This is a genomic window from Streptomyces sp. NPDC050433 (assembly GCF_044458565.1).
Classification (GTDB): domain Bacteria; phylum Actinomycetota; class Actinomycetes; order Streptomycetales; family Streptomycetaceae; genus Streptomyces.
The window spans coordinates 1-115,343 of the sequence record NZ_JBITIB010000016.1; the positions used below are offsets into that span (position 1 = coordinate 1).

97 protein-coding genes, 3 tRNA genes and 5 pseudogenes are annotated in these 115,343 nt (G+C 69.2%); 64 read left to right on the forward strand and 41 right to left on the reverse strand.

What is annotated here, in order from left to right; genetic code table 11:
* Positions 1-117: 117 nt before the first annotated feature.
* Positions 118-936 carry a DUF3097 domain-containing protein gene (locus ACIBLA_RS20360; RefSeq protein WP_399199361.1) on the reverse strand — a complete coding sequence of 273 codons (819 nt, stop codon included), beginning with the start codon at positions 934-936 and terminating at the stop codon, positions 118-120.
* Between the two features lie 24 nt (positions 937-960).
* On the reverse strand, positions 961-1,683 hold the full coding sequence (locus ACIBLA_RS20365; protein ID WP_399199362.1) for an MBL fold metallo-hydrolase: 723 nt from the start codon (positions 1,681-1,683) through the stop codon (positions 961-963).
* 163 nt (positions 1,684-1,846) lie between these two features.
* Between ACIBLA_RS20365 and hrcA the strand changes: the two genes are divergently transcribed.
* The 11 genes from hrcA (at position 1,847) to ACIBLA_RS20420 (ending at position 11,900) form a co-directional block, all read left to right on the forward strand.
* Entirely contained in the window at positions 1,847-2,863 is a 1,017-nt protein-coding gene (gene hrcA, locus ACIBLA_RS20370) for a heat-inducible transcriptional repressor HrcA (protein ID WP_242570989.1), read from the forward strand.
* Complete coding sequence (gene dnaJ / locus ACIBLA_RS20375) at positions 2,864-3,997, forward strand: molecular chaperone DnaJ (RefSeq protein WP_363245075.1); 1,134 nt, start codon at positions 2,864-2,866, stop codon at positions 3,995-3,997.
* A gap of 102 nt (positions 3,998-4,099) precedes the next feature.
* Positions 4,100-5,173 carry a nitronate monooxygenase gene (locus ACIBLA_RS20380; RefSeq protein WP_363245074.1) on the forward strand — a complete coding sequence of 358 codons (1,074 nt, stop codon included), beginning with the start codon at positions 4,100-4,102 and terminating at the stop codon, positions 5,171-5,173.
* A complete protein-coding gene (locus ACIBLA_RS20385) occupies positions 5,170-5,910 on the forward strand; it encodes a 16S rRNA (uracil(1498)-N(3))-methyltransferase (RefSeq protein WP_399199363.1) in 741 nt (246 codons plus the stop codon). The genes ACIBLA_RS20380 and ACIBLA_RS20385 overlap by 4 nt, the downstream gene beginning before the upstream one ends.
* 85 nt (positions 5,911-5,995) lie before the next feature.
* Positions 5,996-6,355, forward strand: coding sequence for a histidine triad nucleotide-binding protein (locus ACIBLA_RS20390; protein ID WP_363245072.1), 360 nt, complete (start codon positions 5,996-5,998; stop codon positions 6,353-6,355).
* A 13-nt stretch (positions 6,356-6,368) separates the two neighbouring features.
* Entirely contained in the window at positions 6,369-7,277 is a 909-nt protein-coding gene (locus ACIBLA_RS20395; RefSeq protein WP_399199364.1) for a ribonuclease Z, read from the forward strand.
* A 106-nt stretch (positions 7,278-7,383) separates the two neighbouring features.
* Positions 7,384-8,496 carry a PfkB family carbohydrate kinase gene (locus tag ACIBLA_RS20400; protein ID WP_363245070.1) on the forward strand — a complete coding sequence of 371 codons (1,113 nt, stop codon included), beginning with the start codon at positions 7,384-7,386 and terminating at the stop codon, positions 8,494-8,496.
* A 151-nt stretch (positions 8,497-8,647) separates the two neighbouring features.
* Positions 8,648-9,679 carry a PhoH family protein gene (locus ACIBLA_RS20405; protein WP_363245069.1) on the forward strand — a complete coding sequence of 344 codons (1,032 nt, stop codon included), beginning with the start codon at positions 8,648-8,650 and terminating at the stop codon, positions 9,677-9,679.
* 51 nt (positions 9,680-9,730) lie between these two features.
* Positions 9,731-10,228, forward strand: a complete 498-nt coding sequence (ybeY, locus tag ACIBLA_RS20410; RefSeq protein WP_363245068.1) for an rRNA maturation RNase YbeY — start codon at positions 9,731-9,733, stop codon at positions 10,226-10,228.
* Positions 10,225-11,523: a hemolysin family protein gene (locus ACIBLA_RS20415; protein ID WP_363245067.1), complete on the forward strand. Its 1,299-nt coding sequence runs from the start codon at positions 10,225-10,227 to the stop codon at positions 11,521-11,523. Before ybeY ends, ACIBLA_RS20415 begins: the two co-directional genes overlap by 4 nt.
* Before the next feature lie 20 nt (positions 11,524-11,543).
* Positions 11,544-11,900, forward strand: a complete 357-nt coding sequence (locus ACIBLA_RS20420) for an MmcQ/YjbR family DNA-binding protein (protein ID WP_363245082.1) — start codon at positions 11,544-11,546, stop codon at positions 11,898-11,900.
* Between the two features lie 13 nt (positions 11,901-11,913).
* Here ACIBLA_RS20420 and ACIBLA_RS20425 read toward each other — a convergent pair whose 3' ends face one another.
* Complete coding sequence (locus ACIBLA_RS20425; protein WP_363245066.1) at positions 11,914-13,320, reverse strand: polysaccharide pyruvyl transferase family protein; 1,407 nt, start codon at positions 13,318-13,320, stop codon at positions 11,914-11,916.
* Positions 13,321-13,655: 335 nt separating this feature from the next.
* Between ACIBLA_RS20425 and ACIBLA_RS20430 the strand changes: the two genes are divergently transcribed.
* The 9 genes from ACIBLA_RS20430 to ACIBLA_RS20470 all read left to right on the forward strand — a co-directional run bounded on the left by ACIBLA_RS20430 (position 13,656) and on the right by ACIBLA_RS20470 (position 24,077).
* On the forward strand, positions 13,656-14,012 hold the full coding sequence (locus ACIBLA_RS20430; protein ID WP_363245065.1) for a cytidine deaminase: 357 nt from the start codon (positions 13,656-13,658) through the stop codon (positions 14,010-14,012).
* A 61-nt stretch (positions 14,013-14,073) separates the two neighbouring features.
* A complete protein-coding gene (era, locus tag ACIBLA_RS20435; protein WP_399199365.1) occupies positions 14,074-15,048 on the forward strand; it encodes a GTPase Era in 975 nt (324 codons plus the stop codon).
* Between the two features lie 258 nt (positions 15,049-15,306).
* Complete coding sequence (gene leuA / locus ACIBLA_RS20440) at positions 15,307-17,103, forward strand: 2-isopropylmalate synthase (protein WP_363245063.1); 1,797 nt, start codon at positions 15,307-15,309, stop codon at positions 17,101-17,103.
* Between the two features lie 166 nt (positions 17,104-17,269).
* Positions 17,270-17,965: a TerB family tellurite resistance protein gene (locus tag ACIBLA_RS20445; RefSeq protein WP_399199366.1), complete on the forward strand. Its 696-nt coding sequence runs from the start codon at positions 17,270-17,272 to the stop codon at positions 17,963-17,965.
* Between the two features lie 209 nt (positions 17,966-18,174).
* Positions 18,175-20,277 (forward strand): MMPL family transporter, encoded by a 2,103-nt coding sequence (locus ACIBLA_RS20450; protein WP_399199367.1) that lies wholly within the window; start codon positions 18,175-18,177, stop codon positions 20,275-20,277.
* Positions 20,278-20,374: 97 nt separating this feature from the next.
* On the forward strand, positions 20,375-21,751 hold the full coding sequence (locus ACIBLA_RS20455; protein WP_399199368.1) for a sensor histidine kinase: 1,377 nt from the start codon (positions 20,375-20,377) through the stop codon (positions 21,749-21,751).
* Between the two features lie 50 nt (positions 21,752-21,801).
* Positions 21,802-22,437 carry a response regulator gene (locus tag ACIBLA_RS20460; RefSeq protein WP_399199449.1) on the forward strand — a complete coding sequence of 212 codons (636 nt, stop codon included), beginning with the start codon at positions 21,802-21,804 and terminating at the stop codon, positions 22,435-22,437.
* 34 nt (positions 22,438-22,471) lie between these two features.
* On the forward strand, positions 22,472-23,221 hold the full coding sequence (recO, locus tag ACIBLA_RS20465) for a DNA repair protein RecO (RefSeq protein WP_363245058.1): 750 nt from the start codon (positions 22,472-22,474) through the stop codon (positions 23,219-23,221).
* A 13-nt stretch (positions 23,222-23,234) separates the two neighbouring features.
* Positions 23,235-24,077: an isoprenyl transferase gene (locus ACIBLA_RS20470; protein WP_363245057.1), complete on the forward strand. Its 843-nt coding sequence runs from the start codon at positions 23,235-23,237 to the stop codon at positions 24,075-24,077.
* 125 nt (positions 24,078-24,202) lie between these two features.
* On the opposite strand, the pseudogene ACIBLA_RS20475 reads toward ACIBLA_RS20470, so the two are convergent.
* From ACIBLA_RS20475 to ACIBLA_RS20490, 4 genes and pseudogenes are all read right to left on the reverse strand, one after another.
* Positions 24,203-24,631 (reverse strand): annotated as a pseudogene (locus ACIBLA_RS20475) (Fur family transcriptional regulator); the annotation flags it as partial.
* 61 nt (positions 24,632-24,692) lie between these two features.
* Positions 24,693-25,604 (reverse strand): metal ABC transporter permease, encoded by a 912-nt coding sequence (locus ACIBLA_RS20480; protein ID WP_399199369.1) that lies wholly within the window; start codon positions 25,602-25,604, stop codon positions 24,693-24,695.
* A 2-nt stretch (positions 25,605-25,606) separates the two neighbouring features.
* Positions 25,607-26,377 carry a metal ABC transporter ATP-binding protein gene (locus ACIBLA_RS20485; RefSeq protein WP_363245081.1) on the reverse strand — a complete coding sequence of 257 codons (771 nt, stop codon included), beginning with the start codon at positions 26,375-26,377 and terminating at the stop codon, positions 25,607-25,609.
* 104 nt (positions 26,378-26,481) lie between these two features.
* Positions 26,482-27,495 carry a metal ABC transporter substrate-binding protein gene (locus tag ACIBLA_RS20490; protein WP_363245054.1) on the reverse strand — a complete coding sequence of 338 codons (1,014 nt, stop codon included), beginning with the start codon at positions 27,493-27,495 and terminating at the stop codon, positions 26,482-26,484.
* 141 nt (positions 27,496-27,636) lie between these two features.
* Between ACIBLA_RS20490 and ACIBLA_RS20495 the strand changes: the two genes are divergently transcribed.
* From ACIBLA_RS20495 to ACIBLA_RS20505, 3 genes are all read left to right on the forward strand, one after another.
* On the forward strand, positions 27,637-29,019 hold the full coding sequence (locus ACIBLA_RS20495) for a glycine--tRNA ligase (RefSeq protein WP_363245053.1): 1,383 nt from the start codon (positions 27,637-27,639) through the stop codon (positions 29,017-29,019).
* Between the two features lie 124 nt (positions 29,020-29,143).
* A complete protein-coding gene (locus ACIBLA_RS20500; protein WP_399199370.1) occupies positions 29,144-29,362 on the forward strand; it encodes a hypothetical protein in 219 nt (72 codons plus the stop codon).
* 164 nt (positions 29,363-29,526) lie between these two features.
* Positions 29,527-29,787 carry a DUF6243 family protein gene (locus ACIBLA_RS20505; RefSeq protein WP_363245051.1) on the forward strand — a complete coding sequence of 87 codons (261 nt, stop codon included), beginning with the start codon at positions 29,527-29,529 and terminating at the stop codon, positions 29,785-29,787.
* A gap of 67 nt (positions 29,788-29,854) precedes the next feature.
* On the opposite strand, the gene ACIBLA_RS20510 is transcribed toward ACIBLA_RS20505, so the two are convergent.
* The 3 genes from ACIBLA_RS20510 to ACIBLA_RS20520 form a co-directional block, all read right to left on the reverse strand.
* Entirely contained in the window at positions 29,855-31,159 is a 1,305-nt protein-coding gene (locus tag ACIBLA_RS20510; protein WP_399199371.1) for an MFS transporter, read from the reverse strand.
* A complete protein-coding gene (locus tag ACIBLA_RS20515; protein ID WP_399199372.1) occupies positions 31,156-31,776 on the reverse strand; it encodes a helix-turn-helix domain-containing protein in 621 nt (206 codons plus the stop codon). Before ACIBLA_RS20515 ends, ACIBLA_RS20510 begins: the two co-directional genes overlap by 4 nt.
* Before the next feature lie 78 nt (positions 31,777-31,854).
* The gene (locus tag ACIBLA_RS20520; RefSeq protein WP_363245047.1) at positions 31,855-33,294 is read right to left on the reverse strand and encodes an MFS transporter; all 1,440 of its coding nucleotides are present in this window, start codon (positions 33,292-33,294) and stop codon (positions 31,855-31,857) included.
* A 117-nt stretch (positions 33,295-33,411) separates the two neighbouring features.
* On the opposite strand from ACIBLA_RS20520, the gene dusB reads away from it, so the two are divergent.
* The 3 genes from dusB to ppdK all read left to right on the forward strand — a co-directional run bounded on the left by dusB (position 33,412) and on the right by ppdK (position 38,883).
* The gene (gene dusB / locus ACIBLA_RS20525) at positions 33,412-34,590 is read left to right on the forward strand and encodes a tRNA dihydrouridine synthase DusB (RefSeq protein ID WP_363245046.1); all 1,179 of its coding nucleotides are present in this window, start codon (positions 33,412-33,414) and stop codon (positions 34,588-34,590) included.
* A gap of 92 nt (positions 34,591-34,682) precedes the next feature.
* Entirely contained in the window at positions 34,683-35,786 is a 1,104-nt protein-coding gene (locus ACIBLA_RS20530) for a hypothetical protein (protein WP_363245045.1), read from the forward strand.
* Positions 35,787-36,111: 325 nt separating this feature from the next.
* Complete coding sequence (ppdK, locus tag ACIBLA_RS20535; RefSeq protein ID WP_399199373.1) at positions 36,112-38,883, forward strand: pyruvate, phosphate dikinase; 2,772 nt, start codon at positions 36,112-36,114, stop codon at positions 38,881-38,883.
* Positions 38,884-39,113: 230 nt separating this feature from the next.
* Here the strand turns inward: ppdK and ACIBLA_RS20540 are convergent, their stop codons facing one another.
* The 6 genes from ACIBLA_RS20540 to ACIBLA_RS20565 all read right to left on the reverse strand — a co-directional run bounded on the left by ACIBLA_RS20540 (position 39,114) and on the right by ACIBLA_RS20565 (position 46,233).
* Positions 39,114-40,274, reverse strand: coding sequence for an alkaline phosphatase PhoX (locus ACIBLA_RS20540; protein ID WP_363245044.1), 1,161 nt, complete (start codon positions 40,272-40,274; stop codon positions 39,114-39,116).
* Between the two features lie 175 nt (positions 40,275-40,449).
* Complete coding sequence (locus ACIBLA_RS20545) at positions 40,450-41,211, reverse strand: glucose 1-dehydrogenase (protein ID WP_363245043.1); 762 nt, start codon at positions 41,209-41,211, stop codon at positions 40,450-40,452.
* Between the two features lie 178 nt (positions 41,212-41,389).
* Positions 41,390-41,974 carry a TetR family transcriptional regulator gene (locus ACIBLA_RS20550; RefSeq protein WP_363245042.1) on the reverse strand — a complete coding sequence of 195 codons (585 nt, stop codon included), beginning with the start codon at positions 41,972-41,974 and terminating at the stop codon, positions 41,390-41,392.
* A gap of 53 nt (positions 41,975-42,027) precedes the next feature.
* A complete protein-coding gene (gene nirD, locus ACIBLA_RS20555; protein WP_363245041.1) occupies positions 42,028-42,381 on the reverse strand; it encodes a nitrite reductase small subunit NirD in 354 nt (117 codons plus the stop codon).
* Complete coding sequence (gene nirB, locus ACIBLA_RS20560) at positions 42,378-44,921, reverse strand: nitrite reductase large subunit NirB (RefSeq protein WP_399199374.1); 2,544 nt, start codon at positions 44,919-44,921, stop codon at positions 42,378-42,380. Before nirB ends, nirD begins: the two co-directional genes overlap by 4 nt.
* Position 44,922: 1 nt before the next feature.
* A complete protein-coding gene (locus tag ACIBLA_RS20565; RefSeq protein ID WP_399199375.1) occupies positions 44,923-46,233 on the reverse strand; it encodes an NAD(P)/FAD-dependent oxidoreductase in 1,311 nt (436 codons plus the stop codon).
* A gap of 185 nt (positions 46,234-46,418) precedes the next feature.
* On the opposite strand from ACIBLA_RS20565, the gene ACIBLA_RS20570 reads away from it, so the two are divergent.
* Complete coding sequence (locus tag ACIBLA_RS20570) at positions 46,419-47,198, forward strand: sulfite exporter TauE/SafE family protein (protein ID WP_399199376.1); 780 nt, start codon at positions 46,419-46,421, stop codon at positions 47,196-47,198.
* A 283-nt stretch (positions 47,199-47,481) separates the two neighbouring features.
* Here the strand turns inward: ACIBLA_RS20570 and ACIBLA_RS20575 are convergent, their stop codons facing one another.
* A complete protein-coding gene (locus ACIBLA_RS20575) occupies positions 47,482-48,246 on the reverse strand; it encodes an aminotransferase class IV (RefSeq protein ID WP_399199377.1) in 765 nt (254 codons plus the stop codon).
* Positions 48,247-48,265: 19 nt separating this feature from the next.
* Positions 48,266-48,721 (reverse strand): redox-sensitive transcriptional activator SoxR, encoded by a 456-nt coding sequence (gene soxR, locus ACIBLA_RS20580; RefSeq protein ID WP_363245036.1) that lies wholly within the window; start codon positions 48,719-48,721, stop codon positions 48,266-48,268.
* Positions 48,722-48,774: 53 nt separating this feature from the next.
* Here soxR and ACIBLA_RS20585 point away from each other — a divergent pair, with 53 nt between their 5' ends.
* Both ACIBLA_RS20585 and cutA read left to right on the forward strand, forming a co-directional pair.
* Positions 48,775-49,410 (forward strand): NADPH-dependent FMN reductase, encoded by a 636-nt coding sequence (locus ACIBLA_RS20585; protein ID WP_399199378.1) that lies wholly within the window; start codon positions 48,775-48,777, stop codon positions 49,408-49,410.
* 137 nt (positions 49,411-49,547) lie between these two features.
* Positions 49,548-49,883, forward strand: a complete 336-nt coding sequence (gene cutA, locus ACIBLA_RS20590; RefSeq protein ID WP_363245034.1) for a divalent-cation tolerance protein CutA — start codon at positions 49,548-49,550, stop codon at positions 49,881-49,883.
* A gap of 69 nt (positions 49,884-49,952) precedes the next feature.
* Here cutA and ACIBLA_RS20595 read toward each other — a convergent pair whose 3' ends face one another.
* Positions 49,953-52,067 (reverse strand): molybdopterin oxidoreductase family protein, encoded by a 2,115-nt coding sequence (locus ACIBLA_RS20595; RefSeq protein ID WP_399199450.1) that lies wholly within the window; start codon positions 52,065-52,067, stop codon positions 49,953-49,955.
* 116 nt (positions 52,068-52,183) lie between these two features.
* Complete coding sequence (locus ACIBLA_RS20600) at positions 52,184-52,906, reverse strand: ElyC/SanA/YdcF family protein (protein WP_363245033.1); 723 nt, start codon at positions 52,904-52,906, stop codon at positions 52,184-52,186.
* 179 nt (positions 52,907-53,085) lie between these two features.
* Here ACIBLA_RS20600 and ACIBLA_RS20605 point away from each other — a divergent pair.
* From ACIBLA_RS20605 to ACIBLA_RS20625, 5 genes and pseudogenes are all read left to right on the forward strand, one after another.
* Positions 53,086-53,802, forward strand: a pseudogene (locus tag ACIBLA_RS20605) (sirohydrochlorin chelatase); the annotation flags it as partial.
* Positions 53,803-53,834: 32 nt separating this feature from the next.
* Complete coding sequence (locus ACIBLA_RS20610) at positions 53,835-55,178, forward strand: deoxyguanosinetriphosphate triphosphohydrolase (protein WP_363245031.1); 1,344 nt, start codon at positions 53,835-53,837, stop codon at positions 55,176-55,178.
* Between the two features lie 211 nt (positions 55,179-55,389).
* Positions 55,390-56,667 (forward strand): NAD(P)/FAD-dependent oxidoreductase, encoded by a 1,278-nt coding sequence (locus tag ACIBLA_RS20615; RefSeq protein ID WP_399199380.1) that lies wholly within the window; start codon positions 55,390-55,392, stop codon positions 56,665-56,667.
* 83 nt (positions 56,668-56,750) lie between these two features.
* Positions 56,751-58,670: a DNA primase gene (dnaG, locus tag ACIBLA_RS20620; protein WP_363245029.1), complete on the forward strand. Its 1,920-nt coding sequence runs from the start codon at positions 56,751-56,753 to the stop codon at positions 58,668-58,670.
* A gap of 140 nt (positions 58,671-58,810) precedes the next feature.
* A complete protein-coding gene (locus ACIBLA_RS20625; protein WP_399199381.1) occupies positions 58,811-60,085 on the forward strand; it encodes a sigma-70 family RNA polymerase sigma factor in 1,275 nt (424 codons plus the stop codon).
* Between the two features lie 253 nt (positions 60,086-60,338).
* Here ACIBLA_RS20625 and ACIBLA_RS20630 read toward each other — a convergent pair whose 3' ends face one another.
* The 4 genes from ACIBLA_RS20630 to ACIBLA_RS20645 all read right to left on the reverse strand — a co-directional run bounded on the left by ACIBLA_RS20630 (position 60,339) and on the right by ACIBLA_RS20645 (position 65,927).
* On the reverse strand, positions 60,339-62,273 hold the full coding sequence (locus ACIBLA_RS20630; RefSeq protein ID WP_363245027.1) for an ABC transporter ATP-binding protein: 1,935 nt from the start codon (positions 62,271-62,273) through the stop codon (positions 60,339-60,341).
* On the reverse strand, positions 62,273-64,006 hold the full coding sequence (locus ACIBLA_RS20635; protein WP_363245026.1) for an ABC transporter ATP-binding protein: 1,734 nt from the start codon (positions 64,004-64,006) through the stop codon (positions 62,273-62,275). The genes ACIBLA_RS20630 and ACIBLA_RS20635 overlap by 1 nt, the downstream gene beginning before the upstream one ends.
* Positions 64,007-64,138: 132 nt before the next feature.
* Positions 64,139-65,581, reverse strand: a complete 1,443-nt coding sequence (locus ACIBLA_RS20640; protein ID WP_363245025.1) for an FGGY family carbohydrate kinase — start codon at positions 65,579-65,581, stop codon at positions 64,139-64,141.
* Positions 65,582-65,633: 52 nt separating this feature from the next.
* Positions 65,634-65,927 carry a YtxH domain-containing protein gene (locus tag ACIBLA_RS20645; protein ID WP_363245024.1) on the reverse strand — a complete coding sequence of 98 codons (294 nt, stop codon included), beginning with the start codon at positions 65,925-65,927 and terminating at the stop codon, positions 65,634-65,636.
* 202 nt (positions 65,928-66,129) lie between these two features.
* On the opposite strand from ACIBLA_RS20645, the gene ACIBLA_RS20650 reads away from it, so the two are divergent.
* The 4 genes and pseudogenes from ACIBLA_RS20650 to ACIBLA_RS20665 all read left to right on the forward strand — a co-directional run.
* Positions 66,130-66,202, forward strand: a tRNA-Asn gene (locus ACIBLA_RS20650).
* A gap of 5 nt (positions 66,203-66,207) precedes the next feature.
* Positions 66,208-66,280 (forward strand) — tRNA-Asn (locus ACIBLA_RS20655).
* 234 nt (positions 66,281-66,514) lie between these two features.
* Positions 66,515-66,591: transfer RNA gene (locus tag ACIBLA_RS20660), tRNA-Ile, on the forward strand.
* 137 nt (positions 66,592-66,728) lie between these two features.
* A pseudogene (locus ACIBLA_RS20665) lies at positions 66,729-67,010 on the forward strand (IS630 family transposase); the annotation flags it as partial.
* Between the two features lie 13 nt (positions 67,011-67,023).
* Here the strand turns inward: ACIBLA_RS20665 and ACIBLA_RS20670 are convergent.
* Positions 67,024-67,443: a hypothetical protein gene (locus ACIBLA_RS20670; RefSeq protein WP_363245023.1), complete on the reverse strand. Its 420-nt coding sequence runs from the start codon at positions 67,441-67,443 to the stop codon at positions 67,024-67,026.
* 492 nt (positions 67,444-67,935) lie between these two features.
* On the opposite strand from ACIBLA_RS20670, the gene ACIBLA_RS20675 reads away from it, so the two are divergent.
* Positions 67,936-69,675: a pyruvate dehydrogenase gene (locus tag ACIBLA_RS20675; RefSeq protein ID WP_399199383.1), complete on the forward strand. Its 1,740-nt coding sequence runs from the start codon at positions 67,936-67,938 to the stop codon at positions 69,673-69,675.
* Between the two features lie 667 nt (positions 69,676-70,342).
* On the opposite strand, the gene ACIBLA_RS20680 is transcribed toward ACIBLA_RS20675, so the two are convergent.
* Positions 70,343-71,059 carry an NADPH-dependent F420 reductase gene (locus ACIBLA_RS20680; RefSeq protein ID WP_399199384.1) on the reverse strand — a complete coding sequence of 239 codons (717 nt, stop codon included), beginning with the start codon at positions 71,057-71,059 and terminating at the stop codon, positions 70,343-70,345.
* A gap of 22 nt (positions 71,060-71,081) precedes the next feature.
* Positions 71,082-72,107, reverse strand: coding sequence for an LLM class flavin-dependent oxidoreductase (locus ACIBLA_RS20685; RefSeq protein ID WP_363245020.1), 1,026 nt, complete (start codon positions 72,105-72,107; stop codon positions 71,082-71,084).
* Between the two features lie 488 nt (positions 72,108-72,595).
* On the opposite strand from ACIBLA_RS20685, the gene ACIBLA_RS20690 reads away from it, so the two are divergent.
* The 3 genes from ACIBLA_RS20690 (at position 72,596) to ACIBLA_RS20700 (ending at position 74,236) form a co-directional block, all read left to right on the forward strand.
* Positions 72,596-73,000 carry a hypothetical protein gene (locus tag ACIBLA_RS20690; RefSeq protein WP_399199385.1) on the forward strand — a complete coding sequence of 135 codons (405 nt, stop codon included), beginning with the start codon at positions 72,596-72,598 and terminating at the stop codon, positions 72,998-73,000.
* Positions 72,991-73,812 (forward strand): glycosyltransferase, encoded by an 822-nt coding sequence (locus ACIBLA_RS20695; protein WP_363243897.1) that lies wholly within the window; start codon positions 72,991-72,993, stop codon positions 73,810-73,812. Before ACIBLA_RS20690 ends, ACIBLA_RS20695 begins: the two co-directional genes overlap by 10 nt.
* Positions 73,813-73,939: 127 nt before the next feature.
* Positions 73,940-74,236 (forward strand): hypothetical protein, encoded by a 297-nt coding sequence (locus ACIBLA_RS20700; protein WP_363243898.1) that lies wholly within the window; start codon positions 73,940-73,942, stop codon positions 74,234-74,236.
* Here ACIBLA_RS20700 and ACIBLA_RS20705 read toward each other — a convergent pair.
* Positions 74,197-74,979, reverse strand: coding sequence for a dihydrofolate reductase family protein (locus ACIBLA_RS20705; protein ID WP_399199387.1), 783 nt, complete (start codon positions 74,977-74,979; stop codon positions 74,197-74,199). The two genes, ACIBLA_RS20700 and ACIBLA_RS20705, sit on opposite strands and share 40 nt — an antisense overlap.
* A gap of 583 nt (positions 74,980-75,562) precedes the next feature.
* Between ACIBLA_RS20705 and ACIBLA_RS20710 the strand changes: the two genes are divergently transcribed.
* Together ACIBLA_RS20710 and ACIBLA_RS20715 are read left to right on the forward strand one after the other, a co-directional pair.
* Positions 75,563-75,844, forward strand: coding sequence for a hypothetical protein (locus ACIBLA_RS20710; RefSeq protein ID WP_399199388.1), 282 nt, complete (start codon positions 75,563-75,565; stop codon positions 75,842-75,844).
* Positions 75,845-76,379: 535 nt separating this feature from the next.
* Positions 76,380-77,792, forward strand: coding sequence for an RICIN domain-containing protein (locus ACIBLA_RS20715; protein ID WP_399199389.1), 1,413 nt, complete (start codon positions 76,380-76,382; stop codon positions 77,790-77,792).
* Between the two features lie 16 nt (positions 77,793-77,808).
* Here ACIBLA_RS20715 and ACIBLA_RS20720 read toward each other — a convergent pair whose 3' ends face one another.
* The 3 genes from ACIBLA_RS20720 to ACIBLA_RS20730 all read right to left on the reverse strand — a co-directional run bounded on the left by ACIBLA_RS20720 (position 77,809) and on the right by ACIBLA_RS20730 (position 83,440).
* A complete protein-coding gene (locus ACIBLA_RS20720) occupies positions 77,809-78,300 on the reverse strand; it encodes a DUF4913 domain-containing protein (protein WP_399199390.1) in 492 nt (163 codons plus the stop codon).
* A gap of 204 nt (positions 78,301-78,504) precedes the next feature.
* Positions 78,505-81,390 (reverse strand): AfsR/SARP family transcriptional regulator, encoded by a 2,886-nt coding sequence (locus ACIBLA_RS20725; protein ID WP_399199391.1) that lies wholly within the window; start codon positions 81,388-81,390, stop codon positions 78,505-78,507.
* Positions 81,391-81,901: 511 nt separating this feature from the next.
* Positions 81,902-83,440 carry a glycosyl hydrolase gene (locus ACIBLA_RS20730; RefSeq protein ID WP_399199392.1) on the reverse strand — a complete coding sequence of 513 codons (1,539 nt, stop codon included), beginning with the start codon at positions 83,438-83,440 and terminating at the stop codon, positions 81,902-81,904.
* A 363-nt stretch (positions 83,441-83,803) separates the two neighbouring features.
* Between ACIBLA_RS20730 and ACIBLA_RS20735 the strand changes: the two genes are divergently transcribed.
* Positions 83,804-84,052: a hypothetical protein gene (locus tag ACIBLA_RS20735; RefSeq protein ID WP_363243904.1), complete on the forward strand. Its 249-nt coding sequence runs from the start codon at positions 83,804-83,806 to the stop codon at positions 84,050-84,052.
* Between the two features lie 133 nt (positions 84,053-84,185).
* On the opposite strand, the gene ACIBLA_RS20740 is transcribed toward ACIBLA_RS20735, so the two are convergent.
* The 3 genes from ACIBLA_RS20740 to ACIBLA_RS20750 all read right to left on the reverse strand — a co-directional run bounded on the left by ACIBLA_RS20740 (position 84,186) and on the right by ACIBLA_RS20750 (position 88,941).
* On the reverse strand, positions 84,186-85,409 hold the full coding sequence (locus ACIBLA_RS20740) for a glycoside hydrolase family 19 protein (RefSeq protein WP_399199452.1): 1,224 nt from the start codon (positions 85,407-85,409) through the stop codon (positions 84,186-84,188).
* A gap of 488 nt (positions 85,410-85,897) precedes the next feature.
* Positions 85,898-87,514 carry a carboxylesterase/lipase family protein gene (locus ACIBLA_RS20745; protein ID WP_399199393.1) on the reverse strand — a complete coding sequence of 539 codons (1,617 nt, stop codon included), beginning with the start codon at positions 87,512-87,514 and terminating at the stop codon, positions 85,898-85,900.
* Positions 87,515-88,287: 773 nt separating this feature from the next.
* Complete coding sequence (locus tag ACIBLA_RS20750) at positions 88,288-88,941, reverse strand: TetR/AcrR family transcriptional regulator (protein ID WP_363243906.1); 654 nt, start codon at positions 88,939-88,941, stop codon at positions 88,288-88,290.
* Positions 88,942-89,194: 253 nt separating this feature from the next.
* Here ACIBLA_RS20750 and ACIBLA_RS20755 point away from each other — a divergent pair, with 253 nt between their 5' ends.
* The 4 genes and pseudogenes from ACIBLA_RS20755 (at position 89,195) to ACIBLA_RS20770 (ending at position 93,177) form a co-directional block, all read left to right on the forward strand.
* The gene (locus ACIBLA_RS20755; protein ID WP_399199394.1) at positions 89,195-90,241 is read left to right on the forward strand and encodes a cytochrome P450; all 1,047 of its coding nucleotides are present in this window, start codon (positions 89,195-89,197) and stop codon (positions 90,239-90,241) included.
* Between the two features lie 21 nt (positions 90,242-90,262).
* Complete coding sequence (locus tag ACIBLA_RS20760; RefSeq protein ID WP_399199395.1) at positions 90,263-91,138, forward strand: hypothetical protein; 876 nt, start codon at positions 90,263-90,265, stop codon at positions 91,136-91,138.
* A gap of 187 nt (positions 91,139-91,325) precedes the next feature.
* Complete coding sequence (locus tag ACIBLA_RS20765; protein WP_363243909.1) at positions 91,326-91,793, forward strand: MarR family transcriptional regulator; 468 nt, start codon at positions 91,326-91,328, stop codon at positions 91,791-91,793.
* Positions 91,794-92,070: 277 nt separating this feature from the next.
* Positions 92,071-93,177 (forward strand): annotated as a pseudogene (locus tag ACIBLA_RS20770) (LLM class flavin-dependent oxidoreductase).
* A 307-nt stretch (positions 93,178-93,484) separates the two neighbouring features.
* Here the strand turns inward: ACIBLA_RS20770 and ACIBLA_RS20775 are convergent.
* Positions 93,485-94,108, reverse strand: a complete 624-nt coding sequence (locus ACIBLA_RS20775; protein WP_399199396.1) for a TetR/AcrR family transcriptional regulator C-terminal domain-containing protein — start codon at positions 94,106-94,108, stop codon at positions 93,485-93,487.
* A gap of 51 nt (positions 94,109-94,159) precedes the next feature.
* Between ACIBLA_RS20775 and ACIBLA_RS20780 the strand changes: the two genes are divergently transcribed.
* The 13 genes and pseudogenes from ACIBLA_RS20780 (at position 94,160) to ACIBLA_RS20840 (ending at position 106,522) form a co-directional block, all read left to right on the forward strand.
* A complete protein-coding gene (locus ACIBLA_RS20780) occupies positions 94,160-95,686 on the forward strand; it encodes an FAD-dependent monooxygenase (RefSeq protein ID WP_399199397.1) in 1,527 nt (508 codons plus the stop codon).
* Between the two features lie 577 nt (positions 95,687-96,263).
* Positions 96,264-96,674, forward strand: a complete 411-nt coding sequence (locus ACIBLA_RS20785) for a nuclear transport factor 2 family protein (RefSeq protein ID WP_363243913.1) — start codon at positions 96,264-96,266, stop codon at positions 96,672-96,674.
* 46 nt (positions 96,675-96,720) lie between these two features.
* Positions 96,721-97,185, forward strand: a complete 465-nt coding sequence (locus tag ACIBLA_RS20790; protein WP_399199398.1) for a MarR family winged helix-turn-helix transcriptional regulator — start codon at positions 96,721-96,723, stop codon at positions 97,183-97,185.
* 338 nt (positions 97,186-97,523) lie between these two features.
* Entirely contained in the window at positions 97,524-98,831 is a 1,308-nt protein-coding gene (locus ACIBLA_RS20795; protein ID WP_399199399.1) for an aminotransferase class I/II-fold pyridoxal phosphate-dependent enzyme, read from the forward strand.
* Between the two features lie 237 nt (positions 98,832-99,068).
* On the forward strand, positions 99,069-99,362 hold the full coding sequence (locus ACIBLA_RS20800; RefSeq protein WP_363243915.1) for a Dabb family protein: 294 nt from the start codon (positions 99,069-99,071) through the stop codon (positions 99,360-99,362).
* Positions 99,363-99,365: 3 nt separating this feature from the next.
* Entirely contained in the window at positions 99,366-99,941 is a 576-nt protein-coding gene (locus ACIBLA_RS20805) for a hypothetical protein (protein ID WP_363243916.1), read from the forward strand.
* A 230-nt stretch (positions 99,942-100,171) separates the two neighbouring features.
* A complete protein-coding gene (locus ACIBLA_RS20810) occupies positions 100,172-100,828 on the forward strand; it encodes a hydrolase (RefSeq protein ID WP_363243917.1) in 657 nt (218 codons plus the stop codon).
* Complete coding sequence (locus tag ACIBLA_RS20815; RefSeq protein ID WP_399199400.1) at positions 100,770-102,023, forward strand: amino acid ABC transporter substrate-binding protein; 1,254 nt, start codon at positions 100,770-100,772, stop codon at positions 102,021-102,023. The genes ACIBLA_RS20810 and ACIBLA_RS20815 overlap by 59 nt, the downstream gene beginning before the upstream one ends.
* A gap of 177 nt (positions 102,024-102,200) precedes the next feature.
* Positions 102,201-102,509, forward strand: a complete 309-nt coding sequence (locus tag ACIBLA_RS20820; RefSeq protein WP_363243919.1) for a GNAT family N-acetyltransferase — start codon at positions 102,201-102,203, stop codon at positions 102,507-102,509.
* Positions 102,510-102,540: 31 nt separating this feature from the next.
* A complete protein-coding gene (locus ACIBLA_RS20825) occupies positions 102,541-102,813 on the forward strand; it encodes a (4Fe-4S)-binding protein (protein ID WP_363243920.1) in 273 nt (90 codons plus the stop codon).
* Positions 102,814-103,001: 188 nt separating this feature from the next.
* A pseudogene (locus ACIBLA_RS20830) lies at positions 103,002-103,921 on the forward strand (NADP-dependent oxidoreductase).
* Between the two features lie 171 nt (positions 103,922-104,092).
* Positions 104,093-104,932, forward strand: coding sequence for an alpha/beta fold hydrolase (locus tag ACIBLA_RS20835; RefSeq protein WP_399199401.1), 840 nt, complete (start codon positions 104,093-104,095; stop codon positions 104,930-104,932).
* A 357-nt stretch (positions 104,933-105,289) separates the two neighbouring features.
* On the forward strand, positions 105,290-106,522 hold the full coding sequence (locus tag ACIBLA_RS20840) for a glutaminase (RefSeq protein WP_399199402.1): 1,233 nt from the start codon (positions 105,290-105,292) through the stop codon (positions 106,520-106,522).
* A gap of 79 nt (positions 106,523-106,601) precedes the next feature.
* Here the strand turns inward: ACIBLA_RS20840 and ACIBLA_RS20845 are convergent, their stop codons facing one another.
* Positions 106,602-107,489, reverse strand: a complete 888-nt coding sequence (locus tag ACIBLA_RS20845) for an alpha/beta fold hydrolase (RefSeq protein WP_399199404.1) — start codon at positions 107,487-107,489, stop codon at positions 106,602-106,604.
* A 218-nt stretch (positions 107,490-107,707) separates the two neighbouring features.
* On the opposite strand from ACIBLA_RS20845, the gene ACIBLA_RS20850 reads away from it, so the two are divergent.
* Positions 107,708-108,352: a LysE family translocator gene (locus tag ACIBLA_RS20850; protein ID WP_399199405.1), complete on the forward strand. Its 645-nt coding sequence runs from the start codon at positions 107,708-107,710 to the stop codon at positions 108,350-108,352.
* 113 nt (positions 108,353-108,465) lie between these two features.
* Here ACIBLA_RS20850 and ACIBLA_RS20855 read toward each other — a convergent pair whose 3' ends face one another.
* Positions 108,466-109,395, reverse strand: coding sequence for an AraC family transcriptional regulator (locus ACIBLA_RS20855; protein ID WP_363243925.1), 930 nt, complete (start codon positions 109,393-109,395; stop codon positions 108,466-108,468).
* 143 nt (positions 109,396-109,538) lie between these two features.
* Here ACIBLA_RS20855 and ACIBLA_RS20860 point away from each other — a divergent pair, with 143 nt between their 5' ends.
* Positions 109,539-110,291 carry an SDR family oxidoreductase gene (locus tag ACIBLA_RS20860; RefSeq protein ID WP_363243926.1) on the forward strand — a complete coding sequence of 251 codons (753 nt, stop codon included), beginning with the start codon at positions 109,539-109,541 and terminating at the stop codon, positions 110,289-110,291.
* 505 nt (positions 110,292-110,796) lie between these two features.
* Here the strand turns inward: ACIBLA_RS20860 and ACIBLA_RS20865 are convergent.
* The 4 genes from ACIBLA_RS20865 to ACIBLA_RS20880 form a co-directional block, all read right to left on the reverse strand.
* A complete protein-coding gene (locus tag ACIBLA_RS20865; RefSeq protein ID WP_363243927.1) occupies positions 110,797-111,189 on the reverse strand; it encodes an ester cyclase in 393 nt (130 codons plus the stop codon).
* Between the two features lie 215 nt (positions 111,190-111,404).
* The gene (locus tag ACIBLA_RS20870; protein ID WP_363243928.1) at positions 111,405-113,285 is read right to left on the reverse strand and encodes a BTAD domain-containing putative transcriptional regulator; all 1,881 of its coding nucleotides are present in this window, start codon (positions 113,283-113,285) and stop codon (positions 111,405-111,407) included.
* 306 nt (positions 113,286-113,591) lie between these two features.
* A complete protein-coding gene (locus ACIBLA_RS20875) occupies positions 113,592-114,311 on the reverse strand; it encodes an ABC transporter permease (protein WP_363243929.1) in 720 nt (239 codons plus the stop codon).
* Positions 114,312-114,347: 36 nt separating this feature from the next.
* Positions 114,348-115,229 carry an ABC transporter ATP-binding protein gene (locus tag ACIBLA_RS20880; protein ID WP_399199407.1) on the reverse strand — a complete coding sequence of 294 codons (882 nt, stop codon included), beginning with the start codon at positions 115,227-115,229 and terminating at the stop codon, positions 114,348-114,350.
* Between the last annotated feature and the right edge of the window lie 114 nt (positions 115,230-115,343).

A 115,343-nucleotide genomic window follows, 5' to 3' on the forward strand; every position in this document is an offset into this window, starting at 1 on the left:
ACGAGCGTTGCACGCGCCGTAAATCATGCCGTCCGGGCATGACCCCGGAGCGGCACCCGGCAACCACCGCAACCCACCCAGCGCGCCGCAGGCGCCCCCGCAGGCGCCCCACACCCGCTACACCGGGTCCGTCACGAAGTCGATCAACTCCTCCACCCGCCCCAGCAGCGCCGGCTCCAGGTCGCGGAAGGAGTGGACCGAGGACAGGATCCGTTGCCACGCCGCACCGGTGTTTTCCGGCCAGCCCAGGGAACGGCACACCCCCGTCTTCCAGTCCTGGCCGCGCGGGACCGTCGGCCACGACGGGATCCCCACCGACGACGGCTTCACCGCCTCCCAGACGTCGATGTACGGGTGGCCCACGACCAGGACATTCTCCCCGGTCACCTGCTCGGCGAGGCGGAACTCCTTGGACCCCGGCACCAGATGGTCGACCAGCACCCCGAGCCGCGCGTCCGGCATGGGGCCGAACTCCGCGACGATCGCCGGTAGATCGTCGATTCCCTCCAGGTACTCCACGACCACGCCCTCGATCCGCAGGTCGTCCCCCCAGACCCGCTCGACCAGTTCCGCGTCGTGCCGCCCCTCGACGTAGATGCGCCCCGCACGGGCCACCCGCGCCCGTGCGCCCGGAACGGCGACCGAGCCGGAGGCCGTACGGGCGGGCCGGGCCGGGCCACCGACAGTGGGCCGGACCAGGGTGACCACCCGGCCTTCGAGCACGAACCCCCGTTCCACCAGCGGGAACACCCGGTGCTTGCCGAAGCGGTCCTCCAGGGTGACCGTCGGGCCCTCGGCCGTCTTCTCGCAGCGGATCACCGCGCCGCAGAAGCCCGTCGACACCTCCTCGACCACCAGATCCGGTTCGGCGGGCACCTCGGGCACCGGCTTCGAACGCTTCCAGGGCGGGGTCAGATCGGGGCTGTAACTGCGCATCCGCAGACGATAACGGGGCCCGCTTCACGCCGTGCCGAAACGCGCGGCCAGCGACCCTCGTTGGGCCCGTACGAACGCCGCGTCGACGGCCGCGCCGTGGCCGGGAACGTACACCGCGTCCTCGCCGCCCAGCGCCAGCAGCCGGTCCAGCGCGGCCGGCCAGCGGGAGGGGATCGCGTCGTCGCCGGCCTGCGGTTCCCCCGACTCCTCGACCAGGTCGCCGCAGAAGACGACCTCCTGGTCGCCGGGGACCAGCAGCGCGAGATCGTGCCCGGAGTGGCCGGGCCCGACATTGGCCAGAAGTACCTGCCGTCCGCCGAGATCGAGCGTCCACTCGCCGCTCACGGGGTGCCCCGGCACGGCCAGTACGTCCACCGCAGTGGCCGCTTCGGAGGCGGGCACCCCGTGCCGTACGGCAGAGGACCGCAGGCCGTCGCGGTCGCGCAGCAGCAGCTCCGCCAGGCCGACCGCCCCGTAGACCTCCGCGCCCGAGAACGCAGCCGTCCCCAGGACATGGTCGAAGTGCGGATGGCTGAGCGCGATGTGCGTGACGCGACGGCCGCCGCACAGCGCCTGCGCCTGCGTGCGGATCTCCGCGCCCTCACGGAGCGTGGAGCCCGTGTCGTAGAGAAGGACGGCGTCCTCGCCCACGACGAGGCCGACCGTCGCATCCCAGCCAGGCAGTCGCCGTCTGCCGACGCCGGAGGCGAGTCGTTCCCAGCCGTGCTCTTCCCAACGGACGTTCATACGGCGACGCTATCGGTGGGGAGGGCGGTGCCGCGCGGTGGCGTGACCGGTCGGCCTTGCTAGGGGCGTACCTGACGGCCGTACACTGGGCCGGGGAATGCTGGCACTCCTGCGTATCGAGTGCCAGGCCGGATCCGATGACCCAGAGCTGGAGGTGTGCGCGATGCTGAGCGAACGCAGGCTTGAGGTGCTGCGCGCCATCGTCCAGGACTATGTCGGCACCGAGGAGCCCGTCGGCTCCAAGGCGTTGACCGAGCGGCACAAGCTCGGTGTCTCCCCGGCCACCGTGCGTAACGACATGGCGGTCCTGGAGGACGAGGGCTTCATCGCCCAGCCCCACACGAGTGCGGGCCGCATCCCGACGGACAAGGGCTACCGGCTGTTCGTCGACCGGCTGGCGGGCGTCAAGCCGCTGTCGGCGCCGGAGCGCAGGGCCATCCAGAACTTTCTCGACAGCGCCGTCGATCTGGACGACGTGGTGGGCCGTACGGTGCGGCTGCTCGCGCAGCTGACCCGGCAGGTCGCGGTCGTGCAGTACCCCTCGCTGACCCGCTCGACGGTGCGGCACGTGGAACTGCTCTCGCTGGCCCCCGCGCGGCTGATGCTCGTTCTGATCACCGACACCGGCCGGGTCGAGCAGCGCATGATCGACTGCCCGGTGCCGTTCGGCGACACGTCGCTGGCGGACCTGCGGGCCCGGCTCAACGCGCGGGTGGTGGGGCGCCGGTTCGCCGATGTGCCGCTGCTGGTGCAGGAGTTGCCCGAGTCCTTCGACCTGGAGGACCGGGGGACGGTGTCCACGGTCCTCGCGACGCTGCTGGAGACGCTGGTCGAGGAGACCGAGGAGCGGCTGATGATCGGCGGCACCGCCAATCTGACGCGCTTCGGGCACGACTTCCCCCTGACGATCCGGCCGGTGCTGGAAGCACTTGAGGAGCAGGTCGTGCTCCTCAGGCTGCTCGGCGAGGCCGAGGACTCGGGCATGACCGTACGAATCGGGCACGAGAACGCCCACGAGGGCCTCAACTCCACGTCCGTCGTCGCGGTCGGCTACGGTTCGGGCGACGAGGCAGTCGCCAAACTCGGCGTGGTCGGACCGACCCGCATGGACTACCCCGGAACGATGGGAGCGGTACGCGCAGTGGCACGTTACGTCGGACAGATCCTGGCGGAGTCGTAAGTGGCCACGGACTACTACGCCGTACTCGGCGTACGCCGCGACGCATCACAGGACGAGATCAAGAAGGCATTCCGCAGACTCGCCCGCGAGCTGCACCCGGATGTCAATCCCGATCCCAAGACGCAGGAGCGCTTCAAGGAGATCAACGCCGCGTACGAGGTGTTGTCCGACCCGCAGAAGAAGCAGGTCTACGACCTCGGCGGCGACCCCCTCTCACAGGCGGGCGCCGGCGCGGGCGGCTTCGGGGCCGGTGGCTTCGGCAACTTCTCCGACATCATGGACGCGTTCTTCGGGACGTCGCAGCAGCGTGGGCCGAGGTCGCGGACGCGGCGCGGCCAGGACGCGATGATCCGGCTGGAGATCGACCTCAACGAGGCGGCCTTCGGTACGACGAAAGACATCCAGGTCGACACGGCCGTTGTCTGCACGACCTGCTCAGGCGAGGGCGCCGCTCCCGGCACCTCGGCGCAGACCTGCGACATGTGCCGTGGTCGCGGCGAGGTCTCGCAGGTCACCCGTTCCTTCCTGGGCCAGGTCATGACGTCGCGGCCGTGCCCGCAGTGCCAGGGCTTCGGTACGGTCGTGCCGACCCCCTGCCCCGAGTGCGCCGGCGACGGCCGTATCCGGTCGCGCCGCACGCTCACGGTCAAGATCCCGGCGGGTGTCGACAACGGCACCCGTATCCAGCTCTCCGGCGAGGGCGAGGTCGGGCCCGGCGGCGGCCCGGCGGGTGACCTGTACGTCGAGATCCACGAGTTGCCGCACACGGTGTTCCAGCGGCGCGGCGACGATCTGCACTGCACGGTGACCATCCCGATGACGGCGGCGTCGCTGGGCACGCAGTGCCCGCTGGAGACGCTGGACGGCGTCGAGGACATCGACGTCCGTCCGGGCACCCAGTCGGGCCAGTCGATCCCGCTCCACGGCCGCGGCATCACGCATCTGCGCGGCGGCGGCCGGGGCGATCTGATCGTCCATGTCGAGGTCATGACCCCGTCGAAACTCGACCCGGAGCAGGAGCGGTTGCTGCGAGAGCTGGCGAAGCTCAGGGGCGAGGAACGGCCCACCGGGCAGTTCCAACCGGGGCAGCAGGGGCTTTTCTCACGGCTGAAGGACGCGTTCAACGGGCGCTGACGCGCGCTGTCGTCGGGCGCCGCAGGGGCTGTTCCCGGCCCCCGCGGCGCCCGACGGTGAACCGGTACCGAGGCTCCACGGGCGACATGGCACCATGCGTGCATGTCCTCCGTGTTGACCGACATCTGCCGGTATCCGATCGTGCAGGCTCCCATGGCCGGCGGCGGGTCCTGCCCGCAGCTGGTCGCGGCCGTCGGTGATGCCGGAGGGCTCGGCTTCCTCGCCGCCGGCTACAAGACCGCCGACGGGATGTACCAGGAGGTCAAGCAGCTGAGGGGGCTCAGCGGCGCCGCGTTCGGGATCAATCTGTTCATGCCGCAGCCGCACCACGACGACCACGCGGCCGTGGAGGTCTACCGCGAACAGCTCGCCGGTGAGGCGAGTTGGTACGAGACCCCGCTCGGCGACCCCGACGCGGGCCGCGACGACGGGTACGAGGCCAAGCTCGCGATACTCCTCGACGATCCCGTCCCGGTCGTGTCGTTCACCTTCGGCTGCCCCACACCCACCACCCTCGACGCCTTCAGCCGCGTCGGCACGCTCACCGTCGTCACGGTGACCACGCCGGAGGAGGCCCAGACCGCCGAGTGGTCGGGCGCCGACGTCGTCTGCGTCCAGGGCGTCGAGGCCGGCGGCCACCAGGGCACCCACCGCGACGACCCCGCCACCGACGGGGCGGGCATCGGGCTGCTGTCGCTCGTCACGCAGGTACGGGAGTCCGTACGGCTGCCGGTCGTCGCGGCCGGCGGGCTCATGCGCGGCGGCCAGATCGCCGCCGTCCTCGCCGCGGGCGCCGACGCCGCCCAGTTCGGCACCGCCTTCCTCGTCTGCCCCGAGTCCGGCGCCCACGCCCTGCACAAGCACGCCATGACCAACCCGCTGTTCACCCGCACCGAACTCACCCGCGCCTTCACCGGCCGGCCCGCGCGCGGTCTCGTCAACCGCTTCATGCGCGAACACGGCCCCTACGCCCCGCCCGCGTACCCGGAGGTGCACCACCTCACCGCCGGACTGCGCAAGGCCGCCGCCAAGGTCGGCGACCCCCAGGGCATGGCTCTGTGGGCCGGCCAGGGGCACCGGATGGCCCGCGCTCTGCCCGCCGGACAGCTGGTGGACGTCCTCGCCGGTGAACTCGACGCCGCCCGCGCCTCGTTGACCCTGGGAAACGCCTCATGACCGCACCTGTCTTCGTCGTCGAGGCCACTGTGGCTCTGCGGCCCGGCACCGTCACGCTCGACGGTCCCGAGGGCCGCCACGCCGTCTCCGTAAGGAGGTTGCGTGTCGGGGAGGAGGTCGTCCTGACCGACGGTGCGGGCACCGGCGCCCACGGGACCGTCGCAGCCGTCCACGGCAAGGACCGGCTGGACGTGGATGTCACCGGCGTACGTACGGAGGACCCGCCCGCGCCCCGTATCACCGTCGTCCAGGCACTGCCCAAGGGGGACCGGGGCGAGCTGTCCGTCGAGACGATGACCGAGACCGGCGTCGACGCGATCGTGCCCTGGCAGGCCGCCCGCTGCATCACCCGGTGGAAGGGCGAGCGGGGCGCCAAGTCCCTGGCCAAATGGCGCGCCACCGCCCGCGAGGCGGGCAAGCAGTCCCGCAGACTCCGCTTCCCCGAGGTCGCCGGGGCGATGTCCTCCAAAGAGGTCGCGGCGTTGCTGGCCGCCGCCGACTTCGCCGCCGTCCTGCACGAGGAGGGCAGCGAACCGCTGGCCACCGCCGAACTCCCCGCTGCCGGGAGCCTCGTGCTCGTCGTCGGCCCCGAAGGCGGCGTCTCCCCGGACGAGTTGGCGCTGTTCGCGGACGCCGGGGCCGTGCCGTACCGGCTGGGCCGCACCGTCCTGCGCACCTCCACCGCCGGCACGGCCGCCTGCGCGCTGCTGCTGGGCCGTACGGGCCGCTGGTCCTGATCGGGTGCCGTCGGCGGCCCGATAGCATGCCTCCGTACGGAAGTGACCAGGGGCGATCGGCCGATGCGATGAGGAGACCCGGACCATGGCGGGAGAACGACAGGCCGACTGCCTGTTCTGCAAGATCGTCGCCGGGGAGGTGCCCGCCACCGTCGTCCGCGAGACGGACACCACCGTGGCCTTCAGGGACATCAACCCGCAGGCACCCACACATGTGCTGGTGATCCCCAAGGTCCACTACCCGGACATGGCCGCGCTCGCCACCGCCGAGCCGCTGATCGCCGCCGACATCCTGCGCGAGTCCGCCGAGGTCGCCGCCGAGGACAAGACCGTGGGCAGCGGCTACCGGGTGGTCATGAACACCGGCAGCGGCGCCGGCCAGACCGTCTTCCACGCGCACGCCCACGTGCTCGGCGGACGCGGCCTCAACTGGCCCCCCGGCTGAGCGGCCCGGCACCTTGTCCGTACGAGAACTGGTCGTCCTGGGGACCGCCAGCCAGGTCCCCACCCGGCACCGCAACCACAACGGCTATCTGCTGCGCTGGGACGGCGAGGGGATCCTCTTCGATCCGGGTGACGGCACCCAGCGCCAGATGGTGCGCGCCGGAGTCGCCGCGTACGACATCAACCGGATCTGCGTCACGCACTTCCACGGCGACCACTCGCTCGGCCTCGCCGGGGTGATCCAGCGCATCAACCTGGACCGTGTCCCGCACGAGGTCACCGCGCACTATCCGGCGAGCGGACACGCCTTCTTCAGGAGGCTGCGGTACGCGACGGCGTACCGCGAGACCGTCGGCATCACCGAGGTGCCCGTCGACGCCGACGGCGTGCTCGCCCGCACCGACTCGTACACCCTCCAGGCCCACAAGCTCTCGCACCCCGTCGAGTCCTACGGCTACCGCATCACCGAGCCCGACGGCCGCAGGATGCTCCCGGAGCGCCTTGCCGCCCACGGCATCAAGGGCCCCGACGTGGGACGCCTCCAGCGGGACGGCGAGCTGCGCGGGGTGACGCTGGCCGACGTCAGCGAGGAGCGCAGAGGGCAGCGCTTCGCGTTCGTCATGGACACCCGGCTCTGCGACGGGGTGCACGCGCTGGCCGACGGCTGCGACATGCTGGTCATCGAGTCCACGTTCCTCGACGAGGACGAGCAACTGGCCGCCGACCACGGTCATCTGACGGCGGGACAGGCGGGTGAGGCGGCACGGAAGGCCGGCGTACGGCACCTCGTACTGACGCACTTCTCGCAGCGCTACAGCGACCCCGTCCAGTTCGAGTCGCAGGCCAGGGCGGCCGGTTACGAGGGCGAGCTGACCGTCGCGGCCGACCTCGTCCGCGTACCGCTCCCCAAGCGCTCCGGCTGACCGCGACCCGGCCGACCTGCGGCGACCGCACGGCCTGCCCTCACCCCGACTGTCAGTGCCATCGTGCACACTGTCCGGATCCGTACGCCGATCCGGGAGCGCGACCGTGACCCCACGTGAAGGAACGCCGCAGGAGCACACCGCCCATGTCGACCCGCTGGGCGCCCTGCGCGCCCCGGACGACCCGGACTGCGACGTCTACCTGACCGGCACGGTCTTCCTCGACATCATCTTCACCGGCCTCGACAGCGCCCCCGTGCGCGGCACCGAGTCCTGGGCCAGGGGCATGGGTTCGAGCCCCGGCGGCATCGCCAACATGGCCAGCGCGCTGGCCCGGCTCGGCCTGCGCACGTCGCTGGCGGCGGCCTTCGGCGACGACCACTACGGCGAGTACTGCTGGGACGCCCTGGAGCAGGGCGAGGGCATCGACCTCTCCCGCTCACGCACCGTCCCCGGCTGGCACTCACCGGTCACGGTCTCCATGGCGTACGAGGGCGAGCGCACGATGGTCTCGCACGGCCACGAGGCCCCGCCGCCCGAGGGCGCCCTGCCCGAGTGCCCGCCCCGCGCGAGGGCCGCCGTCGCCGCGCTCACACCGGGCCGCAGCGACGAATGGATCGCCCGCGCCGCGGGGCACGGGGCGCGGGTCTTCGCCGACGTGGGGTGGGACGACACCGGCCGCTGGGACCTGGCCGGACTGCCCGACCTGGCGCACTGCGAGGCGTTCCTGCCCAACGCCGAGGAGGCGATGCGCTACACCCGTACGGACTGCCCCAAGGCCGCCGCGCGGGCGCTCGCCGAGGTGGTGCCGCTGGTGGTCGTGACCCTGGGCGCGGAGGGCGCGTACGCGGTCGACAGCGCCACCGGCGCCACCGCCGAGGTGCCGGCCATCGTCGTGGAGGCGCTGGATCCGACGGGCGCGGGTGATGTGTTCGTCGCCGGTTTCGTCACCGGCACCCTCGCCGGCTGGCCGCTCGCCGACCGGCTCGCCTTCTCCGGACTCACCGCGGCGCTGTCGGTCCAGGAGTTCGGCGGATCGCTGTCGGCTCCCGGCTGGGCGGAGGTCGCCGCGTGGTGGAGCTACGTCCGCAAGTCGTCGGACCAGGATCCGGCGGCCCTGCGCCGATACGCCTTCCTGGCAGGACTGTTGCCCGCACCGAGCCGACCGTGGCCGCTGCGCAGGGCCGTACCGACGATCGGTTTCGGGCGTTCGGGCTGACCTCGCCGCCCGGAACCGGTCCCGCTCTCCACAAACGCGCACGGAAAAGCCCTACGGCCTTGTCAGTGCGGAGTCGTACGCTGGTACCCAGAGGTTGTCGAGCGGCGAGAACCCTGCAACGGGAGGTATGCGCAGGCCACAGTGCCGGCCCATGACTCAGACACCCACAGTTCGGACCCCCGCGCCCGGTCAGGCGCGAGCCCAGTTCACCATCCCCTCCAAGCACCCGATGGTGACGATCCTGGGTTCCGGTGACTCGCTGCTGCGCGTGATCGAGAAGGCGTTCCCGGCCGCCGACATCCATGTCCGGGGCAATGAGATCAGCGCCGTGGGCGACGCGGCGGAGGTCGCGCTGATCCAGAGCCTGTTCGACGAGATGATGCTGGTGCTCCGCACCGGTCAGCCGATGACGGAGGACGCAGTGGAACGCTCGATCGCCATGCTCAGGGCGAGCGAGAACGGCGGCGCGGACGGACCCGAGACCCCCGCCGAAGTTCTCACACAGAACATCGTCTCCAACCGTGGCCGCACGATCCGCCCCAAGACGCTCAACCAGAAGCGTTATGTGGACGCGATCGACAAGCACACGATCGTCTTCGGCATCGGCCCCGCCGGTACCGGCAAGACGTATCTCGCCATGGCCAAGGCCGTGCAGGCCCTGCTGTCCAAGCAGGTCACCAGGATCATCCTGACCAGGCCCGCGGTGGAGGCGGGGGAGCGGCTCGGCTTCCTGCCCGGCACGCTGTACGAGAAGATCGACCCGTATCTGCGCCCGCTCTACGACGCGCTGCACGACATGCTCGACCCCGACTCGATCCCCCGGCTGATGGCCGCGGGCACGATCGAGGTCGCACCCCTGGCGTACATGCGCGGCAGGACGCTCAATGACGCGTTCATCATCCTCGACGAGGCGCAGAACACCAGCTCGCAGCAGATGAAGATGTTCCTGACGAGGCTCGGCTTCGACTCGAAGATCGTCATCACGGGCGATGTCACCCAGGTCGACCTCCCCGGCGGCACGAAGAGCGGGCTGCGCCAGGTCCAGGACATCCTGCACGACGTGCCGGACGTGCACTTCTCCCGGCTCACCTCCGACGACGTGGTACGGCACAAGCTCGTCGGCCGTATCGTCGACGCCTACGAGCAGTACGACAGCCGCAACGGCAACGAACCGCACAGCTGAGCCGGCGCCTCGCGGCCCCAGCGGCACTAATCGGGAGAGTCACACCGCACCATGTCGATCGACGTCAACAACGAGTCAGGTATCGAGGTCGACGAGCAGGCGATCCTCGGAGCCGCCCGCTACGCGCTCACCCGGATGCGTATCCACCCCCTCTCCGAGCTGTCGGTGATCGTGGTGGACTCCGCCGCCATGGAGCAGCTGCACATGCAGTGGATGGACCTGCCCGGTCCGACCGACGTCATGTCCTTCCCGATGGACGAGCTGCGTCCGCCGGTGAAGGACGACGAGGAGCCCCCGCAGGGGCTCCTCGGTGACGTCGTGCTCTGCCCGGAGGTCGCGAAGACCCAGGGCGAGCAGGCGCCGACGCGGCACTCCATGGACGAGGAGCTTCAGCTCCTGACCGTCCACGGGGTGCTGCACCTCCTCGGGTACGACCACGAGGAGCCGGACGAGAAGGCCGAGATGTTCGGCCTCCAGGCGGCCATCGTGGACGGCTGGCGGGCCGAGCAGGGCCTGACCGGTCCCTCTCCCGCGCCGACCGTCTCGTGATCACGCAACTGATCATCGGGGCGGTCGCGCTGGTCGTCGTCGCCTGGCTGGCGGCCTGCGCCGAGGCGGGGCTCGCCCGTGTGTCGACCTTCCGCGCCGCCGAGGCCGAGCGCTCCGGGCGGCGCGGCGCCGACAAGCTGGCGCAGGTCGCCGCCGACCCGACGCGGTATCTCAACGTGGCGCTGCTGGTGCGCGTCGCGTGCGAGATGGCGGCCGGGGTGATCGTCACGTACGTCTGCCTGGAGCAGGTCGACGAGACCTGGGCCGCGCTGCTCGTCGCGATCGGCGTGATGGTCCTGGTGAGTTACGTCGCCGTCGGCGTCTCGCCGCGCACCATCGGCCGCCAGCACCCGCTGAACACGGCGACCGCCGCGGCGTACGTGCTGCTGCCGCTGGCCCGGATCATGGGGCCGGTCCCGCAGTTGCTGATCCTGCTGGGCAACGCCTTCACACCGGGCAAGGGCTTCCGCAAGGGACCGTTCGCGAGCGAGGCAGAACTGCGGGCGATGGTGGACCTCGCCGAGCAGGAGTCGCTGATCGAGGACGAGGAGCGCCGCATGGTGCACTCGGTCTTCGAGCTCGGGGACACGCTGGTGCGGGAGGTCATGGTGCCGCGTACGGACCTGGTGTGCATCGAGCGCTACAAGACGATCCGCCAGGCCCTCACGCTGGCGCTGCGCTCCGGCTTCTCCCGGATCCCGGTCACGGGGGAGAACGAGGACGACATCGTCGGCATCGTCTATCTCAAGGACCTCGTCAGGAAGACGCACATCAACCGCGACTCCGAGGCGGATCTGGTCTCCACGGCGATGCGCGCGGCGGCTTTCGTGCCGGACACGAAGAACGCGGGCGATCTGCTGCGGGAGATGCAGCAGGAGCGCAATCACGTGGCCGTCGTCATCGACGAGTACGGCGGCACGGCCGGCATCGTGACGATCGAGGACATCCTGGAGGAGATCGTCGGCGAGATCACCGACGAGTACGACCGTGAGCTGCCGCCGGTCGAGGAGACCGGCACCGACTCCTACCGGGTCACGGCCCGGCTCGACATCGGTGATCTCGGGGAGCTGTACGGGCTCGACGAGTTCGACGACGAGGACGTGGAGACCGTGGGCGGCCTTCTCGCGAAGGCGCTGGGCCGGGTGCCGATCGCCGGTGCCAGCGCGCTGGTCGAGCTGCCGGACGGGCGCACGCTGCGGCTGACGGCGGAGTCGCCGGCGGGCCGGCGGAACAAGATCGTGACGGTGCTCGCGGAGCCGGCGACGGGAGCGACGAGGGAGGCGACGACGCGGTGAGTGCCGCTGTGGACGGCTCGCTGTCGCGGGACGAACTGCGGGCGTTCTGCCTGGAGTTCAACGCGGCGGCGGAGGAGTTCCCGTTCGGCCCGGAGGCCTCGGTCTTCAAGGTGGTGGGCAAGGTGTTCGCGCTCAGCGCCCTGGACGCCGAGCCGTTGAAGGTCTCGCTCAAGTGCGACCCCGACGAGGCGATCCGGCTGCGGGCGGCCCATCCGGGGATCGTCGTCCCCGGATGGCACCTCAACAAGCGGCACTGGAACACGGTCACGGTCCCCGGACTGCCCGCGCGGACGGTGCGCGAGCTGATCGAGGACAGTTACGACCTGGTGGTGGCCGGGCTGCCGAAGGCGGAGCGTCTTCGGCTGGACCGGCCGTGAGGGGTGCGGCGGATCAGCTGCCCGGCCGCAGCCGGCGGCGTACCTGACGCCGGACGGCCGAACCGAGCCGCAGCGGCGAGCCGTTCTCCAGATCGGACAGACGCCGCTCCAGGGTGTTGAGCTTCTTCTGGAGCTCGTTGTTCTTCTTGGTGAGCACCTCTATACGGCGGTCGGTGATGGTGTGGCGCTCGTGCAGCCGGCTGAAGCGGTAGTGCAGCGCGCCGTCGTCGGTGCCGTCCCACACGCCCAGTGACGGCGGCAGATCGAGGGCGCCGAGCCGCAGGTCGAAGGCGGCGCCGCCGTCGCCGTGCGTGAACGTGTTCTCCAGACCGTTCTTGTCGAGGAAGGAGACGAAGCGGTCGAAGCGTTCCTTGTGGCCGTTCAGCATCTTGCCGTAGTCGGCCTGGTCGTACAGCTCCTGCGGGTGGATGTCCGCGGGCGTGGCGCTGAGCATCCGGTGCGGTATGTCGAAGTAGCGGCACAGCTCCAGGGTCCGTGAGTCGTGGACGAGGACGACGCTGGGGGTGCCGGCGAGCAGGGGTGCGATGTTGCCGTGGATGCGGGTGCCGTAGACGAAGTCGTACGTCGACAGCTCGTCCATCCAAGTCTTGGGATCCAGCGGGACCCTGACCCGGTTCTCCTCGAACAGCGGGTGGGTCAGCCGCCGGGGGAAGCGGGTCTTGGGGCCGGTGACGGCGGAGGTGTCGCCCCAGAAGAGGACTTCGGCGTCGGCGAGGTTCTGCGCGTAGTAGCGCAGGTGCGGGAAGCGTTCGAGCGCGTGGCGGGCCATGCCCTCCATGTCGCCGACGGCCACCGCACCGGGCGACATGTTGATCACGATCCGGGAGTGGGCGTCCAGCGGACCGGGGTCCCGCGGCGTCGGGAAGGTGTCGCCGTGCAGGAACATCGAGGGACAGCCGATGACCTCGATGTGCTGCTTGAACCCGAGCCGTTCCAGGAAGGAGGCGGTCAGCTCACCGCGTACGCCCATGGAGGCGGACCTCTCCAGGACGGCCTTGGTGAACCGCTTGACCGAGGCCTCGATGGGCCCGAGCCGGGCGATGTCGTAGTCATCGGTCGCCTGCGCGCCCACGCCGACGACGACCACGGGGATCGTGAGTTGCTCGATGAGCGTGGAGAGCTTGTCGAGGGCGCCCTTGAAGGACGGCCGGAAGGCGTTGGCGAGGGGGACGACGAAGACGTCGTACTGCTCGTTGATCTCCCGCGCCCGCGCGGGGGTCGGGACGGTGCTGAGGCCGTTCGATGTGATCTCGGTACGCTCGGTGAGCAGGATCTTGTGCGCGGCGTCGCTGAAGAGGAGATTCCCGGAGTTCGTGCCGATCAGGTCTTTCTGTATGAACTCCTGCTGACTGGCGACATGGAACGGGCTCTTACCGGAGCGTATGAGTATGCGCTTCATGACCTTCTTCCTCGTTTGCTCGGACAACCTGCCCTGGGAGCCGGCAAAGCGCGCTCTCCCCCTCGGCGCCGGTCCTGGTCGAGTGACCGGGCCGCGTGGAACGGGACGATACCCGAGATCAAAAGCTAGAAGACATGTGTATTTCATGCTTTGTTGGGACGTCGTTCATGTGATCTTAAGCTCGCACCCGGCCCCGATAGCGCGCCGTTTCACGCTCCGTCAGAAGGGCGGTGCGCTCCGTACGCCGAGGGCACGTTTCGCGCCCCGTGCCGATGCTGTGAGCCTTCGCCAGGGCGGGCTGACCGCCCCGTAGCGTCGCTCTCTATGCTCGGCGCATGACGACGCAGAGCACCGGCCTCGACCCCGAGGACCGCAAGATCATTACGTTGGCCCGCAGCGCCCGCGCCCGTAACGGGGTGCCCGAGGGGGCCGCCGTACGGGACGAGACCGGGCGGACCTATGTCGCCGGGACCGTCGGACTGGACTCCCTCAAGCTCAGCGCGCTGCGGACCGCCGTCGCCATGGCCGTCGCGAGCGGCGCGACCTCGCTGGAGGCCGCCGCCGTCGTCACCGAGGCCGAGGTGGCGAGCGACGAGGACCGGGCCGCCGTACGTGATCTCGGCGGGCCCGATACGCCGGTGCTCCTCGCCGCTCCCGACGGCACCGTGCGGCTGACCGTCAGCGCCGGCTGAGGCGCCCCGGAGGATCCGCCTCCGGGCCTACTGGTCGGCGGGGGCGGGGCGATCGGGGAGAATGGGCGCCATGAGCGCTCGTACCCCCTCGTCCCCCGAGACGTCCGCCGGACCGTCCGAAGCCCCCCACCGGGCCGGTTTCGCCTGTTTCGTCGGTCGCCCCAACGCGGGCAAGTCCACCCTCACGAACGCTCTCGTCGGCCAGAAGGTCGCGATCACGTCGAGCCGGCCGCAGACCACGCGCCACACGGTGCGCGGCATCGTGCACCGGCCCGAGGCGCAGCTGATCCTGGTCGACACCCCCGGTCTCCACAAGCCGCGCACGCTGCTCGGCGAGCGGCTGAACGATGTCGTACGGACCACCTGGGCCGAGGTCGACGTCATCGGTTTCTGTCTGCCCGCCGACCAGAAGCTCGGCCCCGGTGACCGCTTTATCGCCAAGGAGCTCGCCGGGATCAGGAAGACACCGAAGGTCGCTCTCGTCACCAAGACCGACCTCGTCGACTCCCGCGTCCTCGCCGAGCAGCTGATCGCGGTCGACCAGCTCGGCAAGGAGCTGGGCTTCGAGTGGGCGGAGATCATCCCGGTCTCGGCCGTCGGCGGCGACCAGGTCGGGCTGGTCGCCGACCTGCTGGTCCCGCTGCTGCCGGTCAGCCCGCCGCTCTACCCGGAGGGCGACCTCACCGACGAGCCCGAGATGGTCATGGTCGCCGAGCTGATCCGCGAGGCCGCCCTCGAAGGCGTACGGGACGAGCTGCCGCACTCGATCGCGGTCGTCGTCGAGGAGATGCTGCCGCGCGAGGACCGGCCGGCGGACAAGCCGCTGCTGGACATCCACGCGAACGTCTACATCGAGCGGCCGAGCCAGAAGGGGATCATCATCGGCCCCAAGGGCAAGCGGCTCAAGGAGGTCGGGACGAAGTCCCGCAAGCACATCGAGGCGCTGCTGGGCACGCCGGTCTTCCTCGATCTGCACGTCAAGGTCGCGAAGGACTGGCAGCGCGATCCGAAGCAGCTGCGCAAGCTGGGGTTCTAGAAGCGGCTGAGTTGCCTCCGAAATGGGGGTTTCGCAGGGCTATGTCCCGTACGCCCGGTGATCCCGCATACTGATACAGGACCGCGCGGACCGGACGGCTCCGCTAGGCTGCGGAACATCATGCGTTTCGGGCTGCTTCTCCTTAGCTGCCGCGGCGAGGGTCTGTAGTCGTAGGCCGACCCCCTCCCCGCGGAGTCTGGTGATGCGGTTTTCCCGCCCCGTCGGCCGTCCCAGCGGACACACGAGGAGCCCAACGCAATGTCTGAGCGCATGTCCGACCCCGCGGTCCCCGGATCGGCCGTCGGCCGTCCCACCCCGGTCACCAACGCCACGCACACCCAGAAGCCGTCCGGGATGCCGATCCACAAGTACGGCCGCTACGAGGCCGTGGACATCCCCGACCGCACCTGGCCGGACAACCGTGTCACCCAGGCGCCCCGCTGGCTCTCCACCGACCTGCGCGACGGCAACCAGGCCCTGATCGACCCCATGTCGCCCGCCCGCAAGCGCGAGATGTTCGACCTGCTGGTACGCATGGGCTACAAGGAGATCGAGGTCGGCTTCCCGTCCTCCGGCGAGACCGACTTCGCCTTCGTACGGTCGATCATCGAAGAGGGCGCCATCCCCGAGGACGTGACCATCTCCGTCCTGACGCAGGCCCGCGAAGAGCTGATCGAGCGCACCGTCCAGTCGCTCGTCGGCGCCCACCGCGCCACCGTCCACCTGTACAACGCCACCGCCCCCACCTTCCGCCGCGTCGTCTTCCGCGGCACCCGCGAGCAGGTCAGGCAGATCGCCGTGGACGGTACGCGGCTGGTCTCCGAGTACGCCGAGAAGATCCTGGGCCCGGAGACGGTCTTCGGCTACCAGTACAGCCCGGAGATCTTCACCGACACCGAGCTGGACTTCGCCCTGGAGGTCTGCGAGGGCGTCATGGACGTCTGGCAGCCCGAGGAGGGCCGCGAGATCATCCTCAACCTGCCGGCCACCGTCGAGCGCTCCACGCCGTCCACGCACGCCGACCGCTTCGAGTGGATGTCGCGGAACCTGTCCCGCCGCGACCACGTCTGCCTCTCCGTGCATCCGCACAACGACCGGGGCACCGCCGTCGCCGCCGCCGAGCTGGCGATCATGGCCGGGGCCGACCGGATCGAGGGCTGTCTGTTCGGCCAGGGCGAGCGCACCGGCAACGTCGACCTGGTGACCCTCGGCATGAACCTGTTCTCCCAGGGCGTCGACCCGCAGATCGACTTCTCGCAGATCGACGAGATCCGCCGCACCAGCGAGTACTGCAACCAGATGGAGATCCACCCGCGCCACCCCTACGCGGGCGACCTCGTCTACACCGCCTTCTCCGGCTCCCACCAGGACGCCATCAAGAAGGGTTTCGACGCCATGGAGGCCGACGCCGCCGCGCAGGGCAAGAGCGTCGACGAGATCCAGTGGGCCGTGCCGTATCTGCCGATCGACCCCAAGGACGTGGGCCGTTCGTACGAGGCGGTCATCCGGGTCAACTCGCAGTCCGGCAAGGGCGGCATCGCGTACGTCCTCAAGAACGACCACAAGCTGGACCTGCCGCGCCGTATGCAGATCGAGTTCTCCCGGATCATCCAGGCCAAGACGGACTCCGAGGGCGGCGAGGTCACACCCAAGGCGATCTGGTCGGCCTTCGAGGACGAGTACCTGCCCAACGTGGGCGACGCGAACGCCCGTTGGGGCCGGATCCAGCTGCGTTCCGGCCAGTCCACGACCGACAAGGACGGTATTGACACCCTCACCGTCGAGGCGGTCGTGGACGGCGAGGACACCGTGCTCACCGGCTCCGGCAACGGGCCGATTTCGGCCTTCTTCGCCGCGCTGGCCGCCGTCGGCGTCGACGCCCGGCTGCTGGACTACTCGGAGCACACCATGAGCGAGGGCGCCAGCGCGCAGGCCGCCTCGTACATCGAGTGCGCGATCGACGGAAAGGTGCTGTGGGGTATCGGTATTGACGCCAACACCACGCGTGCCTCACTGAAGGCCGTCGTCTCCGCGGTGAATCGCGCCACGCGCTGACCCGAGCGCTCACCCGGCAGAAACGGAACCCCGGCCACCGATCGCGGTGGGCGGGGTTCGGCCATGTCGTGGCGACCTGACGCCGAGGTAATGACGCGGCATCGTTGCTGTGGTTAACATCACGTCAATGCGGCAAAGTTGCCGAAGCGTTATGGAGGTGCGCGACGTGCTGCCAGGCCAGGGCTCAAACGGCAGGAAACTGCGCATCTGCGGCATCAACACCGCGTGGAACACCATCGGTGACGGCGAGTTCTTCTGCCCCGACTGCGGAGGCGACCGCAACTACCGCCGCCGCACCGGCCGTCGCCGCTTCGCCGTGCTCGGTGTGCCGCTGGTGCCGCGCGGCCCGGCCGGCCCCGTCATCGAATGCGCCGCCTGCCACGGCCACTTCGGCACCGACATCCTCGACCACCCCACCACCGTCCGCTTCTCCGCGATGCTCCGCGACGCCGTGCACACCGTGGCGCTCGCCGTCCTCGCCGCCGGCGGCACCTCCTCCCGTACGGTCCGCGAGACCGCCGTCTCCACGGTCAGGGCGGCCGGGATCGAGGACTGCACCGAGGACCAGCTCACGGACCTCGTCGAGGCGCTGGCCGCCGACACGGGCCGGTTCCTGATCGATCCGGGCCCCTGCGGGGCGGCGCTCGCCATCGAGCTGCACGAGGCGCTGGAGCCGCTGGCCCCGCATCTCGCCGTGGCCGGCCGCGAGTCGATCCTGCTCCAGGGAGCCCGGATCGCGCTCGCCGACGGGCCGTACAGCGCGGCGGAGCGCGACGTGCTCTCCACCGTCGGCGGCGCGATGCAGCTGTGCGCCGACGACACGGCCCGGCTGCTCGAATCGGCCCGTACGCCGTCGCCCTGAGCCGCCGGGCCCGCCTCTCCCGGCACCGGCCGCTCCGACAGCTCCGACAGTTCCGGTCGCTCCGGCCGCGTACTCCCGCGGGAGTAATCCCGCCCGTTCGCCTCCCGGTGCGGTAATCCTCATCTCGCCCTCGCGCGCGACGCGTCCGCCCCCCTCTCGGCCCGAGGGTGAGACCAGACTCTGACCAGTTGTACGGAAGGGGGGCCGCGATGGGGCCCGAGATCAAGCGTCGACGTCTGCTGCCCTGGGCGGTGGTGGGGCTGTGGCTGGTCGTGATCGCCGTGGCCGCCCTGTTCGCGGGGAAACTCGGTGACGTACAGCGCGACGAGCCCGTCGACTATCTCCCGGCGAGCGCCGACTCCACCCATGTGGAGAAGGTCCGCCAGAAGCTGCCCGGCGGTCAGACGACCGATCTGATCGTCGTCTACCACCGCGCCGACGGGCTCACCGCCGCCGACCGGACGACCGCCGAGGAGCAACTGGCGCGGGTCGCGACCGAGCAGAAGCTCACCGCCGCGCCCAAGGGCATCCCCTCGGAGGACGGCACGGTCCTGATGTATCCGATCGCGAGCGCCGTGCCCGACGAGCCGGGCGTCGACAAGGAGGCCGCCCAGATCGCCTTCGTCGAGGACGTACGGGCCGTCACCACCGAGGACGGCGGGGGCGGCGGCAGCGGACTCGACATCGAGGTCGCCGGAGCCGGCGCCGTCCAGTCCGACATGGAGGCCGTCTTCGAGTCCATCGACGGCACCCTGATGATCGCGACCGTGCTGGTCGTGGCCTTCCTGCTGATCATCACCTACCGAAGCCCGTTCCTGTGGATCGTGCCGCTGTTCGTCGTCGGCGCCGCCGCCGTCAGCTCCATGGCGGTCGTCTACGGCCTGGTCCAGGCCTTCGACACCGTCGTGAGCAGCCAGAGCTCGGCGATCATGACGGTGCTCGTGTTCGGCGCGGGCACCGACTACGCGCTGCTGCTGGTCGCCCGCTACCGGGAGGAGCTGCGCCGCGTACCCCGGCCGTACGACGCCATGCGCATCGCGCTCCGCAGCTGCGGTCCTGCCGTCCTGGCCTCCTCCGGCACCGTCGCCGCCGGACTCCTGTGCCTCATGGCCGCCGACCTCAACAGCAGCAGCGGAATGGGACCGATCGCCGCCATCGGCGTCGTGTGCGCGCTCATCGCGATGCTCACGCTGCTCCCCGCCGTCCTGGTGCTGCTCGGCCGCCGCGTCTTCTGGCCGCTGATCCCCGCCTACGGCAGTGAGGGCAAGCAGCGCCGCTCCTTCTTCGCCGCCATGGGCACGTCCGCCGCCCGCAAGCCGGTCGCCGTGCTCGCCACCGGTCTGGTGGTGCTCGGTGCCCTCGCCCTCGGCGTGCTGAACCTTCCCGGCGCGCTCAAGCAGGAGGACGGTTTCATCGACCGGCCCGAGTCGATCGTCGGCATGGCGCGTCTGGCGGACGCCTTCCCGGAGCAGAGCGCGCAGCCCATCAGCGTCATGGCGCCGAACGGAAAGGCCGACGCGGCGCTCGACACCGTCCGCTCCGTCTCCGGCGTGGCCGAGGCCGAACAGGGCCGAAGCGGCGGCGGCTGGACCGAGATCACCGTCTTCGCGAAGGACGCGCCGGAGTCGGCGGGGGAGACGGCCACCATCGAACGGCTGCGGTCCACCCTCGACGACGGGACATACGTCGGCGGGCCCAGTGCCCAGCAGATGGACCTGGCCGACACCAACGCCAGAGACCGGCTGTACGTCATTCCCCTCGTCGTCGTCGCGGTCCTGCTCATCCTGATCGCCCTGCTGCGCAGCCTCGTCGCACCCCTGATGCTGGTGGTCGCCGTCGTGGTCGTCTGGGGCGCGGCGATGGGCATCGGCGGGCTGGTCTTCGAGCCACTGCTCGGCTTCGCCGGGATGGATCCGGGGCTCGCGCTGCTCTCGTTCGTCTTCCTTGTCGCCCTCGGCGTCGACTACGGAATCTTCCTGATGCACCGGATGCGGGAGGAGGCCCTGAAGGGGGCTGAGCCCGAGGCCGCCGCGCTGACCGCGCTGCGCACCACGGGCGGCGTGATCGCCTCGGCCGGCGTCGTGCTGGCCGCGACGTTCGGTGTCCTGGCCTCGCTGCCACTGGTGATGCTCGTCGAGATGGGCATCCTCGTGGCCGTCGGAGTCCTGCTGGACACCTTCCTGGTCCGCACGTATCTGGTGACGAGCGCGAGCGTTCTGCTCGGCCGCAAGGTCTGGTGGCCGGGGGCGCTGTCGAAGCGACCGGCGGTGCCGGAGGTACGGGACCGGGAAACGGTCGGCGCCGACGTGTGACCCGTGGTGCGGTACGGCTCCGAGGGGGAGGGAGCCGTACCGCACCGTTCCGTACCGCACCGGGCCGTTCGGGACGGCGACGAGAGAGGATGGGCCTGTGCCGACGACCTCCAGCAGAGGACCAATCAGGGAACGCGTCTTCGCGGTGCTCAACCGCGACCCGCTCGACGCACCGCACCAAATGCGCACGGACCTGGTGGTCACCTGTGTCGTCGGCCTGGTGGGCGCGGTGCTCGCCCTCAGCGTGCCCGGCGACGGCCTGGCCCTCGACGCCCTCGGCTGGGCGATGTTCGCCGCTGTCACCACATGCCTGGTGTGGCGGCGGCGCCACCCGGTGCCCGTCCTGCTGGTGATGGTGGCCCTCGTCGCCACGTACCACGCACTGGACTACTCGCACGCGGCCACCACACCGGCCGCGATGGTCGCCCTCTACACGGTCGCCGTCACCGGCCCGCCGCTGCGCGCCGCGCTGTTCGGTGTCGGCACCGTCGCTCTCACGCTCACGGTGATGTTCCTGATCAACACCGACCGCGGCCTGGAGATGTTCCGCACGTCAGGGTGGATCATCGCGGTCGTCGTCATCGGCATGGACGTACGCGTCTACCGCCAGTACATCGCGGCGGTCATGGAGCGCGCCGAACGCGCCGAACGGACCCGCGAGGAGGAGGCCGCGCGGCGCGTCGCCGAGGAACGCCTGCGGATCGCGCGCGACCTGCACGACCTGCTGGCCCACAGCATCACGCTCATCGGGGTCCAGGCGTCGGTGGCGTCCCACGTCCTGACCGTCGACCCCGGCCGGCTGGACCGGGCCGCCATCTCCCAGGCGCTCGACGGCATTTCGGACACCTGCCGCGAGGCGCGCGCCGAACTGCGCACCACGCTGGAGGTGCTGCGCACCGCCGGTCCGGCCGAGGGCGATGAGGGGAACTGGAGCGGGGCGCTGCCCGACCTGGCCGCGCTGTCCGGCCTCGTGGAGAGCGCGCGGACGGCGGGCGCCGAGACGGAGCTGTCGGTGCGGACGGAGGGCGTACGGGTGCCGCCGGTGGCCGAGGCGGCGACGTACCGGATCGTGCAGGAATCGCTCACCAACGCCGTCCGGCACGCAGGCCCCGCCCCACGGGTGCGGGTACGCGTGGAGACGCGCGGCGGGGCCCTGCACGTCACGGTGACCGACAACGGCGGCGCGCTCGCCGCCAAGCAGCCGCCCGCCGAACCGGGCTACGGCATCGTCGGCATGCGCGAACGTGCCCGCAGCGTCGGAGGCACGCTCGAAGCGGGCCCGTACGACGACGGCTTCAGGGTGACGGCAACCCTCCCGCTCCGCGACCACCCCACCCACCCGACCGTGCCTGCGGCTCCCGCCGAGCATGCGGTGCCCGCTGGGAAGGCGGATCTCTCCGGACCGACCGGACCGGGAGGGGCCGCGCCTCCGGCCGGGCCCGTCCATTCCCCCGCCCGATCGGAGTCCTCGTGATCCGTGTACTGCTCGCCGACGATCAGCGGCTCGTTCGGGCCGCCTTCGCCATGCTCGTCGAGTCCGCCGTCGACATGGAGGTCGTGGGGCAGGCCGGTACCGGGCGGGAAGCCGTCGAGTTGGCCCGTACCGTGCGGGCCGATCTTGTCGTCATGGACATCCGGATGCCCGACACCGACGGCATCGAGGCGACCCGGCTGATCGCCGCCGCCGACGACCTCGCCGGCGTCAAGGTGCTGGTCCTCACCACGTACGACACCGACGACCACGTCGTGGAGGCGCTGCGCGCGGGCGCGTCCGGGTTTCTGGTGAAGGACACCCGGCCCGCCGAACTCCTCACCGCCATCAGGACCGTGGCGGCCGGCGACTCCCTGCTGTCCCCGGGGCCGACCGCCCGGCTGATCGCCCGCGTACTGAGCGCCCGCAGCCGCGTCCCGGAGACGGCCGCCGGCCCCGACTGCCTCTCCCTCCGCGAACGGCAGGTGCTCGCCCTCGTCGCGCGCGGTCTCACCAACACGGAGATCGCCGATTCGCTCGACCTCAGCCCCCTGACCGCCAAGACGCATGTGAGCCGCATCATGGGCAAGCTCCAGGCGCGGGACCGGGCGCAACTCGTGATCATCGCCTACGAGTCGGGGCTGGTGACCCCCGGTGATCCACCGCTCACGGCCGCGGCCCCCGGCTGATACGCCCACCCGCCCCGTACGGGAGAATGGCGCCATGAGCCTGTTCCGCGACGACGGCATCGTGCTGCGCACCCAGAAGCTGGGTGAGGCGGACCGCATCATCACGTTCCTCACCCGTGGCCACGGCCGCGTCCGGGCCGTCGCCCGCGGAGTCCGCCGTACGAAGTCCAAGTTCGGCGCCAGGCTGGAGCCGTTCTCCCATGTGGACGTGCAGTTCTTCTCACGCGGCAGCGACCTCGTCGGACGCGGGCTGCCGCTCTGTACGCAGAGCGAGACCATCGCCCCGTACGGCGGCGCCATCGTCACCGACTACCCCCGCTACACGGCCGGTACGGCCATGCTGGAGACCGCCGAGCGGTTCACCGACCACGAGGGCGAACCCGCGGTCCAGCAGTATCTGCTCCTCGTCGGCGGGCTGCGCACGCTCGCGCGGGGGGAGCACGCCCCGCATCTGATCCTCGACGCCTTCCTGCTGCGCTCCCTCGCGGTCAACGGCTACGCGCCCAGCTTCGACGACTGCGCGAAGTGCGGCCTCGACGGGCCCAACCGGTTCTTCTCGGTCGCGGCGGGCGGAGTCATATGCGCCGAATGCCGGGTGCCGGGCAGCGTCGTACCGTCGTCGGAGGCGGTCGGGCTTCTCAGCGCGCTGCTGACCGGGGACTGGGGGACGGCGGACGCGTGCGAGGCTCGTCATGTCCGGGAGGGCAGCGGGCTGGTGTCCGCGTATCTGCACTGGCATCTGGAGCGCGGTCTGCGCTCACTCAGATATGTAGAGAAGAATTAGGAGAAACGAGCGCATGGCACGACGCGGAATCCTGGGCCGGCCCCGCCGCGAGTACAAGGTCCCCGAGCCGCACCCGTCCGGTGCGGTCCCGCCGGAGATCCCCGCCGAGCTGGTGCCCAAGCACGTCGCGTGCGTCATGGACGGCAACGGCCGGTGGGCCAAGGAGCGCGGCCTGCCGCGCACCGAGGGCCACAAGGTCGGCGAGGGCGTCGTACTGGATGTGCTCAAGGGCTGTCTGCAGATGGGCGTCAAGAACCTGTCCCTGTACGCCTTCTCCACCGAGAACTGGAAGCGCACGCCCGACGAGGTCCGCTTCCTGATGAACTTCAACCGCGACGTCATCCGGCGCCGGCGCGACGAGATGAACGAACTCGGGATCCGGATCCGCTGGGTCGGCCGGATGCCCAAGATGTGGAAGTCGGTCGTCCAGGAGCTTCAGGTCGCGCAGGAGCAGACCGTCGACAACGACGCCATGACGCTCTACTTCTGTGTCAACTACGGGGGCCGCGCGGAGATCGCGGACGCGGCGCGGGCGCTCGCGGCGGACGTGGCGGCGGGCAAGCTCGACCCGTCCAAGGTCAACGAGAAGACCTTCGCGAAGTATCTGTACTACCCGGACATGCCCGACGTGGATCTCTTCCTGCGGCCGAGCGGTGAGCAGCGCACGTCCAACTACCTGATCTGGCAGAGCAGTTACGCCGAGATGGTGTTCCAGGACGTGCTCTGGCCGGACTTCGACCGGCGGGACCTGTGGCGGGCGTGTCTCGAATTCGCGCAGCGGGACCGCCGGTTCGGCGGAGCGCTGCCCAATCTGTCGGACAAGTCGGGTGGGTTGAGCGGGCGCAAGGGGGTGTGAGGGGAGGAGTACGGGGCGGGTCGGCCGGCCGGCCGACCCCACCGGCGGTCACCTCACCGGCCGGACGGGTCCTGCAGGTCCTGCCGGTCCTGCCGGTCCGGCGTACCCGCCCCCGCACCCGGGCCCTTCCCGCTCGCGCACTCCGCACAGGTCCCGAAGACCTCCACCGTGTGCGCCACGGCCACGAAACCGTGCTCGGCCGCGATCGTCTCGGCCCACTGCTCGACCGCCGGACCCTCGACCTCGACGGCCTTGCCGCACACCCGGCACACCAGATGGTGGTGGTGATCACCGGTCGAGCAGCGCCGGTAGACGGACTCCCCGTCGTTCGTGCGCAGCACGTCGACGTCGCCCGCGTCGGCGAGCGACTGGAGCGTGCGGTAGACCGTCGTCAGACCGACCGAGTCGCCGCGGTGCTTCAGCATGTCGTGAAGCTCCTGCGCGCTGCGGAACTCGTCCACCTCGTTCAGCGCGGCGGCCACCGCGGCGCGCTGCCGGGTCGATCGGCCGCGTACAGGGGCGGTGCTCGCCCCACCGCCAGGCGCTGTCGTCACGGGTGCCTCCCATACTTCTGCCCGGAATCGCTCGTCTGCCGGGCCATTCTGCCAGCTCGCGTCAGACCCTGGCCTCGTCCGACGGCTCCCGCATGGCGGGAAGCGCCGCACCGTCCGCTTCAGCCGTGGGCCGTTCGCCCTCCGCCGACCTCAATGTCCGTGTCCGGCGTCTCGCCAGCGGCGTCGCGAGCGCGGTCAGAAGGAGGAAGACGCCGATCGCCAGCAACACAATTGTCGCTCCCGGCGGTACGTCCTGGTAGTACGAGGTGACCGTGCCGGCCAGCGTGACCGCCGTACCGATCACCACCGCCAGTACGAAGGTGGCGGCGAAGGACCGGCTGATCTGCTGCGCGGCGGCGACCGGCACCACCATCAGCGCGCTGACCAGCAGCAGGCCCACGACCCGCATCGCCACGGTGACGGTCACGGCGGCCGTGACGGCGACGAGCAGGTTCAGCGCGCGCACCGGCAGCCCGGTGACCCGCGCGAACTCCTCGTCCTGGCTGACGGCGAACAGCTGCCGCCGCAGCCCCACGGTGACCAGCACCACCAGCGCCGCCAGGAGCCAGATCGCGTCCAGATCGGCTTCGGAGACGGTGGACAGCGAGCCGAAGAGATACGAGCTGAGATTGGCGTTGGAACCGGTCGGCGAGAGATTGATCAGCAGCACACCGCCCGCCATACCGCCGTAGAAGAGCATGGCCAGCGCGATGTCGCCGCGGGTGCGGCCGTACGCGCGGATCAGCTCCATCGCGATGGAGCCGACGATCGCCACGAGCGTCGCCATCCACACCGGGCTGGTGGAGAGCAGGAAGCCCAGACCGACACCGGTCATGGCGACATGGCCGATGCCGTCGCCCATCAGGGCCTGGCGCCGCTGGACGAGATAGATGCCGACGGCGGGCGCGATGACGCCGACCAGGACGGCCGCGATCAGGGCACGCTGCATGAGGGCGGTCTCAAGGATTTCCATGATCAGGTCAGCAGTCCTGTACGGAGCGGCTCGCCAGCCGCGTGCGGGTGACAGCCTTGATTGGTCAGAAGCTCGGGGTCGTGGCCGGGCAGCGCGTGCTGCCCCACGGCCTTCGGCGGCGGGCCGTCGTGCGTCACGCGGCCGTCGCGCAGCACCACCGCGCGGTCGATCAGCGGCTCCAGCGGGCCCAGCTCGTGCAGGACGAGCAGCACGGTCGTACCGGCCGCCACCTGGTCACGCAGCGTGGCCGCCAGGATCTCCTGGCTGGCCAGGTCGACGCCCGCCATCGGCTCGTCCATGATCAGCAGTTCGGGTTCGGCGGCGAGGGCGCGCGCGATGAGCACCCGCTGGTGCTGGCCGCCGGAGAGCGCGCCGACCGCGTCCTTCGCCCGGTCCGTGAGCCCGACCAGCTCGATGGCGTGCCGGACGGCGGCCCGGTCGGCCTTGGAGGGCCACCGCAGCAGCCCGGTGCGCGCCAGCCGCCCCGAGGCGACGACCTCGCGGACGGTCGCGGGCACACCGCTCGCGGCCGTCGTGCGCTGCGGTACGTACCCGACGCGCGCCCAGTCGCGGAAGCGCCGCAGCGGGGTGCCGAAGAGGGTCACCTCGCCGCCGGTGAGCGGGACTTGGCCGATCACGGAGCGTACGGCGGTGGACTTGCCCGAGCCGTTGGCGCCGAGCAGCGCGACGACTTCGCCGCGCCGCAGGGAGAGGTCGATGCCGCGCAGGACGGGGCGGGAGCCGAGCGTGGCGGTGGCGCCGCGCAGCGACAGGACGGCAGGGGGCGTGGCGTCCTGTTCGGACGGCTCTGTCTCTGTCCGGCCGGTGTTCGTCGTCGTCACGTCCCGTACCTCCGTTGCTGCGGTCGGCTGCTCGTTCACTTCGCGCCGAGGGCCTTCTCCAGCGCGGCGAGGTTGGACTCCATGACCTCGATGTAGTCAGCGCCCTTGGACTTCTTCGTGATTCCCTCGACGGGGTCCAGGACGTCCGTCCTCAGACCGCTGTCGGTGGCGAGGGTCTTCGCCGTCCTGTCGCTGACGAGCGTTTCGAAGAAGACCGTGCCGACCTTGTCCTCGGCCGCGATGGAGCGCAGCTCCTTGATCCGTGCCGGGCTGGGCTCGGACTCGGGGGAGATGCCGGAGATGGACTCCTGGGTCAGGCCGTAGCGCTCGGCGAGATAACCGAAGGCCGAGTGGGTGGTGATGAAGGTCTTGGTGGAGGTGTCGGCGAGGCCCTGCTCGAAGGCGGTGTCGAGGGTGGTGAGCCGTTCGACCAGGGCGGTGGTGTTCTTCCGGTACGCGGCGGCGTTGTCCGGGTCGGCCTTCTCCAGCGAGGCGCCGACGCCCTTGGCGACCTCGGCGTACTTCACGGGGTCGAGCCAGATGTGCGGGTCGGTGCCGGCCTCGCCCTCGTGGGCGGGCTCCTCCTCGGCGTGCCCCTCGTCGGCGTGCTCGTCGCCGTGCTCGTCGCCGTGGGAGTGGCCGACCCCCGAGCCGTGCTTCTCCAGCGTCGTGAGGGTCGCGGCGTCGACGGTGTTCCGCACGCCCGCGGCGGTGACGGCTTCGTCGACGGCGGGCTGAAGCCCCTTGAGGTAGAGGATGTAGTCGGCCTCGCCGAGCTGGGCGGCCTGCCGGGTCCCCAGCTCCAGGTCGTGCGGCTCGACGCCCGGCTTGGTGAGGGTGGAGACGTCGACGTGGGTCCCGCCTATCTCCTCGGCCAGGTACTGCATCGGATAGAACGACGCCACGACGGCGAGCTTCCCGTCGCTCTTCCCGGCACCGCCGCCCGCGCTGTCGGCCGCGTCGGAGGGGGAGCACGCGGACAGCGCGACCAGACCGAGGGTGACGGACCCGGCGAGCGCGGCGGTGGGTATGAGGCGTCGTACGTTCATGACAGTCATTTTCAACAAAATTGGAAACGATTGTCAACAAGGGGTGGTGAGGGCCACCGCGGGACACCGATTTGATACAGGGGGTGCGCCCGCCGCTAATCTGAAGCATTCGCCGTTCGTCGTCGTAATGAAGAGAGCACCGTGGCCGCCGACAAGATCGACAGCATCGTCAACCTGAGCAAGCGCCGTGGCTTCGTCTACCCGTGCAGCGAGATCTACGGCGGGCAGCGTGCCGCCTGGGACTACGGGCCGCTCGGGGTCGAGCTGAAGGAGAACATCAAGCGCCAGTGGTGGCGTTACATGGTCACTTCGCGCGAGGACGTTGTCGGTCTCGACTCGTCGGTGATCCTGGCCTCCGAGGTCTGGGAGGCCTCGGGCCATGTCGCCACGTTCACCGACCCGCTCACCGAGTGCACCTCCTGTCACAAGCGTTACCGCGCCGACCACTTGGAGGAGGCGTACGAGGAGAAGCACGGCAAGGCGCCTGCCAACGGCCTCAAGGACATCAACTGCCCCAACTGCGGCAACAAGGGCACCTTCACCGAGCCCAAGTCCTTCTCCGGGCTGCTCTCCACCCACCTCGGCCCGACGCAGGACTCCGGTTCGGTCGCGTATCTGCGCCCCGAGACCGCCCAGGGCATCTTCACCAACTTCGCCCAGGTGCAGCAGACGTCGCGCAAGAAGCCGCCGTTCGGCATCGCACAGATGGGCAAGTCCTTCCGTAACGAGATCACGCCCGGCAACTTCATCTTCCGCACGCGCGAGTTCGAGCAGATGGAGATGGAATTCTTCGTCAAGCCCGGCGAGGACGAGACGTGGCAGGACTACTGGATGGAGCAGCGCTGGAACTGGTACCGGGACCTGGGCCTGCGCGAGGAGAACATGCGCTGGTTCGAGCACCCGAAGGAGAAGCTCTCCCACTACTCCAAGCGCACCGCCGACATCGAGTACCGCTTCAGCTTCGGCGGCTCGGAGTGGGGCGAGCTCGAAGGCGTCGCGAACCGCACGGACTTCGACCTCACCGCGCACTCCAAGGCGTCGGGCCACGACCTGTCGTACTTCGACCAGGAGGCCGGTGAGCGCTGGACTCCGTACGTCATCGAGCCCGCCGCCGGCGTCGGCCGCGCGATGCTGGCCTTCCTCCTCGACGCGTACAACGAGGACGAGGCGCCGAACGCGAAGGGGGTGCTGGAGAAGCGCACCGTGATGCGGCTCGACCCGCGCCTGGCGCCGGTGAAGGTCGCGGTGCTGCCGCTGTCGCGCAACCCGCAGCTGTCGCCGAAGGCGAAGGGGCTCTCGGCGGACCTGCGGAAGAACTGGAACATCGAGTTCGACGACGCGGGCGCGATCGGCCGCCGTTACCGCAGGCAGGACGAGATCGGTACGCCGTTCTGTGTCACTGTCGACTTCGACACGCTGGACGACGACGCGGTGACGGTGCGCGAGCGCGACACGATGAAGCAGGAGCGCGTCTCGCTGAGCCAGATCCAGGGCTACCTGGGTGAGCGGCTGCTCGGCTGCTGATCCGACGGTCGTGTGATTGCGGCTGTGTGATTACGGTCGTGGCTCGAAGCCCCCGGTTCCGTGACGGAGCCGGGGGCTTCGTCGCAGACTGCTCAGTGGCCGCATTCGTCAACAGGAGGCACCCATGCCGCCCACGACCAGCAGCAAAGTAAGCCGATGGGACCAGCACGGCCGAGAGCATGTCGTCCGTGTCCAGAAGGCGGGCATGCAGCGGGCGTTGACCTGCGACAGCTGCGGCTGGAAGAAGAACGCGCAGTTCCTGCCGTGGCTCAAGGCGGAGGAACATCTCACCGAGGCGCACCAGGCGACCGTGGACCCGACGGTGACGGGCAGCAACAGCTGACAGCCGCCTCGGCCCGCGGAAAACAGGTGACGGGCGTCATCCGCCCGGTGGTAGCGTCACGGGCATGTTCTTCCAGATCTACGAGTGAGAAAGCGGCGGTCACGGTCCGCCTCTCACCAGACGAATCCGCAGATCACTTCGCCTTCACCAATTCGGGAGAACCCGTGGCAAAGAGCCGGAACAACCTTCTCGGCGTGGGCGGACAGCGTAAGAAGCTGTCCCGTGCCGAACAGCAGGGCAACGGCCCCACCCGGAACGCCGACCGCAAGGTCGCCGAGGACAAGAAGCAGGAGCTGCTGCGCAAGATGCGCGAGCGGGCGACCGGTACGGAGTCCGACGAAGAGGGCACCACGGACACGACCGGCGCGACCGGCACGGCTGACACCGCGGCTGACACGACGGACGGGCCCGCCGCCCAGTCCTGACGCACCGCTTCTGACCGAGCGCCGACGGCCCGGAACACCTCGGTGTTCCGGGCCGTTGCCACCTGCCTCACCCCGCCTCGCGCGCCACCGGTACCGGCACCGGCGTCACGCCGAGCGGCGACGCCGGCAGGTCCCTCGTCCGGCCGACCGGTGAGAAGAGCAGGATCAGCGCGGCGAGCGGCACACCCGCGGTGGTGATCCACATCGCCGTACGGATACCGAGCACCGTCCCGAGGGTGCCGCCCAGCAGCGCGCCGAGCGGGATGGTGCCGTAGTTGAGGAAGGCCGTGCTCGCGGTGAGGCGGCCGAGGAGTTCCGGCGGGCAGTAGCGCTGCTGGAAGCCCGCCTTGATGATGTTGCCCGCCACCACGCCTGCGGCGACGCAGAATCCGCCCGCCACGTAGAACAGCACCCCGGCCCCGCCGACGGTCAGTGGGATGAGCAGCGCGAACACCGCGAGGCCCAGCTCGAAGACCAGCGTGGCGCGTGCGGTACCCACCCGTGCCGCGACCCGGCGCGCCATGAAGGCCCCGGCCACGCCGCCCGTACCGGCCGCGGCGACGAGGCCGCCGACCGGGCCCGGGTCCAGGCCGACGGTCCGTACCAGGAAGACCACGAGGATCGACTGATACCCCATCAGGGCCAGGTTGGACGCGGCGCCGAAGAGCGTCAGCGTACGGAGCCACGGGTCCCGCGCGACCAGCCGCAGACCTTCGCCGACCTCGGCGGCCAGCGCGCCGGGACGCCGTACGGCTCTTGGGACGCGCGGCTCGCGGTGGCGGATGCGCGACAGGCACAGGAGCGATACGAGGAAGGTGGCCGCGTTGGCGAACATCCCGTTGACCGCGCCCGCCAGCTGCGCGATAAGACCGCCCGATCCGAGCCCGGCGATCTGCGCGGCGGACGCGCTGCCGTGCAGTTTGGCGTTGCCCTCGGGCTGGTCGGCGGGGGAGAGGATGCTGGGGAGATAGGAGGTGTACGCGGTCTGGAAGAAGACGGCCGCCGTGCCCGTCAGCAGCGCGACGCCCACCAGCAGACCGACGCTCAGCAGTCCGGCCGATGCGGCGAGCGGGACGGCGGCGAACAGCACCAGCGAGACCGCCGCGGCGGCCAGCATGACCGGCCGGCGCCGCGTCCGGTCCACCCAGGCACCGACCGGCAGTCCGACGACCAGCCAGGGAGCCCAGGTCGCGGCGGTCAGCAGGCCGACCTCGAACGTGCCCGCGTCCAGGGTGGAGACGGCGATCAGCGGCATCGCGACCCCGGTCACCGACGTACCGAACTTGCCCGCGGTCTCGCCGATCCACAGCAGCCGGAAGTCATGGTGGCGGCGCAGCAGGCCGCCGCGTCTCTCGCGTCTCTCGCGTTTCACGGGGCGTCACGTCGCTTACGGGGGAAGGACTGGAGCTGTACGACGACGGGCACGGCCTCGGGGTCCGCCTCCGCCTCCGCGTCCGGGGCGGTGGGTGTGTGGCGGGCGATGACCGCCATCAACTCCGCGTTCATGGCGCGCAGTTGGTCCGGCGTCAGCCGCAGGTCGTGCCAGTCCGAGACGGTGCCGGCGGCCCGCCATTCGTTGTCCCAGTCCTCGTTCAGATAGTCCGTGACCCGGTTGAAGTACTGGCCCACCAGCTCATGGAGATAGACGGAGAGGGCTCCCCGGCTGCGAGGGTCGTCGCGGAAGTCGGCGGTGTTCAGCTCGTTCGGGACGCCGGTCCTGCGCCACCAGCGCTCACGCCTGGTGCCGCGTCCGGTCTCTTCCTCGATGAAGCCGTGTTCGGCGAGATGACGCAGATGCCAGCTGACGGTGCCGGTGTTCTCGCCGAGGCGCTCGGCGAGGCCGGTGGCGGTGGCCGGGCCGTCCAGGCTGAGCAGTTCGAGGATGTTCATCCGCAGGGGGTGGGCGAGCCCGCGCAGGCTGCGGGCGTCGATACGGCGGGTGGGCCGGGCGGGCGGCTGTGCGGAGGGCGTCTCGGGTGCGTCGGGCATGGCGGCATCGTATGATGCAGAGACTTCTCTGCATAGGAGTCTTCGCAGAGATATCTCTGTAAGTTGTGCCCAGGCGCCTCAGATCATGGAGTCCGGTGAGCCCGGCACCGACGCCGGTTCCAGTCGCCGCGCGTTGCGGCGCGCCGTACCCCGTGCCCACTCCCCGCTGGTCAGCGCGCCGACCACCAGCACGGACAGACCGAGCCCGGTGATGATCCACCAGGCGGGCCGGCTCGCGTCGGCGAAGGCCGCCTCGTCGATGCCGCCCCGGTGCGTGGCCGACGCCGCGCCCGTCGCCAGGACCGCGCCGATCACCGCGACCCCCAGCGTCTGCCCGATCTGCCGGCTCGTCGACGCGACGGCGGCGGCCACCCCCGACTGGGCCAGCGGCATCCCGGCCACCGCCGTGTTGGTGATCGGGGCGTTGACCAGGCCGAAGCCGATGCCGAACAGCACATAGCCGGCGAACAGCAGCGCCAGGTGTGTCTCCGCCGCGAAGACCGCGAACAGCAGCCCGCTCGCCGCGAGGGTCACGCCCGCCCCCAGCAGCGGGATACGTGGCCCGCGCGAGCCGACCAGCCGCCCCGACAGCGGTGCGCACACGAAGGCCATCGCCGCCATCGGCAGCATGTAGAGACCGGCGTCCAGGGCGGAGAGATCCCGTACGTTCTGCAGATAGAGCGTGTTCATGAACAGGAAGCCACCGAGGGCGCCGAACGCGCACACGGCGATGACCGTCGCCCCGCTGAACGGCGCGCTGCGGAAGAAGCGCAGATCGATCAGGGGTTCCTGGCGCCTCGGTTCGTACAGGATCAGCCCCGTCAGGGCGCACACCGTGACCCCGACGAAGGACAGGATCAGTGGCGACGTCCAGCCGGCCGCCGGGGCCTCGATGATGGCGTACGTCAGCGCGCCGAGCGTGGCCATGACCAGCAGCTGGCCCACCGGGTCGGGGCGGCGCGGCTTGGCGGCGCGGGACTCGGGGACGTACCGCCAGGTCAGCAGGAACGCCGCGACCCCGACCGGCAGATTGATCAGGAAGATCGCGCGCCAGCCGACCGTCTCCACCAACAGCCCGCCGATCAGTGGCCCGGCCGCCATCGAGATCCCGACGACCCCGCCCCAGACCCCGATCGCGCGGGCGCGCTCACGGGGATCGGTGAAGGTGTTGGTGATGATCGACATCGCGACCGGGTTGAGCATCGAACCGCCGACGGCCTGCACCGTCCGGAACGCGACGAGCGACTCCAGATTCGGCGCGAGCGAGCACAGCAGCGAGCCGAGCGTGAAGATCACCAGTCCGGTCTTGAAGACCCGCCGCCGGCCGATGCGGTCGGCCGTGGAGCCCGCGAGCATCAGTAGTGAGGCGATGACCAGGGTGTACGCGTCGATGGTCCACTGCATACCGGCGACCGTGGTGTGCAGTTCCTTCTGCATGGACGGCAGCGCGACGTTCAGCACGGTGTTGTCGAGACTGACGATCAGCAGACTCATGCAGCAGGTCCCCAGAATCACCATGCGTCTACGGGGTCCGCACTCCGGCGCGGCTTCTTTCGGCGGCTCCGGCGAGGACTTCGGCTGGGGAGCTGGCATGGGGCGATGGTAAGTGCGGCGCCCGAAGGCCCGTCCACCGCCATGCGCGACAATGGACGGATGACCGCTCCGCTCGCCCCGTCCCCCGCACCGCCCGGCACGCTCGCCGTCGGCCCGTACCCCGTGCGCCCGCCGGTGGTGCTCGCGCCGATGGCCGGGATCACCAACGCCCCGTTCCGGACGCTGTGCCGGGAGTTCTCGGGCGGCAAGGGGCTGTTCGTCAGCGAGATGATCACCACGCGGGCGCTGGTCGAGCGCAACGAGAAGACGATGCAGCTCATCCGCTTCGACGCGACCGAGACGCCGCGCTCGATCCAGCTGTACGGGGTCGACCCGGTCACCGTCGGCAAGGCCGTCCGCATGATCGCGGACGAGGGCCTGGCCGACCACATCGACCTGAACTTCGGCTGCCCCGTCCCCAAGGTCACCCGCAAGGGCGGCGGCTCGGCCCTCCCGTACAAACGGCCCCTGCTGCGCGCGATCCTGCACGAGGCCGTGTCGAACGCCGGGGACCTGCCGGTCACCATGAAGATGCGCAAGGGCATCGACGACGACCACCTGACCTACCTGGACGCGGGCCGTATCGCCGTCGACGAGGGCGTCACGGCGATCGCCCTGCACGGCAGAACGGCTGCCCAGCACTACGGCGGTACCGCCGACTGGGACGCCATCGCCCGCCTCAAGGCCCATGTCCCCGAGATCCCTGTCCTCGGCAACGGCGACATCTGGTCGGCGGACGATGCGCTGCGGATGGTCCGCGAGACCGGCTGCGACGGTGTGGTCGTGGGGCGCGGCTGCCTGGGCCGGCCGTGGATCTTCGGCGATCTGGTCGCGGCGTTCGAGGGTACGGGGGAGCTTGCCCGGCCCGCGCTGCGCGAGGTCGCCCGTGTGATGCGGCGGCACGCGGAGCTGCTGGGGGAGTGGATCGGTGACGAGGCGCGCGGGGTGATCGACTTCCGTAAGCACGTGGCCTGGTATCTGAAGGGCTTCTCGGTCGGCTCCGAGCTGCGCAAGAAGCTGGCGATCACCTCGTCGCTGGCCGAACTGGACGCGCTGCTGGGCGAGTTGAACCTGGACCAGCCCTGGCCGGACGGCGCCGACGGCCCGCGCGGCCGGACATCGGGCAACAACCGCGTGGTCCTGCCGGACGGCTGGCTGAAGGACCCGTACGACTGCGCGGGCATCGGGGCGGACGCGGAACTGGACACCTCGGGCGGCTGAGGCGGGGGCGGAGTCCCCGCCGTTGTCAGTGCCGTGGGGCATGATCCGTTGTCGGGCCGTTTCGGCGAGTGGGGCGACGGGGTGGGGCGTTGATGGAAACACTGCTGTCCGGCGAGGTGCGGGTCGAGTACGCGCAGATGTACGTGGTGAGCGGCAAGGGGGACTACGGCTACGACCTCCATGACGCGTTCGCGGGACAGGAGGCGGGGCTGTGCGGGGGAGCGACCCCCGGCTGCCTCTTCCTGGTGACTGGGCGGCACACGGGCCGCGTCGGACTCACCGTCGAACTGCACGAGGAGCAGCCGCCGCTTCTGTCTCTCTGGGAGGAGGCCGTGGAGGTTCCGTTCAGACCGCTGGCCCGTCCTTGGCTCCAGGAGTGGGCAGGAGGCGAGTCCTGGGAGCTGGACCTCGAACAGATCGATTACCGCGTCCGGTACAGCGCACGGGGGATGGGCGAGGCGAGAGACCCCGAGAGCTGCCAGTCCCCGGATCCGGTGGACCACTACCTGCTCCAGTTCTGGCCGTGCCCGCCGTCACCGGCCCGCGTCGTGAGGCAGACCAGCGCCCACGCCGCCAACTGGCACAACTGGGCACGGGAGTTGCCCCCGCCGCCGACGCCCGAGGAGGTGGCGGAGGAGGAGCGTCTGGCCGAGCTGGAATACGAGCGCGGGCGCGTCGAGGCGGAGACGCGGAGCTGGGGTGGCCGACTGCCGAGCGACCGGCTGCGCGCGTGCGGTGGCGATGTATCGAAGATGATCAAGCTCGACGGCCTTCTCGTGCACGAGTTGGACGAGGCGGGCCCGGACATCCAGCGCGCCGTCGTCGGGCTGGCGGCACGCCGTGCCTGTACGGTGGCCGGTCTCGCCGACCTGGACTGGATCGCGCCCACCCTCGAAGCCCTTGACCGGGGACGGGAGTTGGCGCCGCCGTTCGACGACATGGCCGGGTTGCGGGAGTTTCTGTTCACCGACGAGCGGGTGCCGCCGACCTTGGTTCTCAAGCCCTTGAGGGGCTCTCCCGCCCCGGCCGCGAACATGGCTCTGAGGACCCTGCTGGTGGCGGCGAGTTGCTCGGACCCGCTCCGGGCGGCCGTCGACGCGCTGTACGCCGCCGCGCGTGCGTACGGACCCGACCGCGACGCCCTGTTCGAGGAGGTCCGGTCCTTGGTTGGAGGGCGTGATTCTCGACACGTCTGATTGATCCTTCGCTCAGACGAGCGGTTGGGGTGTGTCTGCATCTTCGGAAGGGGTGGCACTGGGTGTCATCCCTTCCGTGTTCGAGAGGTGAACTCAGAAGTCGCAATCGCAGCTCAGATGAGCGCGTTATGTCATGCAAAGGTCATGCCCGGTTCGAGGTGTGAAGGAGACGGGGACGGGTGATCCCCTGTCACACGCATTCGATCCAGTGGCGGACGGGTGGTTGCGGCCGTATGACGGACAAGTGGACATGTCCAGGCACCTTCGATCTGGGTATGTTCCTCGCCGTCAGGGCAGCCAGCGCCTCCCGGAGGAGTCGAGATCCGTGTCCGAAAGCAAAGACACCCACGTAGCGGCGGACACCGCCACACAGGACTCACAAGAGCAGAAGTTCGTCTACGACTTCACCGAGGGCAACAAAGATCTCAAGGGCCTGCTCGGCGGCAAGGGTGCCAACCTCGCCGAGATGACCAACCTCGGACTGCCCGTCCCTCCGGGCTTCACGATCACCAGCGAGGCGTGCAAGGTCTACCTCGACACCGGTACGGAGCCGGCCGCCCTGCGTGACGAGGTCGGCACCCACCTCGACGCCCTCGAACAGAAGATGGGCAAGAAGCTCGGCCAGGCCGACGACCCGCTGCTCGTCTCCGTACGGTCCGGCGCCAAGTTCTCCATGCCCGGCATGATGGACACCGTCCTCAACATCGGGCTCTCCGACAAGTCCGTCGCCGGTCTCGCCGCGCAGTCCGGCGACGAGCGCTTCGCCTGGGACTCGTACCGCAGGCTCATCCAGATGTTCGGCAAGACCGTCCTCGGCGTCGACGGCGACCTCTTCGAGGAGGCACTGGAGGACGCCAAGCGCGCGAAGAAGGCCGCCACCGACATCGACCTGGACGCCGCCGACCTGAAGAAGCTGGTCAAGCAGTTCAAGAAGATCGTCGCGCGCGACGCCGGCCGCGACTTCCCGCAGGACCCGCGCGAGCAGATGGACCTCGCGATCCGCTCCGTCTTCGAGTCCTGGAACACCGACCGGGCCAAGCTCTACCGCCGCCAGGAGCGCATCCCCGGCGACCTCGGCACCGCCGTCAACATCTGCTCCATGGTCTTCGGCAACCTCGGCCCGGACTCCGGCACCGGCGTCGCCTTCACCCGCGACCCGGCCAGCGGCCACCAGGGCGTGTACGGCGACTACCTCCAGAACGCGCAGGGCGAGGACGTCGTCGCCGGTATCCGCAACACCGTGCCGCTCGCCGATCTGGAGACCATCGACAAGAAGTCGTACGACCGGCTGATGCAGATCATGGAGACCCTGGAGACGCACTACCGGGACCTCTGCGACATCGAATTCACCATCGAACGCGGCGAGTTGTGGATGCTCCAGACCCGTGTCGGCAAGCGCACCGCGGGCGCCGCCTTCCGGATCGCGACCCAGCTCGTCGACCAGGGGCTGATCGACGAGGCCGAGGCGCTTCAGCGCGTCAACGGGGCGCAGCTCGCGCAGCTGATGTTCCCGCGCTTCGACGACGCCGCCAGAGCCGAGCTGCTGGGGCGCGGTATCGCCGCGTCCCCCGGCGCCGCCGTCGGCAAGGCCGTCTTCGACTCGTACACCGCCGTCAAGTGGTCGCGCTCCGGCGAGCGGGTCATCCTCATCCGCCGCGAGACCAACCCCGACGATCTGGACGGCATGCTCGCCGCCGAGGGCATCCTCACCTCGCGCGGCGGCAAGACCTCGCACGCCGCCGTCGTCGCCCGGGGCATGGGCAAGACCTGTGTCTGCGGCGCCGAGGAGCTGGAGGTCGACACCAAACGGCGCCGGATGACCGTCGGAAAGACCGTCATCGAGGAGGGCGACGTCGTCTCCGTCGACGGCTCGACCGGCAAGGTCTACCTCGGCGAGGTCCCGGTCGTCCCCTCGCCGGTGGTCGAGTACTTCGAGGGCCGCATGCACGCGGGCGCCGACGACGCCGACGAACTGGTGGAGGCCGTGCACCGGATGATGGCGTACGCCGACCGGCGCCGCCGGCTGCGGGTGCGCGCCAACGCCGACAACGCCGAGGACGCGCTGCGGGCCCGCCGGTTCGGCGCGCAGGGCATCGGGCTGTGCCGCACCGAGCACATGTTCCTCGGTGAACGCCGCGCCATGGTCGAGAAGTTGATCCTCGCGGACACCGACGACGAGCGCGAGCAGGCGCTGAAGACCCTGCTGCCGCTGCAGAAGAAGGACTTCGTCGAGCTGTTCGAGGCGATGGACGGACTGCCGGTCACCGTACGGCTGCTGGACCCGCCGCTGCATGAATTCCTGCCCGACATCACGGAGTTGTCGGTACGTGTCGCGCTCGCCGAGTCCCGCAAGGACCACAACGAGAACGATCTGCGGCTGCTCCAGGCCGTGCACAAGCTGCACGAGCAGAACCCGATGCTCGGGCTGCGCGGTGTACGGCTCGGCCTGGTCATTCCCGGCCTCTTCGCGATGCAGGTAAGGGCCATCGCCGAGGCCGCAGCCGAGCGCAAGCACGCCAAGGGCGACCCGCGCGCCGAGATCATGATCCCGCTCGTCGGCACCGTCCAGGAGCTGGAGATCGTCCGCGACGAGGCCGCGCAGGTCATCGCCGAGGTGCGGCGGTCGACCGGAATCGACCTCAAGCTGTCGCTCGGCACGATGATCGAACTGCCGCGCGCCGCGCTGACGGCAGGTCAGATCGCGGAGGCCGCGGAGTTCTTCTCCTTCGGTACGAACGACCTCACCCAGACGGTCTGGGGCTTCTCCCGTGACGACGTCGAGGCCAGCTTCTTCACCGCGTATCTGGAGAAGGGCATCTTCGGGGTGTCCCCGTTCGAGACGATCGACATGGACGGCGTCGGCGCGCTCGTACGCAGCGCGTGCGAGGCCGGCCGCAGGACACGGCCCGATCTGAAGCTCGGTATCTGCGGTGAGCACGGCGGCGACCCCGAGTCGGTGCACTTCTTCCACGAGGTGGGCCTGGACTATGTGTCCTGCTCGCCGTTCCGGATCCCCGTGGCGCGCCTGGAGGCCGGGCGTGCGGCGGCACAGTCGCGCGGCCACGGCCACGGCCACGGCCACGGCGACTCACGCTGACGCCGGGACGCGGACGGCAGGAACGGCAGGAACGGCTGGAGAAATCACTTTCGCCCGTCCCGGAATGAACTAGGCCGGGACGGCGGCAAATCGGGGTGCGACCGGTGGATCCCGATCCATCGGTCGCACCCCCTTTTTTTCTCGGAGGACCCGCTGGGCGCCGCCCTGCTGCACGGCGGCGCCCAGGGGAGGTCGCGCGTGACGCCGTGCGCGACGTCCTACGTGCCGCCCTACGTGCGGAACGGGCCCGTCACCTCGTAGGTGATGCCGCCCGACGAACTGCCGCTCGTACCGCGCTGGCTGGAGAAGTACAGCCGCGATCCGTCGGGCGAGAAGGCCGGACCGGTGATCTCCGAGCCCGACTGGCCGCTGACGCGCAGGAACGGCGCGACGACGTCGTCGGGAGTGATCAGGCAGATCTCCATGTTCCCGCCGTCCTCCGCGACGAACAGATCGCCGGACGAGGACCCCGTGACGTTGTCGACCCCGGTCAGCGGGGCACCACCGCCGCTGACGAGCGAGTCGTCGTACGTCAACTCGTAGGTGGCGGCGGCCGGATCGACCCGCCAGACCCGGTTGTCGCCCTTCGTGGTGAACCACACCGAGCCGTCGGCGTAGTAGCAGCCCTCGCCGCCGTTGAACCGCTTGGCGCCCGAGACCTGGTCACGGGTCTGGGTCGGGGAGCCGTCCGGGTCCGGCACCGTCGCCCAGGTGAAGGAGCCGGAGGTGGCGGTGCCGGCCCGCAGCACCTCAAGGGTGCCGGTGGACAGATCGCCCCAAGTGGTGGGCGTGAACCGATAGAAGCACCCGTTCGTCTCGTCCTCGGTCAGATAGATCACCTCGCGCACCGGGTCGGCCGCCGCTGCCTCGTGCTTGAACAGACCCATCGCGTCGCGCCGTACCGCCGCTTTTACGCCCCACGGATCGGTCTCGTACACATACCCGCGGGTCACCTCCTCGCAGGACAGCCAGGTGTTCCACGGGGTGCTGCCGCCCGCGCAGTTCTGCCGGGTGCCGGAGAGGATCCGGTACGCGCCGGTGATCGCGCCCGCCGAGGAGAAGCGGACCGCGCCCGCGCCGCCGGACGGGTTGATCTCCGAGTTGGAGACATAGATCCAGCCACTGCCGTCGGCGTAACAGGCGCCGCCGTCAGGTGCGTTGTGCCAGGTGTACGACGTGCCGGGCACGCTCTGCCCGGATCGGGCGATGACCCTGCTGGTGAATCCGGCGGGCAGCAGGATGTTGTTGCCGTCGGCGCTCGAGAGTGCTCCGTACGGTCCCGCGCCGGGCTGCGCGGGGTCGGCGTAGGCCGCTCCGCGCCAGAGAGTGCCGCCGAGCGCGGCGGCGGAGCCGGTGACGATTGCTCCACGCAGAAAATTGCGACGTTCCACTGGGCCGCTCCATGGGTGGGGTGGGGGTGTGAGGTCGCGTGCGCGCAAGAGCGTAGAGCGAACGGATGGCCACTGTCTGAACTTCGCGGCGGCGTGGCTGGTCATCGGCGAGAACAGCTGCGCCGCCGCGCCCCGTCCGCGTTGGCCGACCACGCCGCCGCGTTGTGCCACTGCGCTATGCCGCCGCGCCGCCGTCTACGACGAGGTCGGTCCCCACGACGGACGCCGCGTCCGCCGATGCGAGATACAGCACGGCCGCCGCCACCTCCCGCGTCGACGAGACCCGGCCGAGCGGTGAATCCTCCTTCATCCGCGCGACGCGGTCGGCGGCGCTCTCGCCCGGCCGCAGCGACATCGTGGTGTCCGAGGCGCCGGGGCTGACGGCGTTGATCCGGACCCCGTCCTGGATGTGGTCGAGGGCGGCGGCGCGGGTCAGCGTGGAGACGGCGGCCTTGGAGGTGAGATAGCCGGCCACGTTCGGGATGCGCAGGTGCGCGCCGAGGTTGGAGGAGATGTTGACGATGGCGCCGCCGCCGTCGCGGCGCATCTGGGCGATCTCCGCCTGGAGGCAGTGCAGGACGCCGGTGACGTTGATGTCGAGCATGGCATGCCAGTCCGCGACGGGGAGATCGGCGAGGGGCGTGCCGGCCCGGAGGATCCCCGCGTTGTTGACGGCGACGTCGAGCCGGCCGAAGTGGTCGACGGTCCTGCGCACCAGGGCCTGTACGTCGTCCGCGCGTGAGACGTCGGCGATGACGACGAGCGAGTCGCCGCCCGCCGCCGTGATCAGCGCGCGGGTCTCCTCCAGCGGCGCGGCGCCCCGGCCGGCGAGGACGACGGAGGCGCCTTCGGCGGCGAACGCCACGGCGACGGCACGGCCGATCCCGGAACCGGCGCCGGTGACGAGGACGGTCTGGTCGGCGAAGCGAGCGGGCATGGGTAACTCCCTTGTCGGATACGGATGGTGAGTGAGGGTGCGAGAGGGGTGAGCGTGGTGGTGCTCGTGGTCATGCCGTCCCCCTGTTTACCCAGACCACTTATCTTGACCGATCATTCTGTTATAAGGGCAGCGAAAAACCGGCATGCCCCTGGTGCGGTGAGGTGTGCCGGTCCCGTCAGTCCAGCAAGGTCAGCGCCTGCTCGGCCGCGTCGCGTACCCGCGCCGGGTCCCGCGAGGTCTTGCCGACCACCCGCATGCCCTGCATCAGCACGAGCAGCATCCGTGCCAGCGAGCGCGGATCGCGGTCGGGCGGCAACTCGCCCTGGCCCTGGGCCCGGACGAGTGCCGCGTGTATCAGCGTCTCGATGTGCTGCCAGCTCAGCTCGACCCGGCGGGCCGCCTCGGGGTCGTGCGGCCCCAGCTCGGCCGCCGTGTTGGTGATGAGGCAGCCCTTCTCGCGCAGCGCCTCGGCGGTCGACTCGCCGGCGAACCGCCGCACCGTCTCCCGCACCGCGGGCAGTGCGGGACCCGGCTTCGACAGGGCGTCGAGCAGCGACGGATCCCGCGTCTCGCCGTACCTGTCCAGAGCCTTCAGATACAGCTCGTGCTTGTTGCCGAACGTCGCGTAGATGCTGGCGCGGCCGATGCCGAGGTGTTCGACGAGGTCCGCCATGGACGTCGCCTCGTAGCCGCGCCGCCAGAACAGCTCAAGGGCCGACTGGAGCGCGGCGTCCGGATCGAATTCCTTGGTCCTGGCCACGTGCGCGACTCTAGGCTCATCTGGAACGCTCGGTCAAGATGAAGCGGGGCCGGTCAGGATTCAACGCGTGAGGCATAGACCGTCACCGCCACCGACTCGTCGTCCAGGCAACGGCCCGTCTCCAGGTCGAACCGCTGCTTCAGCAGCGGCGAGGCCACGAAGGCACGACCGTCCTGGGTGCCGGTCAGCCCACGCGACAGCACCTGGGCGCCGGAGTACGGGTCGCGGTTGTCGATCGCGTACGTACGGCCCGCCCGGTCCACGAAGAGTGCGGCCTGCCGGCCGTCCGGCAGCAGTGCGGCCACTCCCCGGCCCGGAATGAGCGCGGACCGGTCGCAGATCGACAACCAGGTTTCGTCCAGGCGGAGTTGAAGTACGGGGTAGGTGATCGGGCTCATCGGGCTCATCGGGCCGACACTCCTTCCAGCGTCAGAAACGTCAGATCGGGCTTCACCTGGTCGCGCTCGGGCACGAACCGCACCGTCGGGTCCGGTGCGTCGGGCGCGTTGACGAACGAGACAAAGCGGCGCAGCCGCTCCGGGTCGTCGAGCGTCTCGGCCCACTCGTCGCGGTAGCCCGCGACATGGTCGGCCATCAACTTCTCCAACTCCCCGCACAGGCCCAGCGAATCGTGCACGACCACGTCCCGCACATGGTCGAGCCCGCCCTCGATCCGGCCCAGCCACGCCGAGGTGCGCTCCAGGCGGTCGGCGGTGCGGATGTAGAACATCAGGAAGCGGTCGATCAGCCGCACCAGCGACTCGTCGTCCAGGTCCTGCGCCAGCAGATCCGCGTGGCGCGGCTCGGCGCCGCCGTTGCCGCCGACGTACAGATTCCAGCCCTCCGCCGTCGCGATGATCCCGAAGTCCTTGCCGCGCGCCTCCGCGCACTCCCGCGCACAGCCCGAGACCGCCGACTTGAGCTTGTGCGGCGCGCGCAGGCCCCGGTAACGCAGCTCCAGATCGATGGCCATCTTCACCGAGTCCTGCACGCCGTACCGGCACCAGGTCTGGCCCACGCACGACTTCACGGTGCGCAGCGCCTTTCCGTACGCGTGCCCCGACTCGAAGCCGTGCGCCACCAACCGCGCCCAGATCTGTGGCAGTTGGTCGACGCGCGCGCCGAAGAGGTCGATCCGCTGACCGCCTGTGATCTTCGTGTAGAGCCCGAAGTCCCGTGCCACCTCACCGATCACGATCAGCTTCTCCGGTGTGATCTCACCGCCGGGGATGCGCGGCACGATCGAGTACGAGCCGTTGCGCTGCAAGTTGGCGAGGAAGTGGTCGTTCGTGTCCTGGAGCGCGGCCTGTTCACCGTCCAGGACATGGCCGCTCAGGCCCAGCGTCGGCGCGAGCGAGGCGATGATCGAGCCGACGGCCGGCTTGCAGATCTCGCAGCCGTCACCCCCGCGCGCGCTCTGGCGGCCGTGCGAGTCGAGCAGCGAGGCGTACGACGTCACACGCAGGGTCCGCACGATCTCGTACAACTCGCCGCGCGTGTGCGGAAAGCAGCCGCACAGTCCGCCGTCGCCGGCCGTGGGCAGGAGCTGTCCGATCACCTTCAGGCAACTGCCGCAGCCCGTACCGGCCTTGGTGCACTTCTTCACCTCGGGCAGCGTCGCGCACGCGGCGATCGCGCCCTTCGTCACGTTGTGGCAGCTACAGATCACGGCGCTGTCCGGCAGCGACGCCGGGCCGAGCGCGGCCGGCGCCCCCGCACCCGGCGGCAGGACCAGCTGCTCGGGCGGTACGGGCGGGACGGAGCCGGTCAGCGGGCGCAGCATCCCGTACGCGTCGGCGTCACCGACCAGGACGCCCCCGAGCAGCGCGCCGTCCGCGCCGACGACGACCTTCTTGTAGACGCCCGAGCGGGAGTCCGCGTACACGACGTCGAGACAGCCGGGAGCGGCGCCGTGCGCGTCCCCGAACGACGCCACGTCCACACCGAGCAGCTTGAGCTTCGTGGAGAGATCCGAACCGGTGAACTCGGCCGCGCCCTCGGTGACTTCGGCGATCGCGTCCGCCGCCGTCCGCGCCATCTCGTAGCCGGGCGCCACCAGCCCGTACACCCGCCCGTCGGCCGCGAGGGCGCACTCGCCGATCGCGAAGATCCGCGGATCCGATGTACGGCACCGTTCGTCGACCGCGATTCCGCCGCGCTCGCCGACCCGCAGTCCCGCGTCGCGGGCGAGCTGGTCGCGGGGCCGTACGCCCGCCGAGAAGACGACCAGATCGGTCGCCAGGACCGAACCGTCGGACAGTGTCATGCCGTTGACGGTGCCCGTCCCGTCCGTCGTGATCTCCTGCGTGCCGACGCCCGTGTGGACGGTCAGTCCCATGCCCTCGATACTGCGCAGCAGCGCCGCTCCGCCGCCGTCGTCCACCTGGACGGGCATCAGCCGGGGGGCGAACTCCACGATGTGCGTGTCGAGTTCGAGCCCCTGCAACGCGCCGGCCGCCTCAAGACCGAGCAGCCCGCCGCCCACCACCGCGCCGCTGCGGGCGGTCTTCGCGTACTCCTCGATCGCCAGCAGGTCCTCGATGGTGCGGTAGACGAAACAGCCCGTCGCGTCCTTGCCCGGCACCGGCGGCACGAACGGGTACGAGCCGGTGGCCAGCACGAGCGTGTCGTACGTGAAGGTCAGCCCGGCGCGCGAGGTGACCGTGCGCGCGGCGCGGTCGACGGCCTCGGCGGGATCGTCCAGATGCAGCTCGATACCGTGCCGGGCCATGAAGTCCGGTTCGACGAGCGAGAGTTCGTCCGGGGTGCGGCCGTCGAAGTACGAGGTCAGCCGGACCCGGTCATAGGCGGGGCGCGGCTCCTCGCAGAGCACCACGATCCGCGCCCGACCGGTCGTGCCGTGCTCGGCGAGGGCTTCGAGGAACCGCTGGCCGACCATGCCGTGGCCGACGACCACGATGGTGGGGCGGGACGTTGTGTCGGACATCTCAGGAGCCTCCGTCGGGAGTGAGCAGGTGGAGCAGCGGGGTGGTGGGCGGCAGCGGTTCGTCGTCCTCCCAGGTGCGGGCGAGCGCGCCGACGGTGGTGAGGTCGCCGAGGAGCACACCGCCGACGAGACGGTCGCCCCGGACGACGACCTTGCGGTAGGCGCCGCGGGTGGCGTCGGTCAGCTGGACGACGTCGTCGCCGGGGAGGGGAGTCGTCTCGCCGAACGCGGCGAGGTCGAGCGGGGCGGAAGGGGTGTCCGCCGTGGTCTCGGGTCCGAGGGGGGAGAGGGTGAGACGGGTGAGGGAGCGGGTGCCGGTGTAGCGGGTCGCGGGCTTCCCGGCCGCGGTGTCCTCCGTCAGCAACTGGGCCAGCGCGTCGGCCTGTTCGAGCGCGGCGCCGGCGAGACCGTACAGCCGGTCGCCGTGCTCCGCGCAGTCGCCGATCGCGTGGATGTACGGGTCCGACGTCCGCAGCTCGTCGTCCACGACGATGCCGCGCCGTACGTCGAGCCCGGCGGCGTCGGCGAGACCGGTGCGGGGGCGTACACCGCAGGCCAGGACGGTGAGTTCGGCGTCGAGGCGGAAGCCGTCGGAGAGTTCGACGGCCGCCACCCGTCCGGGGCCCGCGGCCCCGTCGTCGTCGGCGAGCACGAGGCCGCGCACCCGGCACTCGGTATGGACCTCCACTCCCCACGACTCCAGCCGGCGCCTGAGCAACAGCGAGCCGGAACGGTCGAGCTGACGTTCCATCACGTACTCGCCCTGCTGCGCCAGCACGACCTGGGCGCCCCGCTCCGCGAGCGCGCGAGCCGCCGAGACCCCGAGGAGCCCTCCGCCGACGACGACGGCGCGGGTCCCGGGCCGTACCGCCGCCGACAACGACAGACAGTCGTCCATGGTCCGGAAGGGGTGCACGCCCGCCGGCAGTTCATGGTGGCCCGGTCGCCGCAGTCCGCGCAGCGGGGGCAGGACCGGGTTCGAGCCGGTCGCGAGGACGAGCCGGTCGTACGGGACGACGCTGCCGTCGTCGCACCGCACCAGCCGGTCGGCACGGTCGATCCGCACGGCCCGGACGCCGCGCCGCTCGGCGCCGGGCACCGGCGGGAGGGCGATGACCTCGGGGCCGTACCGCCCGGCGAGTACTTCGGCGAGCAGGACACGGTTGTACGGGGCGTGCGGCTCCTCGCCGAGCAGGGTGACCGTCCGCCCGGCGGAAGCCGTGGAGGAGGCGGTGAGGCGCTGGGCCAGCCGCATCCCGGCCGTACCCCCGCCGATCACCACGATCTCCTTCGCCCCACCGTCAGCAGCCATGCCCGCAGACTGCGCGGCCGGTGTTACCCGGCGGCACCACCACTGTTTCCCGCTCGGAACGCTGCCCTCAGCACGGGCCGGTGCCGGGTGTGAGGCGCACCCGCCCCGACCTGCGCGGCGGATGTGGCCCAGGCCACCCCACGGCAAGGTGAGGGCCGACCACCTCGTCCCATAAGGTCACGATCATGCCCGACATATCGCTGACCATGCTCATCGTCCTCTGCCTCGCGGCAGCCGCCGCGGGCTGGATCGACGCCGTGGTCGGCGGGGGCGGGCTGCTGCTCCTGCCCGCGTTGCTGCTCGGTCTGCCGCACGTCCCCGCCGCGCACATCCTCGGCACCAACAAGGCCGTCGCGATCGTCGGCACCACGGGCGCCGCCGTGACGTACGTACGCAAGGCGCCGGTGGACGTGAGGAGCGCCGTACGGATCGGGCTGATGGCGCTCGCCGGATCGATGGCGGGGGCGTTCTTCGCCGCCGGGATCAGCAGCGACGTCCTGCGTCCCGTGATCATGGTGGTGCTCCTCGGCGTCGCCGCCTTCGTGATGCTGCGACCCACTTTCGGCCAGGCGCGCGCGGGCGGGCCGGCCACCCGTGGGCGGCACATCACCGCGATCGTCCTCGTCGGCGGCGGGATCGGCTTCTACGACGGGCTGTTCGGTCCCGGCACGGGCACGTTCCTCGTCCTGGCGCTGACCGCCGTACTGCACCTCGATCTGGTCACGGCCTCGGCCACCGCCAAGATCGTCAACGTCTGCACCAACGGCGGGGCGCTCGCCATGTTCGCCTACCAGGGCACCGTCCTGTGGCAACTGGCCGCGCTGATGGCGGTGTTCAACCTGGCGGGCGGCATGTTCGGGGCGCGGATGGCGCTCAAGAAGGGCAGCGAGTTCGTCCGCGGCGTGCTGCTCGTCGTGGTCTTCTCGCTGGTCGCGAAGCTCGCCTTCGACCAGTGGACGGCCTGACGAAGCGTGAAGCGTGCGTGACGGCGTAAAGGCGTCAGGGCTGCCGCCCTTCGCCAGTCCCAGCCGGGTGACGGGCGCGTCGACGCCGATCTCGGGTATCCGCAGCCGTACGGGTGAGGAGGCCGGCATCGGTTCGGTACGGCGTGTCCCGCTTGCCAGTCAGGATCTCCGCAGGTCAAAGCCGGGAAATCGGCCGCGGGACAGGCCGGGTGAGCCGTCGTGCCGAATGGGTGAGAGAGGGGAGAAGGGCTCCGCGCCGTCGGCTCGGACCGCGGTCGGCCGCTCAGATCACATCCCACTCCACCGCTTCGAACGCCGCCGTCACCCTTCCCATCAGCTCCGCGTCCACCGTGAACTCCACGTCGTCGATCCGGTGGACGGGCGCGATGCCCTGCGAGTTCGTGATGAACGCCGACGCGTACGAGGGCAGGTCGGCCAGCGTCACCGGGCGCCGTACGGAAGGCAGCCGCGGCTCCAGCAGCGCCATGGTGATCCCCAGCAGCGAGGGGGCCTGGGGCCAGACCACGGAGGTGCCGTCCCAGAAGGCGATGTTGGTGATGGCCCCCTCCGTCACCAGCCCGCCGGGCGCGGTCAGCAGCGCCTCGTCGAAGCCCGCACGCTGGGCCGCCAGCAGATGGTGCGTCTGTCCGAAGCCGCCCAGGTGCTTGATGTGCGCGACCTCGCGGGCGTACGGCACCGACATGAGCCCGTGCGGATGGTCCGCCTTGGTCTGCGGCGGCCGTACGGTGACCATCACCCGCGTCTCCTTGTCGCCCTCCGGCCAGTGCACATACACGCGGGTCGAGGCGTCGGAGATGTCACCGAGGGCGTGCCGGACCAGTTCCCGTACGCGCTCTCCCTCCAGGCCCGCGCCGAACAACTCGCGGGTGGCGGAGTCGAGCCGGGCGAGATGGAGGTCCCGTCCGCGTACCCGGCCGCCGCGGATCTGCATCGCGGTGAAGTGCCCGTACGAGCTGAGCGCCGGGACCCGCAGCGTGGCCTCCGTGGCGGGCTCGCCGTTCACCTCGATCACTTCGAAAGATGCCATGCGCCCACGGTAGGGCCGGTCAGTCCTCGATCAGCCTGCGGGGGCCGGGGCCGTGCGACGCCAGTTCGTCGCCGGGGTTGGACAGGACGCAGCGGTCCAGCGAGAGGCAGCCGCAGCCGATGCAGTCGGCGAGATTGTCACGCAGCCGCTGGAGAGTCCGGATCCGGGTCTCCAGGTCATGGCGCCAGCACTCGGAGATCCGGGCCCAGTCCTCCTCGGTGGGCGTGCGGTCCTCCGGCAGCAGCGCCAGCACCTCGCGGATGGTGGCGAGCGGGATTCCGAGGCGCTGCGAGGTGCGGATGAAGGCGACACGCCGGAGGGTGTCACGGCTGTAGCGCCGCTGATTGCCGGCGGTGCGGCGGCTGGCGATCAGGCCCTCGCGTTCGTAGAAGCGCAGGGCGGAGGGGGCGACACCACTGCGTTCGGCCAGTTCGCCGACTGTGGCTTCCTTGGCGTTCCAGGCGAGTTGGGTCATACGGCCAAGAGTAGCTTGACCTGAACCATGGTTTAAGTATCACGCTCGTCCCCATGGACATCACGACGAACGATTCCGCGACCGAAGCGACCCCGAAATCCACGGCCTCCCAGCCACCACTCAAGCTCGCCGTCATCATGGGCAGCAACCGCGAGGGGCGGTTCGGCCCCGTCGTCACCGACTGGTTCGTCTCCCGCGCCACCGGGCGCGCCGACTTCACCGTCGAGCTGATCGACCTCGCCGACACCGACCTGCCGACCGCCCTCTCCTTCAACCCGCCCGCCCCGGTCCGCGACCAGCTCGCCAAGATCACCCACCGGCTGGCCGAGGCCGACGCCTTCGTCGTCGTCACCCCCGAGTACAACCACTCCTACCCGGCCTCCCTCAAGTCCCTGATCGACTGGCACTTCGGCGAGTGGCAGGCCAAGCCCGTCGGGTTCGTCTCCTACGGCGGGATCTCCGGCGGCCTGCGCGCCGTCGAGCATCTGCGCCAGGTCTTCGCCGAACTGCACGCCGTGGCCGTACGCGACACCGTCTCCTTCCACAACGCCGGCGCGCTCTTCGACGACGAGGGCCGCCACCGGGACCCGGACGGTGCCGACGGCGCCGCCACCGCGATGCTCGACCAGATCGCCTGGTGGGGCCTGGCCCTGCGGGACGCCAAGTCGGCGCGGCAGTACGCCGGTTGATGGTGGCCGGCCCTATCGTGGAACAGGGCACCCACGACGAACTGCTGGCGTCCGGGGGTGCGTACGCCCGTCTCCGCGCCTCACAGTTCGCGGCGGCCGCGGCCTGACCGAGGGATCCGACCGAAGGAGTGGCCCACATGACCGGCGCCGAATATCTGACCGTACTGACCACCACCGACAGCGCCGCCAAGGCGGAGGCCCTGGCACGGGGCGCGGTGGAGACGCGGCTCGCCGCGTGCGCGCAGATCTCGGCGCCGGTCACGTCCGTCTACCGCTGGCAGGGCGCGATCGAGACGACGGAGGAGTGGCAGGTGCTCCTCAAGACGACGGCCGCCTGCTACGAGGCACTTGAGGCCCATCTGACGGCGGCACACGACTACGCCACGCCGGAAATCCTGGCGATCCCGGTGGTACGGGGCAACGTGCCGTACCTCGCCTGGCTGACGTCCGAAACGACGACGCCGCGCTTGTAGCCGCTGATGCCGGTCCAGGTCCCGTCGCCGAACCGGCGGACAGACAGCCCGCGTCGGGCCGGGCACGCGCTACGGCTCCGCCCGTTCGACGCGGACCGCACACACCTTGAACTCCGGCATCCGGGACGTCGGGTCCAGCGCGGGGTTGGTCAGGTTGTTCGCACGGCCGTCGCCCGGCCAGTGGAACGGCATGAAGACCGTGTCCGTGCGGATCGTGGTCGTGATCCGTGCCGGGGCGACCGCCCGGCCGCGCCGTGAGACCACGGCGAGTCGGTCGCCCTCCGCCACCCCGAGGCGTTCCGCGAGGCGCGGGTGCAGTTCGACGAAGGGGCCCGGCGCGGCGGCGTTCAGTTCGGGCACGCGCCGGGTCTGGGCCCCCGACTGGTACTGGGAGACGACCCGCCCCGTCGTGAGCAGCACCGGATACTCCGCGTCCGTCTCCTCGGCGGCCGGCCGGTGGACCACCGGTACGAAGCGGGCCCGCCCGTCGTCGGTGGCGAACCGGTCGAGGAACAGGCGCGGTGTGCCGGGGTGGCTCTCCCCGGAGCACGGCCAGAACACCCCGTCCTCCGCCGCGATCCGCCGGTAGGTGATGCCCGAGTAGTCGGCGGGGCCGCCCGCCGACGCCTGGCGCAGTTCCTCGAAGACCTCCTCCGGATCCGCCGGAAAACCCTTCTCGTGACCGAGCAGCCCCGCCAGCCCGTGCAGCACCTGAAGGTCGCTCCGTACGCCCGCCGGCGGGGTCAGCGCCCGGCTCCGCAGCAGGACGCGTCCTTCCAGGCTCGTCGTCGTCCCCGTCTCCTCCGCCCACTGCGTCACCGGCAGCACCACGTCGGCGAGCGCCGCCGTCTCCGAGAGCACCACGTCCGCCACGGCCAGGAAGTCCAGCGACCGCAGCCTCCCCTCGATGTGCGCGGCGCGCGGCGCCGAGACGACCGGGTTGGAGCCCATCAGCAGCAGCGCCTTCACGTCACCGCCGAGCGCGTCGAGCAGTTCGTACGCGCTCCGCCCCGGCCCCGGCAGCGAGTCGGGATCCACGCCCCACACCCGCGCCACATGCTCCCGCGCGGCCGGGTCGGTCAGCTTCCGGTAGCCGGGCAACTGGTCCGCCTTCTGGCCGTGTTCGCGCCCGCCCTGGCCGTTGCCCTGACCGGTGAGACAGCCGTAGCCGGACAGCGGCCGGCCCGCCCGCCCCGTCGCGAGGCAGAAGTTGATCCACGCGCCCACGGTGTCCGTGCCCTTGGACTGCTGCTCGGGCCCGCGCGCCGTGAGCACCATGCCCGTCGGGGCGTCGCAGAACAGCCGCACCGCCTCGCGGAGTTGGGGCACCGGGACCCCCGTGACACGTTCGACGTGCTCCGGCCAGTGCGCCATCACCGCCGCCCTGGCCGCCGGCCAGCCGGTCGTACGCTCCCGTACGAACTCCTCGTCCGTCCGGCCCTGCGCCACCACCAGATGCAGCAGACCCAGCGCCAGGGCCAGATCCGTGCCGGGCCGGGGAGCCAGATGGAGGTCGGCCTGCTCGGCGGTCCTGGTCCTGCGCGGGTCGACGACGATCAACGTGCCGCCGTTCTCGCGCAGTTCGGTCAGATAGCGCAGGGCGGGCGGCATGGTCTCGGCGAGGTTCGACCCGACGAGGATGACGCACCCCGTACGCGGGATGTCCGCCAGCGGGAACGGCAGCCCCCGGTCCAGCCCGAAGGCCCTCTGATGCGCGGCGGCGGCCGACGACATGCAGAACCGCCCGTTGTAGTCGATCTGCGAGGTCCCGAGCACGACGCGGGCGAACTTGCCGAGCGCGTACGCCTTCTCGTTGGTCAGCCCGCCCCCGCCGAAGACGCCCACCGCGTCCGGCCCGTGGCCCGCCCGCGTCCGCGCGAGCCCGTCGGCCACGGCACGCAGCGCCTCGTCCCAGGTGGCGGGTTCGAGCGGGCCGCCCGCCGCCCGCCGCACGAGCGGTTCGGTGAGCCGCACCCGCGAGGACAGCACGGCCGGAGCCGTACGGCCCTTGCCGCACAGCGCGCCCCGGTTGACGGGGAAGTCGGGGCGCTCGACGACCTCGACACCCGGATCGTCCGCCGTACGCCGCAGGCTCATCCCGCACTGCAGCGCGCAGTACGGGCAGTGGGTCGGGACGGTGGCGTCGGAGCCCACGGCGTCGGAGCCCCTGGCGTCGGAGTCCATGGCGGCATCGGTCATGGCGCCAGCGTGCGTCCCGGGTGTTACGGCCCCGGCCGTACGCGGTTACGCCCCCGACACGCACACCTCCCGCGCCCTGCTCCCGCGCTGTGAGAACGCGGTCATCCGGCCGGCGGCCCGGCCAGCGCCTCGCGCACGCTCGTCTCGATCGGGCCGAGGAAGTGCGGATCGGGCCGGGTCACCGCGTCGAGCGCCGCCTTACCCGCCGCCGCCAACTCCCGGACCCCGCCGTAGTACCAGGTCGCGTCGCGCCGCTCGGCGACCCCGACGCCGTACGAGTCGACGCCCGCCGCCCGGCAGAGCGCCACCGCGCGCCGTACGTGGAAGCCCTGCGTCACCAGCACCGCCCGCTCCACCCCGAAGATCTTCTTCGCCCGCACGCAGCTGTCCCACGTGTCGAAGCCCGCGTAATCGCTGACGATGCGGCCGTCCGGCACCCCGCGCGCCGTCAGATAGGTCCGCATGGCGTCCGGCTCGTCGTACTCCTCCCGGCTGTTGTCCCCGGTGACCAGGACGACCTTCACCTTCCCGTCCTCGTACAACTCGGCGGCGGCGTCGAGGCGGTGCGCCAGATACGGCGTCGGCACCCCGTCACGCAGACCCGCCCCGAAGACGACCGCGACGTCCCGCGCGGGCACGTCGGCGACCGTACGGACATGGGCGTCGGCGGTCGTGTGCAGCCACGTCGCGGGCATCAGCGCCAGCGCGCACCCGAGCATGACGGCCTGCACCCCGCGCCGCCGCCCCCGCCGCGTCCGCGGCAGCCGCACCTTCCGCAGAAGCCGCACCTTCCGAAGCAGCCGTGCCATCGTCGGCATGACCATGAGCCCCCACCATCCGTTCAGGCACCCGTACGTACTCCGTACCCGGTACTCCCCACCCCGTACGACGTCCGGCGCCGCCAAAGAGTTCGCGGCGCCCCGCTCCCGCCTGTGAGCACCCCGAAAACCACCGCGACACACGCCGCAACCGCCCGGCAACGTCCACCCCACAGGATCGGCCCATGGACAAGCCGCCGACCCTCGCGCCCACCCTCGTCGTCGTCGCCCACGGCAGCCGTGACCCCCGTGCCCTGCGCACCGTCCGGGCCCTGCTGCGACGGGTCACGGAGCAGCGGCCCGGCATCACCGTCCGGCTCGGGCACATCGAGATCGAGCGTCCGTCCCTCTCCGACACGCTCGCCTCCTTGGGAGGCGGCCGGGCCGTGCTCGTACCGCTGCTGCTCGGACCCGGACACCACGTCAGGTACGACCTGCCGCGTGCCGCCGCTGCCGCGCCCCGTCTGCGCACCACGATCGCCGCGCCGCTCGGCCCGCATCCGCTGCTGGTCGAGACGGTGTACGCGCGCCTCGTGGAGGCCGGCTGGCGCGACGAGCCGCACCGCGTGAACGACACCGGTGTCGTCCTCGCCGCCGCCGGATCGCGCGACCCCCGGTCGGCCGCCGCGACCCGCCGTACGGCCGCGCTGCTGAGCGCGCGGCTCGGCGGAGTGCCCGTCGTGCCCGCGTACGCGTCGGCCGCCGCGCCCACCGTCCCCGACGCCGTACGGGACCTGGCCGCGCGCGGGCGGAGCCGTATCGCGCTGGCGTCGTACTTCACCGCGCCCGGCCACTTCGCCACCGTCACCGCCGCCCACGCGCCCTGGATCGCATCCGCCCCGCTCGGCGACCACCCGGACCTGGCCCGCCTTCTCCTGCTCCGCTACGACCAGACGCGCGCGTACCTGCCCGCGGACCCGGTTACCTTCGATGCATGGAAGGCATCACCGCACCTCACGACGACAGCGCCTACGACGAGGCGGACACCGCACGCTTCTCGGCCGAGCCCGACAAGCGCCCCGGCCGCACCGCCTTCCAGCGCGACCGCGCACGCGTCCTGCACTCTTCCGCCCTGCGCCGTCTCGCCGGCAAGACCCAGGTAGTCACACCCGGTTCGCAGAGCCGGGAGTGGGACGCCAGCCCGCGCACCCGGCTGACCCACTCACTGGAGTGCGCCCAGGTCGGCCGGGAACTCGGCGCCGCGCTCGGGTGCGACCCGGACCTCGTGGAGACGGCGTGTCTCTCGCACGACATGGGCCATCCGCCGTTCGGCCACAACGGCGAACAGGTGCTGAACGACTTCGCCAAGGACTGCGGCGGCTTCGAGGGCAACGCCCAGTCGCTGCGGCTGCTCACCCGTATCGAGCCGAAGCGTTTCGTCCGCGCCGACTCGGTGTCCTCGGCAGCCGAGGCGGAGGCCGGGGCGGCGGGGTCCGGTGCCCGCCTCGTCAGCGTCGGCCTCAACCTCACCCGCGCGGTCCTCGACGCCGCGACGAAGTACCCCTGGCCGCAGGGCGCCCACCCCACCGACCCCGGTTCTGTGAAGTTCGGTGTGTACGAGGACGACCTGCCGGTCTTCGAATGGGCCAGACGCGGCGCCCCGCCGAACCGCACCTGCTTCGAGGCCCAGGTCATGGACTGGGCCGACGACGTCGCGTACTCCGTGCACGACTTCGAGGACGGCCTGCACGCCGGCCACATCGACCCCAAGGCGCTGCTCTCCGGGCCCGAACGGGACGAGATCTGGACGGCCGCCATCGGCCGCTATGTACCGCACGACACCGACCCCCAGGCGCTCGCCGCCGCGCTCGACCGCCTCATGGCCGAGGAGTGGTGGCCGCACGGCTACGACGGGACGGCCGTCGCCCAGGCCCGGCTCAAGGACGCCACCAGCCAGCTCATCGGCCGGTTCTGCCTCGCCGCCGAGGGCGCGACGCGGGTGGAGTACGGCTCCGGGCCGCTCACCCGGTACGGCGCCTCGCTGGTCGTCCCGCGCGAGGCGCGCGACGAGTGCGCCGTACTGAAAGCCGTCGCGCACCGCTATGTGATGCAGCGTGCCGACCAGGAATCGCTCCGCGCGGACCAGCGCGTCGTCCTCGCCGAACTCGCCCGGACGCTGACGGCCCGCGCCCCCGAAGGGCTGGATCCGCAGTTCCGCGCGCTGTTCGAGACGGCGTCCGACGACCGCGCCCGCAAGCGCGTCATCGTCGACCAGATCGCCTCTCTTACGGATGCGGCGGCACGCTCTCTCCACACGGCGCTCACAGGACGTACCTGACCACCGGCGTACGCCTGTCGCACCCGGCAACCGCCACCGGTCATATTCAGCCAACGGCCGAAGCGGGCCGAGCCGCCCCGCCTCTGGCGTGACGCGTGTAGCAAGGTAGCCACATCAAGCCGGAACCATGCCCGCGGAGCGCCCCCTCTTTCGCCATCACGCTCCGTGCGGGACGCTCACAGATGGCGGCAGCGTAAAGAGGAGGCATCAAGTGGTCGACGCACATCGGACATTCGTCATCGTCGGTGCAGGGCTGGCCGCGGCGAAGGCCGCGGAAACTCTCCGCTCCGAGGGATTCACCGGCCGAGTGATCGTCATCGGGGACGAGGGAGACCACCCCTACGAACGCCCCCCGCTGTCCAAGGGCTTCCTGACCGGCAAGGAGGAGCGCGACAGCGTCTTCGTCCACGAACCCGCCTGGTACGCCCAGCACCACGTGGAGCTGCACCTCGGCCAGACGGTCACCGAGGTCGACCGCGAATCCCGCTGCGTCCACCTCGGCGACGGCACCTCCGTGCGCTACGACAAGCTGCTCCTGACCACCGGCTCCGAACCCCGCCGCCTCGACATCCCCGGCACCGACCTCGCGGGCGTCCACCATCTGCGCAGGCTCGCCCACGCCGACCGGCTGCGCCACGTCCTGACCGCCCTCGGCCGCGACAACGGCCATCTGGTCATCGCCGGCGGCGGCTGGATCGGCCTGGAGGTCGCCGCCGCCGCCCGCGGGTACGGCGCCGAGGTCACCGTCGTCGAGCCGCACCCGACGCCGCTGCACCAGATCATCGGCCCGGAGCTGGGACAGCTCTTCACCGAACTGCACGTCGAGCACGGCGTACGGTTCCACTTCGGCGCCCGGCTCACCGAGATCGTCGGCCAGGACGGCATGGTCCTCTCCGTCCGTACGGACGACGGCGAGGAGCACATGGCGCACGACGTGCTCGCCGCGATCGGCGCCGCGCCCCGTACCGGCCTCGCCGAGGCGGCGGGACTCGACCTCGTGGGCCGCGAGCAGGGGGACGGCATCGCCGTCGACCTGGGCCTGCGCACCTCCGACCCGGACATCTACGCGGCGGGCGACGTGGCCTCCGTCCCGTTCTCGCTGCCCGGCACCGAACTGCCCACCGGCCGGCTGCGCGTCGAGCACTGGGCCAACGCGCTCAACGGCGGCCCGGCCGCCGCCCGCTCGATGCTCGGCCGGGACGTGACGTACGACCGGCTGCCGTACTTCTTCTCCGACCAGTACGACCTGGGCCTGGAGTACTCGGGCTGGGCGCCGCCCGGCAGTTACGACCAGGTGGTGGTGCGCGGCGACGCCGGAAAGCGGGAGTTCATCGCCTTCTGGCTCAAGGACCGCCGGGTGCTGGCCGGGATGAACGTCAACGTGTGGGACGTCACCGGCGACATCCAGGGGCTCATCCACTCCGGTGCCCAGCAGGACCTCGACGCCCTCGCCGACCCGACGGTGCCGCTGGAAGGCTTCACCGGCTGAGGGAGCGGCGGACCGGGCGCGGTCGGCCCGGCGCGACGGACCGGGCGTAACGGACTGTCGGTGCGCCCCCGTAGAATTCTCGCGTGGCAGGCAGGATCAACGATGACGACGTGAAGGTGGTTCGGGACGCGGTCCCGATCGACACCGTCGTGTCCGAGTATCTGCAACTGCGCCCCGCCGGCGGCGGGAACATGAAGGGGCTCTGCCCCTTCCACGACGAGAAGTCCCCGTCCTTCCAGGTCAGTCCGAGCAAGGGTCTCTTCCACTGCTTCGGCTGCCAGGAGGGCGGGGACACCATCGCCTTCGTGATGAAGATCGACCATCTCTCCTTCTCCGAGACGGTCGAGCGCCTCGCCGCCAAGGCGGGCATCACGCTGCGGTACGAGGAGGGCGGGTACAACCCCACCCACCAGCGGGGCGAGCGGATCCGCCTGGTGGAGGCGCACAAGGCGGCGGCCGATTTCTATGTGGAGCAGCTGGCCGGCGAAGAGGCCGAGATCGGCCGGAAGTTCCTCGCCGAGCGAGGCTTCGACCAGTCGGCGGCCGAGCATTTCGGGGTCGGTTACAGCCCGGCGGGCTGGGACCATCTGACCCGGTTCCTGCGCGGAAAGGGCTTCAGCGACAAGGAACTGCTGCTCGCAGGGCTCTCCCAGGACGGCCGCCGGGGTCCGATCGACCGCTTCCGGGGCCGGCTGATGTGGCCGATCCGGGACATCTCGGGCGAGGTCGTCGGTTTCGGCGCGCGCAAACTGCGCGACGACGACAACGGACCGAAGTATCTGAACACCCCCGAGACCGCGATCTACAAGAAGTCCCAGGTGCTTTACGGGGTGGACCTGGCCAAGAAGGACATCGCCAAGGCCAGCCGCGCGGTGGTGGTCGAGGGGTACACGGACGTGATGGCCTGCCATCTGGCGGGGATCACCACCGCCATCGCCACCTGCGGCACGGCCTTCGGCACCGACCACATCAAGATCCTGCGCCGGCTGCTGATGGACAACGGCAGCGCACGGGTGATCTTCACCTTCGACGGTGACGCGGCGGGCCAGAAGGCCGCGCTGCGCGCTTTCGAGGACGACCAGAAGTTCGCCGCCGAGACGTACATCGCGATCGCGCCGGACGGCATGGACCCGTGCGAACTGCGGCTCAGCAAGGGCGACGCGGCGGTGCAGGACCTGGTCGAACCGCGCACGCCGCTGTTCGAGTTCGCGATCCGCCAGATCGTGTCCCGGTACGACCTGGAGACCCCGGCGGGCCGCGCGTCCGCGCTGGACGAGGCGGGCCCCATCGTGGCCCGGATCAAGAACGGCGCGTCGCAGCACGAGGTCGCCGTCCAGCTCGCCGGCATCCTCGGCATCCTCGACACCCAGTTCGTCGTCAAGCGCGTGGCGCAGATGGCCCGTTGGGCGCGCGACCGGGGCGGACGGGGTCCGGCGTCCGACCGCGGCGGTCAGTCGGGACGCCCGCCGGCGTCGTACGGCTCCGGGCAGTCGCAGCCCCCGGCCCTCTCCGGCCCCGCGCTCAACCTCCGCAGCCCCGCCCACCGCACCGAGCGCGAGCTGCTGAAGCTCGCCCTCCAGCGGCCGGAGCTGGTCTCCCCGGCCTTCGACGCGTACGGCGTGGACGAGTTCACCGCCCCGCCGTATGCGGCGGTCCGCCGGGCCGTCGAGGACGCGGGCGGCGCCGAGCAGGGCATGGCGTCCGCGCCGGAGTATCTGGCGGGGGTCCGCGAGGCCGCGCCGAACGACGCGGTGCGCGCCCTGGTCACGGAGCTGGCGGTGGAGGTGTTCCACGGCAAGACGATCGACGAGGTGTACGCGGGGGAGCAGCTGGTGCGCGTCCGGCTGCGCGCCGTCGACATCCGTATCCACGACGTGACGGGCACGCTGGCCCGCCTCGGCACCGGAGCGGACCACGAGCGGCACCAGGCGGTGCAGAACGAGCTGTGGGTGCTCCAGCAGTACCGCCAGTCCCTGCGCAACAACGGCGCGGCGGCCCTCTAGTGCCCCTCCCGCCCGTCCCACCGGCCCCAACTCCGGCCGTTTCAAACATCCTTCGGTAACTGCCCGGTTACGCACGGGACTCAGAAAGTCCCCGCACACCTCTCGTGGCGGCCGTGTGCGGTGCGCCACACTGGACAGCGGTGCCTGAGTTCTCGGAGCGCGGCCGGTCCACCCGTCGTGGGCCTCCCACCCCCGCGGATCCGCTCATCGTGTACGGGACTGACGGCGGCACGGCCGCCCACGTCCCGCTGCCGCACGCCCCCGATCCGGCAGCGATCACCCTGGAGGCCGCCCCCGTGCAGACCCAGACCCAGACCCTGACCGAGGCCGATCTGGCGCCGGCGGTACCACCGCAGAGCCGCGCCGCGCACCACCCGGAGGCGACCACCGGGCCGACCTCCGGAGTGACGCCCGAGGCCGCCCCGGAGACCGTCACCGAGGACCCGGTGGACATCCCCGAGATCCCCGAACGCGTCGGCCCGCGCGGCAAGGCGGACGGCGGCGGGCCGTCGTCCGACCTCTTCCGGCAGTATCTGCGGGAGATCGGGCGGATCCAACTGCTCACCGCCGTCGAGGAGGTGGACCTCGCGCGCCGCGTCGAGGCCGGACTCTTCGCCGAGGCGAAGCTCAGCTCCACCCCCGACCTGGACTCCCAGCTCGCCGTCGACCTCGACCGGCTCGTCGTGCTCGGCCGGATGGCCAAGCGGCGGCTGATCGAGGCGAATCTGCGGCTCGTCGTCTCCGTCGCCAAGCGCTACGTCGGCCGCGGACTGACGATGCTCGACCTCGTCCAGGAGGGCAACCTCGGCCTGATCCGGGCCGTGGAGAAGTTCGACTACGCGCGCGGCTACAAATTCTCCACGTACGCGACCTGGTGGATCCGCCAGGCGATGTCCCGCGCGCTCGCCGACCAGGCCCGGACGATCCGTGTCCCCGTCCATGTGGTCGAGCTGATCAACCGCGTCGTCCGCGTACAGCGCCGGATGCTCCAGGAGCGAGGCTACGAACCGACTCACGAAGAGGTCGCCGGCCAGCTGGAGTTGACCGCCGAACGGGTCGGCGAGGTGCTGCGGCTCGCCCTGGAACCCGTCTCCCTGCACGCGCCGGTGGGGGAGGAGGACGATGTCGCCTTCGGTGACCTGATCGAGGACGGCGACGCCGCCTCACCCGTGGAGTCGGCCGCGTTCCTGCTGCTTCGCGAGCATCTGGAGGCGGTTCTTTCCACGCTCGGCGAACGCGAACGCAAGGTGGTCCAGCTCCGCTACGGCCTGGCGGACGGCCGCCCGCGCACGCTGGAGGAGATAGGGCGGATCTTCGGTGTGACGCGCGAGCGCATCCGGCAGATCGAGTCCAAGACCCTGAACAAACTGCGCGACCACGCCTTCGCGGACCAACTGCGCGGCTATCTCGACTGAGCCGCCCCCCGCCCCCCGGCGCCGGACGCCCCGCACAGGCGACCGTCCGGCACTGGGGGAGACACCCCCCAGTCCCCTAGGCCGTGTCTGACAAATCCCGCCTGGCGCGCGACGCCCGGCACGCACGCTCGCCGCGTTGTCGGAGTCTCCCGAGTACGCCCAGTACGAGGGAGATCCTCCGCCTTGCGATCGCACGCACCGGACGCCGCGCGCCCCGCCCCAAGGGCGGACGGCGCTATTTGTCAGACACGGCCTAGTCCATCTCCACGACCGCCTGCGCGAACTGCGCCGCGTACAGCCGCGCGTACGCGCCCTTCGCCGCCAGCAGCCCCTCGTGCGTGCCCTGTTCGACGATCGCGCCGTTCTCCATCACCAGGATCACGTCCGCGTCCCTGATCGTGGACAGCCGGTGCGCGATCACGAAGCTCGTCCGCCCGTGCGCCAGTTGGGCCATCGCCTTCTGGATCAGCACCTCGGTACGGGTGTCGACCGAGCTGGTCGCCTCGTCCAGCACCAGGATCACCGGGTCCGAGAGGAACGCCCGCGCGATCGTGATGAGCTGCTTCTCGCCAGCGCTGACACCCGACCCCTCGTCGTCGATCACGGTCTCGTACCCGTCGGGCAGCGTGCGGATGAAACGGTCCGCGTGGGCTGCCCGTGCCGCCTCCTCGATCTCCTCCTGGGTGACCTCGCGCGCGGCGCCGTACGCGATGTTCTCCGCGATCGTGCCACCGAACAGCCAGGTGTCCTGAAGGACCATGCCTATTCGGGAGCGCAGGTCCGCGCGCGACATCGTGGCGATGTCGATGTCGTCCAGACTGATCCGGCCGGCCGTCACCTCGTAGAACCGCATCAGCAGATTGACCAGCGTCGTCTTGCCGGCACCCGTCGGACCGACGATCGCGACCGTCTGACCGGGCTCGACCGACAGGGACAGGTCGTCGATGAGCGGCTTGTCCGGCTCGTAGCGGAAGGCGACGCTGTCCAGCGCCACCCGTCCCCGCAACTCGTGCGGGCGCTCGGCCGACGGCGCGTCCTTCTCCTGCTCGTCCGCGTCCAGCAGCTCGAAGATCCGCTCGGCGGACGCGACCCCGGACTGGACGAGGTTGGCCATCGACGCGACCTGTGTCAGCGGCATCGAGAACTGCCGCGAGTACTGGATGAACGCCTGCACATCACCGATGGACAGCGTGCCCGACGCGACGCGCAGCCCCCCGACGACCGCCACCAGCACATAGTTGAGGTTGGAGATGAAGAACATCAGCGGCTGCATGACCCCGCTGTTGAACTGTGCCTTGAAGCCCGCCTCGTACAGCGCGTCGTTCTGTTCCTTGAACGCCTGCGCGGACTCGTCCTGCCGCCCGAAGACCTTCACCAGGGCATGCCCCGTGTACATCTCCTCGATGTGCGCGTTCAGCGTGCCCGTGGACTTCCACTGCTGCACGAAGTGCGGCTGCGAGCGCTTGCCGACCTTCGCCGCCACCAGCACCGACAGCGGCACCGTCACCAGCGCGACCAGCGCCAGCAGCGGCGAGATCCACAGCATCATCCCCAGGACTCCGACGATCGTCAGCAGGGAGTTGATGAGCTGCCCCATCGTCTGCTGGAGCGTCTGCGAGATGTTGTCGACGTCGTTCGTCGCCCGGCTCAGCACCTCGCCGCGCTGCTGCCGGTCGAAGTACGACAGCGGCAGCCGCGACAGCTTGGCCTGTACGTCCTCACGCATCCGGTAGATGGTGAGGTTGATGACCCGGATCGACAGTCGCGTCGAGACCAGCATCAGCAGCCCCGCCGCGACATACACCGCCAGTGCCAGCAGCAGGACCCGGCCCACCGCGTCGAAGTCGATGCCCTGCCCCGGCGTGAAGTCCACCCCGGAGAGCAGATCGGCGAGCCCGCTGTTCCCCTCCTCCCGCAGCCGCGAGACGGTGTCCTCCTTGCTGACACCCCCCGGCGTCTGACGGCCGACGACTCCCGCGAAGATCAGGTCGGTCGCCGAGCCCAGAATCTTCGGGCCGACCACCGAGGCGGCCACGCTCAGCACACCCGCCGCGACCATCCACCACAGGGTGACCTTCTCGCGCGCCAGCTGCCGCAGCAGCCGCTTGCTCGACCCCTTGAAATCCATCGACCGCTGCGAAGGAGCACCCGCGCCGGCCGCCATCATGCGCCCACCAGGACCGCTCATCAGGCCGCCTCCGCCTCGGTCAGCTGGGAGAGCACGATCTCCCGGTACGTCTCGTTCTCGGCCATCAGCTCGTGATGCCGTCCCTCACCGACCACCCGGCCCTCGTCCATGACGATGATCCGGTCGGCGTCGCGGATGGTCGCCACCCGCTGGGCGACGATCACCACCGTCGCCTCGGCGGTCTCCCGCGCCAGAGCCGCGCGCAGTGCCGCGTCCGTCGCGTAGTCCAGCGCGGAGAACGAGTCGTCGAACAGATAGATCTCCGGCCGCCGCACCAGCGTGCGCGCGATCGCCAGGCGCTGTCGCTGTCCGCCGGAGACGTTCGTGCCGCCCTGCGCGACGGGCGCGTTCAGCCCGCCCTCCAGGTCGGTGACGAACTCCTTGGCCTGCGCGACCTCCAGCGCGTGCCACAGCTCCTCGTCGGTCGCGTCCGGATTGCCGTACCGCAGATTCGTCGCCACCGTCCCCGAGAAGAGATACGGCTTCTGCGGCACCAGACCGACCGTCCTTGCCAGCAGCGCCGGATCCAGCCCCCGGACGTCCTCGCCGTCCACCAGCACCTCGCCGGCCGTCGCGTCGACCAGCCGGGGCACGAGCCCCAGCAGGGTCGACTTGCCGCTGCCGGTCGAGCCGATGACGGCGGTCGTCTCGCCCGGTCGCGCGATCAGTGACACCTCCCGCAGCACCGGCTCCTCGGCCCCCGGATAGCGGAACTCCGCGCCCCGTACCTCCAGATGACCGTGCCGGCGCAGCGTCCGCACCGGATCCTTCGGCGGCACGACGCTCGACCTGGTGTCCAGCACCTCCTCGATGCGCTCGGCACACACCTCGGCACGCGGCACCATCATGAACATGAAGGTGGCCATCATCACGGCCATCACGATCTGCATCAGATACGCCAGGAACGCGGTCAGCGCGCCGATCTGCATCCCGCCACTGTCGATGCGGTGCGCCCCGAACCAGACGACGGCGACGGACGACACGTTCACGACCGTCATCACGACCGGGAACATCAGCGCCATCAGCCGCCCGGTCGCCAACTGCATCTCGGTGAGATCGGTGTTGGCGCCCTTGAACCGCTCCTTCTCGTACTCGTCGCGTACGAACGCCCGGATCACGCGGTTGCCCGTGATCTGCTCGCGCAGCACCCGGTTCACCGTGTCGAGCCGCTCCTGCATGGCGCGGAAGAGCGGACGCATCCGCTTCACGATCAGGCTCACGGAGATACCGAGAACCGGTACGACGGCGAGCAGCACCGCCGACAGCGGCACATCCTGGCCCAGCGCCATGACGATGCCGCCGACGCACATGATCGGGGCGGACACCATGAGCGTGAACGACATCAGCACCAGCATCTGCACCTGCTGGACGTCGTTCGTCGTACGCGTGATCAGCGACGGCGCCCCGAACTGGCCGACCTCGCGGGCGGAGAAGCTCTGCACCCGGTCGAAGATCGCGGCCCGCACGTCACGGCCGAGGGCCGAGGCGGTCCGCGCACCGTAGTAGACCGCGCCTATCTGCCCGAGGACCTGGGCGACGCTGACGGCGATCATGAGGCCGCCGTACTCGATGATGTAGCCCGTGTCCCCCGTCACGACACCGTTGTCGATGATGTCCGCGTTGAGGGTGGGCAGATAGAGGCTGGCGCAGGTCTGCAGCAGCTGAAGCGCCACCAGGAGGCCGATGGCTCTCTTGTAGGGGACCAGATGAGTTCTCAGTAGTCGTAGCAGCACGTGCTGTCTCTCGGGCTCGGCAAGATCGGGGGTCGGACCCCATCCTGCGCCACTCCAGCCGCTGGAACCCAAGGGTTTTCCACAAAGGACCGGTCAAGAACGATCGTCACACCGGAGGCCCCCGCTCCGCCCCTACGCCCCCGAGAAGGCGCCCGGATGGATCTGCTCACGGGCGGCCGTGTACTGCTGGCGCACCGCGGCCCCCACCGCCGCCTCCTCGCCCGGCTCGAAGACCTGCACCGCCGCGCCCCGCCAGTCGGGCGGGCTGTGCGGGGACAGCGTGTTCTTCGAGACACCCAGCGCCCAGGCGGCCTGCCGGGCCGCGCCCAGCGCCGCGTACTCGGCCGGCTCGGGCACGACGACCTGCGCCCCGAAGATCCCCGGCGCCGACGCCTGCACGGCGGGCAGCCCCGCCGCCGCCCCCAGCAGGAACACCCGCCGCACCTCGACCCCGCGCCCGCGCACCACGTCCATCGCGTCGGCCAGCGAGCAGAGCATCCCCTCGAACGCCGCCCGCGCCAGATGCTCCGGCTTCATCGACTCACGCCGCAGTCCGGTCAACGTGCCCGCCGTGTGCGGAAGTTGAGGCGTCTTCTCACCCTCCAGATAGGGCAGGAACACCAGACCCGACGCCCCCGGCGTGGACTTCAGCGCCAGCGCCGACAACTCGTCCAGGTCCTCGGTCCCCAGCAGCTCCGCCGTGCCGCGCAGGGCCCGTACGGCATTGAGCGTGTGGACGACCGGCAGATGCATCCCCGTGGCGTCGGCGAACGACGTGATCATCCCGGAGGGGTCCGCCAGCGCCTCGTGGTGCACGGTCATCACCGACCCGGAGGCCCCCAGCGACACCACCGCGTCACCGATCCCGACACCGAGCCCGAAGGCGGCGGCCATGGTCTCGCCCGTACCCGCGGATATCAGCAGACCCTCCGGGGTCGTCCCCGCGGCCTCGGCCGGACCCAGCACCTCCGGCAGCGCCGCCTGGTGCCCCAGCGCCAGCTCCATCAGATCCGGCCGGTACGCACCGGTGCGGGCCGACCAGAACCCGGAACCGGACGCCGCGCCCCGGTCCGTCGTCCGCCGCGCGGGCCGGCCGAGCAACTGCCACACCAGCCAGTCGTGCGGCTGGAGGATCATCGCCGTACGCTGCGCCGCGTCCGGCTCGTGCCGCGCCAGCCAGCGCAGCTTCGCCACCGGCTGACCGGCCTGCGGCACCGACCCGACGGCCTCGGCCCAGGCCTGCCGCCCCCCGAGAGCTTCGATCAGGTCGGCCGCGGCGACCTGCGCGCGCTTGTCGTTGCCGAGCAGCGCGGGGCGTACGAGACTGCCTGACCGGTCCAGCGGCACGAGCCCGTGCTGCTGCGCGGAGACGCCGATGGCCTCCACACCCTCCAACAGCCCGCCGTCCGCGGCCTCACCGAGCGACAGCAGCCAGGCCTGCGGATCGACCTCGGTGGCCTTGGTCTCGACGGGATGGGCCGCGTATCCCTGCCGCAGCACGGCACCCGTGTCCGCGTCACACACGACGATGCGCGTGGAACCCGACGAACTGTCCAACCCGGCGACTATTCCCATGCCACCCGATTCTGCCGCACGCGCGAAGCGACGGAGGCGTCCGGGACCGAGGTCAGGTGTTCGTGGTGCCCCAGTCGTCCTCACCGTTGTGCCGCGAGCGCAGCGACCGGACCCGGTCGGCGACGGACCCCGGAACCTTGTCCCCGACCTTGTCGCTCACCGAGTGGTACGCCTTGCCCGCGTACTCACGGCCGGACATCGCCGCGGTCTCGGCGGCGTTGCGCACAGCGGGGTTCTGCGAGATCCGGCTGGCGGACTGCTTGAGCTGCTCGTAGCGCTCCCGCCCGGCCCTCGTTCCGAGTACATAACCGACAGCCAGTCCCGCGATGAACGTGAGGCGCCGCATGGCCTGCCACCCTTCGTTAGTTCGTTGGCATCGGACCTTGAGCCGTGACGTCCGCCTACCCTCAGGGCCCGAGATAACCCAGTGTGACCCGGCGGGATACCGATTGGCGGAGCACCCCCCTGCTTGCGCTAATGTATGTGTCGCAGCGGACGGCCGCCGCCCGGCAGAGCCAGGGTGGGTACGTTCGGTGCATACGCAGCAGTCCCCTGTAGCTCAATTGGCAGAGCAGCCGGCTGTTAACCGGCAGGTTACTGGTTCGAGTCCAGTCGGGGGAGCGCGATCTCCTGTAGCTCAATTGGCAGAGCATTCGGCTGTTAACCGGAGGGTTGCTGGTTCGAGTCCAGCCGGGAGAGCAAGCACGGAAGAGGACCCCTCGGGGTCCTCTTTCTTGTGTCCTCTTATACCCGCATCGTGCTCGAACGGTCGCGCGGGGACCGTCATCCGGGTGATCTTCGGGCTTCCTGGAACCGGCCGGCGCGCTGTGAAGTCCTCATGGTCAGGCGTTGCCGACCATCCGAGGCAGGAGATCGTATGAGCGGCTATGCTGCGGCAGACGGCGCGCACAAATGTGCGCGACGCGCCGTTCAGGGGCGGTAGCTCAGCCGGTTAGAGCAGCGGACTCATAATCCGTCGGCCGTGGGTTCGAGTCCCACCCGCCCCACCAGGCGTGGGCACAGCAGGATCGTTTCTACCTGCCACAACGTCAAAAGGGTGGCCGCCACGCCGACGTGGCGGCCACCCTTCATCCGCTCGGACCAAGATCCAGGGGACACGCAGGGGACGCGGGAACGAATCCAGGCCGCCATCAAGAAGTGGGTGCTGGCCCACCCCTGCTTCCACCTGCACTTCACGCCGACCGGATCGTCGTGGCTGAACCTCGTCGAGCGATGGTTCGCCGAACTGACCAACAGACAGATACGACGAGGCGTCCACAAGACCGTCCACGCGCTCGAGAAGGACATCCGCACCTGGATCGCCGCCTGGAACACCGATCCCAAGCCCTGTATCCGGACGAAGACCACGGACGAGATCCTCGAACGCCTCGCCAGCTATCTGAACAGAATTCCTGACTCAGAAGACTAGCGCCGGTTTCCGATCATCCGATCCGGTCCGTCATGAGCAGTTCGGCGATCCGGCGCGCTTGGGGGGTGCGCAGTCGCACCTCGACCTGGCCGGATTTCGCCGGGTTGGTCCTCCCGGCGTCGTAGGCGAAGCTGACGCGGTCCGGGGTCTCGGCCTTGACCTCGATCGAGGCCAGCAGTTGATGATTCAGGGGTACATCGACGTGCTTGAAGCGCCCCGCCCAGACCACCACCCGCCGAGGGGTCACCACGACCGCCCCCACGACGGACTTCTTTTCATAAGAGGCCCACTCACCAGGTGCCCGGTAGCGGCGGTAGGTCACCGAGCCGGTCAGCCCCTCCTCCAGCAGCACAGGCTGCTCCGCGACCAGCGCCGCTCGCAGTTCGTCCGGCAGCTTCCCTGAGCCGAGCAACACACGCAGCAGAGGATTCATTCGAGTCTTCCTCTCAGGTGCCAGTCATCGTGAGCATGGTGCCCTCTTCGCCGGATCGCGGGGAAGCGGTCAGGCGGGCTTCAGCACGAGTACGTGGAGATTACGGCACGCTCTCCGCGGCACGGTGATCACTGGCGTACAGCCGCACGATCTGGCGTCGATGTCCCGCGGTCGGCGCGCGAACAGGTCGTGGACCCGCCATAATCCGTCGGCCGTGGGTTCGAGTCCCACCCGCCCCACCGCGCGGCGCAGGTGACGAATCGCTGGAGCCGCGTTCTCTGCTCGCCCGCCTGGCGCCAGCTCACCGCCGCCCGTCCTTGGCGGCGCTCCCGCACGGCTTGACCGTGCCGCGACGGCCGGCTGAACGTCCGTGCTCGCCGTCGGATGTCATCAAGGGCTGCAACCATGCCTTTAAGGTGGATGTATCAACTATATTGAGGCTGTCGAGAGTCACATGAGACAGGTGTGCAGCCCGAGGGGAGAAGTCCGGCGATGCGGAATCTGACCGTGGCCCAGCAGATGGTGGACATCCTGCGCCAGGCGGGCGTGGAGCGGATCTACGGCGTGGTGGGTGACAGCCTGAACTCGGTGGTCGACGCGGTGCGCCGTACCGACGGCATCGAGTGGGTGCATGTACGGAACGAGGAGGCCGCCGCCTTCGCTGCGGCAGCGGAGGCACAACTCACCGGCAAGCTCGCGGTGTGTGCTGGAAGTTGTGGTCCCGGAAACACGCATCTGATCCAGGGACTGTACGACGCGCACCGCTCTGGTGCGCCCGTGCTGGCACTCGCCTCGCACATCCCGTCCCACCAGATCGGCACCGGCTTCTTCCAGGAGACCCACCCGGAAAGGCTGTTCACAGAGTGCAGCGACTACTGCGAGATGATCAGTACCTCCGGGCAGATGCCCCGGGTTCTGCGGATCGCCATGCAGCGGGCTCTTGGCAACAGCGCGGTGTCGGTCCTGGTGATACCGGGTGATGTCGCGCACGACGAGGCGACTCTTCCGACGGGAAGCAGCGACCTGGTTACCGAGCGCGGCCGGGTCGTCGCGCCGGACACACAGGTTCGGGGGCTGGCCGAGAAGCTGAACGCGGCACGGAAGGTGATGCTGTTCTGCGGTGCGGGAGTGCGGGACGCGCACGCCGAGGTCATGGCGCTCGCCGAGAAGGCTGCCGCCCCCACCGGGCACACCCTGCGGGGCAAGGAGTGGATCCAGTTCGACAACCCCTACGACGTGGGCATGAGCGGTCTGCTGGGCTACGGCGCCTGCTTCGACGCAATGCACGAGGCCGACCTGGTCGTCCTGCTCGGCACCGACTTCCCGTACAACGACTTCCTGCCGCAGGCGCGGACCGTGCAGATCGACCACGATGCCGGCCGCCTCGGCCGTCGCACGCTTCTGGAACTCGGGGTCCACGGCGACGTCCGGGAGACGCTGCGGGCTGTGCTGCCGTTGGTCGAGGCGAAGCGGGACCGTACCTATCTGGACCGGATGCTGCACAAGCATGCCAAGTCGCTGGAGACGGTGATCTCCGCCTACACCCGCGACGTCGAGCGGCACACCCCGATCCACCCTGAGTACGCGGCCTCCGTTCTGGACGAACTCGCGGCCGACGACGCTGTGTTCACCGTGGACACTGGCATGTCCAACGTCTGGGCGGCGCGTTATCTGACCCCCAACGGGCGGCGCCGGGTGATTGGTTCGTTCCTGCACGGCACGATGGCCAACGCGCTGCCGCATGCCATCGGCGCGCAGTTCGCTTACTCCGGCCGCCAGGTGATATCGATGTCGGGTGACGGTGGACTGGGCATGCTGATGGGCGAGTTGCTCACCGTGAAGCTGCACGATCTGCCGGTGAAGACGATCGTCTTCAACAACTCCTCCCTGGGCATGGTGAAGTTGGAGATGCTGGTCGAGGGGCTGCCCGAGCACGAGACCGACCACGAGCCGGTGGACTATGCGGCGATCGCCCGCAGCGCGGGCATCGAGGCGATCCGCATCGAGCGCCCCGGGGATGTCGTCGGGGGACTCAAGCGGGCGCTCGCCCACGACGGACCGTTCCTGGTCGACCTGGTGACCGACCCCAACGCGCTGTCGATCCCGCCGCACATCTCGGCCGCCCAGGTCAAGGGATTCGCCTTCGCCGCGGGCCGGACGGTGCTCGACGGGGGCGTCGGCAAGATGCTCGACCTGGCCCGTGCCAACCTGCGAAACTTCCCCCGCCCCTGAGACAGTCGCCGTCCTCATCGAGGTCGAGTCGCCCAGCTCTCTGTGAGCCACCGGGCTCCTCACGAACGCCGCACCGGGACACCTCCGATACCGACTTGTCGGTGACGTACCGGTCGCGGCCTGGTGGGGGACCGGGGGAGCCCCGGCCCGGGTGGCGGTTGACGAGGCGCTGCGGTCCGCGCAATAGGCGGGGGACAGGGCCGTGTTGGCCACCGTCATGGCGGCCCACTCAAGCGTGCTCTAGGGGCTCAAGCGCGTAGACGAGGCGGAGGACATCGCTTCCGAAGCCGGTTTCTCGCGCTTCCTCTGGCTGGGTGCCCGAGGAGCTGTGAAAGCGTTCATGCATAACGCGGCGGGTCGTACGGCGCAGTCACTCGCCGAGTCGGAGACCCGCATCCGGGACTCCCCAGCGGCAGGGCCAGGCAGCCGCCATGCGTCTGTGGCTCAGGAACCACTCCAGCGTCCTGCTGGGCGCGGGCCGGCTGTCCAAAGCCAGAGCGGAGGCCGAAGCGGGCACAGCCATGGCCGACGAAGTGGGCTGGGCCACTTCGCCGAAGCGACGCTCCTGTACACACTGCTCCGGGTCGCCCGGAGCAGGCCTTTGCTGCTCGACGAGTTGTTCACCACGTTCGAGCTGTCCGTCTGCCGACCCCCTCGGATTGGGCGATCAGACCGTGTGCTCCGCCGACTCCGCGGCGGCGGCCCGCGCGCTCAGTACGCTCTTTCCGCGCTCCGACTCCGGAAAACGGAGAAGCATTGCACGCAGTTCTTCGGCGCCCACGTTGGCGCCGAACGGCTCGGTGCCCGGTTCCAGTCGTATCCCTTCGGCCAGGGGGCCGGCCATGACGGGGTCGAAACCGACTGCGTCGACTATGCGGGCGACGGCGGTGAGGTCGTTCGGATCGTCACCGGCGATCGCGATTGCCTTGCGTCCGTGCGTTCCCGGCCGCTGGGCCCCGTCCTCCAGATCGTGGTAGCCCATGTGATTGAACGCCTTGACCACCCGTGAATCCGTCAGGTAGTCCCGCACGATCTCGCTGGACGAGGTCAGCGGGTCGGTCAGGTCCTCGCGGATGCCGTCGACTTCCCACCAGTAGTTCATGGCGTCGATCACGAGTTTGCCGCGCAATGCGTCGACGGGGAGAGTGCGGTACTTGCCGAGCGGCAGCGCCAGGATGGCACCGTCCGCCGCCGCGGCGGCTTGAGCCGCGGTGACCGGGGTCGCGCCAGGGGTGAGGATCTCGACGGTGAGCGCGATTTTGGCGGGGTCGCCCGAGCCCGCGATGAGCACCCGGTAGCCGGCGGCCAGGGCCAGCCGCCCCAGCACCGTGCCGACCTTGCCCGCACCCAGGATGCCTATGGTCTTCACGGGCGTGGTGAGCATGTCTTCTTCTCCGTTCACGGTGTCAGCTCGCGAGGATCTCGCGGACCATCGGGAGCACCTTGGTGCCGTACAGCTCGACGGCGCGCAGGCGGGCGCTGATCGGCTGGCTGCCGTAGATGAGGTCGAAGCGGCCGACGCCGAGTGCCTTGATCGCGCGGGCCATCTTGCGGGCGACCGTCTCCGGCGACCCGACGTAGAGGGAGCCGTGCTCGATCTCCGAGTCGTACTCCTCCTTGCGCAGCGGTGGCCAGCCCCGCAGTGCGCCGATGCGGTCCCGGATGGCCTTGTGGCCCGGCCAGTGCAGTTCCCGGGCCTGCTCGTCCGTGTCGGCGATGAAGCCGGGCGAGTGCATGCCGACCGGGTGGGCGGTCGTGCCGAGCTTTTCCGTGGCGCGCCGGTAGAGGTCGATGAGGGGCGCGAAGCGTTCCGGGTTGCCGCCGATGATGGCGATCATCAGCGGGAAGCCGTAGCGCGCGGTGCGGATGACCGATTGAGGAGAACCGCCGACGCCCACCCAGGTGCTCAGGTGACCGGACTCGGTCTTCGGAAAGACATCGGCGTTCTCCAGCGGAGCCCGTTTGCTGCCGCTCCAGGTGACGGGCTTCTCCTCCAGCAGCTTGGCGAAGAGCTCGATCTTCTCCTCGAACAGCACGTCGTAGTCGGCAAGGTCGTATCCGAAGAGGGGGAACGACTCGGTGAACGAGCCGCGTCCGAGGATGACATCGGCCCGGCCGTTGGACAGCGCGTCCACGGTCGCGAACCGCTGGAACACGCGGACCGGATCGTCGGAGCTGAGCACGGTCACGCCGGAGCTCAGACGGATCCGGCTGGTGCGCGTCGCGATCCCGGCCAGCACAGTCTCCGGGGAGGTGATCGCGAACTCCGGGCGGTGGTGTTCGCCGAGTGCGATGACGTCCACGCCGGTCTCCTCCGCGAGTACGGCCTCCTGGACCACTTGGCGGATGGCCTTCGCGTAGGACACCGGGGTGCCGAAGTCGTCATCCGGTACGTCTCCGAATGTGTCCAGACCGAAGACGAGATCAGACATGGTGAGCTCCTGTGCAGGCCAATTGTTGAGATGTCAATTATCCAGCATATGATTGATGTGTCAACCAGTGCGGCGGTGGTGCTTCGTGGGGTGTGGGTATGGGTGCGTCGTCCGGCCGCTGGGAGGGTTGGGAGTCGTTCACCGGCCGCTCTGTCGCGCGGGAGGAGCCGAAGTACCGGCGTGCCGCACCGAGTTTCACGGCTCGTTCGTCCGCCTCGCCTGCGGATCATCCGCCGGAGACGCTCTCAATGATCATGGCTCGTGATCGTGGTGCAAGCTCGGAGGCTTGTGACGTGAACTGAGTCGGACGGTGAGCCGTAGTGAGCGTCGGGAGCCATCGAGGCGAACGTACTATCAGCGGAGCGACGGAATCCGATGGCGGTACGCGCGCTCAAGGCATCCCTCTCACAGAGTGCCTGCCGAAGAGTGGAGTAAGCATCGATGTCAACTCCAGCTGACCGCCATGAGGGTCTCGGGTCAGGCACGACGTGCCGGCCCGCCGGTTCGGCGTGGACCGCTCCACCATCACCCGGGCCGTCAACGAGGTGCGGACCCTGCTCGCCGAGCGAGGGTGTACCGCCATCCCCGGTGCGCGGCTGCGGACCCTGGCCGAGGTCGTCGGCCACCTCGGTACGACCGGGAAGATCGGCATCATCGGCGGCACCGAGATCCGTGTCCGGCGGTCGGCCGTCGGACGCGAGGACCGGGACGAGTTCATCTCCGGCATGAACAAACAGAACCCCGTCAAGTCCATGGTGGTCACAGACAGCGAAGGCCGCGTGCTGTGGTGCGGCCCGGCCCCGTCCGCGACCTGCGCGCAGGCCGCGGACGTCCCTCTTCCCGCGGACCGCACCGAACTCATCCACACGACTCCGCTTGAGCGGTGGAAGTAGTGCCGATCGTCAGCATCATCACGCCGGTGTACGACGGCGGTCACCAGTTCCTGGTCGATGCCTACACGTCCATCAAGGACCAAGCTCTGCCTCATGGTTGGTCGTGGGAGTGGATCGTGCAGGAGGACGGGCGGACAGGTCGTCCCACCATGGGGCTTCCCGATGACCCACGCGTACATGTCGCCACGGGAACACGCGGCGGCGCAGGCGTGGCTCGTACTCTGGGGCTCGCGCGTGCGGAGGGAGATCTCGTCCGGGCGCTGGACGCCGATGACATGCTGACCGATGGAGCTCTCGCACGCGACATCCAGGCATTCCGCGACTTCCCTGACATCGGCTGGTGCGTCTCAAGCTGTCTCGATCTCCTGCCCGGCGGCGCTCTCATTCCGGGACCGTACGATCCTCCGGCCGGTGTCCTGCCTGTTCAGCAGCTCCGTGAGCAGTTCGAGGCGGACCGGTTCCCGGTGGTCGGTACGCATCTCACTGTCCGCACCGGGCTGGTGCGCGCTCTGGGCGGGTGGCCGGCGCTCCCGGCGCTGGAGGCATTGGCGCTCGTCCTCGTGTGCGCGGTTGTCGCGCCTGGCCGCATGATCAGCGAGCCGGGGGGGATCTACCGAAAGCATCCCGCCCAGACGACGGCACAGCCGCACTACCGCGACGACGGCGAGTTCATCACGTTGCGCGCCGCGCTCTTGTCACGACTGGACTCTCTTCAAGCATCAGGATGGCGCTGGGTGGCACACGATCGTGGGCTGGTTCATCCCCGAGGTCGGTCTCCACTACCGAAAGCACAGCGGGCAGATCACCGCTGACGTACGCCATTCCCACGGACCGGAGTGGGAGGCCCGCATACGCGTTAGGCGGGTATGCCCAAGCGCTCCACGCGCTGGTCGACGTGCTCGCGAAGCCGCAATCGAACCACTCGTTGAGGAGGGCGAAGTGACGGACAATCCTCGCTGGTCGAAGGACGTGCGGTGGGAAATTCAGCGAGCCATGAACGCCGTCGTGCGTGAAGCCGCCGACGTCGTGACGCGCAGGAGCTCCAACGGCAAATGGACCGCGCCGGGCGAAATCGACGAGCTGGGTGACAACCCGTCCCTGGGTATGGCGGGGCAGATCTGGGTCCTGGACAAGCTCGACGCGAAAATCCGCGAGGCCCGCGAGGTGATCGAACGGGTGCAGGAGGAGTGCCGTACTCAGTCCGGGACCAAACCCCCGACGGGGGAGTCCGGGTGACGTCCGTGCCGGGTGAAGAGGAACCCGTCAGCCTCCAACAGCGCCGTCAGGCGCAGCTCGGTGAGTTTCTCCTCTGTCCCGTTGACGATCCGGGGGGCATCTCCGGCCACCATGCGTGGGGCGATACTCAGGCAGAGCTCATCCAGCAGCCCGTGGCGCTGCAACTGCGCGAGTACGCGCGGCCCGCCTTCGCTCAGCACGGCGGTCATACCTCGCGCGCCGAGGACGCGGAGCGCTTCTCGGACGTCGACGTCGTCCTCGCCGGCCTCGATGACTTCGAGGCCGCGGTCCTCAAGGGATCGTCGGCCCGCGGGCGGTGCGCTGCGAGTCGTGATGACGAGTGTCTCCGATCCGGGAGGCGCTTGACGGTCGAGAAGGCTGTCGGCCAGTTCCAGTCGCCGGCTGATCACGGCGATCGGCGGTGTGGCGGGTAGGCCCGCGGCGAGGCGAGCGGCCGTGAGGTTCGGATGCGCGTCGGCGGGGCCGTACTCTTCGCGACGGGCGGTCTCAGCCCCCACCAGGATCACGTCGGCGAGCGCCCTCAAGACTGCGAGCAGGGCCTGATCTGCTCGCCCGGACAGCCCGGCCGACCGGGACTTCCAGGCCGAAGCTCCATCAAGCGAGGCAACCATGTTGGCTCGGATCCAGGGGCGCGACGGGTACGCGTACTCGCGCGCCAGCCAGTGGTCGAGCTCAACGGGATCAGCCGGGGCCGTTTCGGCGGCTGGGAAAAGACGTTGCATGCGCGAGAGTCTGGCAGGGAGGCGACAGCACCTCACCCGGCCGCGGTCCGCCATCCGGCATCAGGTGGAACACCGCCAGATCCCGCGGTTTTGGGAGTGAGTGGGGACGGTCAATGCTTCGGACCCCTTCCGTCATGGCTGCGGCTATGCAGGGAGGAGCCGTACGGCGGGGGATTCCACCCCTTCGCAGAGGCGCCACGCCGGGTCCCGGTCATCGGGTAACGCGAGGCTGACAGGGCACCCGTCACTGCCTGTTCCCTCTCCGGGCACCGGAATTTTTACTCTGGGCATTGTAATTGGAGGGACGATCGTTCCACATCAGTAGGGGGCTGTCCGCGAACTTCCTGGATTCTGAAGTTGGTGGCAGGAGTTTGTTCGCAGCATCCGACGTCGTTCTAAATGAAAAGAAATCGGTTCCGCGGTCCTCACTCCCTCTGACTGACGGGGTTGGCGAGGCCGACCTCGCTTGGCTCGCGTCGGCTATCGGTTGCGTCACCGGTTGGATGGATCCAGTGGTTGACGCGGGAGGAGGCGCTTCTCCGGGAGCGGGAGCCGCAACCAGGGGCTGATGGGGCCGGGATCGTTGGTTCTGATCCTGTACGGGACTCGTTTGGTTATGGCGAGACGCTTCGGCTATGGTATTGAGCGCCTGCATCACCGCGCTATTGAATTCATGTTTATCTCTCGCTTCCGCTTCCTGTTTCTGTTCCCGTTTCTGCTCCTGTGCCTGTTCGTGTTCGCGCGCCCTCTTCTTCTCCGACAGCTGACAGCCGAACGCAATCGCTCCGACCCCCGCTCCACTGAGCATCAATGGCACCGCAAAACCCGCGAGCGGAGTGACAGTCAGGAGAAGTCCCGCGACTAGCAGGTAAGCCGCGAGGATCATGGTATTTTTCGAAGCCCCGACTTTACGGGCTCCTCGCCCCGCAAGCTTGAGCGCGGTTACCGCTTTCCCCAGCCAGGCGCTCGACCCCTTTTCTTCCTCTTCCTCACGGTTGTCAACTCTGTTCGCATCGGACATGCTGTGCTCCCACCATTCGGGAATGTAGGCGTATCGGCGGGGACGTCGAAGGCGCATCCTGAACGACCGACTTGTACGTATCGCCGCACCCAAGAAGCTTGCCCAGGCTGATGTCCGGGTCTGCGAGATGGGGTCCTCGCCCACTCGATGTGACCTTTACGGCAAAGTCGTCATGACAGCGCATCTTGAGCAACAACGGTTGGAGACCGTAGTCGGTTCAAGACAATGAGCTTCCGTAACCTCACCCGCGTGGTGCGGACGGTGCCCGGGGGTTGAACTGTTTCGCTCCGGTGTCCGTTGCGGTGTGCGCAGAGCTGCCTTGGCGCGTGGGCCATGCCCGTGCGAGGCCGCGTGCCGACACCGTAAGGAAGGAATGGACATGAACAGAGGTGACGAAGCCGCCGGCCCGGGGCCCGAGCCGCCCGCCCACTTCTCGGTCGTCATCTTCGGCGACGGTTCCGCCGCCATCGACGGCGATCCGGTGGCCGTGATGCCGGGCGAGCCGCTCGATGTCGCGATTCTCGACATGCTGCACGGATACGCGCGCGGCTTGAACGCTCCTGTGACGGGAGCCATCTCCGACCCGTCGGCGGGTTATGTGGCGATCGTGGAGGTCGCGCCGGACGGGTCCAGCAAGCTGCTGGAGCAGCGTGAGAAGGATGCGGACGAGGCGGCCGGAGCGGGGGCGGAGGAGGAGGGACCGGTCGCGGTCGGCGGTCCCGGCGAGCGTGCCCGGCAGCAACCGGAGCCTGTCGAGCCGTTCGGGTCCGGCAGGCCGCGGGCCGGGGCCGGGGTCCCGGACACCGGTCGCGGGGCGAAGACGAACGCGCTGCCGGAGCCGCCCGCGAGGCCGCAGCCCACCCCGCCTCCCGGTCTTCGCACGGTGTCGGACAAGAAGTCCGCCCGGTCAAGTGCGCAGTCCCAGTCGGACGAGGAGTACGAGCAGCCGGGCCTGTTCCAGCGGCCCCTGTTCGTCGGCGGAGTGGCCGCCGCCGTCGCGGTACTGGTCATCGGCTCGCTGGTGGCGCTGGGCAGTGGCATGGGATCGGGAGGTGCCGAGGGGAAGAACCAGGCGGCCGGATCGGGCCAGGAGGCGAAGGCGAGCAATTCCCCGATGACGTTCCGGCCACCGGGCTACTCGCCCCCCAGCACTCCGTGGCCCTCGGTTTCGGCGTCGCCTTCGGTCACGAAGTCGCCGTCGCCGTCGCCGTCGTCCTCCAAGACAAAGCCCGCCCCTCCCAAGCCGAAGCCGAAGCCCGCGGAGCCGGAGCCCGAGCCGAAGCCGAAGAAGCCCAGGGCGACCGGCCCCAGGTTTCCCAGCGGTCCGGTCCTGATCAAGAACCAGAAGTTCGGCTCCTGCGTCGAGCTTCCCGGTCGGGGTGAAGGCAAGCAGCACGGCAGGGTTCAGGACGATCGCCCGTGTGAACCGACGAGCGCCGACAACCAGCAATGGACCTTGAAGCGGACCCACAAGGGCCGCGGCACCGGCGGCGCCGACCTGTACCTGATCCGCAACGTCAAGGACGGCCGCTGTCTGGACCTGTACGGCGACGAGCCCGCCCGGGTCTCGACGCCGGTGACCGAGTTCCGCTGCAAGGCAACCCTCGAAGACAACATGCTCTGGTGGTTCCACAAGCGCCCCAACGGCACGTACTGGATCCGCAACCAGATGAGCGGCGACATGTGTCTCGACATATCGCGGACGGAGAAAGAGAAGCCCGCGAACGCCATTCTCACGATCTACCCCTGCAATGACCGCGACGACCACCAGTGGCGGTTTGTGAAGAGCTGACGCTCCTCCCGGCGCACTATCCAGTTGTTCGGCCCCGGTCCCGGTCGGGGCCGAACGGGTCGATGGCGTCGACAGGGGGCTTCTCCTTCGACCGGTGGCTGCCGGGTTTGCAGCCGGCGAAGGGGCCCGACGGATCCCGCAGCGACTGCATGACCGGACCCAGATAGTCCCGGTGCCAGTTGGCGGGTCCGCTCATCCCGGAGCCGGGACCGGTCAAGTCCGCCCAGGCGAGCCACAATCCGTGGAGCTGGGCGACCGCCTCCTGGTGCTCCCACCAACGGGAGCACCAGGGGGCGGCCGAGGTGATCTCCCTGCCGTAGACCGGCAGCAGCACATGGTGGGTCCACAGTGTCAGCTGGCGCAGGTTCTTCGCGTACTCGGGCCCCTCCAGATAGAGGATGAACCGGGGCGCGGAGGGAGGCGGTTCCTCGGAGGGAGGCGGTTTCTCGGAGGAGCGCTCCGAGGGTGATTGAGCCTTCTGCTCGACGTCAGCGGTGTCGACCGTCATCGTGTTTCCTTTCCCGTGCGCGTCTGGGAGAACTGCCGGGGAGATTGTGGAATGTGCGGACCGTGCCTGCCCCGGGAGCACAACGCACACGGGACGTACGAGGTTCACCAAGGTTCGTGGCTCCCGCCGAAGCGGTTCTCCGGACGGCACGGGCGCGATGCCGCGGTGGGCGCGAGGTGTTGGGGGGGCGGGGGAGGCGTGCGGTTATGCGGCGCGAGTGTGGTCGTTCAGGCGGGAGAGTTTGTCCCTCATGGCCTCGGCATCGGGGTGGTCGAAGTTCTCCCAGATGGCCAGTGCCTTCAGCCAGCTGGTGCGAGCCGCCTCGGGTTCGCCCGTGGCGAGTTGGACATCGCCGAGATTGCTCAGGGTGTAGCCCTCGCCCCATTCGTTGGTGACGTCGCGATGTGCGTCGAGTGCCCGGCTGTAGTGCTCGACGGCCTCGTCGTAGCGGTGGAGCCGATGATCGATCGTACCGAGGATGTCGAGCACCACACCCTCGACCCAGCGGTTGTCGATGGTCCGCAGGACGGTCAGCGACTGTTCCAGGCAGTCCTTGGCCTCGTCGAACCGGCCGAGTTGCTGGTAGGCGTCGCCCAGATTGGCCAGGGCTATCGCCTCCCCCCAGGAGTAGCCGGCGAGTTGGAACATGACGAGCCCTCGCCGGCTGTACTCGACGGCCTTGTCGAGTCTGCCGCTGTTCAGGTAGACGTTGCCCAGGTTCGCGACGGCGTGCATCCTGCCGTACCCGTCCCCCAGTTCCCGGTGCAGGACCATCTCCTGCCGGTAGTGCGCGATGCTTTCGTCGAACCGGCGAAACTGCGTCAGAGCGCCGGCCACGTCCCCGAGGCACTGGGCCTCGCCCCTGCGGTCGTGGGCCGCGCGGGCGGCCGCGAGAGCTGTCCGGGAGGTGTCGAGCCAGTCGTGGAGATGGCTGCGGAGATAGAAGAATCCCCACAGACTGGCGGCGAGTTTCCAGGCGATGTCCGCTCTGCCGGACGCGGCGGCCTGGTGCACGGCGGCGACGAGGTTGGCGCGCTCGGTCTCGCACCAGTGCAGAGCCTGGTCGTGAGTCGTGAACGCCAGGGGCCGGGAGTCGGCGGGCGCGGGTTCCAGGAGAATCCGCCGGCGGTGCGGGGCGAGGAGGGAGTAGGCCGTGCCCACCGTGTGCAGGTACCAGGTCAGGAGCCGCTCCGCCGCCCGGTCCCGCTCCTGCTGTGACTCGTCGGTGTCGACTCGTTCGCGGGAGTAGACGCGCAGCAGGTCGTGCACGGTGTAGCGGCCGGGCAGGTGCTCGATGAGCAGGTGCGCGTGGGAGAGTTCGGCGAGCAAGCCACGGGTCTCCCGCAGGGTGAGGCCCGCCAGGGCGGCCGCTGCGGGTGCGGAGATGTCCGGGCCGGTGTGAAGCCCCAGGAGACGGAACAGTCGCGCGGCCGGGACGGACAGGGCGTCGTAGGACCAGGAGAAAATGGCTCGTACATCGGTGCTGAGATCACCGCTGACGAAAGCGTCGAGACTTCCCTGGCTGTCGTGCAGCTCGTCGGCGATGGCGCTGAGTGGGAAGCCGGGATTGATCGCCGCCCGGGCGGCGACGACGGAGAGCGCCAGCGGCAGCCGAGCGCAGAGTGCGACGATCTCATCCACCGCGAGTGGGTGTGCGCTCACTCGCTTGTCGCCGAGCCGGAGCCGCAGGAAGTCGTGCGCGTCCGCGGGGCTCAGCTGATGCAGAGTCAGCGGCTGCGCTCCCTCATTGGCTATCAGGCTGGTGAGCTGGTTGCGGCTGGTGACGATGACGAGGCAGTCGGGAGAGCCGGGCAGCAGTGGCCGGACGTGTTCGACATCGCGGGCGTTGTCGAGAAGGATCAGCATCCGCCGGTCCGCCAGCAGAGTGCGGTACAGCGAGGCCTGGGCCTCCGTTTGCGTGGGGATCCGCTGTGGCGGGACGCCGAGCGCGTCGAGGAAACTCCGGATGGCCTCCTCCGGCGTCACGATCGAACCAGTCGCGTCGAAACCGCGCAGGTTGATGAAGAGCTGCCCGTCGGGAAAGCCGTCGGCGATCTCATGGGCCAGATGGACGGCCAGAGTTGTCTTGCCGATGCCTGCCATGCCGCTCACGACGCTGATGGTCATTGCCTCCGCGTGGCCGCCGTCCTTCGGTAACAGTGCGTGTGCCTGGTCGAGTTCGGTGTGCCGACCGGTGAAAGTAGCCAAGTCGGCGGGGAGTTGGGCAGGGCGGCAGAAGTGCGTATCGGGTTGGGCCGCCGGGGCAGCTGCCGGATCGACCTCATGTCGCGAGGGCGGCGGAGAATACTCAAGTGACGCATCGGCCGTCAGAATGCTGTGATGCAGTTCCCTCAACGCGGCGCCGGGTTCGATGCCCAATTCGGCCACGAGGGTGCTCCGTGTCTTGCGATAGCACGCCAGCGCCTCCGCCTGCCGCCCCGATCGGTACAGAGCGAGCATAAGCAGATAGCACAGTCGCTCCCGCAGCGGATGCCGGCCGACCAGAGCACGCAACTCGGGAATCAGCATGTCGTGCCGCCCGAGCTGGACATCGATGTCAAAGCGCGTCTCAAGCGCACTCAACCGCGCCTCGTCCAGCCTGGAGCGTTCAGCCTCGGCGAGCGGGCCCGTCAGCCCGGCCAACGGAGTTTCGTGCCACCCGTCGAGTGCGGCGTGCAACAGCGTCGATGCGGCGGACAACTCACCCGCGGCGCGCAACTTCGCCGCCCGGGCGACTCGCTGCTCGAACACGCCCAGGTCCACGGCCTCGTCAGGCACCCGGGCCAGGTATCCGTCAGTGGCCGAGATGATCACAGCCCGCGACTCGTCGGAAACTCGGTCCGGTTCCAGGACCTTGCGCAGCCGGGACACGTAGGTGCGCAGAACAGGTACGGCCGCCGCCGGCGGATCCTCACCCCAGACGGCGTGGACGATCTCGGCGGTGGTGACCAGGCGCCCACGTCGCAACAGCAGCGCCGCCAGTACCACCCGCTGCTGAGGCGAGCCGAGCGGCAGCTCCTCGTCCCCACGCCATACCCGGACCGGCCCCAACACGGCGAAACGTAGAGAGACTTCGTAGGCTGTGTCCACGCTCTGAACTATACAAAGACCGGCCCGTGGTTCCAGGCCGAAGCCTTTGGGGGGCGGTACGCCAGTACCCGGCCGGTTCTTCTCAGTTGGCTTACCCGCCAGAAGCGTCTTTCACCTTGAAGGCCGCCGAGCCGACTGCACGTATGCACAACCACGTGCTGTGTCCGCCCCACAGCCCGCGCTTTCGCATGGTGATCGCCACTACACCAATCGGCGGAACGCCATATGATCTTGCGCGCCCCTGGAGGCGCCGCATGGATCCTGCGCCGGCCTGGCCGCGCGTGACTTCTGCGGGACGCTGTCGGAGTACTCGCGTATGTGGCTCCAGAAGATATTCGCAGCCGGAGATCATGAGGAAGGCGTCGCCCTCGACGGGCGTCACGGTGAGGCACGAAGACCTCCGCGCGGTGTGTTCCTGGACTGGGCCACCCGCGCCGGAGGTCTTCGCCATTCTCAGGGCCCGCATACGCCGGCGATGTTTGTGATCAACGCAGCCGCGGGCCGACGAGCGTCAGTCCGCGTCGCGGAAGGTGTTGCCGCTCGCGTTCGACGCGGGGCCGTTGTAGAGGCCGGTCGGGCTCGTCTGGGTGGTGAGGGCGAACCAGGCGAAGCGATCGACGTAGTCCAGCCGTTGGAGCGCGTCCGTCGATATCTTGATGAAGTTGGTCTGTTCCTGCTCGCTGGGGTAGCGAGGAGCGCCCTGGGTGAAGTCGATGAGGGCGTACTCGGTCAGCCAGACCGGCTTGTTGTAGCGCTTGTGAACGCGCTCCAGATAGTCGGCCAGTTGGTAGGTGGCCCGGGAGCTGAAGTCGGAGCCGTACCAGTGCACCGGGATGAAGTCGACGCGCAGGCCCCGCTCCTCGGCTCCCTTCATGAAGCGGTCCAGCCAGCCGCCGGGCTTGTCGGCGTCGGTGGAGACCGCCGGGGCACCCAGGTTCAGGCCGGTCTTCTCCAACTGGGGCCAGAGGTCGAGTGCTTGCTCGGGTGTCATGTTGGCCTGGTCGGCCCTGTCGGGTTCGTTGAAGCCGAGGAGGTTCTTCCCCTCCCGGGCGGCGTTGCCCAGCTCTGTCTCGTTGACCGAGCCGGGGCCCCAGATCGACGGGACGTACTCGACGCCCTCCGGCTTGGCGACGTCGCCGGTGGAGGAGGTCCAGTTGTGGTACCAGGTCGCGCCGGAGTCGGCCAGTGCCTGGGCGACCCCGTCACCGGGGTTGAGCGCCACGCCCTTGCCGGCCGCGTTCGCGCCGTTGGCCTTGGGCTTGGACTTGGGCACGGGCCTGGGCTTGGGCTTGAGGTGGGTGGGCCTGTCGGCGGGACGGGTGCCGTGGAAGGTGACGGTCAGTCCGCTGCACTCGCTGCACTGGCGTACGACCTGGTTGCCCGGTTCGGTGTCGTGCTTGGACCACGAGTATGCCGAGGGGACCTTCTTGGCGACCGCGTCGCTGTAGGCGGTCTTCGCGTCGCGGTTCGGGTTGACACAGACCAGTGGCCTGCCCGTTACCTGGTCCTTGGTCAGGTTCTCGGGCGGGCAGACGGAGAGCAGATTGGTGGGGCAGCCCACCGAGGCGCACGGTCCGCCGTTCTCGGGCGGCGGCACTCCGTCGGGGGTGATGGTGATCGGTACGGAGACGGCGTTGACGTAGCTGACGTTGTACCAGGGTGCCAAGGGGTCGGCCGAATCGAAGTTGAACTCGGCCAGACTGGCGGGCTGTTCACCGGTCGAACACCGGTCGGCGAACGGTCCGCAGTCGGCCACGGCGCAGTGGAAGGTGCTGCCCGACTCTCCGGTGCAGCCCTGGCGGGCGAAGAACTTGCCGCGCCAGTGCCCGGGGCCCGAGTGTTCGGGCATGGTGATGGTGGCGGACTCGCCGGGATCCAGTGTCGGAAGTCCTGTCGGCGTGGGAGAGCCGTCGGCGTTGACCGCGGCGCCGACCCAGATACGACTGTCTGTCTCGTTCCGCAGAGTGACGGTGCGTTCGGCGTCTGTCGCCGCTTCGGACACCCGGTCCTGGCGGTCGTCGGGCGAGCCTTGGTAAGCCGCCGAGGTCACGGCCGAGACAGCGACGACCAGCAGGAGAGCAAACAGAAGTGGTCGAAATTTTCGAAATGATCTCATGCGCATAGAACATGCCCTTCGACTGGGGAATCGACTGCGCACACACGACGGATGCCCGCGGCTATCGGTTCACCATGTAGACGCTCGTCTCGGCTCGTTCCGGGGCCCGGTCTGAATCGCCGTTTTTTCCTACGTCGCTTTCCGTGTTCCCAGCCCATCCGGGTGCGGGCGCCGGCGCGGATGGGTGGGGAATTACTCAGGACGCTGAACCGCTCAGCTCTGGGGGCCGTTGTGCCCCTCGAATCAGATCCGGCATCCGATCCGGTGTTCCACGGCTAAAGGTCCAGGGAGACGCACATGCCCGAACGAGATCCGGCCCGTCGTCGTATCGCGCCACACGGTCTGCTGAAGCGGCGGCGGCCCGAGGTGGTCGAGGAAAAGGCCCCATCCCAGCAGGAGCCGTCGACGGACGACCGTGCACTGCGGCTTCCCATCTCCCCGCTGCCCGCCGCTCTGCTGCCGCTGCCCAGGGGGTTCGACCTGACGCCGGAGGCCGCCGCGGCCCTGGCCGACTCCACGCGAGACTCGGAGCGGCGCGCAGGCTGAGCGGGACGCTGCGGGCGCCGGTGGCCTGGCGCCGGTGGCCGGTCGGCCGTGCGGCGGTCCGTTCGACGTCCCGTCGGTGGTGGCCCCGTCGTCGCGGATCGGGGTGTCTTCGCGGGGCCGGTAACCCATTTCCTCAGCAGACGAGGTTGTCTCCCGGTGTCGTTCCCAGGACTTGGACGAATCGCAGGTAGTTGGCCATGCGGTTCTGCACCTGTGCGGGGTTCTTGCCGTCGCATTCCAGGGCGCCGTTGATGGAGCGGATCGTCTGGCCGAAGCCGGAGTTGTTCGTCATGGCGGCATGCGGGGTCATGGTGCCGGGGCCGCTTTGGGTGTTCCAGTACCAGAGAGCGGTCTTCCAGGCGACGGAGGCGTCACTCTCCACGAGTCCGGGGTTGTTCAGCAGGTCGATGCCGAGGGCGTCGCCCGCCGCCTTGTAGTTGAAGTTCCAGCTGAGCTGGGTGGGTCCGCGGCCGTAGTAGGCGCTCTGGCCGGCCGGGCAGCCGTAGGGCTGGCCGGGGTCGCAGTAGTGGGGGTGGTTGGCCGTGTTCTGCTCGGTGACATGGGTGAGGCCGCCGGTCTCGTGGCCGACGTTCGCCAGGAAGGCGGCGGCTTCCCGCTTCTTGGTGGTGTCGTCGCCGGAGGTGGCGAAGCCGGGGTAGGCGCCCAGCGCCGCTGTCAGACCCCCGTAGGTGTAGAAGGGATTCCGGGCCGGGAACATCGCGTTGAACTGGTCCTCACTGACGACGAAACCCGCGGGGGCGTCACCGCCGCCGCCGTCGTCACCGCCGCTGCCGTCGACGCCGCCGCTGCCGTCGACGCCGCCGTCGTTCGCCGGTGGGTTCTCCGCCTTGGAGTTGAACCACTTCTGATTCGCGGCGCCCGTGCAGGGCCAGATCTGGAGGGGTGTTCTGTTGGCGTTGTCGTAGCCGCGTACGTCCAGGCACCTGTCCGTGGCGGGGTTGACGATGTCGTGGGCCTCGGTGATCACCCACTGCTGGTTCGCTTCGCCGTGGCAGTCCCACAGCCACACGGATGTCCCGTCCGTGGTGCCGGCCGCCTGTATGTCCAGGCATTTGCCGAACGCCCGCAGGGTGCCGTCACCAGGACTGGACCAGCGCTGGGCCCCGGTGCCGTTGCAGTCGTAGAGCTGGACAGCCGTACCGTTGGCCGTGTTCGCGTCCGCCACATCGATGCATTTCCCGGTGAAACCGGTGATCGGGCTGTCCGTGGCGTCGGCCGCGAGCAGCATCGCCGGAGGGCCGGCCGCGAACAGAGTGCCGCCCGCGGCGGCCAGCACGGCTGCGCCCACGAGTCCGGCACGGACGTGGCGACCAAGACCGAGGCGCTTGAGGCGAATGGTGATAGACACGCTGGATGTCGCTCCTTGGGTCTGTCTCGGAGGATGAGGGCCTTGTACGGAGCCGCCGCCGGCGTTTCTTCAGGGCCGTGCGATCGGGCTCGGCAACGCCTCGCCGACTGTGCAGATGAAACGGACAGGAGGCGGAAACGGTTCTAACGCGGATTTCCCACGGAGCCGAGGGCACGGTCGTACCGAAGACCCGCGTCCCTGCCCAGCCCGGCGCATGGGTACGCGAGTTGTTCGAAGCGCGCGAGCGTGATGGGCTGATCCGCCTGTCCGTCCGCGCACCTGTGTACCCGCGATCCCGAATACATCCCGGCCCGACAGTTGGTGACCCTGCCCGCGGTGCCGGTGTACTGCCGGGGTCATACACGCCGACGCGTCACCGTCCATTGCCGTCTTCGTCCAGCCGTGCGACCGTCGGTTCCGCCAACTTGCGCCTGAGCCCCAGCGGCAGCCCTCGCGAACAGACCTCGCCCACCGCGCTACGGGATCGGTCCGTCGTAGTCCATCCAGAAGTCGATGGCGTCCGATCGCGGCCGGGGTGCCGGCGCGCTGCCTTCACCGAATTTCATGACCTGCTCGGGTGCCTGCTCCACTGTGGGCCAGACCGGCAGGCCCGATGCGTTCGGGTCGCCCGTACGCACGAAATTGACCCAGTACGCGCTCATCTGGTCGCGCAACCTGTAGTCGACTTCTTCGTATTCGGCGGCATTGTCCTTGCCGAGGTTGTCATAGGCGTACATCACCTCCGCACCGTGATAGGCGCCGAACTTCGTGAGGCCTTTTTCCGGCGGTATGCGAGTGAAGTGGTAGAGGTACGCGGCCGATTCGCCTGTTTGAGTCTGCAGGTGCGCCCAGCGGCGCATGGCGCGAGTCATGATTTTGTCGGTGTCGGCCCGCAGGAGGGACTCCAGCACTTGTTCCTGGTTCTCACCGGGGTACAGGCGAAGGAAGCGCTCCGCGTCCGCGCCGTACGTCTTGCGTACCGACTCCTGATATTTGTCCACGTCGGTGTCCGGTGGTCTGGCCAGAGCGAGCGAAGCCTCGTCCGCGTTGCTGCCGAGAAGGGTCGGCACGTCCAGCTGTTCCCCGGATGCGTAGATCTCCACCGGCGGTCGGTCCAGGAGATGGCCATCGACGGAGGGACGCCAGTGAGCGCCGAGTGACTTGGCGGCGTCGAGAATGCGCTTGACGGGCATCTTGCGCATCTCCTCCACGGAGGCGCCCCCCAGCTTCTCGCTCAGACGTCTGCCTGCGTCCTCCGCCGCCGCCCTGGTATCGGCCTGATCGCCCTTCTCGGTGCTTCCGGTCGTGCCCATGCAGGCCCCGCTCCCGGCAATGATGCCGTCCACCAGCCCTTCGGCGAGTGGCGTCGCGCCCAGGATGCATACGCTCGCGCCGCCGGCGGACTCTCCCGCGATCGTCACTTGGTCCGGGTCACCGCCGAACGCCGCGATGTTCTGTCGGATCCACTTCAGCGCGGCAATCTGATCGAGGATTCCGTAATTGCCCGAAGCACTCTCCTTGGATTCTGCCGCGAGTTCCGGATGGGAAAGGAATCCGAGCACTCCCAGACGGTAGTTGAGTGTGACGACGATTGCCTCACCCCTGGAAGCGAGTGCCTCGCCGTCGTAGAGCGGCAGAGCTCCAGAACCGGTCGTGAAACCCCCGCCCGGAACGTAGACGAGCACGGGAAGCTTCGCCGAGGCGGGCTTCGTGCTGTGCCAGATGTTGAGGGAGAGACTGTCCTCGCTGACCGGATACGGGTTGAGGAACGTGTCCTCCAGAGGTATGTCGACGACCTGTGAAAGCGCTCGCGTGAAGAAGGTTGACGTGCCTTGAACGGGAACGTCCGAGAACCGGTCGGCGGTGAACACCTCGGAGCGCGCCTCGGGAGGCTGAGGCGGACTCCAGCGCAAGTCTCCCACCGGAGGTCGGGCGTAGGGGATGCCCGCGAATATCTCGACCGTGCGATCGTCGTTGAGGACGCCTCGCACGGGCCCCTCCCGCGTGGAGACGAGCGCGGAAGGCCGGGGATCGCTGCCGCCCGCGACGCGGTTCTGCGCAGGTGGGTAGGCGAGGACGGCAGTGGTACTCACCAGTGCTCCGGCCAGCAGCCACGCCCCCACCTGGAGCAGGGCGCGCCCTCGAAGCCACCGGTGTGCGGTCCCACCAAGTGTCGCGAGCAGCGTGCCCAGGAGTGTCCAACCCCACCACGGGCTCCGGTTGAGCCATGCCAATATGGCCGCGATCGCGGTCAGGGGAAGGAGGGGTACCCAGTATCTGGGAGATCGCGAGAACCTTCGACGCCTACCCGCGCCTGCATTGGCGTTTGCTTGATCAGCGCCCGTTGGATGAGACTCTTTTCCGGTTCGCACTAATCTCTCGTTTCCTGAACAGCGCACCCCCACGCGCTGGCACCTGGATTCCGGTCGCGTCAATGCCGTCCTGATTTGCCATCAGCCGCTCGTAGATCCCGGGAAACCGGACGGGCCGACCGGCTGTTGTCCACGAGGGAACCGGTTAACGACAGGCGCAGTACCCGATACGGATCGGCGCCGGGCGGCGGTGAGCGCTGAGTCCGGCCTTGCTCTCAGTGCTCACGAGATTCCCCTTCTGGAACTTTGCGTCCGCGGGTCTCCGGCAATGCGCATCCACATCTCGATGCCCCACAGTGAGGCAGATACGGGATGGCCGGGCCGGCGACCCCTAGACCATTTAGATGACGCGTCATCTACGCTAGATGCTGATGATTGACGCGTCAACTAGCGTCGGTCTTGGGCGTTCAGGCGAGCTGGTCTCGGCGACCGAGGCACCGTCTCGCGCCCCAGTCGCCGGCCAGGCAGGCAACCTTCTGGCTGCAGCGCCAGGTTCAGCTTCGTTCTTGGCGCGCAGGCACCGCATCCAGCATCAGCTCCACTGTGGCGAGGAAGCTCTCGCGGGTGAAACCGACGGGTTCGATGCGGCGAGCGTAGTGAGCCAGAGCGGGATAGTCCGCCGGGTCGGCTCCCAGCGTGATCACTCGGAAGGCTTCCAGTCTCCGCTTCTGCTCGGTCGGGCCGGAGGACTGGCGGGCCGCGTGCGTGGAGATCAGGGACACGGACAAGGTCATCAGCCGGTGGTACCACTCGGGGATGAGTTCCTCGGGCACCCCGGCGTCGCTGAGGGCCTGCAAGGTCTCCTCGATCACCAGCTGGCTGCCGGGCCCGCTGCCCGGATAGTGGCTGGGGTCCTTCGCCAGCTGAGGCAGGGCGGCGTACGCATCCCATGAGCGCAGGGTCAGGTCGACGAGCCGCGCACGCCATGTCCCCTGGCGCCGGTAGCCGTGCATGGCCTGGACCAGCACACGGTCCACGATCGCGAGCATCAGCTCGGTGCGGTTGCGGAAGTGGCGGTACAGGCTGGAGGAGTCGGTACCCAGCTCGGACGCCAGCTTGCGCATGCTGAACAACTCGTCACCCTCGGAGCCGGAAAGCAGCTCCACGGCAGTGTCCAAGATGGTCTGCTTACTCCAGCGCTGGCGCATGTCGACAGCTTAGTAGGGCGGAGCGGGTGCTCCACCAGATGGCGAAAGCGGTGTTGAACGCGGTGTTGCGCGCAGTGCGTGCATGAGATTCAATGAGCCCATGACAGACCTGCACGAGCTGGTCACCCTGAGGAATGGGTTCGACATCGACCCGGGCGTGCGGAGCCGGCGTGACTCCGGTGAGGTCCACCGGGTGCGATCGCCGCTGGGGCACGAGGCCACCCTCTTCAGCCGCTACGACGATGTCCGGGCCGTGCACAGTGATGCCGAACGGCTCCGACTCGACGCGATCGGCCCGTCACCCGGCTTGGCGGCCGAGGGCGTGGACGACGAAGAGATGAAGCAACGCCGTGCCGGGCGGCTGCTCATGCTGGATCCACCTGAGCACACCCGTCTGCGGCGGCTGCTGACGGCGACGTTCACGGTCCGGCGGGCCCGGGCGCTGGGCCCGCGGATCCAGGAGATCGTCGACCAGCACCTGGACGCGATGGAGGCCGCCGGTCCGCCCGTCGATCTGGTTTCCGCGTTCGCGTTACCGGTGCCTTCACTGGTGATCTGCGAGTTGCTCGGGGTGCCGTTCGCCGACCGGGCCGAGTTCGGTGCGCGCAGCAACCGATTCTTCGACACGACCATGTCCCCGCAGGAACGGCTGCGGTTGGACGCCGAAGCTGACGCTTACATGCACACCCTGGTCGCACGGCATCGGGAAAAGCCGGGGGACGACCTGCTGAGTCTCTTGATCCGTGAGCACGGCACGGGCGCGCTTTCCGACGAAGAGCTGGTCGGCCTGGCGGACCTGCTGCTGATCGCCGGCCACGAGACCACTGCGAACGTGATCTCACTCGGAACGCTCGCGTTGCTGCGCCACCCCGACCAGCTCGCGCTGGTGCGCGACGATCCGAGCGCGGTCGAGGACGCGGTGGAGGAGTTGCTGCGTTTCACCTCGGTCCTGCACGCCGGCTTCGTCCGGGTAGCTGTCGAGGACACCACCATTGGCGGGCACCTGGTCCGGCGTGGCGAACACGTGGTTACCTCGCTGCCCGCGGCGAACCGCGATCCGGCGCTGCTGGATGGCGGAGACGACCTCGACGTCACCCGTGGCCGCTGTCCGCATGTTGCCTTCGGTCACGGAATCCACCACTGCCTCGGCGCGACTCTGGCTCGCCTCGAACTACAGCTGGCGCTTCCGGCATTGCTGCGGCGGTTCCCCGGATTGTGCCTCGCAGACCCGGCCGCCAGACCCGTCTTCAAGCACCGTGCACTGATCCACGGTCTGCGGTCCCTGCCCATAGCCTGGTGACCATCCTGAAAGGAACAACCGTTGACCATCGACGAACAGTCCGACGCCGCGCTACTGGCCGAGGACGACTTTCGTGACCACCAGCAGGTGGTGCAACGGTTCGGCGACCTCGCACCGGACGGCACGACAAGCACGGTGGCATTGTCGCGTTTGTTCGAGCATCCCCGGGTTGGTCTGCGCTTCTCACGCTTCGAAAAGCTCACGGCTGACGGCGGGTTCAAGCCGTACCAGATCCTGTTTGTCGGGCAGCGTGTCGAACGGCATGCGGCGTTCGGCAAGGTCGGCGCGACCGTCCGGATCGGCACCGGTATCCGCGCGATCGGACGGTCCTCGTACACCTACGGTCAAGGCATGTTCGTCGACGGGCACCTCGTCGCCACGGCTGAGGCCACCATCGTCCTCGCCGACAAGTCCGGGCCGATCACCTTGCCGGACGAACTGCTCACCGACCTTGAGGAACTGCAACTGCCGGAAACCGGCGCGGCAGTCGCGTCGAAACCCGACCCGCGTCGCCGCGAGCGGCAGTACTACCCGGCCGCTGCCACCGTCCACAGCCGCGTCGGGGACGTCGACCTGAACCAGCACGTCAACTACATCGCCCAACTGGGCTGGTACGACGAGGCGATCGCGTCTTGTGCACACCGTCTGCTGGGAGACGACGCTGCCAGGAAGCTCCCCCGATACCTCCCTTGGCGCTACCGCGTGGCCTACCTCGGCGAAGTCCTTCACCCTCGCTCCTACGACATCGGGATCGCCGTCAGCGGACACGACGAGCACACCGTGCACTACGAACTGGGACTGTTCGACGGCGGACAGTGCCTGGGAACCGCAGACGCCGCCGCACCACGCGGCAAGCTCTCCGCCACCGCACTCGCCGATGGCGAATTCACGAGCTGAACCGTCACCCGAGCACACTTGCCGCCGTGCAGGTCGTGAGCGTGGCAGCGAGTGCCGCTATCGCCGCCCGTCTCTCCAGTGGCGTCGGATGCCGACACTCGCTGCCCCCGGATATTCCGGACATCGATCGGAATCGCCCACGTCAACGGGATAGATGAGCTGTCAACGTTTTCGCTACACTCCCTCAATGAATGCAAAGCCTCGCTGGCTGACCTCGGAGCAGAAGGTCGCCTGGGACAGTTTCATCCGCATGCAGGAGACGCTCATCGGGCGACTCTCCCGCCTGGTCCAGGCCGACTCCCATATGTCCGCCTCCGACTACGTCGTGTTGGTGAGTCTCACCGAAAGGGGCGGCGGGCGGATGCGCTTCCTGGACCTGGCCAAGCAGGTGGAGTGGGAGAAGAGCCGCATGTCCCACCAGGTCCGACGGATGGCGACCCGCGGACTGGTGGCCAGGGAAGAATGTCCCGACGACGGACGCGGAGCGTTCATCGTCGCCACCCCGGCCGGCTACAAGGCGATCGAAGACGCCGCGCCCATGCATGTCGAACACGTCCGCCGACTGTTCATCGACGCCCTCACCCAGGAAGAACTCGACACGCTGGGCCGGATCTCGGACCGCGTCCTCGCGCATATGAAGAGACAGCCTGACTGACCGATCAGAGTTTCGGCGGCTCATGGCCGGGTGAAGTCCGCCCCGCACCGGCTAAGTGAGGGCGTTCTGATGTGCGGGCTGCCAGCCAAGTTTCCTCACGCTTCCCACGCCTGTACGGGGAGGGCGTGGGGCTAGTTGACTCATCAACCGTCACCCTAGGGCAATATCGCCGACTCGTCAATCGCCGGCTTCACGGAGGTGCCGCAGCGGGAATACCCGTGATCGGCCTTACGTTTCGACGCGAAAGTTGATACATCAACCATACAGGATGGATGCTATGCAGTTCGGGATCTTCACCGTTGGTGACGTGACACAGGACCCCATCACCGGGCGGACACCGACCGAGCACGAGCGGATCAAGGCCATGGTCGCCATCGCGCTGAAAGCCGAGGAGGTCGGGCTCGATGTGTTCGCGACCGGCGAGCATCACAACCCGCCGTTCGTGCCTTCCTCTCCCACCACCATGCTGGGCTGGATCGCCGCGCGCACCGAACGCATCATCCTGTCCACGTCCACCACGCTGATCACCACCAACGACCCGGTGAAGATCGCGGAGGACTACGCGATGCTCCAGCATCTGGCCGACGGACGTGTGGACCTGATGATGGGCCGCGGCAATACCGGCCCCGTGTATCCCTGGTTCGGCAAGGACATCCGCCAGGGCATCAACCTCGCCATCGAGAACTACGCGCTCCTGCACCGCCTGTAGCGCGAGGACGTCGTGAACTGGGAGGGCAAGTTCCGTACGCCGCTGCAGTCGTTCACGTCCACACCCCGGCCGCTGGACGGCGTACCGCCCTTCGTGTGGCACGGCTCCATCCGCTCGCCCGAGATCGCCGAGCAGGCCGCCTACTACGGCGACGGATTCTTCGCCAACCACATCTTCTGGCCCAAGGAACACTTCCAGAAGCTCATCAGTCTCTATCGTGAGCGGTACGCGCACTACGGCCACGGCACCGCCGAACAGGCCATCGTCGGGCTTGGCGGACACATCTACATGCGGGCCAACTCCCAGGACGCGGTACGCGAGTTCCGCCCCTACTTCGACCGCTCACCGATCATGGGCGGCGGGCCGTCGCTGGAGCAGTACATGGACGAGACGCCGCTGACCGTCGGCAGTCCCCAGCAGGTCATCGACAAGACCCTGACCTTCCGCGAGCACTTCGGCGACTACCAGCGCCAACTGTTCAACATGGACGGCGCGGGCGTGCCGCTGAAGGCCGTACTGGAGCAACTCGACATGCTCGGCGAAGAGGTACTGCCTGTCCTGCGCGAGGAGTTCGCCAAGAACCGGCCGGCCGTCGTACCCGACGCTCCCATCCACACCTCACTGGTCGCTGCTCGCGACGCCGAGCAGGCATCCTCCGCCGAGACGACCGTCTGAGACGCGGCGACCGTGAGGGCATGCCCCGTTCCGGCAGTGGGACGTGCCCCGTCTCCGACCGCGCGATCAGTGAGCCACGGCGGTCTCAGCGTGTCTGCAACCGCGCTGGGGGGCGAGACTGGCCGAACCTCAGCACGCAGGCAGCTCAGGGTGGAGGCCAACGGGGCAAAGGCGTCGTGGAGTTCGGGCCGTCGTTGCCGGCGGGCGGCGAGGCGCTTGAACTGGTGGAGCAGGGCGAAGGTCTGCTCAACGACCATGCCGCAGATATCGCGGCCGGGGCTCTTTCTGGCCCCTTCCCCGTGCTCGGTCACCTTCTCGCGAGGATCGCGGACAGGCCGAACTCGAAGCGCTCGCGAAATGATTCCGCGCCGAGATGACCGAGGACGCGATGGAGGGCGGGGTAGGCCGTCTCGGAGACCGCGTTGGCCAGGCGGCCGTTCGGTGACTGGTGGGCCGCCGCTTGTTCCTCCTGGGTGAGTCCGAGGATGAAGTAGATGATCGTCCACGCGGTCCAGGCGGTCTCACGCTCGTCCAGGCCGCCGTCCAGCAACGCGCCCACCAGAGCGTCGGCGAAACGCAGGGTATGTGGTTCGGCGACGTAGGTGCCGACGACGAGCGTGGCGCCGTCGCGGTGGGCGAGCAGGGCGCGACGGTACCGGCGGGCCAGTTCGCGGACGCGCTCGTCCCAAGGGGCCGGAAGGTCGTCGAGTGAGGCGTCGCCGACGACGGCGTCCGCCATCAGCTCCAGCATCCGGGCCTTGGTCTTCACATGCCACAGCACCGTGTTCATCCGTACGCCGAGCCGGTCGGCGACCGCCCGGGTGGACAGGGCGTCCAGACCCTTTTCGTCCAGCAGTTCCAGCCCGGTACGGATCACCGTTCCGGGATCCAGCCGCGGGGCGCGGTCCTCACGCGCTTGCCTATTGGTCACCGACCTAGTCTACTGTGCACAAGATTATTGGTCACTGACCTAGGACGGTTCATGGAACAGCAGGTTGTCATCGCCGGAGGGGGCCCGGTCGGGCTCTGGCTCGCCGCCGAACTGCGGCTGGGCGGGGTCTCCGTCACCGTCATCGAGGAGCGTGTAGACATCGACCAGCGCTCCAAGGCCCTCACCATCCACCCGCGCACCCTTGAGATCCTCGCCTCGCGAGGCGTGCACAAGCCCTTCCTCGCGGAGGGTTTGCCGATCCCGGGCGGCCACTTCGCCATGCTCGACGACCGGCTCGACTTCCGCGCGCTGGAGAGCCCGTTCCCGTACACCCTCGCCCTGCCCCAGGCCCGCACCGAGGAACTACTGGAGGAGCACGCGCTCGCGCTCGGCGCCACGATCGTGCGCGGTCACCGTGTCACCGGGTTCACCGAGGACGCGGAGTCGGTGACCGTTCAGGTGGATGGGCTGGACGGGCTGGACGGGCTGGACGGGTCATACGAACTCCAGGCGGCGTTCATCATCGGCTGCGACGGCTCCCGCAGCACCGTGCGCACCGCCGCCGGCATCGACTTCGTCGGTACGCCCTCCACCGTCTTGGGCTGGCTTGGCGACGTCACCCTTGACAGCCCGCCGCGGCCCGGATTCAGCACCTTCGGGCTCCGGGGTGGAGTGATGGTCGCGCCGCTGCCCGGTGGGCGGCACCGTGTGGTCGGTGTCAGCCCCGACAGCCACACGACACAATGGCCCGGCGAACTCACACTGGAGGAGCTTCGGGCCAAGACCGTCGCCATCGGGGGTGAGGACTTCGGGATGCGCGACCCGGTCTGGCTCTCCCGATTCGGCAATGCCACCCGGCTGGCCGCCCAGTACCGACGAGGTCGGATCCTGCTCGCCGGTGACGCCGCCCACCAGCACTTCCCGGCGGGTGGCGTCGGGATGAACGTCGGCATCCAGGACGCGCACAACCTCGGCTGGAAACTCGCCGCCACCCTCCGCGGCTGGGCCCCTGATCACCTGCTTGACACCTATCACACCGAGCGCCACCCCATAGGCGCCCAGCTGATGGAACACAGCCGCGCCCAGACCGCCCTGATGACCTGCTTCACACCCGAAGGCCTCGACCTGCGCTCCCTGTTCAGCGGGATGATCGCCACTCAGCCGGCACTCAGCAAGGCCCTGTCCGAACGTCTCACCGCACTCGCCGTCAGCTACCCCACGCCGGACCCAACAGCTCACCCGCTCACCGGCACCCGCGCCCCCGACCTGGCTTTCACCGGCTCCGAGAACCACCTGTTCTCCCGCTTGCGCCCGGACAGCTACCTCCTGCTCGACCTGACGGCGGGCGTCCTGGCAGACCGGACTCGGCCGGGACTCGCGGTGCACACCGCGACCCTCGACCGGCCCCCGGCCGCCTGGGCCACCGTGCGCGCCGCCCTCATCCGCCCCGACGGGCACATCGCCTGGGCCGGCATCGATGAGAACGACACCGCACTGTCCGCAGCCGTGGACCGGACGCTCGCCACTGTCCACCGCACCGCGGCCCGGCCGGGACGTTCAGCCACGGGTAGCCGATGACGTGTTGGACGAGGGTCGGCGCGAGCCTCTCCGCCAGGTTCTGCCGGGTCGCTTCGTCCGCGTCCGACCCGACCGCGTGGACTGCAAGCGCGCACTGGGCCCTGGCCGTCAAGGCCAACCAGCCCACCCTGCGCGCCCAACTCGCCGGCCTGCCCAGGCGAGCCCCAGGCGGTACCCGCGCCACCGACCGCGGTCACGGCCGCCGCGACCTACGACGAAGGCGTTCCCGGATCCGCGCCGGCGCCGGACCGCAAGCCATGGTTGTGGTGTTGTCACGGGCGTGATGCCGGTTTGCGGCAGCGATGTCGGTAACGCCAGCGGTGCGAAGTGCCCCGATGGCGGCGTTGCGTAGGGCGTGGGCAAGCAGAGCCAGTCGCTGTCGGTCCGCAATGGTCAGCATGAATGGGGCGTGCAATGCGGGGACGGCACCGGCCGCCTTCTACCCACTTACCGGAATCTGATCAATCCATCGCCCACCGCTATGTGTTCCGCGTCTCAGAATCTTGCACAAGCGCCGCTCTGAGTTGATACTTCAAATCAGCACTGAGGTTGTGATCGACGATCTGAAGGACAAGTCATGACCAGGCAATCAACAGGCCGGCACGCCGCCGTGCGGGACGATCAGGCAGAACGCAACATCGACATCGTGCTCACCGCGATGCGGGAGTTGTTCGCCGAGAAGGACCTCACCGCGATAGACCGATACTGGGCCGAACCGTACATCCAGCACAGCCCGCAGATGCCCAACGGGCTCGACACCCTGCGCAACTCCGTTCCGCACCTGGAAGGCTTCTCCTGGGAGCCGCAGCGGATCGCAGCCCAAGGCGATCTGGTCTTCACGCACAGCATCGTCCACGGCTGGGCTCCGAACCCCGTGGCCATCGCCGACATCTTCCGGCTGGACGACGGACGCATCGTGGAACACTGGGACGTCGTCCAAGACATCGTCACCGCCGAACAATCCGCCAACGGCAACGCAATGGTGTAGGCCCGGCAGGTCGACATGCCGACGCGCCGGCGCAAGGATAAACACCGTGACGATGCGACGTGACGACGACTTCGACCGAGCCGCAGTGTGGCATGACCTGGTGCTGGCGGCCCATCTCCTGGAGGTTGCGCTGGAACGGCAATCCCAGCGCGACGGGAATATCTCGCACGGGCATTTCAAACTGCTGGTCCTTCTCAGCGCCGCGGAGAATCAGACGATGGGCCTCAAAGTGCTCGCCGGCGAGTTGCGCTTCTCGCCCAGCCGCGTCAGCCACACGCTCACTGTCCTGGAACGCCAGGGTCTGGTCACCCGCGGACGTGTACCGGCGGGACGACGTGCCTACGAGGCCACCCTGACCTCGCAAGGTCGGCTGCTCGTGGTACGGGTGCTACGCGCGCAGCGCGCAGAAATACGAGACGTCCTTTTCGATAACTTGGGCGCATCCGATACCGTCGCCCTCGGCAGGATCAGCGCGCGTGTTGTTGAAGTCCTCGACCAGGCAGACGCTTAACACAAGTGTCGCAGGCCGGCGTTGACCCTCGGGGCTGCCCGATTGCTTTCGGTTGGCGTTCGCGACAGTCGTGCTCGATGCGCCAGGGGCTTCGTGTCCAGCAGGACCAGCCCCCAGGGCCGGCATGTGTTCGAAGGCGTGCCGGCACAGTGCGGTGCCCACATGGTGTCGTCGATGTCGGGTCGACACGGTGAAGATTTCCGCTGATTTCCCGGCGCGGTGCGACGGCGGTCACAACGATCCCCGTTGACAGAGTTTTTTCGCGTCCACGCTTTTGCTGAGACGTTCCGGTGTGCACCATCCCGACCGTCGAATCCGCAGAGATGGAGAATTGAAAAGTGGTCGAATTATCCTTCGCGCAACTGCATCCCTCGCTGGACGATCCCGTCCTGCTTTCCATGAATCTGCTGAACGACATCGCCTCGGACCACCCGCAGGCGGTGTCCTTCGCCGCCGGCCGGCCCTACGAGGAGTTCTTCCGGGTCGAGCAGCTCTCCGGCTACCTGGACACCTTCGTCACACACCTCACCGAGGTGGTGGGGCTGACGGACGAGGAGGCCCGAAGAACCCTGTTCCAGTACGGGCGGACGAAGGGCATCATCCACGACCTGGTCGCCCGCTACCTTGAGATCGACGAGGGCATCACCGTCGACCCCGACGCGGTGGTGGTGACCGTCGGCAGCCAGGAGGCGATGTTCCTGACGCTGCGGTCCCTGCGCGCCGCCCCGCAGGACGTCGTCCTCGCCGTCGAGCCCACCTACTTCGGACTGACCGGCGCCGCGCGCCTGCTGGACATGCCCGTGCTGGGCGTCGGGGACGGAGACGGTGGGCTCGACCTCGCCGACCTCAAGCGTCAGGTGGCGGCGGCCCGCGCCCGCGGACAACGGCCGCGCGCCCTCTACCTCGTGCCCGACTTCGCCAACCCCACCGGGGTGAGCCTGGACCTGGCCACCCGGACCGCCCTGCTCGACCTGGCGGCCGATCTCGATCTGCTGATCATCGAGGACAACCCCTACGGCCTCTTCCAGGCTGACCCCGCCACCCGGCCGCCGACACTCAAGGCGCTCGACACACGGCACCAGGTCGTGCACGTCGGCTCCTTCGCCAAGACCGGCCTGCCCGGCGCCCGCGTCGGCTTCGTCGTGGCCGACCAGCCCGTCATCAGGGACGGCCGCCCGGTGGGCACGCTCGCGGACCAGCTGTCGCTGATCAAGAGCAACGTCACTCTCAACACCTCACCCGTCGCCCAGGCCGTCATCGGCGGCAAGCTTCTGCGCCACGGGTGCAGCATGCTCGCCGCGAACAAGCGTGAGATCGAGGTTTACCGCGCCAACCTGCGGCACGTGCTGGCCGGCCTCGCCGCGCGCTTCGCCGCCGGCGGCCCGGTGACGTGGAACACCCCGGCCGGCGGGTTCTTCGTCGTCCTGACGGTGCCGTTCGCCGTGGACGACCGTTCGCTGCGCAGATCGGCGCGCGACCACGGGGTCATCTGGACCCCCATGCACCATTTCCACACCGGCATGGCCTCCTCACACCAGATTCGGCTGTCCTTCAGCCTGCTTGACGACGCGTCGATCGACGAGGGACTCGACCGGCTGACCGCCTTCGTGACGGCCGAGGCCCAGGCGCCCGCTCATTCCGCCTGATCGCCGGCTTTTCTCCCGCCCCCCGGTCCGGCCGGAAAGCTGCCATCGCAAGCAGCCGTCCATATGCACAAGAGATCGTGTCCGACGCCTGACGTGACAGAGGGTGTCGGCCGGTCCGAAATCCGCCCTCCGTCTCTGTGCGGAAAACACGCTGCTCTGTCGACGACATCCCCGTCGGCCTGCCCGCGTGCCGTCGCACGGGTGATTTGGTGACCATTCGGCCCGTAAAGGATGCCAATGATCAGACACATTGTGCTGTTCAAGTTCAAGCCAGGCTTCGACTGGCAGGATCCCGCGGCCCTCGCGGCCGAGCGGTCCTCGCGGCTCGTCGGCGAGCGGGTGCCCGGCCTCCTGCACTGGCAGGTGGGCCGCAACACCGCCGACCGTCCGATCGCCTACGACTTCGCCGCGATCGGCCTGCTGCCCGACCAGGACGCCTTGCGCAGCTACCAGGACCACCCCTTCCACCAGGAATCCGCGGCGCTGTGGCGCGCCGTCAGCACCTGGGTTGTCGCCGACATCGAGGAGTAACGCATGACCGTCGAGCTGGGCTGGATCGACATCCGGCCCGCACCGGCCGGGCCCCCGGCCATCGGAACGCTGGGCCCCGAGGGCACGAGCAGCGAGCAGGCCGCCTCTCTGCTGCGGACCCGCTTACCCGACGGGCCGCCGATCGTGCTGAGGGCGACCTACGAACAGGCCTTGGAGGACCTGAAGGCCGGCACCGTCAGCCATGTGGTCGTCGCCAACGCCTACCGGGACATCCACCACTTCTACATGGCCGACGACATCGCACTGGCCGGCGTCTTCGTCATGGACACCCCGCTGTACGGCATCGCCCGGCGCGCCGACGGCGGTCCGCTGCCCAACCGCCCAAGCGTGGTGACGCACCCCTCGCCGCGACCGTTGGTCGACCAACTACTTCCCTCCCTCTACCAGTTGCCCGAAGTGGCCACCGCGGACTCCACCAGCCAGGCGGCCCAGGCCGTGGCCGAGCGCCGCTACGACCTCGCGCTCACCACCGAACCGGCCGCCACACGGCACGGACTGCGTTTCATCTCCCGGCTGCGCCCGATCCGCATGGTCTGGTCGGTCTTCGTCCGCACCTGAGCCCGCACCCGACCGCCCCACACCTTCTTCCAAATCGCCGGATCCGCCGTCAGATCGCCCTCCACTGGAGCTAGTTGACGCGTCAAGGGTCGGCACCTAATGTGGGTGACGCGTCAACCAAGTGGTTTGGGGTCGCCGGCCGGTCAGCCCGTAGTCGGCTCACCGTAGGCATCGAGATTTCGGTGCGCTGCCTGAGGCCCGTGGACGCGAACCTCCAGCAAGGGAATCCCATGAGCACTGAGAACAAGGCCGGACTCAACGCGCTGCTGACGCCCGAGGAAAGCGTTGTCGTACTGATCGACCACCAGGCGTTCCAGGTCGCCAACCTGCACAGCCACGAACCGACGATGGTCATCAACAACGCCGTCGGGCTCGCCAAGGCCGCCAAGGCGTTCGACGTCCCGACCATTCTGACGACCGTTCTGGAGGAGCGCGGTGGCTTTCTTCTCCAGGGTCTGCAGGATGTGTTCCCGGAGCAGAAGCCGATCAACAGGACCTGGGTCAACACCTGGCAGGACGAGCGCGTCGTGGATGCCGTCAAGGCGACAGGACGCAAGAAGCTGATCATCGCCGGCCTCTGGACGGAGGTCTGTGTGGCCATGCCGGCGATACAGGCGGCGGGCGAGGGCTTCGACGTCTTCGTCGTCACCGACGCGTCGGGCGGTGCCTCGAAGGAGGCCCACGACATGGCGGTGCGGCGCATGATCCAGGCGGGCGTGACCCCGATCACCTGGCTTGCCGTGATGTCCGAGTGGCAGCGCGACTATGCCCGTGAGAAGACCGTACCGGGCCTCGTCGAGGTCATGTTGCAGCACGCCGGTGCCAGCGGTGTGGCCTACGCCTGGGAGACGCAGCTCCTGGCCACGCCCACCGGGAGCGAGGGCTGACATCGCGACCACGCAGGCTCCCATCCGTATCGGGTACTGCCTGTCGCTGACCGGTTCCCTCGCGGACAACAGCCGGTCGGCCCGTCTCGCCCATGAGATCTGGCGCGAGGACATCAACGCTCGCGGTGGACTGCTCGGCCGTCCTGTCGAGTTCGTCCGCTACGACGACCAAGGGAACGCCGACCTTGTTCCCGGGATCTACGAGCGGCTGATCGACGAGGACGAGGTGGATCTCGTCATCGGTGGTTACGGCACCAACACTCTGCTGCCGGCCATGCCGTTGATAGTGGGGCGGGAGCGCTTCTTCGTCGGGCTCATGGGCCTCGGCGTCAACAACGTGCTCGTCTATCCGAACTACTTCGCCATGATTCCCACCGGGCCGGACCCGAATGCCGCACTCACCGAAGGGTTCTTCGCTCTCGCCGCGGAGCAGAATCCCCGGCCGGAAACCGTGGCGCTCGTGTCCGCCGACGCCGAGTTCTCGCGAAATCCCATTCTTGGCGCCAAGGCCAATGCCGAGAAGTACGGGATCAAGGTCGTCCACGAGGTCACGTATCCGCTGTCGACCGAGGATTTCACACCGCTCATCGACGCCGTCGCGGAAAGTGGCAGTGAGCTGTTGTTCCTGTGTTCGTACCTGGCCGACTCGGTCGGTCTGGTGCGAACCATCCGGTCGCACCACTACCGGCCGAAGATGGTCGGCGGTGCCATGATCGGTCCGCAGAACACAGCGGTGAGGACGAAGCTCGGCCCGTCGCTCAACGGTTTCGTGAACTACGAGTACTGGGCGCCGGTGCCCAAAATGATGTTCCCGGGCGTTCGGGAGCTGCTGAACACCTACCAGGAACGGGCCGGCGAAGCCGGTGTCGACCTCCTGGGGCACTACATGGTGCCCCTCGCCTACGCCCAGATGCAGGTGGTCGCCCAGGCCGTCGAAGTGACCGGCGGTTTCGACGACGCGAGCCTCTCGGCGTACACACGGGAGAACACCTTCCCGACCGTCATGGGCGATGTCAGGTTCGGGGTCAAGGGTGAGTGGTCGGAGCCGCGCGTCCTGCAAGTCCAGTTCCAGGGAATTACCGGCCATGAGCTCGGTCAATTCCAGAACGGGTCGAGGCAGATCGTCGTGGCACCGCCGGAGTCGTCCTCCGGAGAGCTCATCTTCCCCTACGCGGAGGCTCTCACCGACGAGTGACGGAGGGCAACCGCGGTGCTACGACAACGGGTCGCCGGATATTCCGGCGACCCGTTGTCGATTGACCCAGGCCTTGAGGGTGCCGGATGCGGCAGGCGCAAGTTGATGCGTCAACCGGATTGGGTTAGTGTGCAACGAGACTCACGCGGAGGACTGCGGAGGACTGAGGGAGGACACATGGCAGTGGAAGTGAGCGACGCTCCCGGAGCCAAGCGGTACGAGGCCCGGGTCGACGGAAAGGCCGAGGTCGCCGGCATCGCGGAGTACATCCGCACCACGCAACTGGTCGCGTTCGTACACACCGAGGTCTCGCCGGAGTACGAGGGCAGGGGAGTCGGGTCGGCGCTGGCCCGCACCGCCCTCGACGAGGCGCGGGCCGCGAACCTGCGGGTGCTGGCCACCTGCCCGTTCTTCGCGGGGTGGATCGCCCGGCACCCCGAGTACCAGGACCTGCTGTACCAGTCCCGCAGCAAAGTCAGCGACTGAACGGCCAGACATGGCAACGACGGAGGCCGGCATGAGCGGCGGAACCGAGAAGAAGGCGTACAAGGGCCAGTCGATCACTGTGACCTTCGAGGCCGGGCGGTGCTTGCACGCCGCCGAATGCGTCCACGGCCTGCCGGAGGTCTTCGACCCGGGCGAGCGTCCGTGGATCCGGCCCGACGGTGCCGAGGCCGAGCGCGTGGCCGAAGTGGTGCGTCGCTGTCCCTCGGGTGCACTGCAGTACGAACTCATGGACGGCGGGGCGGAGCCCCCGAACCGGTCCGCGCAGATCACGCGCAACAGCTGATCGCACATGGCGAGTTGAGCGCGGGCACACCAGAACGGCCGCGGGCCGAGACCAGGGCCCTCCTGTGCGGGTGCGGACAGAGCCGTCTTCAGCCGTACTGCGACCACGCTGGGCCCTGCGGTCGGACAGCGCCGGGCTGACTCGCACTCTCGCACGTGAATGCCCCAGAGGAGCCAGGAGTCGAGCAAATGTCCCTCACAGTGCAGTTCTCCGAGTACGGCACCACCGACGTGCTGCGGGTCATCGATGTTCCGCCGCCCACCGCGGGCCCTGGCCAGGTACGGCTCACGGTGCGGGCCGCAGGTGTCAACCCGATCGACTGGAAGATCCTGCGCGGGTACATGAGCCAGGTGATGCCCCTCGACCTCCCCGGTGGTCTCGGGTCCGACGTGGCCGGTGTGGTCGACCAAGTGGGGGAAGGCGTGACCGCCTTCAGCGTGGGGGACGAGGTGCTGGGAGCCTCCATCACTCCGTCCTACGCCCAGTTCGCCCTGGCCGACCCGGCCGCGCTGGTCGCCAAGCCGGCCTCTGTCCCGTGGGAGGTGGCCGGAACCCTGGCCGGCTCGGGCATCACCGCCTGGGAGGTGCTGAACAAGCTCAAGATCGCCGAGGGTGAGACGCTCCTGGTCCACGCCGCAGCCGGTGGTGTCGGCACGTTCGCCGTGCAGCTCGCCGTCGACCGGGGCGTGCGCGTCATCGGCACCGCGAGCGAGAGCAACCACGAGCTGCTCCGCTCCCTCGGCGTGAAGCCGGTCACCTACGGCAAGGGACTGGCCGAGCGCGTACGGGGCATCTCCCCCAGGGAGTCGACGCGGTCCTCGACGCCTCCGGCCGCGGTGAGATCCCGGACTCCATCGAACTCGCGGGCGGCCCGGCGCGTGTCCTCTCCCTCGCGGCCTTCGACGCGGCCGGGAGCGGTATCCAGATCCACATGAGCGAGCCCGGAGCGGGCGGGTCCCAAGCGCTCAGGGACATCCTCGCCCTCATCGAGGGGGGTCGGCTGCGGGTGCCGATCCAGCGGACGTACCCCCTCGGCGAGGTGGCGACCGCACTGGAGGTCAGCCAGTCGGGGCACCTGGGCGGCAAGCTCGTACTGCTCCCCGCGTAAGGGTGCGACCTCCCGCGAACAACGACAGCGTCTTGCCGATCATGGTCGAGCCGGATGAGCGTGCCGGCGAGATGCGCACGAGCTGATGCCGCTGTCCAAGAGCAAGCGTGGAACACAGGGGATTTGATCCTCCGGGCCTCGACGCCCACAGCGACTAGAAAGGGCAAGTAAATGGGGTACATCACCGTAGGCGATGAAAACAGCACGCCGGTCGAGCTCTACTACGAGGATCAGGGCGAAGGCCGGCCCGTCGTCCTGATCCACGGATATCCACTGAACGGTCACAGCTGGGAGCGCCAGACGCGAGATCTCCTGGCCGCCGGATACCGCGTCATCACCTACGACCGCCGGGGCTTCGGCAAGTCGTCAAAGGTGAACTCCGGGTACGACTACGACACCTTCGCCGCAGACCTGAACACCGTGCTGGAGACGCTCGACCTTCGCGACGCCGTCCTGGTGGGCTTCTCGATGGGTACGGGCGAACTCGCCCGTTACGTCTCACAATTCGGACATGAAAGGGTCGCCAAGCTCGCGTTCCTGGCCTCGCTGGAGCCTTTCCTCGTCGCCCGGGACGACAACCCCGAGGGTGTGCCGCAGAAGGTCTTCGACGGAATCGAGGCAGCGGCGAAAGATGATCGGTACGCCTGGTACACGCAGTTCTTCTCGGACTTCTACGATCTTGAGGAGAACCTTGGCAGTCGGATCAGCCAGGAGGCCGTCACCGCGAGCTGGAACGTGGCGATATCGAGTGCACCCGTGGCGGCCTACGCGGTTGTTTCCGCTTGGATCGAAGACTTCCGCACCGACGTCGAAGCCGTCCGCGACAGCGGCAAGCCGACTCTGATCCTGCACGGCACAGCCGACAAGATCCTGCCCATCGACGCTACCGCCCGCCGCTTTCGACGGGAATTGCCCGAGGCGCAGTACGTGGAGATCGAGGGCGCCCCGCACGGGTTGCTCTGGACACACGCGGATGAGGTCAATTCAGCCCTGCTCTCCTTCCTCGGCTAGATCCGAGAGCATGCGTCATCGGCCGTTGGCCACGGGGTGCGGTCCGTTACTCGCGGCGCACCCCGGAGCGGTGTTGGCGGCGTGAACGGCTGCCCCCGCCTCCAATGGGAGCGGGGGCAGCCGGCGGGAACATACGCCTGACTTGAGTGTTCCACTCGGTAGCCGGATCTCCCGGCATCGAGAGGCAGGAACGTCGTGACCGACACGCCGCGCGCCGAGCGTCACGACGCCCGACACGGGACTGCCTCAGTTGACATCTGATCTGTACCGGCCTGAGGTCGGTCCGTAACCGCAAAAGCGCGCACCGATGCCACCGGCCGCGACGCCTCTCCCGCTTGCGACACAAGGACCTGCCTCATGAAGACTCCCGTGCCCGACTACCTGGACGAAGTGCTCGACAGCCTGCGTGGCGACACCAGCGGCGCCAACGCCGACTACATCCCCGAGCTCGCCGAAGCCGATCCGGAACGTCTCGGTATCGCGCTGACCACGACACTCGGTCGCACTTACGCCGCCGGCGACGCCGACACGGAGTTCTCCATCCAGTCGATCTCCAAGCCGTTCGCCTACGCGGCCGCCATCATCGATCGCGGCCTCGACCGCGTCCTGGATGTCGTCGGGGTCGAGCCATCGGGCGAGGCATTCAACGAGCTCTCCCTCGAAGGGGGGACCCACCGGCCCAAGAATCCCATGATCAACGCCGGAGCCATCACCGTGCATTCGCTCCTGGTCGGCGCGGAGGCCAGTGAGGACGAGCGCGTCGACCGTGCCCTGGCGTTCTTTTCCCGCCTCGCGGGCCGGGACCTGCGGGTCGACGAGCGTGTGTGCGCTTCAGAGCTGGGCTCCGCGCACCGCAACCTTGCCCTCGCCTACATGCTGCGCACCTACGGCATTCTCGACGGGGACGTGCCGTCCGTCGTCGCGGGATATACGCGCCAGTGCTCGATCCTGGTCACCGTCCGGGACCTCTCCGTGATGGCCGCGACGCTCGCCACCGGAGGTGTCCAACCCGTCACCGGTGAACGGGTCATGGACCCCGCCATCGCCCGGCAGGTCATGGCCGTGATGGCCGCGGCCGGGATGTACGACGCGGCGGGCGACTGGCTCACCCGCGTCAGCATCCCCGCCAAGAGCGGCGTCGCCGGGGGCATCGTCGGCGTCCTGCCCGACCGGGTGGGCATCGGAACCTTCTCCCCGCGCCTGGACTCCTACGGCAACAGCCAGAGAGGGCGCCGCGCCTTCGAGCGGCTCTCCCAGGACATGGGGATGCACCTGTTCTCCTCCGATCAGGGGCGGCTCGACGCCGTCGACGTGAGCGAGTCACCGGGCACGGTCACCTTCGCGCTGCGGGGCAACGTCCAACTCACGGCCGCTTCGGAGCTCTTGGACCTGATGGCCGACTCGGACGGTGTGGCCGACGTGGTTCTGGACGTCACCAGGGTCCATTCCTTCTCCGATCTCGGCCGTCGCATGTCGCTCGAAGGGCTGCGCCGACTGCGGCTGGACGGACGCAAGGTCGCCGTCCGGGACCCCTCGGGCGTGCTGCCGGACCCTGACCTGGGAGACGGCAGTTACCCCGATGCCTTCTGACCGGCCCCATCCCCCTGGATCCTCAAGGAGAAGCGTCCGATACCGATGGCTTCAGCTGCCGCCGCACCAGAAGAGTCAGTCAGGACGTGGCGCGGTCGGCGACGCGCCCTCGCAGAACCTCGAGTTTCTCTCCCAGACTGCCGATCGCTATGGAGAGGTGTCCCTGCTCGGGTTCCAGATGAGCCTCAGCCGTGGGCAGGTGCTCGGCCAGCCACTGGCCGTGCGTGACCGGGACCATCTGGTCCACGGTGCCGTGCCACAGCTCGATCGGCGCGACGACAACACCGAAGTCAAAACCCCACGGGCTGGTGAGCGCGGCCAGGTCCGCGACCCAACCCTCGTCCCCTCGGGACAGACCATGGTCCATGTTGGCCGCGTTGTCCGCACCGTACTCGGCGGTCAGCACCGCCAGGTCCACGGAGGGAAGCAAGGAGGCCATCTCGGTCCCGACATCCGCCGGCGTGTTGCCCCGGACCGCCGAAGCCATCTGCCCCACGAGCTCGCGCATCGCCGATTCGCCGTGTCCGACCGTCCCGAACTGCGCGACGTTCTGCGCGCCCATGCCCTCGACGTAGTCGAGGCCGTCGGCGTCGAACGGCGCGAACGAGGAGACGAGCAGCACGCCCTCAACGTTCTCAGGAGCCACGGCTGCCCCGGCCAGCGCATGTGGTCCGCCGGCGGACCACCCGACAACGAAGTAGCGCTCGACGCCAAGGTGGGTGAGAAGGAAGGCACAGTCAGTGGCCGTATCGGCAACAGTCCGGCCGGTGGCGGGACTTGACGCGCCGTATCCCGCCCTTGAGTACGTGACCACCCGGAACCCGCGCGCTGTCATCGAACCCAGGACCGTGTCCATCGGGACGGCCGAGCCGGGCATGCCGTGGTGGAACAGGGCGACCGGTCCTGTGCTCGGTCCTTGCACTTCATACTCGAGATCGCGCCCGTCGGGCAGCCGCAACAGTGGCACTGGAGTCTCCGTCAACTTCTAGATCGAATAGAGCGCGGGCCTGGTCGCAACGGCCGCTGTGATCGGGGGACATGTGCCCAGCCGACCGTGCGGGACACGCGCGACATGGGAAGGAACCATCCTCCCGTCTTGATCATTCCCCCTCGCGGAAACAGCTCGCGTCGAAGAACGAGCGCGGTCATCGTTCCCGTCTTGACCATGTCTGAGGAGATCGTTTCATGGCGATTGATTGGCCGGCTTTCCTGCTGGCGTCCCTGACCATCTCGGTGATCCCGGGAGCCAACCAGTTGCTGGGCCTACGGAACGCGTACCGGCAGGGGCCCCGTATAGCGCTCCTCGCCGTAGGCGGCAGGCTGGCCGCGTTCGCCGTGATGATAGTGCTGGTCAGCGCCGGCCTTGGCACGCTGCTTCTGCAGTCCGAACGGTTGTTTACCTTCATCAAGTGGACCGGGGTGGTCTACCTGCTGTATCTCGGGGTGGGGATCCTGCGGTCGTCGCGGCGCGTGGCACCAGGAGCCGCCGACGACGCGACGACGCACGCGGACTCACGGGCACGCGGCGTGTGGGCGCTGAGCCGTGAGGAGTTCGTCGTGGCCGGCACCAATCCCAAGGCCGTGCTGCTGTTCGCGGCGCTGCTGCCCCAGTTCGTGTCCGGTCCGGGACCGCTCACCGCAGGTCTCCTGACGGTCGGCGTGGCCTACCTGGCGGTGGAGTTCGCCGTCGCGGTCGGTTACGCGGTGGTGGGTGCGCGACTACGGCGTGCCTTCGTGTCGGCACGAGTCGACCGCGTCATCCAGCGCACGACCGGTGTGTGCCTGATCGGGTTCGCCGCGTACTTCGCGACCAGCCGACAGCCCGCCTGACACTGATCCCCGTGCGCTCCTGAGCCCCCCAACCCCTGGGCGCGGGCCGGCGTCCGGGGCCGGTTCCGGGCGGCGCCGGCGTGAGCGGCGCGGCTGAGCACAGGACGCCTCCTTCAGCTTCCGTTCGCGGCCGAGCGCGGTGGCTGCCGTGCCTGGTTCCGGAACTGTGCGGGCGATGATCCGACCACACGGCGGAACGCGGTGCTGAACGCGCTCTCGGACAGGTAGCCCGTGGCCCGTGCGAGCTCGGAGATCGACAGAGTGTCGCGGGCGAGGGCGTCGCGCGCGAGGCCCATGCGCCATTGGATCAGGTACTCCAACGGCGGGACCCCGACGTGGCTCTTGAAGGCCTGGGCGAACGCGGAACGCGACATGTGGCTGATCTCGGCGAGCTCCTTGAGGCTCCAGGAGTGGGCCACGTCCGTGTGCACGGCACGCAGGGCGGCACCGATGCCGTCCTCGTTCAGGGCGCCCAGCCAGCCGGTGGGCCGGTCGGTCTGACCGGCGTGAGCACGCAGCATGTGCACGAGCAGGATCTGTGCGAGGTGGTTCTGCACCAGCGGGCCGCCGGCGGCGGCGACCCCGACCTCCGTGGCCAGGAGATCGATCAGCTGCGCGAGCCGCGTGCCATGAGGATCTGCCACGCGGACGATCACGAGCGGCGGCAGAAGACTGGTCAGGAGGGCCGCGTTCCTCTCGTCGAACGCGATGTGCCCGACGCAGAGGTAGAGGTCCTCCTCGGACTCCGGGCCGATCCGCACGGTCCCGTCTTCGGCACCCGCCCACACCGGCTTCGCAGGGCGCGGGCTCGCGTCGAGCGTGCTGGCCAGCACGTAAGGCGGCGGGTTGCCCAGCATGAAGGTGTCACCCTCCCGCAGGAGCACCGGCTCGTGCCCTTCGAGGATCAACCAGCACGTGCCGCGCACGAGGCCCCCGATTCGCACGTGCAGGAACGTGTCGAAGCGCAGAGCCCACTCTCCCGCGGCCCGGAGATTGGGCCCGATCACCGTGCGGGGCCGGAGCAGGCCGATCGCGTCAGCCACTGGATCCCGAAATCCGAGCACCGACGACACCTCCTGGACGATACGTAAAGAATGCCGGACTTTACATCATGGATAGTATCCCCGATCTCCCGCAGTATCGAAGTCGAACGGATCGGCATCAAGAGAGTGATGGAGACACCCACATGGGACAGCTGGAAGGCAAGACGTCGGTGGTCACCGGGGGCAGCACCGGTATCGGTCTGGCCACCGCCGTACGGCTGGCGGACGAGGGCGCGTACGTGTTCGTCACCGGCCGACGCGAGTCCGAGCTGGAGGCCGCCGTCAAGACCATCGGAGCGGACCGGGCCACGGCGGTCGTCGGCGACATCTCGAAGCCGGAGGACCTGGACCGGCTGTACGAGGCCGTCCGGGCGCGAGGCAGGGGTTTGGACGTGCTCGTGGCGAACGCGGCGATCGGTGCGTTCGTGACGCTCGAACAGACCACCGAGGAGCACTTCGACCAGACCTTCGCGGTCAACGTCCGAGGCACATTGTTCACCGTGAAGAAGGCGTTGCCGCTGCTCAACGACGGAGCCTCGGTCGTCCTGGTCGGTTCGACGGCCGGCGACCGTGGAGTAGAGGCGTTCGGTGCGTACGCGGCGTCGAAGGCGGCCGTCCGGTCGTTCGCGCGGACGTGGTCCAACGAGCTCAAGGACCGCGGCATCCGGGTCAACGTGATCTCGCCGGCATGGATCGAGACTCCCGGAGGCACCGCCGCTTTCGGCGACGAGGAAACCGCTCGGGCCGTCAAGGAGAACGTCGCCGCGACCGTGGCCAAGGGCCGCATGGGTCAGCCCGAGGAGGCCGCCGCGGTCGTGGCCTTCCTGGCCTCGGAACAGAGCAGCTACGTCGTCGGCTCGAACATCTACGTCGACGGTGGCACGAACCAGATCTGAGCAGGCACCACACGGTGGGTGGCATCTGAAGCGTTCCACGTTCCATGCCGCGACTACCAGGAGCGTGCGGTGAACCGCCCGTCGCCTCGCCCACCGCCCTTGCCTGGACGGGGCCGTCGGCGGCCTTCGCCGCGGCCCTGTCCTGCTCGGCCTGGACCCCTTCAGCTGCTTGGCCAACTCCTCGGCCAGCGTGTCCAGTTCACTCCGGCGAGCCATGATCCGCTCGTCGTGCGCAAGCACATGCGTGCCCACCTGCACGCCGCGGGGATCAACCGGCCAGGCCTGACGCCCTACAGCCCGCGCCACTTGGTCATCACCCTCGCCCTGGAAGTCGGCGTCCCCGAGCGCGACGTCGGCGTCGGCCTACCGGGGGGGCACCTCACAGACGACCGCCGCGCCGGCGGCGAAGACCACCAATACCTGGCCTTCGACACCGGCCGTTCGCGGCGATGGCGTAGCCGGGCGCCCGCATGCGTCGGGCTCTGCGTGGCTGAGCCCGACTGGGTCAGCCCGCGAGTTGCTTCTTCAGGGCCTCGGCGTCGTGGACGGCCGACATCTGCACGAACTTCCCGTCGCGGATCCGGTAGATGGCGAACTCGTCGATCTCGATCGGAGCACCCGTGGGAGCCACCCCGAGCCATTCCTTGGTCGGGGTGCCGTGGTTGACGGAGTGGCAGGCCAGAGTTTCACCGTTGATCGCCACCTCCTTGATCTCCCAGTGGAAGTCGGGAACCGCGTCGGTGATGCTCTTGAGCGCCGCGACGACGTCCGCGCGAGTGGCCGGCTCGCCGTGCGAGAGGATGGACTCGTTGACGAACTCGTCCATGCGGTCGAACTCATGAGCGTTGAGCGCCTCGCAGTAGCGGTCGTAGAACTCACGCATGTTGAAGTCGGACATGACTGCCTTTCTCGCCCGGTGTCCGGGCTGTACTCGTGTGCTCATCACTTGCGACACCCGTCGCGGGTCTCGCTGCGGCGGCCGTTGCCGACGGGTGCAACTGCTCCGTCGCAGATGAAATTCCAACCGGTCCAGTCTCCCGAGTCAGGCCCTCAAGAGCCGCACGCTCCTGGTCCGACAACACCAGCTGCCCGGTCCCGCTCCTGCGGTGTCTCCTAGGCGACGACGCGCTCAACGGCGTAGATGCGCAGCAGGTCGTGCAGGGTGTAGCGCCCCGGCGCGCGTGCGGTGAGCAGGTGGGCGCCGGTGAGCTCCACGAGCAGGCGTTGCGTCTTCGCCGAGGAGAGCCCGGCGAGGGCCGCCGCGGCGGGCGCGGAGAGGTCGGGGCCGGAGTGCAGTCCCAGTAGGCTGAACAGCCGGGCGGCCGGTGCGGACAGGGCTTCGTAGGACAACGAGAACACGGCGCGTATATCCGTGGTGAGGTCGTACCCGGTGAACGCGTCCAGGCTGCCCTGGTTGTCGCGCAGTTCCTGGGCGATGGCGTCGAGCTTGAACGCCGGGTAGGTGGCCGCCCGGGCGGCGATGATCGCGAGGGCGAGCGGCAGCCGGGCGCAGCGCGTGATCAGCTCGTCCGCCGCCCGGGGCTCCGCCGCCAGCCGTGCGGCGCCGATGCGGCGCGCGAGGAAGTCGTGCGCCTCGGCGGGCGTCAGCGGGTTGAGCGTCAGCGGGTGTGCCCCGTCATTGGCGACCAGGCCCGTCAGCTGGCTGCGGCTGGTGACGATGACCAGGCAGCCGGAGGAGCCCGGCAGCAGAGGGCGGATCTGCTCGGCGTTGCGGGCGTTGTCGAGGAGGATCAGCATCCGGCGCCCGGCGAGCAGGCTGCGGTACAGCGCCGCTTGTGCGTCGAGGGAGGCGGGAATGCTCTGCGCGGGTACGCCGAGCGCGTCGAGGAAGATGCGGATGGCCTCCGCCGGTGGCATGGCTGAGCTGGTCGGATGGAGGCCGCGCAGGTTGATGTACAGCTGACCGTCGGGGAAGCGGTGGGCGATCCGGTGCGCCCAGTGCACGGCCAGGGTGGTCTTGCCGATGCCCGCCATGCCGCCGATCGCGCTGATCAGCAGTGTGGTCGGCTGCTCTCCGTCGTCGGGCAGCAAGCCCTTGAGCTGCACCAGTTCGGCTTCCCGGCCGGTAAAGGTGGCCAGGTCGGCGGGCAGCTGCGCGGGGCGGGCCGCTTGCCTCGTTGCCGGGGATGCGATCGGGTCTGTGCCCTCCCCCCGGGGCTCCTGGGACTCTGCGGACGCTGAGGCGGACAGGTCGAGCGCCGCGTCGGCCGCCAGGATGCGGTTGTGCAGCTCCCGCAGGGCCGCGCCGGGCTCTATGCCCAGCTCGGCCACCAGGGTGCTGCGCGTCTTGCGGTACGCCGCCAGCGCCTCGGCCTGCCGCCCCGACCGGTACAGCGCCAGCATCAACAGCCGGCACAGCTGTTCGCGCAACGGGTGCTCGCCGGCCAGCGCGGTCAGCTCGGCGATCACCTCGCTGTGGCGCCCGAGCTGGACATCGATGTCCAGCCGGGTCTCCAGCGCGACCAGCCGCACCTCGGTCAGCCGGGAGCGCTCGGCCTCGGCCAGCGGGCCGGGCAGTCCGGCCAGCGGCGCCCCCTCCCACCCGTCGAGCGCGGCGTGCAGCAGCTCCGCGGCGGCCGGCACCTCGCCCGTGGCGCGCAGCTTCTTCGCCTCGGCGACACGCTGCTCGAACACACCCAGGTCCAGGGCGCGTCCCGGGACACGGGCCAGGTATCCGTCCGCCGCCGAGACCACCACCTGCGGGGACTCACCGGCGTCGCGTCCGGGTTCGAGCACCTTGCGCAGCCGGGACGCATAGGTGCGCAGCACGGACAGGGCTGCGGACGGCGGCTCCGCGCCCCATATGGCGTCGATGAGTTCGGCGACGGTGACGGGGCGCCCGCGCCGCAGCAGCAGCGCTGCCAGCACCACTCGCTGCTGCGGCGAGCCCAAGTCCAGCTCACGTTCGCCGTGCCACGCCCTGACCGGTCCCAGCACAGCGAAGCGCAGGGAATCCTCCTGCTCCGCGTTCATGGACGTGGTCCGCACAGCCGAGATCACCGGTGGCGTGCCGGCCGCCAGGCGATCTGAGACGGGCGGTTTGTCATACCGCTGGACACATGTGGTCTTCATGGTGATCAGTTCTTCCGGATTCGTCTCGGGATGAACGCTGTCACTAAAGAGGTGAAGGCCGGCCGGAGAGGCGGCAGGTGGCGCTGCCGGTTCTGGCGACCGTGAGCGGCATGTGATTCACGGGGGTCGGGACGGCCTTGGTGGTGGAGCCCCCGCAGGTGACGGTCTCGTCGCCGGGCGCCGCGGGTCGGCGGCGCCCGGCGAGGCTCATCGGCGTGGTTCCCAGCGGAAGAGGCGGGAGGCCAGCCCGACGGCGACGACGACCCAGCCCAGTGTGGGGACCAGCAGGATCACCGAGTCCGCGACAGGTACGCCGCCGTCCCAGGCATTGACCACCAGTTCGGTCGCGGCGCCGCCAGGAAGCAGCCGCTTGAGCAGGGCGAGGTCCTCAGTGCCGGTGAGGCCCACCCAGCTGGCGACCGCGATCACCGACAGGCTGACGGGTAGCGTCGTCACCTGAGCGTGCTCCGGCGAGTTCGTGAGCCCCGCGGTGGCGAGTGCCAGGCCCACCATCATGGCCAGCGTGGCCAGGACGGCGGCCGCGAGGAGCGGGATCTGGGACGGTTCGGTGGCGACCGCGCCCAGCACGGTCAGGATCGCGACCGTTTGGACCAGCGCGATGACAGTGACCGGCACCAGCAGCCCGGTGAGGATGTCGACGTCGCCCGCGGCGGTGGAGCGCAGCCGTTTGAGGAAGAGGTTCTGCCGACGCGAGGCCAGCGTGGTCACGGCCGTGGTGTAGAGCCCGAAGGCCATCACGGTGAACATCACGATCGCCGCGATGTAGCCGAGGCCGGCCATCTCCTCGAAGATCTCGTACTGGTAGACGAAGTACGCGCTGATGGCGACCGGCACGATAAGACCGGTGACCAGAACGAGCCGGTTCCGGAAGATCTGGATCAGCTCACTGCGAGCGATCGCGTACATGGGGTTGGGTCCCTTCGGGGCAGAGCGTTGGTGGGTTCAGCCGCCGGTGATGGCGCGGAAGACATCGTCGAGGCGGGTCGGACCGGACTCCAGTTCCCGGAAGTCCACCCCGGCGTCGTGAGCCCAGCCCAGGAGGCGGTAGAGGTCCTCCTGCAGTCTGAAGGTCTCCACCCGGAAGGCCCCGTCCACCTGCACAGTTCCCATTGGCGGCTTCGGAGCACCGGCCGGGAGAGCGAAGGTGATCACGGACGGCAGGGTGTGCGTCAGTTCGACGACGGTCCCCTCACGGTGGAAGGTGCCCTGGTGCATGAGCCCGATGCGATCGGCCCTTTGCTGCGCCTCCTCCAGGTAGTGAGTGGTGAGCACGACCGTGGATCCCTCGTCGCGCAGTCTGTCCACGGCGGCCCAGAGCGCGTCGCGGGACTGGATGTCCAGGCCGGTCGTCGGCTCGTCCAAGATGACCAGCTCGGGCCCGCCGTACACGGCGGTGGCGAAGTCCAGACGGCGTTTCTCGCCGCCGGAGAGTTGCGACACCTTGGTGCCCGCCTTGTGGGTCAGACCCACGATGCCCAGGACGCGGCCGACGTCGTCGTGCCGCCGGGTCAGCGTGCCGATCAGCCGGACCGACTCCTTCACCGTGAGATCCGGGGAGAAGCCGCTCTCCTGGAGCATGATGCCCATCCGCGTGCGCACGGCAGCGCGGTCGCGGGGGCTTTGCCCCAAGACGCGGACGGTGCCCGACTCGGCCGGGCGGTGTCCCTCGATGACCTCGAGGGTCGAGGTCTTGCCTGCGCCGTTGGTGCCGAGCAGCGCGTAGAACTCACCACGCCCTACCTGGAACGACAGGTCCTTCACGGCATGGAAATCGCCGTAACGGACGTTGAGGTTCGCGACCTCGATGACTGCTGTAGTGGACATGCCTCGATTCCACCGACCGCGACGCGCTCCCGGTAGTGGCTTCGCATCACGTCCGCGCTATGACAATCCTGGCAGCCATGTATGACGCAGTGTCACTGGTCTACCGGAAGCTCC

What these genes read in the sequence shown, in the direction of transcription:
- ACIBLA_RS20735 (WP_363243904.1), top strand. Translation starts at nt 83,804, where the DNA reads ATGCCCGAACGAGATCCGGCCCGTCGTCGTATCGCGCCACACGGTCTG.
- ACIBLA_RS20515 (WP_399199372.1), bottom strand. Translation starts at nt 31,776, where the DNA reads ATGCCCGACGCACCCGAGACGCCCTCCGCACAGCCGCCCGCCCGGCCC.
- soxR (WP_363245036.1), bottom strand. Translation starts at nt 48,721, where the DNA reads ATGACCCAACTCGCCTGGAACGCCAAGGAAGCCACAGTCGGCGAACTG.
- ACIBLA_RS20490 (WP_363245054.1), bottom strand. Translation starts at nt 27,495, where the DNA reads ATGAACGTACGACGCCTCATACCCACCGCCGCGCTCGCCGGGTCCGTC.
- ACIBLA_RS20800 (WP_363243915.1), top strand. Translation starts at nt 99,069, where the DNA reads ATGATCAGACACATTGTGCTGTTCAAGTTCAAGCCAGGCTTCGACTGG.
- ACIBLA_RS20595 (WP_399199450.1), bottom strand. Translation starts at nt 52,067, where the DNA reads ATGGACTCCGACGCCAGGGGCTCCGACGCCGTGGGCTCCGACGCCACC.
- ACIBLA_RS20385 (WP_399199363.1), top strand. Translation starts at nt 5,170, where the DNA reads ATGACCGCACCTGTCTTCGTCGTCGAGGCCACTGTGGCTCTGCGGCCC.
- ACIBLA_RS20865 (WP_363243927.1), bottom strand. Translation starts at nt 111,189, where the DNA reads ATGTCCGACTTCAACATGCGTGAGTTCTACGACCGCTACTGCGAGGCG.
- ACIBLA_RS20500 (WP_399199370.1), top strand. Translation starts at nt 29,144, where the DNA reads ATGCCGCCCACGACCAGCAGCAAAGTAAGCCGATGGGACCAGCACGGC.
- ACIBLA_RS20685 (WP_363245020.1), bottom strand. Translation starts at nt 72,107, where the DNA reads ATGTCTGATCTCGTCTTCGGTCTGGACACATTCGGAGACGTACCGGAT.
- ACIBLA_RS20840 (WP_399199402.1), top strand. Translation starts at nt 105,290, where the DNA reads ATGAAGACTCCCGTGCCCGACTACCTGGACGAAGTGCTCGACAGCCTG.
- era (WP_399199365.1), top strand. Translation starts at nt 14,074, where the DNA reads ATGGGCGCCATGAGCGCTCGTACCCCCTCGTCCCCCGAGACGTCCGCC.
- ACIBLA_RS20810 (WP_363243917.1), top strand. Translation starts at nt 100,172, where the DNA reads ATGAGCACTGAGAACAAGGCCGGACTCAACGCGCTGCTGACGCCCGAG.
- ACIBLA_RS20430 (WP_363245065.1), top strand. Translation starts at nt 13,656, where the DNA reads ATGACGACGCAGAGCACCGGCCTCGACCCCGAGGACCGCAAGATCATT.
- ACIBLA_RS20405 (WP_363245069.1), top strand. Translation starts at nt 8,648, where the DNA reads ATGACTCAGACACCCACAGTTCGGACCCCCGCGCCCGGTCAGGCGCGA.
- ACIBLA_RS20720 (WP_399199390.1), bottom strand. Translation starts at nt 78,300, where the DNA reads ATGACGGTCGACACCGCTGACGTCGAGCAGAAGGCTCAATCACCCTCG.
- ACIBLA_RS20850 (WP_399199405.1), top strand. Translation starts at nt 107,708, where the DNA reads ATGGCGATTGATTGGCCGGCTTTCCTGCTGGCGTCCCTGACCATCTCG.
- ACIBLA_RS20750 (WP_363243906.1), bottom strand. Translation starts at nt 88,941, where the DNA reads ATGCGCCAGCGCTGGAGTAAGCAGACCATCTTGGACACTGCCGTGGAG.
- ACIBLA_RS20780 (WP_399199397.1), top strand. Translation starts at nt 94,160, where the DNA reads ATGGAACAGCAGGTTGTCATCGCCGGAGGGGGCCCGGTCGGGCTCTGG.
- ACIBLA_RS20785 (WP_363243913.1), top strand. Translation starts at nt 96,264, where the DNA reads ATGACCAGGCAATCAACAGGCCGGCACGCCGCCGTGCGGGACGATCAG.
- ACIBLA_RS20585 (WP_399199378.1), top strand. Translation starts at nt 48,775, where the DNA reads ATGGACATCACGACGAACGATTCCGCGACCGAAGCGACCCCGAAATCC.
- ACIBLA_RS20480 (WP_399199369.1), bottom strand. Translation starts at nt 25,604, where the DNA reads ATGGAAATCCTTGAGACCGCCCTCATGCAGCGTGCCCTGATCGCGGCC.
- ACIBLA_RS20460 (WP_399199449.1), top strand. Translation starts at nt 21,802, where the DNA reads ATGCTCGTCGAGTCCGCCGTCGACATGGAGGTCGTGGGGCAGGCCGGT.
- ACIBLA_RS20805 (WP_363243916.1), top strand. Translation starts at nt 99,366, where the DNA reads ATGACCGTCGAGCTGGGCTGGATCGACATCCGGCCCGCACCGGCCGGG.
- ACIBLA_RS20380 (WP_363245074.1), top strand. Translation starts at nt 4,100, where the DNA reads ATGTCCTCCGTGTTGACCGACATCTGCCGGTATCCGATCGTGCAGGCT.
- ACIBLA_RS20675 (WP_399199383.1), top strand. Translation starts at nt 67,936, where the DNA reads ATGCGGAATCTGACCGTGGCCCAGCAGATGGTGGACATCCTGCGCCAG.
- recO (WP_363245058.1), top strand. Translation starts at nt 22,472, where the DNA reads ATGAGCCTGTTCCGCGACGACGGCATCGTGCTGCGCACCCAGAAGCTG.
- leuA (WP_363245063.1), top strand. Translation starts at nt 15,307, where the DNA reads ATGTCTGAGCGCATGTCCGACCCCGCGGTCCCCGGATCGGCCGTCGGC.
- ACIBLA_RS20630 (WP_363245027.1), bottom strand. Translation starts at nt 62,273, where the DNA reads ATGAGCGGTCCTGGTGGGCGCATGATGGCGGCCGGCGCGGGTGCTCCT.
- nirB (WP_399199374.1), bottom strand. Translation starts at nt 44,921, where the DNA reads ATGTCCGACACAACGTCCCGCCCCACCATCGTGGTCGTCGGCCACGGC.
- hrcA (WP_242570989.1), top strand. Translation starts at nt 1,847, where the DNA reads ATGCTGAGCGAACGCAGGCTTGAGGTGCTGCGCGCCATCGTCCAGGAC.
- dusB (WP_363245046.1), top strand. Translation starts at nt 33,412, where the DNA reads ATGCGCGACAATGGACGGATGACCGCTCCGCTCGCCCCGTCCCCCGCA.
- ACIBLA_RS20705 (WP_399199387.1), bottom strand. Translation starts at nt 74,979, where the DNA reads ATGCAACGTCTTTTCCCAGCCGCCGAAACGGCCCCGGCTGATCCCGTT.
- ACIBLA_RS20450 (WP_399199367.1), top strand. Translation starts at nt 18,175, where the DNA reads ATGGGGCCCGAGATCAAGCGTCGACGTCTGCTGCCCTGGGCGGTGGTG.
- ACIBLA_RS20470 (WP_363245057.1), top strand. Translation starts at nt 23,235, where the DNA reads ATGGCACGACGCGGAATCCTGGGCCGGCCCCGCCGCGAGTACAAGGTC.
- ACIBLA_RS20825 (WP_363243920.1), top strand. Translation starts at nt 102,541, where the DNA reads ATGAGCGGCGGAACCGAGAAGAAGGCGTACAAGGGCCAGTCGATCACT.
- ACIBLA_RS20715 (WP_399199389.1), top strand. Translation starts at nt 76,380, where the DNA reads ATGAACAGAGGTGACGAAGCCGCCGGCCCGGGGCCCGAGCCGCCCGCC.
- ACIBLA_RS20425 (WP_363245066.1), bottom strand. Translation starts at nt 13,320, where the DNA reads ATGAAGCGCATACTCATACGCTCCGGTAAGAGCCCGTTCCATGTCGCC.
- ACIBLA_RS20870 (WP_363243928.1), bottom strand. Translation starts at nt 113,285, where the DNA reads ATGAACGCGGAGCAGGAGGATTCCCTGCGCTTCGCTGTGCTGGGACCG.
- ACIBLA_RS20820 (WP_363243919.1), top strand. Translation starts at nt 102,201, where the DNA reads ATGGCAGTGGAAGTGAGCGACGCTCCCGGAGCCAAGCGGTACGAGGCC.
- ACIBLA_RS20390 (WP_363245072.1), top strand. Translation starts at nt 5,996, where the DNA reads ATGGCGGGAGAACGACAGGCCGACTGCCTGTTCTGCAAGATCGTCGCC.
- ACIBLA_RS20565 (WP_399199375.1), bottom strand. Translation starts at nt 46,233, where the DNA reads ATGGCTGCTGACGGTGGGGCGAAGGAGATCGTGGTGATCGGCGGGGGT.
- ACIBLA_RS20880 (WP_399199407.1), bottom strand. Translation starts at nt 115,229, where the DNA reads ATGTCCACTACAGCAGTCATCGAGGTCGCGAACCTCAACGTCCGTTAC.
- ACIBLA_RS20575 (WP_399199377.1), bottom strand. Translation starts at nt 48,246, where the DNA reads ATGGCATCTTTCGAAGTGATCGAGGTGAACGGCGAGCCCGCCACGGAG.
- ACIBLA_RS20600 (WP_363245033.1), bottom strand. Translation starts at nt 52,906, where the DNA reads ATGGTCATGCCGACGATGGCACGGCTGCTTCGGAAGGTGCGGCTTCTG.
- ACIBLA_RS20680 (WP_399199384.1), bottom strand. Translation starts at nt 71,059, where the DNA reads ATGCTCACCACGCCCGTGAAGACCATAGGCATCCTGGGTGCGGGCAAG.
- ACIBLA_RS20610 (WP_363245031.1), top strand. Translation starts at nt 53,835, where the DNA reads ATGGAAGGCATCACCGCACCTCACGACGACAGCGCCTACGACGAGGCG.
- ybeY (WP_363245068.1), top strand. Translation starts at nt 9,731, where the DNA reads ATGTCGATCGACGTCAACAACGAGTCAGGTATCGAGGTCGACGAGCAG.
- ACIBLA_RS20365 (WP_399199362.1), bottom strand. Translation starts at nt 1,683, where the DNA reads ATGAACGTCCGTTGGGAAGAGCACGGCTGGGAACGACTCGCCTCCGGC.
- nirD (WP_363245041.1), bottom strand. Translation starts at nt 42,381, where the DNA reads ATGAGCCCGATGAGCCCGATCACCTACCCCGTACTTCAACTCCGCCTG.
- ACIBLA_RS20860 (WP_363243926.1), top strand. Translation starts at nt 109,539, where the DNA reads ATGGGACAGCTGGAAGGCAAGACGTCGGTGGTCACCGGGGGCAGCACC.
- cutA (WP_363245034.1), top strand. Translation starts at nt 49,548, where the DNA reads ATGACCGGCGCCGAATATCTGACCGTACTGACCACCACCGACAGCGCC.
- ACIBLA_RS20570 (WP_399199376.1), top strand. Translation starts at nt 46,419, where the DNA reads ATGCCCGACATATCGCTGACCATGCTCATCGTCCTCTGCCTCGCGGCA.
- ACIBLA_RS20835 (WP_399199401.1), top strand. Translation starts at nt 104,093, where the DNA reads ATGGGGTACATCACCGTAGGCGATGAAAACAGCACGCCGGTCGAGCTC.
- ACIBLA_RS20360 (WP_399199361.1), bottom strand. Translation starts at nt 936, where the DNA reads ATGCGCAGTTACAGCCCCGATCTGACCCCGCCCTGGAAGCGTTCGAAG.
- ACIBLA_RS20640 (WP_363245025.1), bottom strand. Translation starts at nt 65,581, where the DNA reads ATGGGAATAGTCGCCGGGTTGGACAGTTCGTCGGGTTCCACGCGCATC.
- ACIBLA_RS20520 (WP_363245047.1), bottom strand. Translation starts at nt 33,294, where the DNA reads ATGGTGATTCTGGGGACCTGCTGCATGAGTCTGCTGATCGTCAGTCTC.
- ACIBLA_RS20765 (WP_363243909.1), top strand. Translation starts at nt 91,326, where the DNA reads ATGAATGCAAAGCCTCGCTGGCTGACCTCGGAGCAGAAGGTCGCCTGG.
- ACIBLA_RS20875 (WP_363243929.1), bottom strand. Translation starts at nt 114,311, where the DNA reads ATGTACGCGATCGCTCGCAGTGAGCTGATCCAGATCTTCCGGAACCGG.
- ACIBLA_RS20545 (WP_363245043.1), bottom strand. Translation starts at nt 41,211, where the DNA reads ATGCCCGCTCGCTTCGCCGACCAGACCGTCCTCGTCACCGGCGCCGGT.
- ACIBLA_RS20530 (WP_363245045.1), top strand. Translation starts at nt 34,683, where the DNA reads ATGGAAACACTGCTGTCCGGCGAGGTGCGGGTCGAGTACGCGCAGATG.
- ACIBLA_RS20670 (WP_363245023.1), bottom strand. Translation starts at nt 67,443, where the DNA reads ATGAATCCTCTGCTGCGTGTGTTGCTCGGCTCAGGGAAGCTGCCGGAC.
- ACIBLA_RS20645 (WP_363245024.1), bottom strand. Translation starts at nt 65,927, where the DNA reads ATGCGGCGCCTCACGTTCATCGCGGGACTGGCTGTCGGTTATGTACTC.